This window comes from Bradyrhizobium sp. SZCCHNS3016, from assembly GCF_032484535.1.
Taxonomy (GTDB): Bacteria; Pseudomonadota; Alphaproteobacteria; order Rhizobiales; family Xanthobacteraceae; genus Bradyrhizobium.
This window is the reverse complement of record NZ_JAUETE010000009.1, coordinates 171073-286415: the sequence shown is the minus strand read 5'-3', so window position 1 is coordinate 286415 and position 115343 is coordinate 171073. Positions and strand designations below refer to the sequence as shown.

104 protein-coding genes, 1 tRNA gene and 1 pseudogene (2 of these 106 only partly in view) are annotated in these 115343 nt (G+C 65.3%); 60 read left to right on the top strand and 46 right to left on the bottom strand.

All coding sequences use genetic code 11. From position 1 onward, the window contains the following. On the bottom strand, positions 1-491 hold the 5' portion of the coding sequence (locus QW881_RS19190; protein WP_315758067.1) for a LysR family transcriptional regulator. It extends 415 nt beyond the left edge of the window; the window shows 491 of its 906 coding nt (coding positions 1-491); the start codon lies at positions 489-491; the stop codon falls past the left edge of the window. A 284-nt stretch (positions 492-775) separates the two neighbouring features. On the opposite strand from QW881_RS19190, the gene QW881_RS19185 reads away from it, so the two are divergent. The 11 genes from QW881_RS19185 to QW881_RS19135 all read left to right on the top strand — a co-directional run bounded on the left by QW881_RS19185 (position 776) and on the right by QW881_RS19135 (position 11494). Continuing rightward, the gene (locus QW881_RS19185) at positions 776-1570 is read left to right on the top strand and encodes a 5-oxoprolinase subunit PxpA (RefSeq protein WP_315758066.1); all 795 of its coding nucleotides are present in this window, start codon (positions 776-778) and stop codon (positions 1568-1570) included. A gap of 18 nt (positions 1571-1588) precedes the next feature. After that, positions 1589-1828, top strand: a complete 240-nt coding sequence (locus QW881_RS19180) for an acetyl-CoA carboxylase (RefSeq protein WP_315758065.1) — start codon at positions 1589-1591, stop codon at positions 1826-1828. After that, a complete protein-coding gene (locus QW881_RS19175; RefSeq protein WP_315758064.1) occupies positions 1825-3207 on the top strand; it encodes an acetyl-CoA carboxylase biotin carboxylase subunit in 1383 nt (460 codons plus the stop codon). Before QW881_RS19180 ends, QW881_RS19175 begins: the two co-directional genes overlap by 4 nt. Then, on the top strand, positions 3207-4076 hold the full coding sequence (locus QW881_RS19170) for an allophanate hydrolase subunit 1 (protein WP_315758063.1): 870 nt from the start codon (positions 3207-3209) through the stop codon (positions 4074-4076). Before QW881_RS19175 ends, QW881_RS19170 begins: the two co-directional genes overlap by 1 nt. Continuing rightward, positions 4073-5044: a biotin-dependent carboxyltransferase family protein gene (locus QW881_RS19165; RefSeq protein WP_315758062.1), complete on the top strand. Its 972-nt coding sequence runs from the start codon at positions 4073-4075 to the stop codon at positions 5042-5044. The genes QW881_RS19170 and QW881_RS19165 overlap by 4 nt, the downstream gene beginning before the upstream one ends. 61 nt (positions 5045-5105) lie before the next feature. Then, positions 5106-6167: a TMAO reductase system periplasmic protein TorT gene (gene torT / locus QW881_RS19160; RefSeq protein ID WP_315758061.1), complete on the top strand. Its 1062-nt coding sequence runs from the start codon at positions 5106-5108 to the stop codon at positions 6165-6167. A 67-nt stretch (positions 6168-6234) separates the two neighbouring features. Beyond that, positions 6235-7752 (top strand): sugar ABC transporter ATP-binding protein, encoded by a 1518-nt coding sequence (locus QW881_RS19155; RefSeq protein WP_315758060.1) that lies wholly within the window; start codon positions 6235-6237, stop codon positions 7750-7752. After that, positions 7749-8795 carry an ABC transporter permease gene (locus QW881_RS19150; protein ID WP_315758059.1) on the top strand — a complete coding sequence of 349 codons (1047 nt, stop codon included), beginning with the start codon at positions 7749-7751 and terminating at the stop codon, positions 8793-8795. Before QW881_RS19155 ends, QW881_RS19150 begins: the two co-directional genes overlap by 4 nt. Before the next feature lie 70 nt (positions 8796-8865). Next, positions 8866-9747, top strand: a complete 882-nt coding sequence (locus tag QW881_RS19145) for an aldose 1-epimerase family protein (RefSeq protein ID WP_315758058.1) — start codon at positions 8866-8868, stop codon at positions 9745-9747. Between the two features lie 316 nt (positions 9748-10063). Beyond that, a complete protein-coding gene (locus QW881_RS19140; protein ID WP_315758057.1) occupies positions 10064-10483 on the top strand; it encodes a hypothetical protein in 420 nt (139 codons plus the stop codon). Positions 10484-10672: 189 nt separating this feature from the next. Further along, positions 10673-11494, top strand: coding sequence for an aldo/keto reductase (locus tag QW881_RS19135; RefSeq protein ID WP_315758056.1), 822 nt, complete (start codon positions 10673-10675; stop codon positions 11492-11494). An 80-nt stretch (positions 11495-11574) separates the two neighbouring features. On the opposite strand, the gene QW881_RS19130 is transcribed toward QW881_RS19135, so the two are convergent. Together QW881_RS19130 and QW881_RS19125 are read right to left on the bottom strand one after the other, a co-directional pair. Next, positions 11575-11802: a hypothetical protein gene (locus QW881_RS19130; protein WP_315758055.1), complete on the bottom strand. Its 228-nt coding sequence runs from the start codon at positions 11800-11802 to the stop codon at positions 11575-11577. A 138-nt stretch (positions 11803-11940) separates the two neighbouring features. After that, positions 11941-12390 carry a hypothetical protein gene (locus tag QW881_RS19125; protein ID WP_315758054.1) on the bottom strand — a complete coding sequence of 150 codons (450 nt, stop codon included), beginning with the start codon at positions 12388-12390 and terminating at the stop codon, positions 11941-11943. Between the two features lie 170 nt (positions 12391-12560). On the opposite strand from QW881_RS19125, the gene QW881_RS19120 reads away from it, so the two are divergent. After that, a complete protein-coding gene (locus tag QW881_RS19120; protein WP_315758053.1) occupies positions 12561-13841 on the top strand; it encodes an amidohydrolase/deacetylase family metallohydrolase in 1281 nt (426 codons plus the stop codon). An 11-nt stretch (positions 13842-13852) separates the two neighbouring features. On the opposite strand, the gene QW881_RS19115 is transcribed toward QW881_RS19120, so the two are convergent. Beyond that, positions 13853-15091 (bottom strand): PLP-dependent aminotransferase family protein, encoded by a 1239-nt coding sequence (locus QW881_RS19115; RefSeq protein WP_315758052.1) that lies wholly within the window; start codon positions 15089-15091, stop codon positions 13853-13855. Positions 15092-15267: 176 nt separating this feature from the next. On the opposite strand from QW881_RS19115, the gene ribB reads away from it, so the two are divergent. The 3 genes from ribB (at position 15268) to QW881_RS19100 (ending at position 18751) form a co-directional block, all read left to right on the top strand. Further along, positions 15268-16344: a 3,4-dihydroxy-2-butanone-4-phosphate synthase gene (ribB, locus tag QW881_RS19110; protein ID WP_315758051.1), complete on the top strand. Its 1077-nt coding sequence runs from the start codon at positions 15268-15270 to the stop codon at positions 16342-16344. Positions 16345-16408: 64 nt separating this feature from the next. Beyond that, positions 16409-17623 carry an acyl-CoA dehydrogenase gene (locus QW881_RS19105; protein ID WP_315715517.1) on the top strand — a complete coding sequence of 405 codons (1215 nt, stop codon included), beginning with the start codon at positions 16409-16411 and terminating at the stop codon, positions 17621-17623. A 213-nt stretch (positions 17624-17836) separates the two neighbouring features. Beyond that, complete coding sequence (locus QW881_RS19100; RefSeq protein ID WP_315740902.1) at positions 17837-18751, top strand: MBL fold metallo-hydrolase; 915 nt, start codon at positions 17837-17839, stop codon at positions 18749-18751. Between the two features lie 87 nt (positions 18752-18838). Here QW881_RS19100 and QW881_RS19095 read toward each other — a convergent pair whose 3' ends face one another. The 3 genes from QW881_RS19095 to QW881_RS19085 form a co-directional block, all read right to left on the bottom strand. Further along, positions 18839-19699 carry a DUF1499 domain-containing protein gene (locus tag QW881_RS19095; protein ID WP_315758050.1) on the bottom strand — a complete coding sequence of 287 codons (861 nt, stop codon included), beginning with the start codon at positions 19697-19699 and terminating at the stop codon, positions 18839-18841. Positions 19700-19832: 133 nt separating this feature from the next. Next, a complete protein-coding gene (locus QW881_RS19090; RefSeq protein ID WP_316172777.1) occupies positions 19833-21050 on the bottom strand; it encodes an MFS transporter in 1218 nt (405 codons plus the stop codon). 131 nt (positions 21051-21181) lie between these two features. Next, positions 21182-22810: a fatty-acid--CoA ligase gene (locus QW881_RS19085; protein WP_315752068.1), complete on the bottom strand. Its 1629-nt coding sequence runs from the start codon at positions 22808-22810 to the stop codon at positions 21182-21184. Here QW881_RS19085 and QW881_RS32610 point away from each other — a divergent pair. Then, positions 22757-24229: an extensin family protein gene (locus QW881_RS32610; RefSeq protein WP_409999021.1), complete on the top strand. Its 1473-nt coding sequence runs from the start codon at positions 22757-22759 to the stop codon at positions 24227-24229. The genes QW881_RS19085 and QW881_RS32610 overlap by 54 nt on opposite strands. A gap of 312 nt (positions 24230-24541) precedes the next feature. Here QW881_RS32610 and QW881_RS19075 read toward each other — a convergent pair whose 3' ends face one another. After that, a complete protein-coding gene (locus QW881_RS19075; protein ID WP_315758048.1) occupies positions 24542-25222 on the bottom strand; it encodes a L,D-transpeptidase in 681 nt (226 codons plus the stop codon). 343 nt (positions 25223-25565) lie between these two features. On the opposite strand from QW881_RS19075, the gene QW881_RS19070 reads away from it, so the two are divergent. Together QW881_RS19070 and QW881_RS19065 are read left to right on the top strand one after the other, a co-directional pair. Then, positions 25566-26543 (top strand): magnesium transporter CorA family protein, encoded by a 978-nt coding sequence (locus QW881_RS19070; RefSeq protein ID WP_315758047.1) that lies wholly within the window; start codon positions 25566-25568, stop codon positions 26541-26543. 422 nt (positions 26544-26965) lie between these two features. After that, positions 26966-27184: a hypothetical protein gene (locus QW881_RS19065; protein WP_409999020.1), complete on the top strand. Its 219-nt coding sequence runs from the start codon at positions 26966-26968 to the stop codon at positions 27182-27184. 257 nt (positions 27185-27441) lie between these two features. On the opposite strand, the gene QW881_RS19060 is transcribed toward QW881_RS19065, so the two are convergent. Both QW881_RS19060 and pdxH read right to left on the bottom strand, forming a co-directional pair. Further along, the gene (locus QW881_RS19060; RefSeq protein ID WP_315758045.1) at positions 27442-28194 is read right to left on the bottom strand and encodes an SDR family oxidoreductase; all 753 of its coding nucleotides are present in this window, start codon (positions 28192-28194) and stop codon (positions 27442-27444) included. 137 nt (positions 28195-28331) lie between these two features. Next, on the bottom strand, positions 28332-28982 hold the full coding sequence (pdxH, locus tag QW881_RS19055) for a pyridoxamine 5'-phosphate oxidase (protein ID WP_315740895.1): 651 nt from the start codon (positions 28980-28982) through the stop codon (positions 28332-28334). A 125-nt stretch (positions 28983-29107) separates the two neighbouring features. Here pdxH and QW881_RS19050 point away from each other — a divergent pair, with 125 nt between their 5' ends. Together QW881_RS19050 and QW881_RS19045 are read left to right on the top strand one after the other, a co-directional pair. Beyond that, entirely contained in the window at positions 29108-29512 is a 405-nt protein-coding gene (locus QW881_RS19050) for an RT0821/Lpp0805 family surface protein (RefSeq protein ID WP_315758044.1), read from the top strand. 112 nt (positions 29513-29624) lie between these two features. Then, complete coding sequence (locus QW881_RS19045; protein WP_315758043.1) at positions 29625-30575, top strand: DnaJ C-terminal domain-containing protein; 951 nt, start codon at positions 29625-29627, stop codon at positions 30573-30575. 359 nt (positions 30576-30934) lie between these two features. Here the strand turns inward: QW881_RS19045 and QW881_RS19040 are convergent, their stop codons facing one another. Then, entirely contained in the window at positions 30935-31708 is a 774-nt protein-coding gene (locus QW881_RS19040) for an anti-sigma factor (protein ID WP_315758042.1), read from the bottom strand. A 91-nt stretch (positions 31709-31799) separates the two neighbouring features. Next, positions 31800-32288, bottom strand: coding sequence for a sigma-70 family RNA polymerase sigma factor (locus QW881_RS19035; protein ID WP_315740891.1), 489 nt, complete (start codon positions 32286-32288; stop codon positions 31800-31802). A 205-nt stretch (positions 32289-32493) separates the two neighbouring features. Here QW881_RS19035 and fabI point away from each other — a divergent pair, with 205 nt between their 5' ends. The 4 genes from fabI (at position 32494) to QW881_RS19015 (ending at position 36402) form a co-directional block, all read left to right on the top strand. Further along, positions 32494-33327 (top strand): enoyl-ACP reductase FabI, encoded by an 834-nt coding sequence (gene fabI, locus QW881_RS19030; protein WP_315740890.1) that lies wholly within the window; start codon positions 32494-32496, stop codon positions 33325-33327. Positions 33328-33353: 26 nt separating this feature from the next. Beyond that, positions 33354-33953, top strand: a complete 600-nt coding sequence (locus QW881_RS19025) for a histidine phosphatase family protein (protein WP_315758041.1) — start codon at positions 33354-33356, stop codon at positions 33951-33953. A gap of 114 nt (positions 33954-34067) precedes the next feature. Then, on the top strand, positions 34068-35153 hold the full coding sequence (aroC, locus tag QW881_RS19020; protein ID WP_315758040.1) for a chorismate synthase: 1086 nt from the start codon (positions 34068-34070) through the stop codon (positions 35151-35153). Positions 35154-35211: 58 nt separating this feature from the next. Then, positions 35212-36402, top strand: a complete 1191-nt coding sequence (locus tag QW881_RS19015; RefSeq protein WP_315758039.1) for an adenylate/guanylate cyclase domain-containing protein — start codon at positions 35212-35214, stop codon at positions 36400-36402. A gap of 9 nt (positions 36403-36411) precedes the next feature. Here the strand turns inward: QW881_RS19015 and clpS are convergent, their stop codons facing one another. Continuing rightward, the gene (gene clpS, locus QW881_RS19010) at positions 36412-36717 is read right to left on the bottom strand and encodes an ATP-dependent Clp protease adapter ClpS (protein WP_035654766.1); all 306 of its coding nucleotides are present in this window, start codon (positions 36715-36717) and stop codon (positions 36412-36414) included. A 225-nt stretch (positions 36718-36942) separates the two neighbouring features. Between clpS and QW881_RS19005 the strand changes: the two genes are divergently transcribed. After that, positions 36943-37797 (top strand): DUF1194 domain-containing protein, encoded by an 855-nt coding sequence (locus QW881_RS19005; protein WP_315758038.1) that lies wholly within the window; start codon positions 36943-36945, stop codon positions 37795-37797. A gap of 68 nt (positions 37798-37865) precedes the next feature. On the opposite strand, the gene QW881_RS19000 is transcribed toward QW881_RS19005, so the two are convergent. Continuing rightward, complete coding sequence (locus QW881_RS19000; protein WP_315758037.1) at positions 37866-38708, bottom strand: nucleotidyltransferase domain-containing protein; 843 nt, start codon at positions 38706-38708, stop codon at positions 37866-37868. A 199-nt stretch (positions 38709-38907) separates the two neighbouring features. Between QW881_RS19000 and QW881_RS18995 the strand changes: the two genes are divergently transcribed. After that, positions 38908-39480 (top strand): septal ring lytic transglycosylase RlpA family protein, encoded by a 573-nt coding sequence (locus QW881_RS18995; protein WP_316158959.1) that lies wholly within the window; start codon positions 38908-38910, stop codon positions 39478-39480. 105 nt (positions 39481-39585) lie between these two features. On the opposite strand, the gene QW881_RS18990 is transcribed toward QW881_RS18995, so the two are convergent. From QW881_RS18990 to QW881_RS18960, 7 genes are all read right to left on the bottom strand, one after another. After that, on the bottom strand, positions 39586-40821 hold the full coding sequence (locus tag QW881_RS18990) for a class I SAM-dependent RNA methyltransferase (RefSeq protein ID WP_315758035.1): 1236 nt from the start codon (positions 40819-40821) through the stop codon (positions 39586-39588). Beyond that, positions 40814-41551, bottom strand: coding sequence for a TlyA family RNA methyltransferase (locus QW881_RS18985; protein WP_316158960.1), 738 nt, complete (start codon positions 41549-41551; stop codon positions 40814-40816). The genes QW881_RS18990 and QW881_RS18985 overlap by 8 nt, the downstream gene beginning before the upstream one ends. 392 nt (positions 41552-41943) lie before the next feature. Beyond that, on the bottom strand, positions 41944-42504 hold the full coding sequence (locus tag QW881_RS18980; RefSeq protein ID WP_316158961.1) for a nucleoside 2-deoxyribosyltransferase: 561 nt from the start codon (positions 42502-42504) through the stop codon (positions 41944-41946). Positions 42505-42536: 32 nt separating this feature from the next. Next, a complete protein-coding gene (gene dxs / locus QW881_RS18975) occupies positions 42537-44462 on the bottom strand; it encodes a 1-deoxy-D-xylulose-5-phosphate synthase (protein ID WP_315758032.1) in 1926 nt (641 codons plus the stop codon). A gap of 950 nt (positions 44463-45412) precedes the next feature. Beyond that, positions 45413-45664, bottom strand: coding sequence for an exodeoxyribonuclease VII small subunit (locus QW881_RS18970; protein ID WP_315740877.1), 252 nt, complete (start codon positions 45662-45664; stop codon positions 45413-45415). A 102-nt stretch (positions 45665-45766) separates the two neighbouring features. Then, positions 45767-46696: a histone deacetylase family protein gene (locus QW881_RS18965; RefSeq protein ID WP_315740876.1), complete on the bottom strand. Its 930-nt coding sequence runs from the start codon at positions 46694-46696 to the stop codon at positions 45767-45769. A gap of 111 nt (positions 46697-46807) precedes the next feature. After that, a complete protein-coding gene (locus QW881_RS18960) occupies positions 46808-48484 on the bottom strand; it encodes a bifunctional metallophosphatase/5'-nucleotidase (RefSeq protein ID WP_316158963.1) in 1677 nt (558 codons plus the stop codon). Positions 48485-48591: 107 nt separating this feature from the next. Here QW881_RS18960 and bla point away from each other — a divergent pair, with 107 nt between their 5' ends. Continuing rightward, the gene (gene bla / locus QW881_RS18955) at positions 48592-49479 is read left to right on the top strand and encodes a subclass B3 metallo-beta-lactamase (protein WP_315758030.1); all 888 of its coding nucleotides are present in this window, start codon (positions 48592-48594) and stop codon (positions 49477-49479) included. A gap of 12 nt (positions 49480-49491) precedes the next feature. Here the strand turns inward: bla and solA are convergent, their stop codons facing one another. Both solA and QW881_RS18945 read right to left on the bottom strand, forming a co-directional pair. Continuing rightward, positions 49492-50685 (bottom strand): N-methyl-L-tryptophan oxidase, encoded by a 1194-nt coding sequence (gene solA, locus QW881_RS18950; protein ID WP_316158965.1) that lies wholly within the window; start codon positions 50683-50685, stop codon positions 49492-49494. Between the two features lie 21 nt (positions 50686-50706). Then, positions 50707-51471, bottom strand: coding sequence for a crotonase/enoyl-CoA hydratase family protein (locus QW881_RS18945; protein WP_315758028.1), 765 nt, complete (start codon positions 51469-51471; stop codon positions 50707-50709). A 252-nt stretch (positions 51472-51723) separates the two neighbouring features. Here QW881_RS18945 and QW881_RS18940 point away from each other — a divergent pair, with 252 nt between their 5' ends. Further along, positions 51724-52539, top strand: coding sequence for a hypothetical protein (locus tag QW881_RS18940; protein WP_316158966.1), 816 nt, complete (start codon positions 51724-51726; stop codon positions 52537-52539). Positions 52540-52565: 26 nt separating this feature from the next. Here QW881_RS18940 and QW881_RS18935 read toward each other — a convergent pair whose 3' ends face one another. Then, positions 52566-52940 (bottom strand): hypothetical protein, encoded by a 375-nt coding sequence (locus QW881_RS18935; protein ID WP_315758026.1) that lies wholly within the window; start codon positions 52938-52940, stop codon positions 52566-52568. Further along, positions 52940-53440 (bottom strand): hypothetical protein, encoded by a 501-nt coding sequence (locus QW881_RS18930; protein ID WP_315758025.1) that lies wholly within the window; start codon positions 53438-53440, stop codon positions 52940-52942. Before QW881_RS18930 ends, QW881_RS18935 begins: the two co-directional genes overlap by 1 nt. A gap of 294 nt (positions 53441-53734) precedes the next feature. On the opposite strand from QW881_RS18930, the gene QW881_RS18925 reads away from it, so the two are divergent. Continuing rightward, on the top strand, positions 53735-55003 hold the full coding sequence (locus QW881_RS18925) for a DUF892 family protein (RefSeq protein ID WP_315758024.1): 1269 nt from the start codon (positions 53735-53737) through the stop codon (positions 55001-55003). Positions 55004-55427: 424 nt separating this feature from the next. On the opposite strand, the gene QW881_RS18920 is transcribed toward QW881_RS18925, so the two are convergent. Both QW881_RS18920 and QW881_RS18915 read right to left on the bottom strand, forming a co-directional pair. Continuing rightward, entirely contained in the window at positions 55428-55685 is a 258-nt protein-coding gene (locus QW881_RS18920; RefSeq protein ID WP_316158969.1) for a hypothetical protein, read from the bottom strand. A gap of 288 nt (positions 55686-55973) precedes the next feature. Then, positions 55974-56357, bottom strand: coding sequence for a hypothetical protein (locus QW881_RS18915; RefSeq protein WP_315758022.1), 384 nt, complete (start codon positions 56355-56357; stop codon positions 55974-55976). A 313-nt stretch (positions 56358-56670) separates the two neighbouring features. On the opposite strand from QW881_RS18915, the gene QW881_RS18910 reads away from it, so the two are divergent. Then, positions 56671-57363, top strand: a complete 693-nt coding sequence (locus QW881_RS18910; protein WP_315758021.1) for a phytanoyl-CoA dioxygenase family protein — start codon at positions 56671-56673, stop codon at positions 57361-57363. 104 nt (positions 57364-57467) lie between these two features. Here the strand turns inward: QW881_RS18910 and QW881_RS18905 are convergent, their stop codons facing one another. Continuing rightward, the gene (locus tag QW881_RS18905; RefSeq protein WP_315740865.1) at positions 57468-57761 is read right to left on the bottom strand and encodes an HdeA/HdeB family chaperone; all 294 of its coding nucleotides are present in this window, start codon (positions 57759-57761) and stop codon (positions 57468-57470) included. Between the two features lie 315 nt (positions 57762-58076). Between QW881_RS18905 and QW881_RS18900 the strand changes: the two genes are divergently transcribed. Then, a complete protein-coding gene (locus QW881_RS18900) occupies positions 58077-58481 on the top strand; it encodes a nuclear transport factor 2 family protein (protein ID WP_315758020.1) in 405 nt (134 codons plus the stop codon). Between the two features lie 998 nt (positions 58482-59479). Here the strand turns inward: QW881_RS18900 and QW881_RS18895 are convergent. Then, positions 59480-61258: an acyl-CoA dehydrogenase gene (locus tag QW881_RS18895; protein WP_315758019.1), complete on the bottom strand. Its 1779-nt coding sequence runs from the start codon at positions 61256-61258 to the stop codon at positions 59480-59482. Positions 61259-61546: 288 nt separating this feature from the next. On the opposite strand from QW881_RS18895, the gene QW881_RS18890 reads away from it, so the two are divergent. Beyond that, positions 61547-61621 (top strand) — tRNA-Gln (locus QW881_RS18890). 243 nt (positions 61622-61864) lie between these two features. Here QW881_RS18890 and QW881_RS18885 read toward each other — a convergent pair. Next, the gene (locus QW881_RS18885) at positions 61865-62866 is read right to left on the bottom strand and encodes a UDP-glucuronic acid decarboxylase family protein (RefSeq protein ID WP_315741074.1); all 1002 of its coding nucleotides are present in this window, start codon (positions 62864-62866) and stop codon (positions 61865-61867) included. Positions 62867-63038: 172 nt separating this feature from the next. Here QW881_RS18885 and QW881_RS18880 point away from each other — a divergent pair, with 172 nt between their 5' ends. Further along, positions 63039-64121 carry a glycosyltransferase family protein gene (locus tag QW881_RS18880; RefSeq protein WP_315758018.1) on the top strand — a complete coding sequence of 361 codons (1083 nt, stop codon included), beginning with the start codon at positions 63039-63041 and terminating at the stop codon, positions 64119-64121. On the opposite strand, the gene QW881_RS18875 is transcribed toward QW881_RS18880, so the two are convergent. Both QW881_RS18875 and QW881_RS18870 read right to left on the bottom strand, forming a co-directional pair. After that, a complete protein-coding gene (locus QW881_RS18875) occupies positions 64066-65199 on the bottom strand; it encodes a glycosyltransferase (RefSeq protein WP_315717195.1) in 1134 nt (377 codons plus the stop codon). The genes QW881_RS18880 and QW881_RS18875 overlap by 56 nt on opposite strands. Next, positions 65196-66338, bottom strand: coding sequence for a glycosyltransferase (locus tag QW881_RS18870; protein WP_316158971.1), 1143 nt, complete (start codon positions 66336-66338; stop codon positions 65196-65198). The genes QW881_RS18875 and QW881_RS18870 overlap by 4 nt, the downstream gene beginning before the upstream one ends. Before the next feature lie 354 nt (positions 66339-66692). Between QW881_RS18870 and QW881_RS18865 the strand changes: the two genes are divergently transcribed. The 4 genes from QW881_RS18865 (at position 66693) to QW881_RS18850 (ending at position 72161) form a co-directional block, all read left to right on the top strand. After that, complete coding sequence (locus QW881_RS18865) at positions 66693-67946, top strand: LptF/LptG family permease (protein WP_316158973.1); 1254 nt, start codon at positions 66693-66695, stop codon at positions 67944-67946. A gap of 44 nt (positions 67947-67990) precedes the next feature. Then, positions 67991-69196, top strand: a complete 1206-nt coding sequence (locus QW881_RS18860; protein ID WP_315758015.1) for a pyridoxal phosphate-dependent aminotransferase family protein — start codon at positions 67991-67993, stop codon at positions 69194-69196. A gap of 76 nt (positions 69197-69272) precedes the next feature. Next, positions 69273-70490 (top strand): radical SAM protein, encoded by a 1218-nt coding sequence (locus QW881_RS18855; RefSeq protein ID WP_315717191.1) that lies wholly within the window; start codon positions 69273-69275, stop codon positions 70488-70490. A 135-nt stretch (positions 70491-70625) separates the two neighbouring features. Beyond that, on the top strand, positions 70626-72161 hold the full coding sequence (locus QW881_RS18850) for a B12-binding domain-containing radical SAM protein (protein ID WP_316158974.1): 1536 nt from the start codon (positions 70626-70628) through the stop codon (positions 72159-72161). Between the two features lie 13 nt (positions 72162-72174). Here QW881_RS18850 and QW881_RS18845 read toward each other — a convergent pair whose 3' ends face one another. The 7 genes from QW881_RS18845 to QW881_RS18815 all read right to left on the bottom strand — a co-directional run bounded on the left by QW881_RS18845 (position 72175) and on the right by QW881_RS18815 (position 78870). Then, on the bottom strand, positions 72175-73293 hold the full coding sequence (locus QW881_RS18845) for a glycosyltransferase (protein ID WP_315758086.1): 1119 nt from the start codon (positions 73291-73293) through the stop codon (positions 72175-72177). 27 nt (positions 73294-73320) lie between these two features. Next, the gene (locus tag QW881_RS18840; RefSeq protein ID WP_315758013.1) at positions 73321-74115 is read right to left on the bottom strand and encodes an SDR family NAD(P)-dependent oxidoreductase; all 795 of its coding nucleotides are present in this window, start codon (positions 74113-74115) and stop codon (positions 73321-73323) included. 12 nt (positions 74116-74127) lie between these two features. Further along, the gene (locus QW881_RS18835; RefSeq protein WP_315758012.1) at positions 74128-75078 is read right to left on the bottom strand and encodes a MaoC family dehydratase; all 951 of its coding nucleotides are present in this window, start codon (positions 75076-75078) and stop codon (positions 74128-74130) included. Next, positions 74984-76198 carry a beta-ketoacyl-[acyl-carrier-protein] synthase family protein gene (locus tag QW881_RS18830; RefSeq protein WP_315758011.1) on the bottom strand — a complete coding sequence of 405 codons (1215 nt, stop codon included), beginning with the start codon at positions 76196-76198 and terminating at the stop codon, positions 74984-74986. Before QW881_RS18830 ends, QW881_RS18835 begins: the two co-directional genes overlap by 95 nt. 1 nt (position 76199) lies before the next feature. Further along, a complete protein-coding gene (locus tag QW881_RS18825; RefSeq protein WP_315758010.1) occupies positions 76200-76466 on the bottom strand; it encodes an acyl carrier protein in 267 nt (88 codons plus the stop codon). A 68-nt stretch (positions 76467-76534) separates the two neighbouring features. Then, positions 76535-77734: a hypothetical protein gene (locus QW881_RS18820; protein ID WP_315758009.1), complete on the bottom strand. Its 1200-nt coding sequence runs from the start codon at positions 77732-77734 to the stop codon at positions 76535-76537. Further along, positions 77731-78870 (bottom strand): glycosyltransferase, encoded by a 1140-nt coding sequence (locus tag QW881_RS18815; protein WP_315758008.1) that lies wholly within the window; start codon positions 78868-78870, stop codon positions 77731-77733. The genes QW881_RS18820 and QW881_RS18815 overlap by 4 nt, the downstream gene beginning before the upstream one ends. Positions 78871-79027: 157 nt before the next feature. Here QW881_RS18815 and QW881_RS18810 point away from each other — a divergent pair, with 157 nt between their 5' ends. Genes QW881_RS18810 through QW881_RS18795 form a run of 4 tightly spaced genes read left to right on the top strand, consistent with a single transcriptional unit; the run spans position 79028 to position 84258 of the window. After that, entirely contained in the window at positions 79028-80452 is a 1425-nt protein-coding gene (locus tag QW881_RS18810) for an ABC transporter ATP-binding protein (protein WP_315758007.1), read from the top strand. Next, entirely contained in the window at positions 80449-81327 is an 879-nt protein-coding gene (locus tag QW881_RS18805) for a class I SAM-dependent methyltransferase (protein WP_316158978.1), read from the top strand. Before QW881_RS18810 ends, QW881_RS18805 begins: the two co-directional genes overlap by 4 nt. A 25-nt stretch (positions 81328-81352) precedes the next feature. Then, complete coding sequence (locus QW881_RS18800; RefSeq protein WP_316158979.1) at positions 81353-82243, top strand: glycosyltransferase family 2 protein; 891 nt, start codon at positions 81353-81355, stop codon at positions 82241-82243. A 2-nt stretch (positions 82244-82245) separates the two neighbouring features. Then, a complete protein-coding gene (locus QW881_RS18795; RefSeq protein WP_315758004.1) occupies positions 82246-84258 on the top strand; it encodes a hypothetical protein in 2013 nt (670 codons plus the stop codon). On the opposite strand, the gene QW881_RS18790 is transcribed toward QW881_RS18795, so the two are convergent. Beyond that, complete coding sequence (locus QW881_RS18790; protein WP_316158980.1) at positions 84217-85617, bottom strand: hypothetical protein; 1401 nt, start codon at positions 85615-85617, stop codon at positions 84217-84219. The genes QW881_RS18795 and QW881_RS18790 overlap by 42 nt on opposite strands. Positions 85618-85747: 130 nt before the next feature. On the opposite strand from QW881_RS18790, the gene QW881_RS18785 reads away from it, so the two are divergent. From QW881_RS18785 to QW881_RS18745, 9 genes and pseudogenes are all read left to right on the top strand, one after another. Continuing rightward, a complete protein-coding gene (locus QW881_RS18785; RefSeq protein ID WP_315776295.1) occupies positions 85748-86596 on the top strand; it encodes an ABC transporter permease in 849 nt (282 codons plus the stop codon). Positions 86597-86644: 48 nt separating this feature from the next. Next, positions 86645-87970 carry an alpha/beta hydrolase gene (locus tag QW881_RS18780; protein ID WP_316158982.1) on the top strand — a complete coding sequence of 442 codons (1326 nt, stop codon included), beginning with the start codon at positions 86645-86647 and terminating at the stop codon, positions 87968-87970. 133 nt (positions 87971-88103) lie between these two features. Beyond that, positions 88104-89117, top strand: coding sequence for a UDP-glucose 4-epimerase GalE (galE, locus tag QW881_RS18775; RefSeq protein ID WP_315758001.1), 1014 nt, complete (start codon positions 88104-88106; stop codon positions 89115-89117). A 55-nt stretch (positions 89118-89172) separates the two neighbouring features. Beyond that, positions 89173-89460: pseudogene (locus QW881_RS18770) on the top strand (methyl-accepting chemotaxis protein); the annotation flags it as partial. A 591-nt stretch (positions 89461-90051) separates the two neighbouring features. Next, positions 90052-91380, top strand: a complete 1329-nt coding sequence (locus tag QW881_RS18765; RefSeq protein ID WP_315741096.1) for a dicarboxylate/amino acid:cation symporter — start codon at positions 90052-90054, stop codon at positions 91378-91380. Between the two features lie 301 nt (positions 91381-91681). After that, entirely contained in the window at positions 91682-93004 is a 1323-nt protein-coding gene (locus QW881_RS18760) for an NAD(P)/FAD-dependent oxidoreductase (protein WP_315758085.1), read from the top strand. A gap of 139 nt (positions 93005-93143) precedes the next feature. Further along, positions 93144-94946, top strand: a complete 1803-nt coding sequence (locus QW881_RS18755; protein ID WP_315758000.1) for an ATP-binding protein — start codon at positions 93144-93146, stop codon at positions 94944-94946. Positions 94947-94958: 12 nt separating this feature from the next. After that, positions 94959-96335, top strand: a complete 1377-nt coding sequence (locus QW881_RS18750; RefSeq protein WP_315757999.1) for a sigma-54 dependent transcriptional regulator — start codon at positions 94959-94961, stop codon at positions 96333-96335. An 86-nt stretch (positions 96336-96421) separates the two neighbouring features. Then, complete coding sequence (locus tag QW881_RS18745) at positions 96422-96658, top strand: hypothetical protein (RefSeq protein ID WP_315741100.1); 237 nt, start codon at positions 96422-96424, stop codon at positions 96656-96658. A gap of 20 nt (positions 96659-96678) precedes the next feature. On the opposite strand, the gene QW881_RS18740 is transcribed toward QW881_RS18745, so the two are convergent. After that, positions 96679-97029 (bottom strand): RidA family protein, encoded by a 351-nt coding sequence (locus QW881_RS18740; protein WP_315741101.1) that lies wholly within the window; start codon positions 97027-97029, stop codon positions 96679-96681. A gap of 291 nt (positions 97030-97320) precedes the next feature. Between QW881_RS18740 and QW881_RS18735 the strand changes: the two genes are divergently transcribed. From QW881_RS18735 to QW881_RS18710, 6 genes are all read left to right on the top strand, one after another. Next, positions 97321-98298, top strand: coding sequence for an ABC transporter substrate-binding protein (locus QW881_RS18735; protein WP_315741102.1), 978 nt, complete (start codon positions 97321-97323; stop codon positions 98296-98298). Positions 98299-98322: 24 nt separating this feature from the next. Beyond that, entirely contained in the window at positions 98323-100029 is a 1707-nt protein-coding gene (ilvD, locus tag QW881_RS18730) for a dihydroxy-acid dehydratase (protein ID WP_315757998.1), read from the top strand. 288 nt (positions 100030-100317) lie between these two features. Continuing rightward, positions 100318-101163: an ABC transporter ATP-binding protein gene (locus QW881_RS18725; RefSeq protein WP_315757997.1), complete on the top strand. Its 846-nt coding sequence runs from the start codon at positions 100318-100320 to the stop codon at positions 101161-101163. After that, complete coding sequence (locus tag QW881_RS18720; protein ID WP_315757996.1) at positions 101160-101936, top strand: ABC transporter permease; 777 nt, start codon at positions 101160-101162, stop codon at positions 101934-101936. The genes QW881_RS18725 and QW881_RS18720 overlap by 4 nt, the downstream gene beginning before the upstream one ends. After that, complete coding sequence (locus QW881_RS18715) at positions 101933-102694, top strand: ABC transporter permease (RefSeq protein ID WP_315757995.1); 762 nt, start codon at positions 101933-101935, stop codon at positions 102692-102694. Before QW881_RS18720 ends, QW881_RS18715 begins: the two co-directional genes overlap by 4 nt. A 31-nt stretch (positions 102695-102725) precedes the next feature. Further along, the gene (locus QW881_RS18710; RefSeq protein WP_315757994.1) at positions 102726-103772 is read left to right on the top strand and encodes a peptidase M29; all 1047 of its coding nucleotides are present in this window, start codon (positions 102726-102728) and stop codon (positions 103770-103772) included. Positions 103773-104978: 1206 nt separating this feature from the next. On the opposite strand, the gene QW881_RS18705 is transcribed toward QW881_RS18710, so the two are convergent. From QW881_RS18705 to QW881_RS18685, 5 genes are read right to left on the bottom strand one after another with little or no spacing between them, the layout of a single operon-like run. Then, positions 104979-105965 carry a 3-hydroxybutyryl-CoA dehydrogenase gene (locus tag QW881_RS18705; RefSeq protein ID WP_315757993.1) on the bottom strand — a complete coding sequence of 329 codons (987 nt, stop codon included), beginning with the start codon at positions 105963-105965 and terminating at the stop codon, positions 104979-104981. Next, positions 105962-107056: an NAD/NADP octopine/nopaline dehydrogenase family protein gene (locus tag QW881_RS18700; protein ID WP_315757992.1), complete on the bottom strand. Its 1095-nt coding sequence runs from the start codon at positions 107054-107056 to the stop codon at positions 105962-105964. The genes QW881_RS18705 and QW881_RS18700 overlap by 4 nt, the downstream gene beginning before the upstream one ends. A 19-nt stretch (positions 107057-107075) precedes the next feature. Next, entirely contained in the window at positions 107076-108590 is a 1515-nt protein-coding gene (locus QW881_RS18695; RefSeq protein WP_316158985.1) for a long-chain fatty acid--CoA ligase, read from the bottom strand. 2 nt (positions 108591-108592) lie between these two features. Further along, a complete protein-coding gene (locus QW881_RS18690) occupies positions 108593-109879 on the bottom strand; it encodes an acyl-CoA dehydrogenase family protein (protein WP_315757990.1) in 1287 nt (428 codons plus the stop codon). After that, positions 109879-110706 carry an alpha/beta hydrolase gene (locus QW881_RS18685; protein ID WP_315757989.1) on the bottom strand — a complete coding sequence of 276 codons (828 nt, stop codon included), beginning with the start codon at positions 110704-110706 and terminating at the stop codon, positions 109879-109881. Before QW881_RS18685 ends, QW881_RS18690 begins: the two co-directional genes overlap by 1 nt. Before the next feature lie 168 nt (positions 110707-110874). Here QW881_RS18685 and QW881_RS18680 point away from each other — a divergent pair, with 168 nt between their 5' ends. The 4 genes from QW881_RS18680 to QW881_RS18665 form a co-directional block, all read left to right on the top strand. Beyond that, positions 110875-111636: an SDR family oxidoreductase gene (locus QW881_RS18680; protein ID WP_315757988.1), complete on the top strand. Its 762-nt coding sequence runs from the start codon at positions 110875-110877 to the stop codon at positions 111634-111636. Between the two features lie 42 nt (positions 111637-111678). Next, positions 111679-112515: an enoyl-CoA hydratase family protein gene (locus QW881_RS18675; protein WP_315757987.1), complete on the top strand. Its 837-nt coding sequence runs from the start codon at positions 111679-111681 to the stop codon at positions 112513-112515. 87 nt (positions 112516-112602) lie between these two features. After that, positions 112603-114951, top strand: a complete 2349-nt coding sequence (locus tag QW881_RS18670) for a bifunctional salicylyl-CoA 5-hydroxylase/oxidoreductase (RefSeq protein WP_315757986.1) — start codon at positions 112603-112605, stop codon at positions 114949-114951. Positions 114952-115005: 54 nt separating this feature from the next. Continuing rightward, a protein-coding gene (locus QW881_RS18665; protein ID WP_315757985.1) for a flavin-dependent oxidoreductase crosses the window boundary here: on the top strand, positions 115006-115343 show its 5' portion. The gene runs 910 nt beyond the window's last position; the window shows 338 of its 1248 coding nt (coding positions 1-338); the start codon lies at positions 115006-115008; its stop codon lies off the right edge, out of view.

The window sequence follows — 115343 nt, the reverse complement described above, 5'->3', positions numbered from 1 at the left end:
CCGATCAGCGTCTCCATCGTGAGGTCCGGATTCTGCACGTTCGACGTCAGCAGCACCGCGATGTCGTAGCGGTTCGACAGCAGCCCTTCCTCGATCGCCTCGCGCGTCAGCTCGAACAGCTGAATGTTGAGGCGCGGGTAATGGCGCTTCAGCCGCTCGAGATGATTGGGGAGGAAGTAGCCGATGACGGTGTAGGTCGCGGCCAGGGTGAGGCTGCCCTCGACGTCGCCGGCCGGGACGCGCAGCGATGTCGCTTCCTCGACCTTGTTGAGGATGTCGTAGGCGTGAAACAGGAATTGGCGCCCGATCGGCGTCAGCTCCATGCCCTGCGGCGAGCGGCTGAACAGCTCGGCTCCGACGGTTTCCTCGAGCTCCTTGATGGATGTCGTAATCGCCGATTGCGAGATCGACAGCGCCGAGGCGGCCTGGGTGATCTGTCCCTGCTCGGCGGTAGCCACGAAATAGCGGATCTGGCGTAGGCTGATGGCCACGTAAACTCCATTAAAAAATCTAAGCATGACGGCATATATCATCTAAAAAGGAAAATCGAATATTCTTTGTGCACGTTGCACCGCAAACGGACGGAATAATTGTCGAAATAATTTCAATCATTTGGCTCGATGCTGCGCACAAGGCGTGTTCAGTAGGCAATCGAAAAAATAGAAAATGAGTTTCGAACAATAATAATTTTCAATGGGAGTTTGTCCCCCTAACGTCCAGTTCCGCCGCCCCGCCGTCGGTCGCGATGGGACGGCGCCAGGTGAGGGGAGCATCCGTGCCGGTCAAGACTGTCGATATCAATTGCGATCTGGGCGAAGCGTTCGGCTCCTGGCGGCTGAGCGACGCCGAGGACGCCAAGCTGATGGAGCTGATCAGCTCGGCGAACATCGCCGCCGGCTTCCACGCCGGAGACCCCAACCTGATGGACACGACGGTCCGGCTCGCCACCCAGCACGGCGTCGGCATTGGGGCCCATCCCGGCTATCGCGACCTCCAGGGCTTTGGCCGCCGCCGCATCGACGGGTCGGCCGACGAGCTGATCAACGACATCGTCTATCAGGTCGGTGCGATCCGCGAGTTTGCCCGCCGCCACGGCGGCACGCTGCAGCACGTCAAGCCGCACGGCGCGCTCTACATGGAGCTCGCCGGCAACGAGCAGCTGTCGCGCTCCTTCATCAAGCTGATGCGCACTGTGGCGCCGAACTCCTTCGTGTTCTGCATGGATGTCTCGGTGACCTATCGCGTCGCCGTCGAGGCCGGGCAGCCGGTCATTCGCGAGTTCTATGCGGACCGCGACTACGACCGCTCCGGCTCGATCGTGTTCACGCGCCACGGCAAGAAGCTCGATCCGCAGGGTGTCGCCGACAAGGTGCTGCGCGCCTGTCAGACCGGCAAGGTCCGTACGATCGATGGCGACGACATCGACATCGCCTTCGAGTCGATCTGCTTCCACTCCGATACGCCGGGTGCGTTCGAGATCGCCAGCGCGATGCGCCAGACGCTGATCGCGAACGGCATCCGCATCGCGCCCGTCTCCGACATCGTTCCCCAGAAACCGCAAAGCGAATAGTGGCCCGAGAGCATTGAGATGAGCACTGAGATCAAGTCCCCGCTGCCTGGCGTATTCTACCGCAAGCCCTCGCCGGAGAGCGCCCCGTTCAAGAATGACGGTGATACCGTCACAGCCGACGACGTGATCGGCCTCGTCGAGGTGATGAAGTCGTTCCACGAGGTCAAGGCCGGCGTCTCCGGCAAGGGCATCCGCTTCGTGATCGACGACGCCGATGCCGTGATGGCCGGGCAGGTGATCGCCGAGGTCGAGGCATGACCCTGCGCTCGGTCCTGATCGCCAACCGGGGTGAGATTGCGGTGCGGATCATCCGCGCGGCGAAGGCGCTCGGCTTGCGCACCGTGCTCGCGCACAGCGTCGCGGACAAGGACTCGCTCGCCGCGCAGCTCGCCGACGAGACCGTCGATATCGGACCGCCTGCGGCCAAGAAGTCCTATCTCAACATCGCGGCCGTGGTGAATGCGGCCAAGTCGGCCAAGGTCGACGCTGTCCATCCCGGCTACGGCTTTCTCGCCGAGAATGCGGAGTTCGCGGAAGCCGTGACGGCAGCCGGCATCGTATTCGTCGGCCCGAGCGCGGAAGCGATCCGGCTGCTCGGCGACAAGGTGATGGCGCGCCAGGTCGCGGCGGTCGCAGGCGTGCCGACGGTGCCGGGCTCTGATGGTCGCGTCACCGATCTCGACGAGGCCATCGCCATAGCGGAGCGGATCGGCTTCCCTGTAATGATCAAGGCCGCAGCCGGTGGCGGCGGGCGCGGCATCCGCATCGTGGGCGATGCCGACGAGTTCACGCGGAAGTTTCCGCAGGCATCGAGCGAGGCGGCGGCAGCGTTCGGTGACGGCGGGTTGTACATCGAGAAAGTCATCGCGCGCGCCCGCCATGTCGAGGTGCAGATTCTCGGCGACGGAGACAACGTCGTACACTGCTTCGAGCGTGAATGCTCGCTACAGCGGCGACGGCAGAAGGTCTGGGAGGAGGCGCCTGCGGTCGGACTTCCGGACGAGGTCCGCCAGCGACTCTGCGCCAGTGCTGTCGCGCTCGGTCGCGCCGTCGGCTACCGCGGCGCCGGCACGGTCGAATATCTCTACGATGACGCGACCAGCGAGTTCTACTTCATCGAGGTCAACACCCGCATCCAGGTCGAGCATCCCGTCACCGAGATGATCACCGGCCTCGATCTCGTGCAGGAGATGTTGAAGATCTCCGGCGGCGCGAAGCTCTCGGTCACACAGGACGACATCCGCATCCAGTGCCACGCTATCGAATGCCGGATCAATGCCGAGGATCCCTACAAGGGCTTCATGCCCGCGCCGGGCACGATCGGAACGCTCGTAGTGCCGGACGGTGAGGGCATCCGCTTCGACACGCTGCTGTTCGAAGGCTACGCGGTGCCGCCATTCTACGACTCGCTGCTCGGCAAGCTGATCGTACGCGGCGCGGATCGCGCCGACTGCCTGGCGCGTCTACGCACCGCGCTCGACGGCCTCGTGATCACCGGCATCCCTACCACCATTCCGCTGCATGCGGCGCTCGCGCGCGATACCAGCGTCACTGGCGGCCGCACCCACACCCGCTTCCTCGAGCCATGGCTTGAGACCGATTTCGCGCAGCTTGCCCGCGCCAGGGAGGACGCCTGATGACGAACCGTTACTCGTTCGGGGGTGACGAGCATCTCTTCGTCGAATGCGACGAGGCGATGTCGCTCGACGCTTTCTTCAAGAGCCTGTCGATGACCAATGCGATCCGCGACGCCGCCATCAAGGGCGTCACGGAGATCTGCCCGGCCAACGCCTCGTTCCAGATCAAGTTCGATCCCGACCTGATCAAGCCGAACGACATCCTGAAGGAGGTGCAGGGCATCGAGAGCGCGGCTGACAAGACCGAGCCGGTGATCAAGACCCGCATCATCGAGATCCCGGTTTTCTATCAGGACCCGTGGACGCACGAGACCCTGATGCGCTTCCGCGAGCGGCACCAGGACCCGACCGCGACCGACCTCGAATATGCCGCCCGCGTCAACGGCCTCGCCGATGTCGATGCTTTCATCGGGGCGCATAGCGGCTCACCCTGGTTCGTCTCGATGGTCGGCTTCGTCGCCGGACTACCGTTCATGTACCAGATGGTCGAGCGAGCGAAGCAGCTCCAGGTGCCGAAATACTTGAGGCCGCGCACCGACACGCCGAAGCTGACGATCGGTCATGGCGGCTGTTTCTCCTGCATCTATTCGGTGCGCGGCGCTGGCGGCTACCAGATGTTCGGCATCACGCCGATGCCGATCTTCGATCCCGAGCAGAGCATCTCCTACCTGCGCGACTTCATGGTGTTCTTCCGGCCCGGCGACATCGTCAAGTTCAAGCCGATCAAGCAGGACGCCTACGACCACGCGCTGGGCGATGTCGCGTCTGGCCGCTTCGCACCCTTGATCCGCGACGTCACCTTCGACTTCCGCGACTTCCAGAAGGACATAACCGGCTACAACGCCAAGCTGGAAGGAGCGCTGGCATGACCATCAAGGTGCTTCATCCGGGCCTGTCGACCACGGTGCAGGATCTCGGCCGCCCCGGCTACTTTCATCTCGGCATTCCCGTCGGCGGCGCCATGGATCGCCTCGCGCTGCGCGCGGCCAACATGCTGGTCGGCAATGACGAGGGCGCGGCGTGCCTTGAGGCCGTGTTCATCGGCCCGCAATTGGAGTTCACTGCGCCCGCGCGCATTGCGGTGACCGGCGCGGAGATGCCGATCAAGCTCGACGGCGTCGAGCAGCCCGGCTGGACCGCGCTCGATGTGAGGGGCGGGCAGGTGCTCAGCTTCGACTACTTGAAGAGCGGCGCGCGCATCATCATCGCGGTGGCGGGCGGCATCGACGTGCCGCTGGCGCTCGGCAGCCGCTCGACCTATCCGATCGGCGCCCTCGGCGGCCTCAAGGGCCGTGCCATCGCGGCCGGTGACGAACTGCCGGTCGGTGTCGCCCCCAGCGGCAAGACTGGCGTCAACGTTCCGGAGGCGCTGCGCCGCAAGCCCGGCCACCCGGCCGAACTGCGCGTCCTTCCCGGCCTGTACTGGCACCGTATTCTGCCGGAATCGCAGCAAAGCTTCTTCGCCGACCAGTGGAAGGTCGCGCCGGAAGCCGATCGTATGGGCTATCGCTTCCGCGGCGGCCAGGCGCTGCGATTCGTCGAGCGCGAGCAGCCGTTCGGGGCCGGCTCCGATCCGTCCAACATCGTCGACAGCTGCTATCCCTACGGCTCGATCCAGGTGCCCGGCGGCAAGGAGCCGATCATCCTGCATCGCGACGCCGTCTCCGGCGGCGGCTACTTCATGGTCGGCACGGTGATCTCGGCCGACATGGACCTGATCGGCCAGTTGCAGCCAAACATGCCGACGCGCTTCGTCGAGATCGACATGGAGGGCGCGCTGGCCGCGCGCGCCGATCGCAAAGCTCTTCTGCAGAAGATCCGGGCGGCATTGGCCTGACCGCGCGAGCGGGCAGGCGTGTGCCGGGTTTCCACGACTGACATGACAAAGGGGTAGTTCAATGAAGAGTTTGGTTCGTGTTCTCTTGGCGTCCTCGGCGCTGGTGCTATCGGCCGGCGCCCATGCCGCCGACTGGTATCCTTACGATGCGGCCAAGATCGATCCGCCGTTCGCGGCTGACGGCAAGTCGTCCGATGTGAAGTACGTGCCGCTAGAGAAGGCCTCCAAGCCGTGGAAGCTGTGCGTCTCGTTCCCGCACATGAAGGACGCCTACTGGCTCGGCGTCGACTACGGCGTGGCGGAGGAGAGCAAGCGCCTCGGCGTCAAGATGAACCTGGTCGAAGCCGGCGGCTACACCGAGCTCAACAAGCAGATCTCGCAGATCGAGGATTGCGTTGCGAGCGGCACCGATGCGGTCATCATCGGCGCGATCTCGGCCGACGGTCTGAGCAAAGTGATCGGCGAGATCGCCAAGAAGAAGATCCCGGTGATCGACCTCGTCAACGGCATCTCCTCGCCGGAGGTCTCGGCGAAGTCGCTGGTGTCGTTCTACACGATGGGTGCCGAGACCGGCAGCTATCTCGCCAAGAAGCATCCGGCCGGCACGCCCGAGGTCGTGGTCGGCTGGTTCCCGGGTCCGGCCGGGGCCGGCTGGGTCGAGGCCGCCAACAAGGGCTTCATGGACGCGGTGAAGGGCTCGGCGATCAAGGTGCTGGAGCCGAAATATGGCGACACCGGCAAGGAGGTGCAGGCCAAGCTGGTCGAGGACGCGCTGCAGACCGCGCCCAACATTCGCTACGTCGCCGGCACGGCCGTGACCGCCGAGGCGGCGCAGGGCCTGATCCGCGAGCGCGGCCTGAAAGGCAAGGTCGATCTGCTCGCCTTCTACATGACCCCCGGCGTCTATGAGGGCATTAAGCGCGGCCTGATCATGGCGGCGCCTGCGGACTCCATGGTGGTCCAGGGCCGCATCGCGGTCGACCAGGCCGTGCGCATCCTCGAAGGCAAGGACTACGTGAAGCACGTCGGTCCGAAGATCTTCGTGGTCGACTCCGCGAACGTCGCCACCGTGCCGCAGGCGAACATCCTTCCCCCCGACGGCTTCAAGCCCGTCTTCAACTGAGCGGGGGAAATGTGCGGCTCTGCCTTTGTTCCCTGACGGGGCAGGGCCGCATCGCAGGGGGCAGTTGATGAGCAGTGTGGCTGCACCGCTGGTCGAGATGACCGGGATCTCGAAGGAGTTTCCCGGCGTCAAGGCGCTCAGCGGCATCCATCTCAAGGTCGAGCGCGGCGAGGTGCATGTGCTGTTCGGCGAGAACGGCGCCGGAAAGTCGACCTTGATCTCGATTCTCTCCGGCGTGTTCCGGCCGACCGCCGGCTCGATCAGCATCGATGGCAACGAGGTCAGCTTTCATTCGGTGCATGATGCGGCCAAGGCCGGCATCGGCACCGTGTTCCAGGAATTCTCCTTGGTGCCGACCCTGCCGGTGTTCGAGAATCTCTATCTCGGCCGCGAGCTGATGCGCGGCCCGCTCACCGATCGCCGCGCCATGCTCGCCGGCGCGCGCAAACTGTTTGCCGAGCTCGATTTCGACATCGACGTCACGCGGCCGGTGTCCAGCCTGTCGCGGGCGCAGCAGCAGATGGTGGAGATCGCGAAAGCGTTTCTCTCCAATGCGCGCGTGCTGATCCTGGACGAGCCGACGGCCTCGCTGACCGAGCGCGAGACCGAGCGCCTGTTCGGCTTCATCGCCAAGGCCGCGGCGTCGGGCGTCGGCATCATCTACATCTCGCACCGGATCCAGGAATTCCAAGAGATCGCCGACCGCATCTCGATCCTGCGCGACGGCCGTCTGATCGCCACCGTGCCGGCGCGCGGTACCTCCGAGCGCGAGCTGATCGAGCTGATGACGGGCCGCGCCGTCGATCAGGTCTATCCGAAGATCGCGCATCGCGCCGATGGCCCGGTCGCCATGACGCTGGAGGGCATCCGAACCGCCGGCGTCCATGGTGCTGATCTTGAGGTTCGCGCCGGCGAGGTGCTCGGCTGCGCTGGCCTCGTCGGCAGCGGCAAGTCGCGGATCTGGCGCGCGGCAATCGGGCTGCAGCCGCTGCAGGCCGGCAAGGTCATGCTGAAGGGCCGCGACGTCACCGGTGCGGCGACGCGCGCACTGCTCAAGGACGGCGTGTTCTTCCTGCCCTCCGACCGCAAGAGCGAGGGGCTGCAGATGACCGCCAGGGCCCGCGACAACATCGAGCTCAGCCTGCTCGATCGCGCCGATGTCGCCGGTCTCCTCGGCTTCGTGCGGCCAGGGCGCAGCCGTACGCTGACGGATGCGATCGGCGACAAGGTCGGCATTGCCAAGGTCGCGATGGATCGTGCGGTGTCGAAGCTGTCCGGCGGCAATCAGCAGAAGGTGCTGTTCGGCAAGGGTTTTGCTGATAGCCGCGACGTCTACATCTTCGACGAGCCGACGGTCGGCGTCGACATGGGCACGCGCATGGCACTGTACCAGTTGATCAAGGACATCGCCGAGGCCGGCAAGGCCGTGGTCGTGATCTCCTCGGACCTGCCCGAGGTGATGAACCTGTCGCATCGGCTGCTGGTGTTCGCCAAGGGCCGCATCGCGGCCGAGCTGTCCGGCGGCGCTGTCACCGAAGAGAACGTCTTGAAACATTTCTTTGCTGAAACGGAGGGCTCGGCGTGAGCATGCCAACCACGACAATCGCCGAGGACACCACAGCGCCACGCCGCGCCAATGCGCTGCTCGCGGGCCTGCGCGCGGTGTTCCTGCGCGTCGGCGTGCTGCCGTTCTTCCTGCTCGCCACCCTGATCGCGTTCTCCCTGGTGTCAAAGGAGTTTTTGGCGCTGCAGAACCTCACCAATGTCGCGCGGCAGTCGGTGTATCTGATCTTGGTGTCGCTGGGGCAGATGCTGGCGCTTGTCACCGGCGGCTTCGACCTCTCCGTCGGGACGGCGATTGCGCTGACCTCTGTGGTTTCGGCGATTGCGATGGTCGCGCTCTCGCACGCCTTGCCGCCGGACATGCTGTGGCTCGTCATCGTGCTCGGCTGCTGCGCCGGTTTGGCGGCGGCGCTCATCATCGGCAGCATCAACGGACTCGGCGTCGCCGTGTTCGGCGTCTCGCCCTTCATCATGACGCTCGGCGTGCAATCCGTCGGCGCCGGCATCGCGCTGTTCCTGACCGGCGGCGTGCCGGTCTCCGGCGTGCCTTACGAGTTTGGCGATATCCTCGGCTTCGGCCGTGTGTTCGACATTCCAGTGCCAGTGCTGGTCGCAGTGGTCGCAGCCATCACGATCTGGCTGGTGATGAACCGCACCCGGCTCGGCAAGCACATCCAGGCTGTCGGCGGCAACGTCAAGGCGGCCAGGCTCTCGGGCGTCAACACCACCAAAGTGCTGTTCATCGCCTATGCGCTGTGCGCGCTGCTCGCCTCGGTCGCGGGTCTGCTGCTGACCGCCCGGGTCGGCTCCGGCGAGACCAATCTCGGCGGCACCATCGCACTCGAATCGATCGCGGCCTGCGTCATCGCCGGCGTCTCGCTCCATGGCGGCATCGGCCGGGTCGAGAATGTCGTGCTCGGTGGCTTCTTCATCGTGCTCTTGCAGAACGGCATGAACATCGCGCAGATCGGCTCCTACATGCAGATGGTGCTGCTCGGCTCGCTGCTGGTGCTGGCGGTCATCCTCGATCAGTTCCGCTATCGGCTTCTGGTAGGCGAGCATTGATCGGTGGCCCCTGGACGTTGCTGCCGCAATCCGGCATCACCTCGTGCATTTTGCGACTGGGTGAGGACAGATGAGCGACGACCTTCACATGATCAGCGCGGGCGGCATCACTGCCGCGGTCAAGGCTCATGGCGCCGAACTGTGCTCGTTGAAGACGGGCGGGGGCCTGGAGTTGCTCTGGCAGGCCGGAGCCGTCTGGCCGCGCCATGCGCCATGGTTGTTTCCGATCGTCGGCCGACTCAAGAATGACCAGCTCCACCACCGCGGCCAAACCTATCCGATGACGCAGCACGGCTTCGCCCGCGACCTGCGATTCACCTGGCTGGAGCGCGGGGCCGAGTCGTGCGTGTTGCAGCTGACCGACGACGAGACGACGCGGGCGCGCTATCCGTTCGCCTTCCGTCTCACGGTGAGCTACCGGATCACCGCTGATGCGCTGGACGTGGTGGTCGAGATCGCCAACCCCGGCGCGGAGGTTCTGCCCGCCTCGTTCGGCGGCCATCCCGCCTTCAACTGGCCGCTGCTCCCCGGCCAGCCGAAGGAGAGCTATCGGCTGATTTTTGCAGAGCCGGAGCCGGCGCCGATCCGCCGTCTGACTGGCGGTTTGCTGCGCGAGCGGCCGGAGCCCTCACCGATCGAGGGGCGCGTTCTCCCGTTGAGCGAACGTCTGTTCGACGACGATGCCGTGATCCTCGATCAGCCTGCCAGCCGTTCGGTTCGCCTCGTCGGAACCACAGGACCGGCGCTTGAGTTAACTTGGGATCATTTTCGTCAGCTTGGAATCTGGTCGAAGCCCGGCGGCGTGCCGTTCCTGTGCATCGAGCCGTGGCGCGGCTTTGCCAGTCCGCTCGATTTCGACGGCGAGTTTGCGGCCAAGCCCGGCGTCATGCACATCGCCCCGGACTCTGCAGAGACGCTGCGATGCCGCATCCGGGTCGACGGATTGGTATGACTTATGCTCGCAGCGCCCATTTGCGTGCACAGCGGTAACTGTGACTCGCAGTTTTGGGCCTGGAAATGACGGCGCCGTGACCTACATCAGAGACGAGCGCGGAACTTTGGCTATGATGCGTCGAACGACCGGCGGTTGGTGGGCGCTTTCTCCGAACTGATAACGGTCGATCATCGAACATGATGTGCGGCGTGATGTCAGGCGCTCTTAGCTGGCTCTTGCAGCCGGCAGCGCTGCGAGTTCGCCATCGGCCGGCGTGCAGAGATCTCGCGGCGGGGGCGCGTAAGTGGCGTTACGCGGGGAACGGGAGGATGGGATGGTGTTGAGAGCTGTTATCGGCACGATTACATGCGCCGTGTTGCTCACGGCGAGCGATGCTGTGGCGGGGGCCTATCGGCCGGGTGACTTCCTCAAGCTTGATCTGTCGAAGGCCGTGTTGTCGCCGGAGCCGCTCGGCCCCGAGGCGCATTTCGAACCTGTGCCTATCGAAGCCAAATCAGATCGACCTGCAGTCGCCGTCCGTTCCGCGATCGACCCGGACGAGCGCTCCGCCATCCCGCGCGCCGTCGCCACCCGGCGCGCTCATGGCACCAGGACGGCCGAGCGGCCCCGCGGCGCCGCTCGCACCAAGCTCGTCCATCGGCGCGGCAATCCGCTGGACGCGCAGGCGATGGATACGCGCATCCAGACCTGGCCGTGCCGGCCCGGCAGCGGCGGCATCTGCAACTGGCGCTGAGCAGACAGGCTCGGCGTGCGCCTGCACGCCGGAACCGACCTCCCGACATCTTGATTGAGGTGGATGCCGGCTCGCTTGAACTCCCAAGCGGAGCGACGGCAAGCTGAGCGCTTCCCGCCAAGGTCTTGATGTTTCGAGGCTGCCGCCGGCGTTCGCTGGCGAGTGGTTCGCGCGATTCCAGGAGAATTCATGAACGCCATCGACACCCAGGGTATTCGTCTGCCCAAGCTCGGGCTCGGCACCTTTCGCATGCAGGGCACCGTCTGCCGCGAGGCCGTCGAGAGCGCGCTCGCGCTCGGGTACCGCCACATCGATACTGCCGAGATGTACGCCAACGAGGACGCGATCGGTGCTGCACTTGCGGCAACAAATCTGCCGCGCGCCGAATTGCACGTCACCACCAAGGTCTGGCCGGAGAACCTCGCGCCGGACGCGATCCGTCGCGCATTCGACACGAGTCTGAGGAAGCTCAGACTGGAGTTCGTCGACCTCTATCTCATCCACTGGCCGGCCAAGGGAATGGACCTGCCGGCTGCGCTGGAGACACTGTTGAAGCTGAAGGAGGAGGGGCGCACGCGCGCGGTCGGCGTCGCCAATTTCACCGTCGCGCTGCTGAAGCAGGCGGTCGAGGAGATTCGGGCGCCAGTGGCGTGCAATCAGGTCGAGTATCACGTGATGCTCGATCAGTCGAAGCTGATGGCTTACATGGCGAGCCGGTCAATTCCCCTGGTGGCTTATTGCCCGCTGGCGCAGGGACGCGCCGCCGCCGACGAGACGCTGGGGGCCATCGGCAGGAAGCATGGCGCCAGCGCCGCCCAGGTCGCGCTGAAATGGCTGTTGGACCAGGATGGGGTGGCGGCGATCCCCAAGGCAGCGCGCCCGGAAAGTCAGCGGGCGAACTGGGATGCGATGAAGCTTCAACTCGATGATGAGGATCGTGCCACCATCGCGTCCCTCCCGAAGGACAAGCGCTTCGTCAATCCGGCCTTTGCGCCGGACTGGGATCGCTGACGACCGTGCCATCGGCTCGGGGTGAATGGACCACAGAAAATGGCCCCTTGCGGGGCCATTGCTGCGTCGAAGTCCGCGGATCAGTCGCGCTTGATGATCACGGTGCGGTCATGATGGCGGTGGAGCGGCCGGACATAGCGGTGAGGTCGGTACTCACGATGCATGCGGTATTCGGCGTGGGAGCGATCCCAGCCGTGGTGGTAGTGATGGCCGCCACGCTTGATGACCACCGTCTCGGCGTTGGCGATCGACGGCGCCGCGAGCGCGACGACCGCAAGGGAAGCGAGCGCGAGAGCGATTTTCTTCATGTTGTCCTCCAGAATGAAAGTGCGGGATCAACTTGAAGTGTGAAAGAACGTTCCGCAGGAACTTCCACGAAATTGCTGAATACACGTTCAGATTTGGTCTTCACGCTTGCGGGCGAGTTGCGTCTCGAGCCTGCCGCGTCAGTCGCACTTCCTGAGCGCTGGCGTCGGCTTGCCGTTGGCGACGAAGCGCGCCTCGCGAATGGTATAGCTGCCGTCCTCGCCACGATTGAACACCGAGCGGATGCCGCCGTCCGTCGTCTTGATGATCCCGTTCTCGCGCGTCTGGTGCGCCCTCGACAGGACGATCGAGAGGACCAGAGTCTGGTCGGGTTCGATCCGCGCGTTGGCGACCTCATTGACGTCGGAGGGATCATGGTCGCGGCGATAGACCAGGCTGCCGTCCGGCGAGATCTCGTAGGAGATGATGGCGCCGCGGCCTCTGACCGGAGGCGCACTGCAATCAGCAGCCCAGGTTCCGATCAGGCCCCACGCACGTGCCACCTCGGCCGCATCGTCCGCCGAGGCGGCCGGCGCGAAGGATGATGCGAGCAGGAGGATTGCGAGCAGGCGTTGGGAGATCGAGGTCATGCGGTCTCGCAGGAATGTCGTCCGTTCATCTTAATGCACCGCGTCAACGGCGCAATGTCTGACCTGCGAGATAGGCCCGAAGCGTCGATCTTCCGGTGCGGGTCTTGCCGGAGCCGCCGACAAGGCGCATGCTATCGGCAACTACAAATAAGATGTGGGGGAGGCCGAGCATGTCCGCGCTGTCGCGCCGTCATTTCCTGTTGTCTTCCGGAGCGGCCGCCATGGCTGCGGTGTCGGGCCCGGCTCACGCGGCGATGGGGCCGGCCGACAAGTTCGACCTTCTCATCAAGGGCGGCGACGTCATCGATCCCAGCCAGGCCCTGCGCGGCCGGCGCGACATCGGGATCCGCTGGGGCGTGGTCGAGGCCCTCGAACCGGATATTCCGGTCGAGCGTGCGCTGCGGTCGATCGACGCTGCAGGCCGGCTGGTGATGCCGGGCCTCATCGACCTCCACAGCCACGTCTATCCCTATGGCTCGGCGATCGGGATTCCGCCGGACGAGCTCGTGCAATTCCAGGGCACCACGACGGTCGTCTCGGCCGGCGATGCCGGGGTGAACAATCTGGCGGCGCTGCGCCGCTTCATCGCCGCCCAATCGCGCGCCCGCATCTACGCCTTCGTCCATATCGCCAACAACGGTCTGTCGGCATTTCCAGTGGCCGAGCTCTACAACATCGACAACGCGCAGGTCGAGGCTTGTGCCATGGCGCTGGCGGAGAACCCGGACTTTCTGCTCGGCGTCAAGGTGCGGATGTCGGAGAACGTGATCTTCAAGCACGGGCTCGAGCCGCTGAAGCGCGGCATCAAGGCCTGCGAGCTCTGCGGCTGGCCGGCGCGGATGATGGTGCATATCGGTGGCGTCGAGACCGGTGAGTTGATGTCGCAGATCCTGGACCTGCTGCGCCCCGGCGACATCCTGACCCATGCCTATTCAGGCGCGCCGAACATGGGCGGCGCCTTCACCAACATCGTCCAGGACGGCAAGCTCTTGCCGGCCGCACTCGCCGCCAAGCAGCGCGGCGTGCTGTTCGATGTCGGCCATGGCGGCGGCAGCTTCGATTTCACCGTGGCCGAGGTCGCGATCCCCGGCGGCTGCGGCCCGGACACCATCTCCTCCGACATCCACGTGTTCTCCGGCAACAGCCCGGGCATGCCGTTCCTGCCCAACGTGATGGCGAAATTCATGGCGATGGGACTCTCGCTGGAGCAGGTGGTGAGCATGGCGACCTCGGCGCCGGCCAAGATCATCAACCGTGCGCCGAGGATCGGCACCTTGCAGGTCGGCGCGCCGGCCGACGTCGCAATCATGGACCTGGTCGAGGGTCCCGTCAGCTTCGTCGATACCCGCGGCAACAAGCGCGAGGGTAAGCTGCAGCTCAAGCCGGTGCAGACGGTGATCAATGGCGTGCCGTTCGGGCGGCCCTACCAGTCGCCCTTTTCGGTGCGGTGAGCAGCGCGCGATCACTCGATCGCGCGCGTCCGCTCCACATTGGACGAGCGCAGTGGCACGCCGAACTCCTCCCGGCAGACGTCGGCGAGCACCGCGATGCCCTCGCGGATGTCCTGATGCGAGGGGCTGGCGAAGCACAGCCGCAGGCGGCTCCGCGCATGCGCGGCGTCGGTGGACCATTCCGGTCCCGGATTGATCGACACGCCGCGCTTGAGCGCGGCCTGTGACAGCTTCATCGCGTCAACCTGGTCCGGCAGCTTGAGCCAGAGGAAGATTCCGCCCTTCGGCGCCTCGAACTCGGCGGCGGTGCCGAACTCGGCGTTGAGCGCCTCGATCAGGGTGTCCAGCTTGGCGCGCAGGCCCCGCACCAGCTGCGGCACGTGGGTCGCGAAATGCGGCCTGCAATATTCCGCAAGCACCATCTGCTCCAGCGCGCCCGAGCCGGCATCGGTCTTGAGGGACAGCAGCACCGACATGATCTCCCAGGGGGCGACCAGGAAGCCGACCCGCAACGCGGGCGCGACCGACTTCGAGAACGACCCGAGATGGATCACTCCGCCATGGTCGGACATGCCGTGGATCGCGCGGGGCCGTTTGCCATCCCAGATCAGGTCGGCGTAGCAGTCGTCCTCGAACACCGGTACGCCATAGGCGCGCGACAGCCATAGCAGCTCGGCCCGGCGGCTTTCCGGCATGATGGTGCCGGTCGGGTTCTGTACCGTCGGAATGGTATAGATGTATTTCGGCCGGATGCCACGGTCCTTGAGATCAGCCAGCACCGTCGCCAGCGCATCCGTTCGCATGCCGTCGCGGTCGAGCGGGATGCCGATGACCTTGACGCCCAGTCGCGCCAGCCGCGTCAGCGTGCCCTGGTAATTGTCCTGCTCGACCAGCACGGTGTCGCCGCGCGTCAGCAGCGCCTGGTTGACGAGGTCGAGGCCCTGCAGCGAGCCGGACAGGATCATGATGTCGTCGGCGCGCGCCGACATGCCGGCGTCCCGCGTCAGCTTGGCGGCAAGGAAGTCCCGCAGTGGCCGGTAGCCTTGAGGCCCATGCGCGAGGCCGTAGGTGGCCAGCGCGCGTCCCTCGCGGGCGAGCACGGCGTCGGCGGCCGCGCGCAAGCCCTCCACGGGCACGGCATCGGCGTCGTTGTTGCCGCCGACGAAGCTGTATTTTGCGAGTCCCGTCCAGCGCGCGGCCGGTGCGGGCAGGCCGGGGCTGAGGAGGGGTGCAAAATCGAATGCGGCCATGAGGCGCGGCTCCCTTGTTCTCGATTTGAGGCGACTTTAAACAGATACCAGGGCGCTTGTCCTCGCAGGGCAGGTCCTTTTCCCGGGGGAAGGCGACCTTCGAACGGCGGTTCCACCGCTCTGGCGCGCGCCTGCGATCCCGGCTAAAGCAGCCCGGAAAAGCAGCGAGACTTGCAATGGCCGACTCGATCCAGGAAGTTCTGTACGCCTTCGCCAAGGGTGAGATGGTCGTCGTGACCGATGACGACGACCGCGAGGGCGAGGGCGATCTCATCGTCGCCGCCTCGCTCTGCACGCCCGACAAGATGGCGTTCATCATTCGCCATACCTCCGGCATCGTCTGCGCGCCGATCACGGCCGACGACGCGCGGCGGCTGCGGCTCGACCCGATGGTCGCGCACAATGATTCCAACCACACCACGGCCTTCACCGTCTCGATCGATTACAAGCCGGACGGTGGCACCGGCATCTCGGCCGAAGAGCGCGCTTCCTGCTGTCGTGCGCTCGCCAACCCGAATGCCGGCGCCACTGATTTCGCGCGACCCGGCCACATCTTCCCATTGATCGCGCGTGACGGCGGGGTGCTGCTGCGCTCCGGCCACACCGAGGCGGCAGTCGATCTCTGCAAGCTCGCGGGGCTCCCGCCGGTCGGCGTCATCTCCGAGTTGATGAACGACGACGGCACGGTCATGAAAGGCGAGCAGGTCGTTCGTTTCGCCGCGGCCCACAATCTCAAGCATGTCACCATCGCCGACCTGATCTCGTACCGGCAGGCGCGCGAGAAGCTGATCGAACGGGTGTCGACCTTCACGACCGACAGCCCGATCGGACCGCTGCAGGGCTTCGCCTACCGCTCGCCGTTCGATCCGATCACCCACGCCGCGTTCGTCTATAACGGCATCGGCGACGGCAAGAACGTGCTGACGCGGCTGCACAAGCCCAACATCGTGAAGGATCTGATCGCAGGTCCGCAGCGTATCCAGGCGGTGCTGCAGCACTTCAAGCAGGCCGGTCGCGGCGTGCTGATCTATCTGCGCGACGGGGCGGCCGGCGTTCCAGTCGAGCCGGTCGAAGAGCCGCACACCGCGGAGGCCGATCGCCATCGTCAGTGGCGCGAGGTCGGCGTCGGTGCGCAGATCCTGCGTGATCTCGGCGTTACCTCGATCCGGAACCTGACGTCGTCGGCGCATGACTACAAGGGCCTGTCGGGTTTCGGCATCGAGATCGTCGCCAACGAGCGGCTTGAAGGCTGAACCTCCAGGATTTAACCTCTAGACTGCTGCGACCCGTGCGCAGCGAGACGCGAAAGGACCATTCATGAGCGCGCGCCCTCAGGCAAAGGACAAGCCGGCCCAGTCGAGCTTCCAGTGGGACGATCCCTTCCTGCTGGACGATCAGCTGACCGAGGACGAGCGCATGGTGCGTGACACCGCGCGCGCCTACGCCCAGGACAAGCTGCTGCCGCGCGTGACCAAGGCCTATCTCGAAGAGAAGACCGACCGCGAGATATTCAACGAGATGGGCGAGCTCGGCCTGATCGGCATCACCTTGCCGGAGGAATATGGCTGCGCCAATGCGAGCTACGTCGCCTATGGCCTCGTGGCGCGCGAGATCGAGCGGGTCGATTCCGGCTATCGCTCGATGAACTCGGTGCAGTCCTCGCTGGTGATGTATCCGATCTACGCCTATGGCGACGAGAGCCAGCGCAAGAAGTATCTGCCGAAGCTCGCCAGCGGCGAATGGGTCGGCTGCTTCGGCCTCACCGAGCCGGATGCCGGCTCCGATCCGGCCGGCATGAAGACGCGCGCCGAGAAGGTCGCCGACGGCTACCGCCTGACCGGCAGCAAGATGTGGATCTCGAACGCGCCGATCGCCGACGTGTTCGTGGTGTGGGCCAAGTCGGCCGCGCATGACAACCAGATCCGCGGCTTCATCCTCGAAAAGGGCATGAAGGGCCTGTCGGCGCCGAAGATCGGCGGCAAGCTCTCCTTGCGCGCCTCGATCACCGGCGAGGTGGTGATGGACGGCGTGGTGGTGCCGGAGAGCGCGCTGCTGCCCAACGTGTCCGGCCTGAAGGGGCCGTTCGGCTGTCTCAACCGCGCCCGCTACGGCATCTCCTGGGGCGTGCTCGGCGCCGCCGAGGACTGCATGCATCGCGCCCGCCAGTACACGCTGGACCGCAAGCAGTTCGGCAAGCCGCTCGCCGCCACCCAGCTGGTGCAGAAGAAGCTCGCCGACATGGAGACGGAGATCGCGCTTGGCCTGCAGGCAAGCTTGCGCGTCGGCCGCCTGATGGACGAGGGCAAGATGGCCCCGGAGATGATCTCGATCGTCAAGCGCAACAATTGCGGCAAGGCGCTCGACATCGCCCGCGTCGCGCGCGACATGCACGGCGGCAACGGCATTTCGATCGAGTATCAGGTGATGCGCCACGCCGCCAACCTCGAGACGGTCAACACCTACGAGGGCACGCATGACGTTCATGCGCTGATCCTGGGCCGCGCCATCACCGGCATCCAGGCGTTCTTCTAGTCTTCGTCGTTCCGGGGGCTCTGCAGGAGTCCTGTCATCGTCCGCCCCGGGTCTCGCCTTTGGCGAGCTTGAGGACAGGCTCCAGCGGACGATCCGGTACTCGGAAACAACAGGATCAGTCGAGATGTCGCGGCGTACCGAATGCCCCGCCTGCGCGGGGCATGACGTCCGAGAAACGGGTCATCAAGTGCCCGTCGAAAGATGAGGCAAGTGATGGCCGAGGAAGACGTCCCGTTCAACCGTCATTTCCCGCTTCCCGCGGGCGTCGTCGAAGAGGTGCGCCCCGGCATTCGCCGCGTCCTCTGCAACAATCCGAGTCCGTTCACCTTCACCGGCACGGTCAGCTACATCGTGGGCACCGGCAACGTCGCGATCATCGATCCCGGCCCGGACAACGAGGCCCATGCGCAGGCGCTGCTCGATGCCATCAGAGGCGAGACGGTGACGCACATTCTGGTGACGCACACCCATCGCGATCACTCGCCGAACACCGGCCGGCTGAAGGCCGCGACCGGCGCCACCGTCTATGCGGAGGGCCCGCATCGCGCCTCGCGGCCGCGCTACGAGAGCGAGAAGCACAATCCGGAATCCGGCGTCGACCGCGACTTTGCGCCGGATGTCACCGTTGCCGACGGCGACGTGATCGAAGGGCAGGGCTGGCAGCTCGAAGCCGTGGCGACGCCCGGCCATACCGCCAACCATCTCGCCTTCGCCTGGGGCGAGCGCGGCACCACTTTCGTCGGCGATCACGTGATGGGTTGGGCGACCTCGATCGTGGCGCCGCCAGACGGCGCGATGGTCGACTACATGGCCTCGCTGGAGCGGCTCGCCGCGCGACCTGAGGAGCTGTATTTCTCAGGCCACGGCCCGGAAATTCCGGAGGGACCGCGCTACACGCGCTTCCTGATGCGCCATCGCCAGGCGCGCGAAGCCTCGATCCTGCATCGTCTCGCCAAGGGCGAGGCTGACATCCCGACGATGGTGCGCGCGATCTACATCGGCATCGACCCGCGGCTCACCACGGCGGCGGGCTACTCCGTTCTCGCCCATCTGGAAGACCTCGTCGCCCGCGGCATCGTCGCAACGGAGGGCGATCCGGTGATCGGCGGGACGTATCGGCTGGTGTAGGGAATAGCGAATAGCGAGTAGGGGAAGAGTGCGAGCCGGGAAGACTTCAATCCCTATTCGCTACTCGCTATTCGCCATTCGCCCCGCTCACTTCTTCACCGTCTTCGCATTCCCCTTCGCCGCCACCGGCGGCGGCGTGACCTTCTTCACCGGCTTCTGCGCCTCGGCCTCGCCGGCGTTGGACAGGTCCTCGATCAGCTTGGTCACGCGCGCGGCGTTGCTGCCGATATCGGACTCGAAATAGCGCGAGGCGGAGCGGACGTCGACGCGGGAATCCTCGCCGTCGGGCTGGATGCGGATCGAGATGTCCTCGCGGAAGCCCATGATCGGTGTGCGTGCGACCGCCTCGATGCGGCCGACGCGGCGCGGCGGCTGCGGCGCGCGCTCGTCGACCACGAACCATTTGCGCCGGTTGACCAGCTTCAGGGCGATCGCGTAGGCGCGATCGGGCGGCAGCTCGATCTGCACCGGCTCGATGTCCGGATAGAATTTCTGCTGCTGCTCGGCTGAATACAGCCCGGCATAGACGGCCGTGTTGGTGCCGTCGCCGTTGCGGAGCGGCGCCAAAGCCTCGAAGCGCGGCGGATCGATCGGGTCGGTGGTGATGTCGTAGATCTTCGGCAGCTTGCGGTACTGGAGCGCGAGGTAGGCCGGATAGGCCAGCACCACGGCATCGATCATGAAGGCGAGCAGAATTCGGCTCATGCCGCGGCTGCCGTTGCGCCAGATCGCGACGAAGGCGGCAAGTCCGAGCAGGATCGACAGCGCGGCAAGCCCCAGCGCGCCGAAGAACGTCGCCAGCGCCGGCTTCATCTCCAGAAAATCGAAGCGCAGGATCAGGATCGAGACCAGCACGGCGACGACCGAGAACACCGCCAGATTGCGGGTCCAGGTCGCGAGGCTGGAGATCGGCTCCGACAGATAGGGGGCGTGAAACCTGCGTGCCATCGTGTCAGGAACTGCCGGGTTGGGCCGCTGCCTGCATTGCGCCGGGCGGCCGGGTCATCCGTGTGAGACCACGCGGATGGGGTAAATTCAAGAGGCGTCTGGTCCGGAGAGGGCGGATGATCCGGACACCGTCTCAGGTGCTTTCGCTGGAGCGGACGCGCAAGGCCGTCAGCATCAACAGGACGGTCGCGATGGAGAATGCTGCGCCGGTCGTGAACGTCGCCTGCGGCCCATAGGCGTGCCACAGCCAGCCCGCCAGCAGGCTTGCGACGAGCAGCGCACCGCCGGTGACGAGGTTGAAAAGGCCGAAGGCGGTGCCGCGCAAGTCCGGTGGGGCGGTATCGGCGACCATCGCCGAGAGCAGCCCCTGCGACAGTCCAAGATAGAGGCCCCAAAGCGCGACGCCGATCGCGGTGCCGATCAGGCCGGGCAGGAATGCCAGCGTCAGGTCGGCGGCTGTCAGCACGACGAGGCCACAGGTCAGCACGTTGCTGCGGCCGATATGGTCGGAAAGGATTCCGGCCGGCATGGCCACGCCGGCATAGACCAGGTTCATCAGCACGTAGACCAGCGGGATCAGGAATAGGGGAAGGCCGTTGGCCTGCGCCTTGAGCACCAGGAACGCCTCGCTGAAGCGGGCCAGCGCGAACACCGCGCCGATGGCGACCACGATCCAATAGGCGCGTGGCAGCCGGCGCAGCTCGCGCGCATGGATCGGCCAATCGCGGCGCGGCACAGGCGCGGTCTCCACCGGTTCGCGCAGGCCGAACAGGATCAGCAGCACGGCGAGCGCGGCCGGCAGTGCCGACCACCAGAACACCGCGCGGAAGTCGTTGGCGTAGAGCGCCATCAGTGCCACGGCGAGGAGGGGGCCGGCAAAGGCGCCGACCGTGTCGAGCGCCTGGCGCAGGCCGTAGCTCGCGCCGCGGATGCCTTCCGGCGTCACGTCGGCGATCAGCGCGTCGCGCGGCGCCTCGCGGATGCCCTTGCCGATGCGGTCGACGAAGCGCGCGGCGAGGATCTGCCACGACGTGCTGGCGAGCGGAAACACCGGCTTGGTCAGCGCCGCCAGCCCATAGCCGATTCCGACCAGAAGCTTGCGCTTGCCGATCCGGTCCGACAGAGCGCCGGAGAACACCTTCGTGACCGCCGCGGTGGCCTCGGCCACGCCTTCGATCAGACCGATGGTCACCGTAGAAGCGCCGACCACGGTCGCGAGGAAGATCGGCAGCAGCGCGTGGATCAGCTCCGAGGAGATGTCCATCAGGAGCGACACCAGCCCGAGCGTCAGCACCGTCGACGGCACGTCGCGCCACGTCGTGCGCGCGGTCCGTGGTCCTGTCGTGTTCATCATGATATTGTAGCGATTGGATCTCGTCGAGCCTTGCGCCACGTCAACGCTGTATGCCGGCTGCAATGCAGAACGGCCTCCCCGGTGATGGAGAGGCCGTTCGTAATGATGCGCCGTTGGACGTGGCCTGCTCAGGCCGCGGCGTTGGGGAAGCGATAGCTCTTGAACTGGTCGCGCAGCGCGGTCTTCAGGATCTTGCCGGTTGCCGTGTGCGGAATGCCGTCGACGAAGGCGACGTCATCGGGCATCCACCATTTGGCGATCTTGCCTTCCATGTATTTCAGGATGTCCTCGCGCGTCGTCGTCTGGCCGGGCTTCAACTGCACGATCAGCAGCGGGCGCTCATCCCATTTCGGATGATAGACGCCGATGACGGCAGCCTCGGCGACGGCGGGATGGCCGACCGCGAGATTCTCCAGGTCGATCGAGGAGATCCATTCGCCGCCGGACTTGATGACGTCCTTGGAGCGGTCGGTGATGCGCATGTAGCCATGTTCATCGACGGTGGCGACGTCGCCGGTGTCGAAGAAGCCTTCATCGTCGAGGATGTTGCTGTCGACCTTGTAGTAGGCCTTCGACACCGCGGGTCCGGAGACCTTGAGCCGGCCGAAGGTCTTGCCGTCCCACGGCAGCTCGGTGCCGGCATCGTCGGTGATCTTCATCTCGACGCCGAACGGGGGGAAGCCCTGCGTCTGCAGCACGTCGAGCTTGGCGTCGCCGTCGGCGGCGAGGAATGGCGGCTTCAGGGTGGCGAGCGTGCCGATCGGGCTCATCTCGGTCATGCCCCAGGCGTGACGCACGCCAATGCCCATGTCGAGGAAGGCCTGGATCATCGAGCGCGGCATCGCCGAGCCGCCGCACACCACCATCTTCAGATGCGGCAGTTTGAGGTTATGCGCCTGCATGTGTTGCAGCAGCATCAGCCACACCGTCGGCACGCCGGCGGTGTAGGTCACCTTCTCGGTGTCGAGCAGCTCGTAGACGGACGCGCCGTCGAGCTTGGGGCCGGGCATGACCAGCTTGGTGCCCATCGAGGGAGCGGAGAAGGCAATGCCCCAGCTGTTGGCATGGAACAGCGGAACCACCGGAAGCATTGTGTCTGCTGCGGACGTACCGAGTGAATCCCGGCTATTGGCCATCAACGCATGCAGCACGTTGGACCGATGCGAATACAGCACACCTTTCGGATCGCCCGTGGTGCCGGACGTGTAGCACATCGCGGCTGCGGTGTTCTCGTCGAAGGTCCCCCAGGCGAAATCGCCGTCGGCCTCGCCGATCCACGATTCGTAGGCGACGGCGTTCTTGAGCGTCGTCTGCGGCATGTGTGCGGCGTCGGTCAGCACGATGTAGCGCTCGACGCTCGGCAGCTTGTCGGCGAGCTTCTCGAGGATCGGCACGAACGTCAGATCGGTGATGACGATGCGGTCCTGGGCATGGTTGATGATCCAGCCGATCTGCTCGGGAAACAGGCGCGGATTGACCGTGTGGCAGATCGCGCCGATTCCCATGATGCCGTACCAGACCTCGAGATGACGGCCGGTATTCCAGGCGATGGTGGCGACGCGGTCGCCCAGCTTGATGCCGTCGCGCGTCAGCTTCTGCGAGACCTTGAGAGCGCGGTCGTGGATTTGCCGATAGGTGGTGCGAACGATGGGGCCTTCGACCGAGCGGGTCACGACCTCCTGGGAGCCGTGGATTGTCGCCGCATGCTCGATGATCCGGTGACAAAGCAGGGGCCAGTCTTGCATCAAACCAAGCATCAGGTCGTTCCTCCGGTATTCGCTTGCAGCGAGGGTCTTTTGGTCTCTTTGGTCAATTTTAGCGCGTGCCGCATCCGACGCAAATGGACTTGTGATGGCCACGACGTCGCGCCGGGCCTGATGGTTAGCGCTGTGGCCGTGGCGATCGCATTGAGCTGGCTCATGGCGGCGCCGGCGGAGGCCGCGAAATCAGCGCACCGCAGCCCGCCCGCGGCCTCTGAGCCCGCTGCGAAGCCGGCCGATGGCGTTGCCAAGGTGCCGCTTCCGCAGCCGCGGCCGGCCGACGCGCCGGCGCGGGAGGCGGCCAAGGGCGAGGATGCCGCTCCGCGCGACGAGGCTAGCACCGGTCCAAAGGTGGATGCCAAAGCCCCGCCGCCGCCTTCGGCTTGCAGGCTGGCCCTGACCGAAGAGGTCGCGATCGCGCCGTCGATTCCGCCGATCAAGGGCCCTGGCGGCTGCGGCGGCGAGGACCTAGTGCGGCTGGAGGCGGTGGTGCTGCCTGACAAGCGCAGGGTGGCGCTGACGCCCGCGGCGACCATGCGTTGTCCGATGGCGGCTGCGGTCGTCAATTGGGTGCGCGACGATGTGGCGCCGCTGGCCGAACGGCTCGGCAGCGCGGTCACCGCGCTCGACAATTTCGATTCATATCAGTGCCGCGGCCGCAACAATGTCAGCGGCGCGCAGCTATCGGAGCACGGCCGTGCCAATGCACTGGACGTCCACGGCTTCAGGCTGGCCGACGGCCGCACGATCGATCTCACCGACCGCACCCAGCCGCGCGATTTGCGCGAGGCGGTGCTGCACGCGGTGTGCACCCATTTCTCCACGGTGCTCGGCCCCGACTCCGACTGGTACCACGAGGATCACATCCATCTCGACCTGATGGAGCGGCGGAACAATTACCGGATCTGCCAATGGGACGTGCTCGACCCGCTGCCGAAGGTCGCGCCCCTGATGCCCGCGGCCCGGCCCGAAGATGCGCCGCCACGCGAGACCGCGCAGGCCGACACCGAAAACGCCCGGAAGACCGCGGGCACCAGCGCAGAGCACAACGGCAGCGGTCGCGCCGGCGCGGAGGAGACGAAGGCCGAACCTCCGGCCGCAGCGGAGAGCCCTTCTGCTGACGACAGATCCCGACAGGCCGACGCGGAAGCGCGGCTTCCGGCCGCAAAGCCCGCCGAAACGGCCCACAATCGGCTGACCGGGTCGAAGACCGCGCCTGAACAGCAAAAGGCCGGACGCGCCGCGGCGGAGGCGCGCGCGCCGACCGTAGCTTCCGACAAGGTACAGAATGCAGCCGGGCGGGACCAGCGCGCACAGAACAGTCCCGGTGTGGAGCGGGCTTCGCCGTCGAAGCCGGCTTCTCGGAAGCGCCGTCACAGTCGCCGAAGCTGGGATCCGTTCCGTGGATTGTTCTAGCGCGTGATGAGATGAGGTCTGGTTGCTAGCTGCGAACGAAGGTGCGCTCCCTCTCCCGCTTGCGGGGGAGGGCTGGGGTGGGGGTGTTGCCGCGATTGAGGCTGCCCGAGCGGAGAGAGCCCCCACCCGGCGCTTCGCGCCGACCTCCCCCGCAAGCGGGAGAGGTGAAGCGAGCCTGCGGTTAAGTCGATTCAACCAAGAGGCATCGCGCTCTAGCGCCCAAAACAAAAGAGCGCCGGTTGCCCGGCGCTCTCAAAGAAGGATGCTAAACGCGTTTCTCGGCTTTTGAATTTCGTCCGCCGCAGGCGATGCTTACTGCATCGCGGCGTAGGTGCCGCCGCCCTGCAGCGCCATCTGCGGCTTGTAGGGCGAATCACCCTTCTTCGGATCCAGCACCACGACGATGGTGCCGACCTTCACCCGGTTATAGAGATCGATCGCATCCTCGTTCGTCAGGCGGATGCAGCCCGAGGAGATCGAGGCACCGATATATTCCGGCTGGTTGGTGCCGTGGATGCGGAACAGCGTGTCCTTGCCGTTGGCATAGAGATACATCGCGCGCGAGCCCATCGGATTGTCCGGACCGGCCGCAACGTAGGTCGGGACGCCCAGGCGCTCGATCTCGCTCTTGGTCGGATGCCAGGCCGGCCATTCGGTCATGGCCCCGACCTTGGCGATGCCCGACCACGCCATCGCCTCTTCGCCGACGGTGATGCCGTAGCGAATCGCCTTGCCGCCATCGAGCACGTAATAGAGGTAGTGGCTGTCGGAATCGACCACGATGGAGCCCGGGGCTTCCTTGCGGTGATAGTCGACGATCGCGCGCCGATAGGGCTCGGCCACCGGCGTGTTGGTGTAGCGGATCTTCGCGAGAAGCTCCTTGTCCTTCGGCTTGAAGGCCTGGGTGTTGGTCGCCTCGTACGTCGTGGCCTGCATGCAGCCCGACAGCATCAGGCCGGCGGCCAGGAGTCCGAGTTTCACCTTCAGCGACATGTCACCAATTCCAATCGACAGCTGACGTTGCAATGACACGGCCGCGCCACTGCAGCGCGATTCCACATGTCCCATTATCGTCAAAATCGTTCTCAATTCCAGCCGCTACACGCATAGGTCACGCTGCAGCGCCGCGATTGTTGCTTTTTTGCCGCAAAGTTGCGGGCAGTCATCCACAGCTGTGCTCCGAATGGCACGGTCATGCTCCGCTGGGCGTTACGCGAGAGGCTGCGGGGCATTGGCGAGAAAAGCCCATGGACCGGGCCCGCAAGCTGCGTCACAAGGCGGCAGCATCCCACCGCTAAGTCCCCGAAATTCAGGTTTCGCGATTCGGAGTTTGTCCATGTTCTCGGTGTTCGTCCCGTCGGAAGCCGCACTGAGGAAGATGGCGATCACCGATCCCGCGGCTCTGCCCGACAATGCGGTCTGGGTCGACCTCGTGAACCCGAGCAATGCCGAGGATCGGGCCGTCGAAAAGCTGGCCGGGATTGCGGTGCCGACCCGCGAGGACATGCAGGAGATCGAGATCTCCAGCCGTCTCTACATCGAGAACGGGGCCCGTTACATGACGGCCACGCTGATGTGTCACTCGGATTCCGATATGCCCAGGACCACGGCCGTCACCTTCATCCTGGCTGGCCACCGTCTCGTGACGGTGCGCTACGACCAGCCGCGCCCGTTCGCCGTGGTGGAGGCCAAGCTCGCCCGCAACTGTGCGCCCGGGATCACCGGCGAGATGGTGCTGATGGAGCTGCTCGATGCCGTGATCGACCGCTGCGCCGACATTCTCGAGAAGGTCGGGGCTGATATCGATCAGGTCAGCCACGAGATCTTCGAGCCTAACAATGAACGTCACGGCCATGCCAAGCAATATTCGCAGATCCTGATCGCGATCGGCCGCAAGGGCGACCTGACCTCGAAAGTACGTGAGAGCCTGGTGTCGATCGGCCGCCTCGTCACCTTCCTGTCTGCGGTGGTCGAAGGCGTGAAGTGGTCGAAGGACATGCGTGAGCAGCTCAAGACCATGCAGCGCGACGTCGCCTCGCTGACCGACCATGCGTCCTACCTCGCGAGCAAGATCACCTTCGTGCTGGATGCGATGCTCGGCGTCGTCAACCTCGAGCAGAACAACATCATCAAGCTGTTCTCGGTGATGGCGGTGGTGCTGATGCCGCCGACCTTGATCGCATCGATCTACGGCATGAACTTCAAGATGATGCCGGAGCTCGAATGGGTGCACGGCTATCCGATGGCGCTGGTGCTGATGCTGATCTGTGCGATCGTGCCGTACTACATCTTCAAATTGAAGAAGTGGCTGTAGTGCCGCTGGCCTGAAAATCCAGGCTCTACGCGAGAGGGACGAATCTGCGCGAGGCCTGCGGCATTGTGCCGTCATTCCAGGCGATGCCTCATTCGCGCCCTGTTGTTAGCAGCGGCGTAGAAGGTCATTGATCGATCGTCATGCTGTCCGTCGCTATGCACTTAAGGTGACACATGCGGTGAGATGCAACACATAATAGGAAATACTTGTTAGGCCGGCTGCAATGCCGCTGCAAAGCCGCCCCAATTCCTCAGGTAAAATTTGACGGGAACGCTGAACGTTTGATCGAAACTTCTCTGCGATAAATCTGCACCAGCATGACAAACAACGAGCGCCTCGGCGCGTGGCATGCAAGGCAGAGCTCGAGGGCGCGTTCATCGCGCCTTATCCAAGAGGCGGCGGCAATGGTTGAGAAACGCATAATGGCATCGAACAACGTGATCGATCTTGCCAGCTATCAGCGCAGCCGCGCCGACATTGTCGTGGCCCATGCGTTGTCGCCGCGTACCTGCCGCTACTGCGGCGCCGAACTCGAGGACGACGAGCGCGATGATGACTGCTCCAGCGCTCTCAACGTCGAGTCCGACCGCCTGCGCTGGCGCGCCGCGCAGATTCTGCGCGGTTTGGTGTGCGAAGGCTGAACGACCGTTCTCGACCGGGCGGTATTCAGGCAATGCCGCCCGCGCAGCCAATGATCGGAAATTCAGTGCGCCGATCTCATCCCATGAACAGCGTTCCCTCCGGGAGCGCTGTCTTGTTTGTGGTGGTCGGTAGGTTCCGTAGCGATCTTCGGAGATGGCGTTAATCACGCCTTCGCCCGGTCATCCGGAACTTGCCGAACGTGGCAAGCCGCTATGAACCAAATCGAAGACGGGCAAGCGTCTCTGCGTCGATTGCCTCAGACGTGCTGACCGCCGTTGATGTGGATCTCGGCGCCGTTCACGTAGGAGCTGGTCTCCGAGCACAGCACATAGATGATCTTGGCGACCTCGTCGGGGGTGCCGAGGCGCTGCATCGGGATCTGCTCCTGGACGATCTTCTCGGTGCCCGGCGACAGGATCGAGGTGTCGATCTCGCCGGGGGCGATCGAGTTGACGCGGACGCCGACCCGGCCGAAATCCGACGCCATCTCGCGGGTCAGGGCGGCCAGCGCCGCCTTGGAGGTCGCGTAGGCCGCGCCGGCGAAGGGATGCACGCGCGAGCCCGCGATCGAGGTGACGTTGACGACGGAGCCCCTGGCCGCCTTCAGCTCCTTGATCAGGCCGCGCGCCATCATGATCGGCGCAAAGAAGTTGACGCGGAAGACGTGATTCCAGGTGTCGAGGTCGGTGTCGACGGTGCCGAGCCGGGCGCCGCCGGCGCCCTTCGGCGAGATCGCGGCGTTGTTGACCAGCGCGTGCAGCTCGCCGCCGTCGATCCGCTGTTTGATCTCGGCGATCGCGCGCACGGTGTCCTCGGGATCGGACAGGTCGACCTGGACATGGTCCTCGGGGCCGGCGCCCCACGGGCATTCTTCGGGAAAGGGGTGCCGTGAGCAGGTGAGGACGCGCCAGCCGGCAGAGGAGAAGCGGATCACGGTGGCATGGCCGATGCCGCGGCTGGCGCCGGTCAGCAGCATCGTGCGCCGTGGCTGGTTGGAAGAGGTCGGCATGAATTGCGTCTTTCACGATCCCGGACGGATCAACTTACCACAATGGTTGTGTGTTCGGCGCCTGATTCACGCGCGCGATGGCGATTCGTTGGCGCGTCGGACGCCTAGAGGCCGGGCGCAAGCGCGCGGCGATCCCCCTACGGATACATCCGCACTTTGGTCCAGGGCTGGCCCGAAGCCTCGCGCCGGAATTCGATGCGGTCGTGCAGGCGGAATGGCCGGTCGTGCCAGAACTCCATGCTGACGGGCGTGATGCGCCAGCCGCTCCATCCTGGCGGGCGCGGCACGTCGCCGATGATGTATTGCGCGGCGACCTTGGCGATCGCCTGCTCGAACGCGAAGCGGCTCTCCAGCGGCTGCGACTGCTTGCTGGCCCAGGCGCCGAGCTGCGCCTGCTTCGGCCGGGTCGCGAAATAGGCGTCGGCCTCTTCGTCGGTCACCGGCGTCACGAGGCCGCGGATGCGGACCTGGCGGCGCAGCGACTTCCAGTGAAACAGCAGCGCGGCCTTCGGATTGGCGGCGAGCTCGCGGCCCTTCTGGCTGGCCTTGTGGCTGTAGAAGACGAAGCCGTCCGCGTCATAGCCCTTCATCAGCACCATGCGCACGTCAGGCAGCCCGCTATCGTCGACCGTTGCCAGCGCCATCGCATTTGGATCGTTGGGCTCGCTCTTGCCGGCTTCGGCAAACCACGCCGCAAACAGCGCAAACGGCTCGCCGGCCTGGGTAAAATCGGCCGATGTACCGGATGTTAAGGTTGTCTGGTGTTTGATGCTCGTAGGGTCGGTCATGTGTATGGGGAGTCCGAGTTTTGCGTTCACCCGCGGCCAGGCGCGTGCAAGTCCATTCTGGTCCGGCCCTATATAGGGCATCGGTCCGGCTTGGCCTATCCGCGATCGGTCATGCCGGCACCGCTTTGACACTCATTCTAATCGGCTTGTCCGGCGGCGGCTGCAGCCTGTCGCGCCCTGAAACGGCCTTTGCCAAGATGGACGATGCGGAGATCACCGGCGCGGTCAGCCCGCCGCCCGAGCGCGAGCCGACCGAAGCCGATCTCGCTTTTGCCCGCAACGCCGCGTCGGACGTGCTGACCAAGGGGACCAAGGATTCCAGCCAGCCCTGGCAGAATCCGCAGACCGGCGCCCGCGGCTCGGTGACGCCGATCGCCAAGTCCTACACCGCGGACAACGGCCGTACCTGCCGGGATTTCCTGGCGAGCTACGTCAACGGCAAGACCGAGCGCTGGCTGCAGGGGTCGGCGTGCCGGATCGAGCGGGGGCGCTGGGACATCCAGACGCTCAAGCCCTGGCAGCAAAGCTAGCTGGGATCGTCTGAAACCCGTTGCAAAAATACAACGGACTCCCCAGATGAAATGCAAAGCGGGCGGGGAGCCCATAGGTTAGTATCTGACTTTCTGTAAGGAGACGTGACGGATGCGCGACCCCTATGAGGTCTTGGGGGTGCCGCGAAGCGCCAGCGCTGCGGCCATCAAGAGCGCCTATCGCAAGCTCGCCAAGAAGCACCACCCCGACAGCAACAAGGATGATCCGAAGGCATCGGCAAGGTTTGCCGAGATCAGTTCTGCCAACGAGATCCTGGGCGACGAGGAGAAGCGCAAGCAGTTCGATCGCGGCGAGATCGATGCTGACGGCAAGCCGCGCTTCCAGGGCTTTCCTGGTGGCGGCGCCGGGCGCGGCGGTCCAGGGGGCGGCTTCGAGAACTATACCTTCCGCAGTGGCGGCGGGCCGGGCGGCGGCGGATTCGAGGACATTCTGAACAGCATGTTCGGCGGCGCCGGCGCGCGCGGTGCACGCGGCGGCGGCAGCCCGTTCGAGTTCGACGCCGGCGGTGTCGGCCTCGACCTCGATCTGAAGGTTGCGATGTCGGTTTCGCTCGAGGAGTCCGTCAAGGGCGGCGAGAAGCGCGTGCGGCTGCCGTCGGGCAAGGAGCTCAATGTCAAGGTCCCCGCCGGCGTCAGCGCCGGCCAGCAGATTAGGCTGAAGGGGCAGGGCGAGAGCGCGCCCGGGCACCGGCCGGGTGATCTCCTGATCACCATCCAGATCGCGCCGCATCCGTTCTTCAAGGTCGAGGGCAGCGACCTCAGGCTCGATCTGCCGATCACGCTTTACGAGGCGGTCCTGGGCGCCAAGGTGAGGGCGCCGACGCTCGGCAGCGCGGTCGAGCTGTCGATCCCGAAGAACACGTCCAGCGGCCGGACCTTCCGGCTCAAGGGCAAGGGCTTGCCCAGGAGCGATGGCTCGGCCGGCGATCTGTTCGTCACCACCCGGATCGTGCTGCCCGACGGCAACGACGCCGAGCTCGAGGCGCTGATGACCAAGTGGCGCGATCGCCATCCCTACAATCCGCGCAGCAACCTCTCCTGAGGTTGCAAATTTCGGACATATCGGCTAGAAGTTGAAGCGCGAGCTGGAAAGCCGAGAAAAAAGTGCGGCCTCGAAAGGGGGACCAGCGCGGTACAAAACCCCAATCGAGGCCGCTTCTGTGTCGATCGGCGGATCGAACACTCCTCATTTTTTCGTGAACATTTGGCGCTATATTGAGACGTGCCGGTGACCGGATTCCAGATTTCCGGTGACCGAATTGCGGCGCGTGTCCCCCTGCGCGGGAGGACGCAGGCACCACTTCCCCTCGCTCATCTCCTGCAGCCTGCGAGCAAGCCCTTCAGATCGTATCGGGAATTGTGACGGTACTCGTGGGGGCCACGATCTCCGGCGTCTCGCCGCTAGCCGCCCGTCCGTTCGGACTGATCATAAACAAGGCGCGCAACCTGGGTGAGACGCGTCCGGTCGCTGCTGCCGCTGACGACGTAGCTGACGCCGCGCTCCGCCCAGGACAGCGCAGCGGTGGTTCCCTGCGCCGTATAGCGCATCTCGGCCGCCTCGATCCCGACCTTGGTCGCATACACCGTGAAGCGCTCGCCGGACGTGCTCTCGTACATCAGGAAGGAGGCCGGGCCGGTCGGTCCCGGCAGCAGCCGGCCACCGACGAGCTTCAGTCCTGTGGTTTCCAGCTCCGGCGCCTGCACGGTGCGACCACACCGCCGCGTCAGCCATTGCTGCAAATGGGCCTTCTCGTCGCCGGGGACCTCGACCGGATGGCGCACCTCCACGACGTAGAGCCGGTGCGCATCGAGCGCCTCGCCGGCGAGGGCCTGCAGCGGCGACGGCGAGGACGCGGCGCCACGCGCGACCCAGCCGACCGCGCCGCCGACCGCGAAGGCCGCCACGCTTGCCGCTATCGCACCGATGACCCAGCGCCGCGGCCGGCGGTTCAGGCCGTCGAGGTCGAGCCGCGGCGGCACCGGCTCGTTGACGATCGAATCGTAGCGGGCGTGGAGCGCCTCGGCCATGCTGCGCCAGGATTGCACCCGCTCGGCGTCCGCCGGATGCTCGGCCAGCCAGCGCTCGACGTCGCTGCGGCGCTCGGCCGGCAGCTCGTTGTCGACATAGGCGTGCAGCTCGTCTTCGGTGACGGGAATGGTCGGGTCGGTCATCATCGGGATCTCATGGCAATCGAGCGGCTGCGGCGATGCGCGGTCGCTGCAGGCTTGAGCAGGCGAACATGGCAGGGCGGCTTTTGTGCAGTGGTCATTTCACCCTCCGCAGCGCCGGCCGCTCGCCCTCGAGCACGGCACGGACATGGGCGCGAGCGCGGGCGAGGCGGGACATCACGGTGCCGATCGGGACACCCTGGATGTCGGCGACCTCGCGGTAGCTCATGCCTTCGAGCACGACGAGGAGAAGCGCTGCGCGCTGCTCCTCCACCAGGGTCGCCAGTGCGCGCTCGATGTCCCGGCCCTCGGCCTCGGTGCCGCTGGCGTCGGGATTGTCGTCCCGAAGCGGCATGAAGTGGGGCCGCCGCGCCAGTGAACGCCGGCGGTTCTTGTTCAGATTGGTCAGGATCGTGTACAGCCAGCTCCTGATGTCGCCGCCCAGGAACAGCCGTTCCGAGCGCAGCGCCCGCACCAGCGTGTCCTGGACCAGCTCGTCGGCCGCGTCCATGTCGCGCGCCAGCGCCCGGGCATAACGGCGCAGTGCCGGAATCATGGCCTCGACGCTCTGGCGGAACGCGTTCATGGAATGCCCTGCGGCTGTTCGCTGCGATGACAAGGGCGCAGGCCGCAGCCGGCGCCTTGCAAAGATCATAACACCGCGATGACGCGCCTATTCCGGGCCGCAAGCCCTGCGGGGAGTTTGCCACAGAGCGGGCGGAATGGGGCTGTACCGGGCCAGACCGGTGGTGTACGTCCAGTCCTTAATAATCAGTTCGATGGGAAGCCGCATGGCGCAGATTTCAGGTTTGATGCAGGGCAAGCGCGGGGTCGTTCTCGGCGTGGCCAACAACCGCTCGATCGCCTGGGGCATTGCCAAGGCGGCGCGTGCGGCGGGCGCGGAGATCGCGCTGACCTACCAGGGCGACGCGCTGAAGAAGCGGGTCGAGCCGCTGGCGGCCGAGCTCGGCGGCCTCGTGCTCGGTCATTGCGACGTCACCGATCCCGCCACCATCGACGCCGTGTTCGACGTGCTGAAGGAGAAGTGGGGCAAGATCGATTTCGTCGTCCACGCCATCGCCTTCTCCGACAAGGACCAGCTCGACGGGCGCTACATCGAGACCACGCAGGACAATTTCTCCAAGAGCATGCTGATCAGCTGCTACTCGCTGACCGCGATCGCGCAGCGCGCCGAGAAGCTGATGACGGACGGCGGCTCGATCATCACACTGACCTATTACGGCGCCGAGAAATGGATGCCGCACTACAACGTGATGGGCGTCGCCAAGGCCGCGCTGGAGGCCAGCGTGCGCTATCTCGCCGCCGATCTCGGCGAGAAGAACATCCGCGTCAACGCGATCTCGGCAGGACCGATCAAGACGCTGGCCGCCTCGGGCATTGGCGACTTCCGCTATATCCTGAAGTGGAACGAGTACAACGCGCCGCTGCGCCGGACCGTGACCATCGACGAGGTCGGCGACAGCGCGCTGTATCTCTTGTCCGACCTGTCGCGCGGCGTCACCGGCGAGGTGCATCACGTCGATTCCGGCTATCACGTCGTCGGCATGAAGCGGCCAGAGGCGCCCGACATCTCGCTCAGCAATTCCGTCGGCGCCAAAGAATAGCGTTCAAGGAATAACGTCAACGCGCGATGCCACGGCCCACGATCTACTACATCCGCCACGGCGAGACGGAATGGAATGCGCTCGGCCGGCTGCAAGGCACGCAGGACATTCCGCTGAACGCGCTCGGGCAGGTGCAGGCGGTCCAGGCCGGCAACATCCTGGCCGAGATCGTTGCGCGCAACGGCCATGATGCGGCGGGCCTGCCTTACGTCGCGAGTCCGCTCAGCCGCGCCCGCGCGACCATGGAGCTGGTGCGTGAGACCCTGAGGCTGCCGGCCGAGGGCTATGCGCTCGATGCCCGGCTGCGCGAGATCGGCTACGGCAAATGGGAAGGGGCGACGCTGCCGGAAATGCAGGCGGCAGACCCCGCCTTCTATGCCAGGCGGCTGACCGACAAATGGTCGCTGGCGCCCGAGGGCGGCGAGACCTATGCCGACGTCGAGCGCCGCGTGCGCGACTGGTACGATGGGCTGTCTGGCGATATCGTGGCGGTCGCCCATGGCGGCACGGCGCGGGCGCTGATGGTCGCGCTGGGCTTCGAGACGCCGCACGGCGCCGTCGACCTGCCGATCCAGCAGGGCGCGGTCTATGTGTTCGGCGAGAACGGGTTCGAGAAGTACAGTTAGTTATCCCCGTCATTCCGGGGCGCCTCGCAGAGGCGAACCCGGAATCTCGAGAGTCCGGGTCTGGTCCTTCGGACCATCCCGGAATGACGGTTTTTCCGATTGGGTGATCAGCTCATGTCCTTCAACACCTTCGGCCACATGTTCCGCGTCACCACCTTCGGCGAGAGCCATGGCGTTGCCATCGGCTGCGTCGTCGACGGCTGTCCGCCACGCATTCCGCTGACGGCCGAGGAGATCCAGCGTGATCTCGACCGCCGCCGTCCCGGCCAGTCGCGCTTCACCACCCAGCGCCAGGAGCCGGACCAGGTGAAGATCCTGTCCGGCGTGATGGCCGATCCCGACACGGGCGCGCAGGTCACCACCGGCACGCCGATTGCGCTCCTGATCGAGAACACCGACCAGCGCTCCAAAGACTATTCCGAGATCAAGGACAAGTTTCGTCCGGGTCACGCCGACTTCACCTACGAGGCCAAGTATGGCCTGCGCGACTATCGCGGCGGCGGCCGCTCCTCGGCGCGCGAGACCGCGACGCGCGTCGCGGCCGGCGCCATCGCGCGCAAGGTCCTGCCGGACGTGAAGGTGCGCGGCGCGCTGGTGCAGATGGGCCCGCACAAGATCGACCGCGGCAACTGGGACTGGGACGAGGTCGCGCGCAATCCCTTCTTCTGCCCCGACAAGGACAAGGCGGCGTTCTTCGAGGACTATCTCGACGGCATCAGGAAGTCCGGCTCGTCGATCGGCGCCGTGCTCGAGATCGTCGCCGAGGGCGTGCCGGCGGGACTTGGCGCGCCGCTCTACGGCAAGCTCGATGCCGAACTCGCCGCGGCGATGATGAGCATCAATGCTGTGAAGGGCGTCGAGATCGGCGCCGGCTTCGGCGCCGCCGAGCTGACCGGCGAGGAGAATGCCGACGAGATGCGCTCGGCCAATGACGGCACGCGCTTTCTCTCCAACAATGCCGGCGGCATTCTCGGCGGCATCGCGACTGGACAGCCGATCGTGCTGCGCTTCGCGGTCAAGCCGACCTCGTCGATCCTCACCCCGCGCCAGACCGTCGACCGCTCAGGCCAGGAGACCGAGATCCTGACCAAGGGCCGGCACGACCCGTGCGTCGGCATCCGCGCGGTTCCGGTCGGCGAGGCGATGATGGCCTGCGTGTTGGCCGATCACCTGCTGCGCCATCGCGGCCAGGTGGGGTAGAGGCACGCGGCCGCCGCGGCTGTTTGCTGTTGTCATGCCGCTCGCTTAATGTCGTCCCATGGACATCCTCAAGCTGCAGGAGATCAAGGACTGGCTGGTCGACGGTGCGCGTTCCGCAGCGACGCCGGGCCAGATGATGTCCGAATGCTGCGAGCGGCTGGTCGGGCTCGGTGTGCCGTTGTGGCGCGTCGGCGTGTTCGTCCGCACCCTGCATCCGGACATTGCGGGCCGCAGCTTCATCTGGCGGCCGGGAGCGGAGGTCGAGACCTCCACCGTTGATTTCGGCTTTGAGAGCCGCCCGATTTACAGGAGCAGCCCGCTCGCGCTCGTGTTCGAGAGCGGGGCGGAATTCAGGGCTGATCCTCGCGGCTCGGAGGCCGAGCGCTTTCCGATCCTGATGGATGTGCGCGCCGAGGGGGCGACCGACTATCTCGCGCTGCCCTTGACCTTCGTCGATCGGGCGATCCATGCCTCGAGCTGGACCACGAGGGATCCCCGTGGCTTCAGCGAGCAGCACGTGAACGCAATCCGGTCGCTGATGCCGGCCCTGGCACGCTACACCGAGATCGTCACGCTGCGCCGGACGGCCTCGATGCTGCTGGACACCTATGTCGGCAACAGCGCCGGCGAGCGCATTCTCGGCGGCCAGATCCGCCGCGGCCATACCGATACGATGGATGCGGCGATCTGGCTGTCGGACCTGCGCGGCTTCACGCCGTTGTCGGACCGGCTGCCGGCCGAAGACGTGGTCGAGATCCTCAACAACTACTTCGACTGCCAGGTTGCCGCGATCCGGGAGCAGGGCGGCGAAGTGTTGAAGTTCATGGGCGACGGGCTGCTCGCGGTGTTTCCGATTCCCGAGCAGGACGGTGATCCGAGCGCGGTCTGCGGGCGCGTGCTCTCGGCGGCGCGGACCTCGCGCGCCAGTGTCGATGCGCTGGAATATGCGGTTGGCGGCCGGGTCGAGCGCTTTCGCTTCGGCGTCGCCCTGCATATCGGACGGTTGCTCTATGGCAATATCGGCGGCGGCAACCGGCTCGACTTCACCTGCATCGGCCCGGCGGTCAATCTCGCCGCACGGTTGGAGAAGATGGCCGCGCGGCTGCAGCGGACGGTGGTCGCGTCCGAGGCCTTTGCCGGCGCCTGTCCCGAGCCGCTGACCGATCTCTGGACCGATCTCGGTGAATTTCCGATCGCTGGCCTCGCGACCGCACAACGTGTGTATGGGCTGCGTGAGGAAGGGAATTAGTTCGCCGGCTCAGGTCTCCGGCTCGGTGGTGAACAGCAGCGGATATCCCTTGGCGCGGCCGGCATCGGTCGCGCGGGTCGCCTTGGTCTCGGCAACGTCCTTGGTGAAAACGGCCACCACGCAGACGCCGAGCTTATGTGCGGTGATCATGACCTTGTAGGCCTGGTCCTCGGTCATGCGGAATTCCGCCTTCAGGATCATCACCACGAAATCGCGCGGGGTGAAGTCGTCGTTGACGAGGATCACCTTGTAGAGCCGCGGACGCTCGGTCTTGGTGCGTACCTTCGTCTTGGGCTTGGTGACGGCATCGTTCATTCTAAGGGCGCGCCTGTGTTCCTGATGCGGCAGTCGAGCCACGATACAGGCTTCGGCCGCTCCGGGAAACCACGGGCTGCATGCCTTGCCCGATGGGCGCACGCAGCTGCCTGACATCCGGGCAAACCCCGGGGACTAACCGGAATGTGAATGGATGTGTGCGTTCCCGCTTTGCTGTCTGCGGATTGCATGTCACCATCATCAGACGCGATTGGAGGGCTGCTCATGCGCTGGTGGATCTCGATCGGGGTGGCGTGTCTGGCGGGCGCCTTGGCCGGCGGCGACGTTGCCACCGTCGTGGCAGCGCCGAGCACCCAGCCGGCTCAGCAACTGAGCGAGAAGGAAGCGTCCGTCGACGTCGAACTGATCCTCGCCGTCGATGTGTCCTACTCGATGGATCTGGACGAGCTGGCGATCCAGCGCGAAGGCTACGCCCAGGCGCTCAGCTCGCGCGAGTTCCTGCAGGCGCTGAAGAACGGCGTGCACGGCCGCATCGCCGTGACCTATTTCGAATGGGCGGCTTCGAGCGACCAGAAGATCATCATTCCCTGGCGCCTCATCGACGGACCGGAAAGCGCCGACGCCGTGGCCGCCGAGATCATGAAGACGCCGATCCGCCGCGCGTCGCGCACCTCGATCTCCGGCGCGATCTACTTTGCCATGCCGCTGTTCGATGAGAATCCCTATCGCGGGCTGCGCCGCGTCATCGACATCTCCGGCGACGGGCCCAACAACAACGGTCCCTCACCGGTGACGATCGCGCGCGACGAGGCCGTCGACAAGGGCATCACGATCAACGGCCTGCCGATCATGGTCAAGGAGCCGTCCTACTCGACCATGGATATCGAGAACCTCGATCTCTACTACAAGGATTGCGTGACCGGCGGCCACGGCTCGTTCGTGGTCACGATCAAGAGCCGCGACGAATTCAAGGAAGCCATCCGCACCAAGCTGCTGATGGAGGTTGCCGGACGTACACCGCCGCCGCGCATCGTGCCGGTCGCCGACGATGCCGACAAGGAGCCGCGCGTGTCCTGCACGATCGGCGAGAAGATCTGGCAGGACCGCTGGGGGCGGTGACCAAGCAGGCCCGGGCTGCCGAGCAGACGAGCGCGCAGGGAGGCTCGATTGGTAAGGCGCCGCCGATCTCAGCCGGCCGTCCCAGCATGGACCAACGCCTGTTTCAATTCGGCCTCGACCTCCCGCAGGCTGCGGAGCGCCGCACCGAATTCGCCATTGCCGATCGATTGCCAGATGAGCTCCACGCGCGCCGCGAGACCGCCGAGCGCCAGTCCAAACGTCGCGGCCTCCTTGAGCGCGCCCTTCTCGTTGATCAGGTAGCGTCCGTTGACCGCAAACAGCACCTGCGCAAGGCAGGCGAGGGCGCGATAGGCGCAGCCCGCGACGTGGGTATGGTCGCCACGCCCGACAGCCAACTCGGCATTATCGATGCTGAATGCGATCTCCCACTGGAAGCGCGCAATAATCGCGTCGCGCAGGCGGCGCGGATAGGGCGTGCAGCGCGACTTCAGTCCCGCCAGCAGTTGCGCGGGATCGTGCAGCGGGCGGCAGAGCGCAACCTCGCCCATCCAGATCGCCGAGACGAAGCCATGCGGATGGCCTGGCTGGTAGTGCATCTCGATCCGCCCTTTCCGGCAGTCGTCGATCACGCCGCCGACTGCATCGATCTCGCGATAGAGCAGGTCGACCTTGTGCCCGTCGATTCTGAGCCAGCCGCCGCCGACGACCCACTGTCCCCAGCCGCCGACCGCCGTCAGTTCGACCGTTTGCGGGGCGTCGACGAGCCGCCGCACTGCTTCGCGCAGCGCGTCGGTGTCGAGGTCGTGCCTGGATGCGATGTAGAGCCCGACGTCGTAGTCCGAGCCCGCCTGCGCGGTGCCGCGCGCACGTGATCCACCGAGCGCGATGGCGCGCAGTCCCGGGACATCGGCAAGTTCGCCAACGATGCGGGTCAGCAGCGGGTCAGGCATTCACGTGTTCTCCCAGGATGACAGTATGAAGTTCTTGCGTGGAAAAACTCCACAGGGCCGCCGTTCAGGCTGATCTGTTGCCATTAAGCCACAATCTCCCAAAAACCAGGGGTTGTACCTCTCGCAAGTTTCCCTTTGCCACCGTGCCGCCGCGATTGGGCCGCGACCATGAGCGGGTTGAGGCGGAGGCGCACAGAACATGCGTATCATCGACCGGACAGCCCATCCCGCGCAGCGCGTCAGGCGCTCGTCAGTCATCCAAGGTCGGCGTGCAGGGCTCGCTTGCCAACTTCTCAGGGCAGCGCTGGTGTGTGCGGCGGCGGCTTCGCTCGCAGCCTGCGCGCAATCATCGGCGGTCCGGCAGGCGCGCTGGGCGGCGCCGACGAAGCAAGCCGGAGCCGAATTCCGGCCGCAGGTGCAGCGTGCGGAGACGGCGCCGGAGTCAGTGGTGCGCGTCCGGCGGGCCGAGCTCAGCCCGCCGCCGGCGCACTCCGGAGCGTCCGGTCTCGCCAGCTACTATTCGGAAGGCCAGAAGACCGCGAGCGGCGAGCGCTTCAATCCCTCCGAGCTGACGGCCGCGCATCGCAGCCTGCCGTTCGGCACCCGGCTGCAGGTCACCAACGTCAAGACCGGCCGCTCCGTGGTGGTGCGCGTCAATGATCGCGGACCGTTCGTGCAGGGGCGGGTGGTCGACGTGTCCTACTCAGCCGCGCAGGCGCTCGGCATGGTCAACTCCGGCGTCGCGCCGGTGAAGGTCAGCGTGGTCAGGTAGACATATCCTCGTCATCGCGAGCGTAGCGAAGGATCCGGGGCCAAGAAGAATGCCTGCGTTGCTTCGCCGCTTCGCTCGCGATGACGTGCAGGCATCGAGATCAGCTCACCGCACCAGCCGTGCCACCAGCTCCACATGCGGCGTGTGGCGGAATTGGTCGACCGGCACCACGGTCTCGAGCCTGTAGCCGCCGTCGATCAGCATGCGCACATCGCGCGCGAACGTCGTCACGTTGCAGGACACCGCGACGATCACCGGCACCTTGCTGGCCGCGAGCTGCTTGGCCTGCGCCTGAGCGCCCTGGCGCGGTGGGTCGAATACGACAGCGTCGATGTCGCGCAATTCCGGCGGCATCAGGGGACGGCGGAACAGGTCGCGCGTTTCGGCCTTGATCGGCTTCAGGCCGGGCGTACCGGCCGCCTTCTGCAGCGCCGCGACCGAGCCGGCATCATTGTCCATGGCGGTGACGCGCGCCCGCGTAGCGAGCCGGAGCGCGAACGGGCCGACGCCGCAGAACAGGTCGGCGACGTGCTTGGCTTTGCCGATCCGCTCCAGCACCAATTGCGCCAGCGTCTCCTCGCCTTGCACGGTGGCCTGCAGGAACGAGCCGGGCGGCAGCGTCACCTGTGCCGTACCCATCGTGACCACGGGCGCATTGCGCATCAGCACCAACTCGCCATGGCGGGTCAGCCGCGCCAGCCGGTGCTGTTCGGCGAGGCGGGACAGGGCCGCGATGCGCGGCGGCGGCAGCGGGCCGGAGCCGCGGATGTCGATGTCGAGGCCGTTGCTTGTCGCGGTCGCCTGGATGTCGAGCGGCTTGCCGGTCGGCTTCAGCGCCTCCGCCAGCGCCCACGCGGCTTCCAGCGCACCGTCCAGCGCGGGGTCGAGGATCGGGCAGCGGTCGATCGGAACGATGTCGTGGCTGTTGGCTGCCGAGAATCCGACGCGGAGAACCTCGTGCGTGCCCATCCGGGCGTGGAAGGTGGCCCGGCGCCGGCCGGTGCCGTGGGCATCGATCAGATCGGCCACGTCGCAATCGACCTTGGCCGCCCGTAGCGTCTCGACGACGATGTTGCGCTTCCACTGCTGATAGGGCTCGGGCGCCCAGTGCTGGATGGCGCAGCCGCCGCAGACGCCGAAATGCGGACAGAACGGCGCGATCCGCTCGGGGCTCGGAATTTCCACCGCGAGCAGCTTGCGGCGATCGGGATGGCCGGGAACGACGGCCGCCTCGACGGTCTCGCCGGCGAGCGTATAGGGCACGTAAAGCGCCTCGCCCGATGACAGCGAGGTGCCGTCGCCGCGATGGCCGACATGGTCGATGACGAGACGCTCAACCATGGCGGCGTGCTCCCAGGAAGAACTCGGCGTTGCCATCGCCGCCCTTGATCGATGATGGGAAGATCTCGATGTCACTGCAGCCGAGCGAGGTGGCGAAGGTGGCGATGTCGTCGCAGACGGCGGCGTGCACCGCTGCATCCTTGATGATGCCGCCCTTGCCGTGTGCGCCCTTCGCCTCGAATTGCGGCTTGATCAGCGCCAGCAGGCTCATCGGCGAGGCCGCGAGCGACAATGCGACCGGCAGCACCGCCTTGAGCGAGATGAAGCTGCAGTCGATCACGACGATGTCGGGGCGCTGCGGCAGGCGCTTGCCGTCATAGCTGCGGATGTCGGTCTGCTCCATCGACACGATCTTCGGATGATTGCGCAGCGAGGGATGCAATTGGTCGCGGCCGACATCGATGGCGAATACGACAGCCGCGCCATTGGCCAGCAGCACCTCGGTGAAGCCGCCGGTGGAGGCGCCGACGTCGAGGCAGACATGGTCCTCGACCTCGATGCCGTAATGCTCCAGTGCTGCCGCAAGCTTGACTCCGCCACGCGACACCCAGGGATGCGCCGGCTCCGCCTGCAGCACGGAATCAACTGGGATGCTCTCCGAGGCTTTGCCGACCTGCTTGTCGTTTGCGAACACGAGCCCAGCCTCGATCGCCGCCTGCGCCCGCGCGCGGCTCTCGAACAGGCCGCGTTCGACCAGGAGGATGTCAGCACGTTTGCGGGCAGGGGGCATGAGTTTGATCAGTCGTCATGAATTGTTGAGCACGCACACCAAATTCAGTGTCGTCCCGGGCAAGCATCAGCGCGCATCGCGCGTTGATGCGCCGACCCGGGACCCATAACCACAGGACTTAGTTTGTAGGGAGATGGCAACTACGAGTCTGCCCAACATGACGTCCTGTGGTTGGGTCCCGGCGCCGCGTGCGCAATTGCGCACTAGGCCGGGACGACAGTGGTGTGAGGCGAGATCGCGCCTCATACAGTGAGTTCGTAGGGTGGGCAAAGGCGCGTGCACCGGCCGCTCCGCAAGCTCGTATCGCAATTGACGCGCCGGGCCCACCATTTCGATTGTGGGCGCGGATCCACGGTGGGCACGCGTCGCCTGACGGCGCCGCTTTGCCCACCCTACGGCGTCTTGCCGAGGAGCCGCTCCGCCGCCAGTTCCACGCAAGTCTCGAACGCCGCCAGGTCATGCCACACATCCCCCGACCGCTCGCGCGGGAGGACCAGCGGGGCACCGTACAGGTCGAGCGCGTGCATCATCATCAGGTTGTCGGGCAGGCCGAAATCCTCGACCGTCAGGCCCTCTGCATCGACCAGGCGGCCGTCCTGCTCCGTCACCGTCGTGAAGCGGCGGGCGCAGTCGGCATAGACGGCGGGATCGTTGCAATAGCCCAGGCAGAGCTTGCCGCGGCCCGCCATGTAGCCGAGCTCGTAAACGGTGCCGGCATCGGCGCCGGGCCCGCGGAACGGCGTGAGATTGGCGATGATGGCATCGGCGTCGTCCATCATCGCCTCGTTGCCATGGAAGATCTGGCGCGAGGCGTCGGAGGAGGCGAGGTCAACGCTGTTGTCGAGGGGGTAGCGGCCGATCAAGCCATGGCGATCGCAGATCGCGACTTTCCGCCGGCCGATTTCAATGGCATCCGGCAGGAACACGTCGGGACCTGCCAGATAGATCTTCATGGCTCACCACCACGGCGGGACGCAAGCTCGCCTCAGGCGAGCTTGACCGACTCGGTCGTGTAATCCTTGCCAAGCGCCTCGAACACTTTACGGACGATGCCCTTGGCGTCCAGCCCGGCGCGGGCGTACATCGCCGCCGGCGTGTCGTGGTCCTGGAACTCGTCCGGCAGCACCATGGTGCGCATCTTCAGGCCGCCGTCGAGCATGCCCTGATCGGAGAGATACTGCATTACGTGCGAGCCGAAACCACCGACGGAGCCTTCCTCGATCGTGATCAGGATGTCGTGCTCGCGGGCGAGCTTCAGCACCAGCTCTTCGTCGAGCGGCTTCATGAAGCGCGCATCGGCGATCGAGGCGGACAGGCCGTGTGCGGCGAGCTCGTCGGCCGCCTTCTCGCACTCGGCGAGCCGGGTGCCGAAGGAGAGCAGGGCGACCTGCTTGCCCTGGCGGATCATGCGGCCCTTGCCGATCGGCAGCGGCACGCCAACCTCCGGCATCTCCACGCCGCGACCTTCGCCGCGCGGATAGCGCACCGAGCTCGGCCGGTCGTTTATCGCGACCTGGGTCGCCACCATGTGCACCAGCTCGGCTTCATCGGAGGCCGCCATGATCACCATGTTCGGCAGGCAGCCGAGATAGGCGTTGTCGAACGAGCCGGCATGGGTCGCGCCGTCGGCGCCGACCAGGCCGGCGCGGTCGATCGCGAAGCGGACCGGCAGGCTCTGGATGCAGACGTCGTGCACGATCTGGTCGTAGCCGCGCTGCAGGAAGGTCGAGTAGATCGCGCAGAACGGCTTGAAGCCTTCGGCCGCGAGGCCGGCGGCGAAGGTCACGGCATGCTGCTCGGCGATGCCGACGTCGAAGGTGCGCTTCGGGAACGCCTTGGCGAAGATGTCGATGCCGGTGCCGGACGGCATCGCGGCGGTGATGCCGACGACCTTGTCGTCCTTCTCGGCTTCCTTAACCAGGCTCTGGCCGAACACGTTCTGATAGGCCGGCGCGTTCGGCTTGGCCTTGGCCTGGGTGCCGGTGGCGATGTCGAACTTGGCTACCGCGTGATATTTGTCGGCCGCCGCTTCCGCGGGCGAGTAGCCCTTGCCCTTCTGGGTCACGACGTGGACCAGGATCGGGCCGGTCTCCATGTCGCGGACGTTCTTCAGCACGGGAAGCAGGTGGTCGAGGTTATGGCCGTCGATCGGACCGACATAATAGAAGCCGAGCTCCTCGAACAGCGTGCCGCCGTCCATCATGAAGCCGCGGGAATACTCCTCGACGCGGCTGGCGCGGTTGGCGATCACCTTGGGAAGATGCTGGCCGAGCTGCTTGGCGGCATCGCGCAGGGTGCGGTAGGTCTTGCCCGAGTACAGGCGCGACAGATAGGCCGACATGGCGCCGACCGGCGGCGCGATCGACATGTCGTTGTCGTTGAGGATCACGATCAGGCGGGAGTTCATCGCGCCGGCATTGTTCATGGCCTCATAGGCCATGCCGGCGGACATCGCGCCGTCGCCGATCACCGCGATCACGTTGTTCTTGCCGCCCGACAGGTCGCGCGCAACCGCCATGCCGAGGCCGGCGGAAATCGAGGTCGACGAGTGCGCGGCGCCGAACGGATCGTAGTCGCTCTCGGCGCGCTTGGTGAACCCGGAGAGGCCGCCGCCGGTGCGCAGGGTGCGGATACGGTCGCGGCGACCGGTCAGGATCTTGTGCGGATAGGCTTGGTGGCCGACGTCCCAGATCAGGCGGTCGCGCGGCGTGTCGAACACATAATGGATGGCCGTGGTCAGCTCGACCACGCCGAGACCCGCGCCGAAATGGCCGCCGGTTACCGAGACCGCGTCGATGGTCTCCTGGCGCAATTCGTCGGCGACCTGCCGGACCTGCTCGACCTTCAGCCGGCGCAGATCTTCCGGAGTCTTGATGGTGTCGAGAAGCGGCGTCTTACTAAATGTGGTCACGGTGACATTCCAATTTTGCAGGTCGGGTTCAAGGGCCGACATCTGAGAGGTTCATCGTAACGGGCGGCGAAACCTGAAGTCTTGAAGGTGACATCCGCGCGGATCGAAGCCGCAGTCCGGAGACTAGCCGGGTTTTGGATCGATCTATGTGATGTAAGTCACTCTTGGTGGCCTTGCCGTCCTCGTTAGTCGCCCAAGATCGCCAAGTCGTTCAGCCAAGTCAGTTTTGCTAGCTCCTGCAAGCGCTTAGTTTCCTCTCTCCAGAGAGGATAAACACTTCCAAAAACCCGCAGTTGCGAGAAGCTTTACACCAAAGTGCGTCTTAAAGCCAACCCGACGGGAGTTGGCAAGCCCGCAAACGGTACCCTTGCGCCACCTCTCAACCGCGGCGGCGTGCCGGAGGTTCCATTCAACTGCTCAAATCGACGGCAGCCGGCGCTCCGGAATAGACCGGGGAAGCCGGCTCGGTCCAGGTCTTTTCCCGCGGCGCAAAATCCGCCGATGCGGTGATTGCGCACGCCGCGGCGCCGTGAGCCATGCGTTCGCGTAAGGGATTGGTCCGTAGACGATCATGAAGAAGTCGTCGGCGTGCGGCCTTTCGTTGGCCGTCACGAAGTCGATGCGGAAGAACTGCGAGCGAAGCACGTCGTCATGATTGCGCCGTATGATCGCGGACCCCGAGCGGCACGATCACAGGATCAGGGGCGAACTGCCGATTCAAATCGTGTCGCATGGTAAACGAAGGACGCACCTCTGGGTCTCAGGTGGCCAACGCGGCGGCCGAGATTTCGCCGAGGGGCACCTCGCGGCCGAGCTCTTCGATGCAGTTGCACCGATCTGCGGCTGAATTGCACGATTGAGAGGCGCGCTTTGCCCGCGTCGACTCGCGCCCGGCGGCAGCGAAATAAATCCGGACTGTCGCTCGGAGAGGGCCATTCGGCCGCAAGCCGCTATTGCACGTCGAGCGGCACGGTTCCGGTCGCATGGCCGCTGGCGTCGGTCGTGATCTTCTCGACCCGGGCCTCCGCCTGGCGCAGCAGCTCCTCGCAGCGCCGCTTCAGTGCTTCGCCGCGCTCATAGATCGCCACCGACTCCTCGAGCGGCACCTTGCCGTCCTCGAGCCGCTTCACGATCGATTCCAGCTCCTCGATCGCGCGCTCGAACGACAGCTTCTTGACGTCGGTTACGGTGTTGTCCGCCATGCGGGTTCCCTGCAGCTCACTCAACTCCGGGGCCGTGCTTTTACACCCCGGTCGCGGCCATGTCAGGCCCCGCCGGGGGTGGGATCGGCTGGAACCTGGGGATCACGCCCCGGTCAGGGCCGCAACGTGGGCCGAGACGGATTCTTTAAGCCCTTGAAGGTCATAGCCGCCTTCCAGGACCGAAACGACCCGCCCGCCGGCGGATTTGTCGGCGAGATCCATCAGCTTGCGGGTGACCCAGCCGAAATCCTCCGCCCGCAGGTTCAGCGACGCCAACGGGTCGCGGTAATGGGCGTCGAAGCCGGCCGAGATCATCACGAGCTCGGGGCTGAACTTGGTGAGCTGCGGCAGGATCAGGTTCTCGAAGGCGGAGCGGAACTCAAGGCTGCCGTCCTCGGAGGCCAGCGGCGCGTTGACGATGGTGTCGTGCTCGCCGCGCTCGCCGCGGGCGCCGGTGCCCGGGAACAGCGGCATCTGGTGGGTTGAGCAGTACATCACGCTCTTGTCGGCCCAGAAGATGTCCTGGGTGCCGTTGCCATGGTGGACGTCGAAGTCGACGATGGCGGCGCGCTCGATGCCGAAAGTGCGCTGGGCATAGCGGGCGGCGATCGCGACATTGTCGAAGAAGCAGAAGCCCATCGGCTTCGCGATCTCGGCATGGTGCCCGGGCGGACGCACCGCCACGAAGGCGTTGCGGTGGCGGCCGGACATCACGGATTCGGTTGCCGCGACGGCGCCGCCGACGCCGCGCATCACGGCTTCCCAGGTGCCCGGCGACATCGAGGTGTCGCCGTCGAGATAGATGATGCCCGAGGTCGGGGCCATCTGGCGCAGCTCGGTGACGTAGTGCTCGTTGTGGCAGAGCAGGGCCAGCTCGATATCCGCCTCCGGGGCCTCGTCGCGATCGAGCAGGGCGAAGCGCTCCTCGGTCAGGGCCTCCTCGACCGCCCGCAGGCGGTCGGCGCGCTCTGGGTGGCCGGACGGCGTGGCGTGATCGAGGCAGGCTTCATGAGAGAGATACAGCGTCGACATCAGGGCTCTGCCACTCGCGCGTTGCGGGAGTGTCCAATCTATGCGCTGAACGCAGCCTCGGAAAGAGCCCCGCGGGCGATATGACCGGCTTTCCGGCGGGCGCGGCAGGCGTCACGAAGCCTTGTTGACGATGCGGCCGCGCGGCGGCGGGGCCAGCGGGCTGTTGGACTTGAGATAGGCGAACAGCGCCTCGTCGTCATAGGGTCCCGTGATCGGATCGCGGCCGCTCTTGAATGCGGTGAAGCCGTCGCCGCCGAGCGCGAGGTAGTTGTTGATGGTGACCCGGTAGGACGCGGCGAGGTCGATGGCCTTGCCGTCGAGCATCATGCTGGCGGCGTCGATCCGAGCGTTCGCGGACTGTTTCGCATCGAAGGCATAGGAGAAACCGCTGGAGACCTGCAGGATGCGCGGCCGCGCCGGGTCGAGCCATTGCTGCTCCAGCGCGGCCTTGATCTCGGCGCCGGTCAGGGTGACCGTCGTCAGCTGGTTGCGAAACGGCTGGCTCGCGAACACGTCGGCATAGGTCACCGCGCCGCCGTCGCGGCGAACGAGATCGGTCCGGATGCCGCCGGGATTGGTCATCGCGATGACCGCGCTTCCCTTGTCCGCCGCGGCTGTCGCTGCGAGCTGGGCATCGGCGATGACGTCGCCGAGCACGCTCTCGCCGGAGGCGTTCGGCAGCCGCGACAGCGTCGCGGCGAGCACGCCGGCGGGGCGGTTGGCGTAGGGCGCCGCGAGCTTCTCATAGGCGTCGATCAGCGCGGTCTGCGCCGGATCCTTCGGCAGGGTGGTGTCGACGACGATGTTCGTCGCGGTGGCGCTGATCACGTCGCGCGTGGTGCGGTCGAGCTTGACGTCGATCGCCGTCACCAGCGTGCCGAACTTGTCGCCCGAGGTGACGAGCCGCTTGTCGATGGTGCAGACATAGGCCTGATGGGTATGGCCGGAGATGACGATGTCGACCGCGCTGTCGAGGTCCTTGACGATGTCGACGATCGGCCCCGACAGCCCAGGACATTCGTTCATGCCGCCGGACGGCCAGCCGCCCTCGTGGATCAGCACGACGATCGCCTGCACGCCCTTGGCCTTCAATTCCGGGATCAGCGCGTTGACGCTCTCGGCCTCGTTGCGGAAGTCGAGGCCGGCCGCGCTCGCCGGCGAGATGATGCCGGCGGTCCCTTTCAGCGTCAGCCCGATGAAGGCGACCGGGATGTCCTCGAAGGTGCGGATCTCATAGGGCGGAAACACCGTCTTGTCGGTGCCGGCGAGGAATGTCGACGCCGCGAGATAATGGAATTTGGCGCCGGTGAACGGCTGCGGCCCGCCGCAGCCGTCGGTCGGATGGCAGCCGCCGTTCTGCATCCGCAACAGCTCGGCCTTGCCCTCGTCGAACTCGTGGTTGCCGACCGCCGACAGCGCGAGCCCCATCTGCGACATCGATTCGATGGTCGGCTCGTCGTGGAACATCGCCGACAGGAACGGGCTCGCGCCGATCAGGTCACCGGCGGCGACGAAGATCGTGTTGGGCTGGCCGTCGGCGAGCAGCTTGACGAGGCTCGCCATGTGCTCGGCGCCGCCGGCAGGAACGACGGTGGTCTTGGTTGGATCGGCGGGATCGGCGACGCGGATGCCGGAGGAGGGCGGCTTCAGATTGCCGTGGAAGTCGTTGATGGCGAGGATGCGCAACGCCACCGGCTCGTCCTCGGCCGATGCCGGCGGGCCGGCGATGCTTGCAACGGCGGCACCGGTCAGCAGGCAGGCGAGGGCGAAGCGGGAGAGACGGCTCATGGCAGGGTCACGTGTGATGCAGGGGCCGCGGGACGAAGCGCGATTGCCCCGCCGCGGTCGCAATGACATAAAATGATTTCATAACAACAATACATCGGGAGGCCGGAATGAAAAGAATGATGCTGCTCGCCGCCACACTGTCGCTCGTGGCCGGCTCCGCTGCAGCGCAATCGCTGCCGGACCTGATGAAGCAGATGGTCGCGGCGTGGAATAAGCCGACCGAGCCGTTCAAGGTGATCGACAACGTCTACTACGTCGGCACCAACGGGCTCGCCTCCTACCTGATCACCACACCGCAGGGCCACATCCTGATCGATACCGTGATGCCGGAATCGACCGCGCAGATCGAGGCCAGCATCGGCAAGCTCGGCTTCAAGGTCGCCGACATCAAATACATCCTCAACACCCACGCCCATATCGACCACACCGGCGGGCTGGCGCAGATCAAGCAGGAGACCGGGGCGCAGATGGTGGCGGGAGCCAAGGACGTGCCGCTGCTGGAAGGCGGCTTCTATCCGGGCCGCGAGGAGGAGCGCTATCTCGGCTTCCCGCCGGTCAAGGTCGACCGCGCCGTGCGCGAGGGTGACACCGTGACGCTCGGCGGCGTCACCTTGACGGCGCGCGAGACCCCCGGCCATTCGCCGGGCTGCACCAGTTGGACGACCGACGTGAAGGATGGCGACGCCACCCGCAGCCTGATCTTCTTCTGCAGCGCAACGGTGGCGCTGAACCAGCTGGTCGGCCGTCCCACCTATCCGGGCATCGTCGACGATTACAAGAAGACCTTCGCCTGGGCCAAGACGGCGCACCCCGACATCCTGCTGGCGCCGCATCCGGAGATGTACGACATGGCGGGAAAGCGAGCGAAGATTGCCGACGGCGCGCCGAACCCGTTCGTCAAGCCGGGTGAATTCAACGCCTATCTCGACAAGCTCGAGACGCAGTTCAACGAAGGCCTCGCCAAGCAGACGGCGGCGCTGCAGTCCGCAAAGTAGTTGCGGCGTCCGCTATGCTGGATCGGCGGCGGCGAGCCGGTCCAGTGTGAAGCCGGAGAGGTCGACGCACGGCGTCTCGCCCCGGGCCATCGCCGCGAGCGCCTCGCCGACGGCTGGCGAATGCTTGAAGCCGTGGCCCGAGCAGGCCGAGGCGTAGATCACGTCGGCGTCACCCGGATCGTGGTCGATGACGAAGCGGCCGCCCGGCGCGTTGGTATAGAGGCAGACCTCGCTGCGCAGGCAGCGCGGGCCGAGATCCGGCACGAAGGAGCGGACATAGGTCTCATAGGTCGCGGCGATTTCGTCCGCGGTCACCTCGCGCGCCACGTCGTCGGGATCGGTCTCGCCGGTCATCACTTCATTTGCGATCTTCACGCCATTGTCCTGCGAGCCCAGCCAGGGAAAGCCATAGATGTCGGAGGCCGCGCGATCGCGGCCGGTGACGTCCCAGATGAACACCGGCGTGCCCGGTCCAAAATGCTGCGGATTGGACAGGAGCTCGAACCAGTACAGCACTTGCCGGGTGACGTGGACGCGGCGGCGCAGCGGCGCGATCATCTCGGTGATCCATGGTCCGGTGGTGACGATCAATTTGTCGGCCGACGCCGTCGTGTCGTCGTCCATGGTCACGGTGAGGGCGCCCGCGGCACGGCGAAACGCTGTCACGCGCCGGCCGGTCTGCAACTCGGCGCCATGGCGCGCGGCGACCGCGAGCTCGGTGCGCACGCAGTCCTCGACCAGGAGATAGCCGCCTTCTCGATCGAGAAAGGCGCGATCGCCGGGCGCGGTGGCAAAGGCCGGATAATCCGCGCCCAGCCGCTCCGCGGAAAGCGTCTCGCCGTCGACGCCGTGCAGCCGCGCCGCAGTTTCAATGTTGCTGAAGAACTGCGCGCTGCTGACGCCGTGGACCTCGCCGCCGTGCTGGCTCGGAATGAACAGGCAGCCGCATTGTTCGAACAGCCGCGTGCTGGTTTCTCGCTCCAGCGCGCGCCAGATCGCGTGCGAGCGCTGCGCCAGCGGCGTGTAGTCGACGCCTTCGCCGATCGCCGCGCGGGTGATGCGGGTCTCGCCATGGGTCGAGCCGAAGCGGTGCGGCGGCTGGAAGCGGTCGATGCCCAGCACGCGCCTCCCGGTCTTGGCGAGATGCAGCACGGCGGCGCTGCCGACCGCGCCGCAGCCGATCACGATGACATCAAACTGCGCCATGCGCGCCCGCCGCGGCCTCGCTCACTTCTTCTTCTTGCGCGATAGGAACGCCTTGAACGCGCTGACCGCCTCCTCGGAGGTCATGCGCTCGGCGAACAGATAGGCCTCTTGGTCGATGCGCCGGGTCAATTCGTCCGGCGCGGTGCGGATCAGCTTGCGCCCGATCGCCACCGCCTCGGCCGGCAGCCGGCAGATGTCGCGCGCCACCTTGTGCGCCTCGACCTCGGTGTGGCCCGGCGCCACCACCGTGTTGACGAAGCCGGCGATCTGCGCATCCGTCGCCGTCATGGTGCGCCCCATCACCAGCATCGCGAACGCCCGCTGATAGCCCATGGTCTGCGGCATCAACAGGCTCGAGGCGCCCTCGGGCACCAGGCCGAGATGGATGAAGGGCGTCGAGAACGTCGCCGTGGTGGAGGCCAGCACGTAGTCGCAGTGAAACAGCATCGTCGTGCCGATGCCGATCGCGACGCCGTCGACCGCGGCGATGATCGGCTTGACGTTATGCGCCAGCGAATACAGGAACTTGGTCGCCGCCGAGGTGCGCGCGGCGTCGTTGCCGGCCGACCCCGCATGCAGGAAGTCCTCGAGGTCGTTGCCGGCCGTGAACACGCCAGAGCCGCCGGTGATGATGATGCATCGCACCAGCGGATTGTTCTGCGCGGTGTCGATCGCATCGCTCATGCCGAGATACATGGCCTGGGTGATCGCGTTCTTCTTCTCCGGGCGCCTGAGCTTGATCGTCCGCGTCTCGCCCTCGTCGGTCACGATCAGATGGTCGGTCATGGGCCCCTCATGCGTGTGCGCCGGCCGCTGCGTTGCCGCCGATCAATTTGTCCAGTCCTGCATCTCGCCGCAGCCTACATCATCCGCTGGTCGCGCCAAGGGCTGAAGCGGTCATTGGTCGCGGAGGGAATGCGGGCGTGATCGCAGGCGAGCGCTCGCCATGATTCTCGTCGTGGTTTACGTCTGGTTTGCAACAGCATCGGCGTCTGCTATCGTCCCACGCAGAACTGCGATCTTTTGCAAGGCAATTCGATGACCAAGGTCTTTTCAGTGCTGCTGTCGCTGCTGCTGCTCTGTCACGCCTTCCCGGGGATCGCTGAGGCTGCCGCCACCAACCGCGCGCTGCTGTCGCTGTTCTGCGCGTCCGGCGCGATCGCGGGCACCACCTGCAAGCGCGCCAGATCCTATCCCGACTCCGAGGGGCGCCGCTGTGACGTCACCCTGAAGCCGGAGCGGCAGCAGGGACGTTTCCTGGCCTCCAGCAATCCGCTGCTGGTCGTGAGCTATGGCAGCGGCTGCGAGCCGCACGCGACCGATTTCGGCGGCGCGGTCGTGTTCGAGCAGGTCGGCGGCGCCTACAAATTTCGCGGCTTCCAGCCGGGCATGCAGGTGAATGAATGCGTCATCTCCACCGCCAGGGACGAAGCGCAGGACGTGCTCGTCTGCCTGACCGGGCATATGGGGCAGGGGGTGGTCGAGACCGGCGTGGCGCGCGTCGGCTTCGCCAGTGCCAGCGGCGGGTCCATCGAAATGTCCTACGATTTTTTGCTGCAGGCCGAGGACACGACGGGAGCCTACCTGACCAACATCGTTAGCTGTTCGGAGCAGCTCAAATATTTCGGCCTGTCGAAGCTCGCGGCCGGGCCAACCCCCGGCAGCGTGGTCGCCGCCGTCAGCTACGCCGATCGCGAGACGATCAGCACGGCCTGCGCCAAGGGCTTTCCGAAGCCGAGGGACGCGGAGGACATGCGCGAGCTCGCTCCGGGCGAAGCCTTTGTGCCGGACGGTTACGCCAAGAGCGGCAACGTCATCATCGAGATTGCAAGCCGCTCGGCAAAGTTGCGCTGAGTCTGCGGCGGTCCAGTTGTCGCGCCTCAGCGTGATCCGTCCGGGCGGGGCGGGGCAGCCGGCGGGCGCGGAACGGCGGCCGAGGCCGGCTGCTGCCGCACCACCTCGCGCCGCAGCGCCTGCTCCAGCACCGCCAGCCGCGTCGCCATGCGGGTCAGCTCGTCATGCACTGAGCCCTGAACGCCCTGCACGGCATGCTGCACCTCGCGCAACGCGTCGCGCTGGGTCTCCGCCTTGAGCACCCTGAACTCGGCCTCGATCGAGGTCAGGCGGTTGTTGACCGCCCTGATCGCCTCGGCGATCTCCTTCTGGCCGTCCTGCAGCGCGCGCACGTGATCGACCAGCCGCAGATGATCGGTCAGCTCCTCGACCGTCTTGCCGATATTGCTGCGGCCCCACATTACTTCACCGACCTCAGCAGGGTCCTGATCGTCGCCAGATGGTCCTCCGGCGATCCGAGCCGCGCCGAGATCGCGCTCATCAGATCCTTGCGCAGTTCCGACAGTTCGTCCTCAGGCACGATCCGCTCGACGGGTTCATCATAGGCCATCCGCCGCGGCTCGACCTCGACGGGGCGCGGCGCGACGTCGAAATAGGGTGGCCGCTCGTACACCGGGATGTGCGGCGCCTGACGCGATGACGTGACGCGCGCGAGACTCGGAAACCGTGGTGGCGGCGTGCGCGCCGGACGTTCGATCTGATCGATCAGCGCCGCCAGCGCGACGTCCATGTTGCTGTCGTCAGGCTCATCGTCGACAACGTAGGACGGCTTCCGCAGTGTCGCCCCATTCGCGGGCGATGATGACGTGAATGACGATGCGTGGTCGCGGAGTCGCGCGATGACCCGGCGGACTCGCTCGCCGAGACCTGGCTTCTCCCTGGCCGGTGTTCGCATCAACATGTCACTCTCCAGCGGAACAGCTTAGGCGAGCAGGGAAAAGCTTAGCAAGAGGCAGTCGTCGAGCTGCCAACAGGATGTATGGCGGTAGCCGGCGCAGATGCTTGCGCGCGCCGGTCCCGCAGGTCCGTTGCCGGGGTTGTCGTCTGCGCCCGCCTATAGTGCGATACAGTGTGCACAAGAAGCGACCGGCGCAGGCCGCCGGCGCTCGGGTTCCGGGGCGAGAGGTAAGGAACAACCATGTGGTCGGGCCGTTCGGACATGACTGCGTCCCCTCCAACGCTCCGAGGTCCCCCGATGTATCACCACGTCAAGAAGCTGATGTTCACCGTTCGTGTCGACGAGCCCGATCCGCGCTTCGGCAACATGCTGCTCGAGCAGTTCGGCGGCGCCAATGGCGAGCTCGCCGCCGCCATGCAGTACTCGATCCAGGGCCTCAACTGCGAGGATCCCGACCGCAAGGACCTGTTGATGGACATCGGCACCGAGGAGCTCAGCCATCTCGAGGTCGTCGGCACCCTGGCGCGTCTGCATCTGAAGCCGTCGAAGTTCGATCGCGAGGCCGCCGAGGCCGATCCCTTGATCGCGATTGCCGGCGGTGGCGGTGTGAACCTGTTCAACTCGCAAGGCAATGCCTGGACCGCCGATTATCTGAAGATCACCGGCGAGCTCGACGTCGACCTGCGCAGCAACATCGCCGCCGAGGCGCGCGCCAAGATCGTCTACGAGCGGCTGATCAACTTCACCGACGATGCCGGCACCAAGGACGCGCTGCAGTTCCTCATGACGCGCGAGATCACCCACATGAAGGCGTTCGCGGTGGCGCTCGAGAGCATGGGCAAGCCGGCCTTCAGCATCGGCCGCCTCGCGCCGACGCCGGGCCTGGTCGACCAGTTCTTCAACGATTCCACGGGGGCCGGCGATCATGGCGAGATCGATACCCGCGGCCCCTGGAACGAGGGCGGCGACTGGGTCTTCACGGAGTCGCCGGCGATCCAAGCCGGTGAGCCCGGCGCGGCGTCGTCGATCGTCACCGAAAGCTCGCCGCCGGCCGACGAATCCGGCCTGAGCGATCTGCTGATGGACGAGCTGCGCGACCTCCTCCATGCCGAGAAGCAGCTCACCAAGGCGCTGCCGAAGATGGCCGAGGCCGCGCGCTTCGACCAGCTGCGCGAATTGTTCGAGCAGCATCTGGTCGAGACCGAAGCGCAGATCGAGCGCATCAACGAATGCTTCGAGCTGCTCGGCAAGACGCCGCGGGCAAAGCCCTGCAAGGGCATGATGGGCCTCATCGAGGAGGGCCAGGAGATCATGACCAAGGCCGAGGACAAGGAGGACGCCGCCGCCGACCTTGCGCTGATCGGCGCCGCGCAGCGCGTCGAGCACTACGAGATGTCGGGCTACACGACCGCGCGCAATCTCGCCTCCCAGCTCCGCCACAGCGCCGTCGTCGCGCTGCTGTCGAAGTCGCTGGCCGAGGAGGAGAATGCCGATCAGCTCCTCAACCAGGTCGCGCGCTCCTTGATGTCGGTCGCCAAGATGCCGGCCGCGATCGAGCAGGCGTGAGGCGGGGAGCGGGACCTGCGCGGCGCTTGCGCCATGCAGGCCGCCGGGGCGCGCAGGCGCCACCGTGGAGCGCAGCGCAAACATTGCGTTACAACAACTGTCATCGCCCGCGCAGGCGGGCGATCGAGTACTCCGAAACGGTCGACTTCAGTCGAGACGCCGCGGCGTACTGGATACCCCGCCTGCGCGGGGTATGACGACCATTTTCAGGGCGCCGCGTGCGCCCTGAAGGAGGGGGCGAGCGTCACGCCTTCGGCCGATATGCTCTGCATCTTGCGATGCGCCGCTCTCTCCCCGGCCGTCATTCCCTGGCATTCACGCGCGAACGGCGCAGCCGTTCGACGCAGCGCGCGGGAGCCCGGAATCCATAACCACAGGCGATCATGGCCGGACGAGAGCCATCCCTTGCGAATCTTTCGCCCGCTTACTCCGTATAGCTGTGCACCCGCTCCGCCCTGCGGAAATGGTTCGTCGACAGGCAGCGCCGCGCCCGGCTGATCTGCTCATCGGTGGCGCCGCGGCTGCGCGCATACATCTCGGCCACCTCGGCCGTGTATTTCTCCATGTAGTAGCGCACCTCCGAGCAGGACATCCGGGTCTCAGGACCGGCCTCGTTGGCCGCCTGCACCTCGGACCCCATCGCCAGGATCAGAATCCCCGCACCGATCACACCCCGCAACATCGACATCCTCCCCATTGTCGCAGCTGCCTGCTAACAGGCGTGACTCGGAGCGAGGGCGCAAATTAACAATGACACGCGCGTGACATCGTCAGCGCAGTGTGGCTTCGCGGTGTCACCGGACGTGACGGTTGAGCATCGCTTGCAACCGTCGCCGGGCGGAATGGCCTGTCCCCCGTGCCGCCCCGACAGTGTTGAGAGATCGAACGGTTCCGGCTTCGGAACCTACGCCTCCGGTCGAGACGGCATCATCAGCCCTGAGCGAAGGCGTGTCGCGCGTCCTGCGAGGTCTCAGGTCGTCACGGTCGAGCTCGCCGTGCCCGCGCTGCCCGAGACGCCGTTGCTCACGGCGCTGTTGGTCGCGCCTTGCGCGTTGTAGGTCTGCGCGCCCTTGCTGCTGCCGTCCGAGCTGGCGGCAGTCTTGGTCACCTCGGTCGAACCGTCGGAATAGGTGATGGTCGTGGTGGTGACGCCGTCGAGCGTGATCGAGACCTCGCTGACGACGGTCTTGCCCGACGACGAGCCGCCGCTGCCGGAGGAGCTTTCCGACGTGCTGTCAGCCGAGCTCGTGGCCGACGAGGATGACGTCGCAGACGTCGCCGAGGTGGATGATGTGGCCGAGGTGGTTTGCGACGAAGGCGCCGCGAGGGGCGTCGTGACGGAGCTGATCGACATGGGACTCTCGCATGAAGAAAGGGCAGGTGCCGCACGGGGCGCGGCACGCTTCTTCAACGCAGCCTCCGCGCCAAGCTGGCGCAATGAGTTGCGTCTAAGTGTGTCCGGATGCTGCGGTCTTCATGCGGGGTCATTGCAACTTGCGGCGAGCCGCGCCGTCCGCGGTATAGTCTTCTGTCGCAGGGTGGCACACCGAGACGTTGCGGATTACCTTCGCGCCTCTCTTACTCTCCCGGCGCAAGTTCGGACTGATGGCGAAGAGCGGGGAGAGTGATTGCCAAGCGCCGGCGCCGCGCTCTAGTCTCCCTCACGCATGACCGTCGCACTCTCTCCCCAGCAAGCCTCACTCGTCGCGGAAACGGGTGCGCTGCACATCGCGGCCGCGCTCGATGCGTCCGCCCTGCGCGCTCTCTTCGAGGCGCTGTCCGGCCACGCACCGGAGCAGGCGGGCAGCCGGCTGCACGGCGTCGCGGCGCTCAGGCCGTTCCTCGCCAATGCCGGACCGGTCGGCGCCGCCGCTGGCGCGGTTCTCGGTGACGCCACTCGCCCGGTGCGGGCGGTCTATTTCGACAAGACGGCCGCGTCGAACTGGGCCGTGCCCTGGCATCAGGACCGCACCATCGTCGTCCGCGAGCGCATCGAGGTCACCGGGTTCGGGCCCTGGACCATCAAGGGGGGCCTGCAACACGTCGCGCCGCCCTATGAGGTGCTCGCGCGCATGGTCACCCTGCGTGTCCATCTCGACGCCGTGCCGGACGGCAACGCGCCGCTGCTGATCGCTCCAGGCTCGCACCGCCTCGGTCGCATTCCGGAAGGCGATGTGGCCGCGACGGTCGCGCGCTGTGGCACGGCGACGTGCTGCGCCGACGTCGGTGACATCTGGCTCTACGCGACGCCGATCCTGCACGCTTCGGAGCCCTCAACCCAGCCCGGCCATCGCCGGGTGCTGCAGATCGATTTTGCCGCGGACGAACTGCCGGGCGGGCTGGGGTGGCTCGGGGTCTAGACGAAGAGAGGGGCCGCGCAGCCGCAAAGTCATCTGCGGTGGCACGCGGGCGGAAAGCGCGTTCATTCGCCTGCGCGCTGACGATCCGCAGCCATCCCATTTGCCTATTTGCCGAGGATCTTCTCCGCCGCGGTGACGATGCTGACCGTCGGATGCTCGGCGCAGTACTTGCCGAACTTCTTGGCGTTCTCGACGAACACCTCGGTGTCGAAGATCGCCTCGTCCTGGTCGCCCTTGTACCAGCCGTCGAGCCAGATCAGCACCATCTTGATACCGTCGTCGCCGCTCTCGACGAACTGCTTGCAGCTCATGGTGGAGAGATCGAGAACGACGGCCGACGCCGGCGCGGACGACAGCATCAGGGCCGCGGCAAACAACGTCGCAACGACAGATTTCATATTCTGGCTCCGAATGGATTTGGTGAAAAACAACGAACTATGCAGAGGCTTCGCGAATGAGGAGCCGAACTGCGTGACCATGGTCGAGCCGGCACCTGAGCAGATAGAACTGGCTGGATCGATGGCGGAAGTCAAGAACGGCAGCGGCTTCAATCAGAGGAAGCGCGGCGGGCTACGCCTTCGGCTAGCTGGCCCATGCTCGCTCCATCTCTCCGAGGTAAGCGAGCACAGTTGAAGGCGAAGTTTTCGATTGGCTCAATTGCAAGTAGATCAATGACCAGCTAAGGTCTTCGTGCTGAACTTTGGGAGGTGCCGATGGAAAATCGCGAAGTACTCCTCGAGCAGGTCAGGCGCGCATACAAGGCGCGCGACACGGGGTCGTTGGACGACCTGATGGCAGAGTGTCATCCGGACGTGGTGTTCACACTGGCTGGCGACCGGAACGCCACCAAAATGTTGGGGTGCATGTGTGGTCACCCCCAAGTCAAGGAGGGCTTGGCCAAGCTCATCGATACGTTCGAGTTCGCGCAGCGAGATATCCTGACCGAACTGGTGGACAACGATCGCGTGGCCGTGCTTTCCCGCCTCACCGTGCGAAGCTGTCCGACGAATATGACGCGGGAAACCGAGATACTCGACCTCTTCAGAATTCAGGATGGGAAGATCGTCGAACTAATAGAGTTCGCCGACACGGCGCTCATCCAGACGATGGCGTCGTAAGCCGGTTGAGCGCTACGTGGCGACCACCAGAGCGGCTCGCACTGCGTGGTGCGGCGTCGGATCATTGTCCCGGAAATGAACATTGTCCCGGAAGTGAATGGCTGACTGGGGTAGGGCTTGAACTTTATCGGCAATCGACCTGGTTCCTTCCGGTTTGCCGGAGCGCAGGGAAGCGCGCTTCCGACCCGTCGGCCAAATCAGCTCGGTCGGGCCAACCCCTGTCAAGTCGTTCTGAAAAACATAAATCGCTTTGCGGCTTGCCCAAATCAGCATTATGGTTCGCGCATCCCGTTGCACGGTAGGGGACGGTTCGCGGTCGTCACGGACGTTGGCAGCGGGATGCGGTGGACGCGGGCGGCGCAGTGCTGTTGGCACGGACGAACGTTAGCCTGCGGACGGTGAAGGCGCGTGGTTCCGATACTCCGATGCTAGTATCCAGCGCAATGCGCGAGAAGCGCATTGTCGCGACATGGTGGCCAGAAAGCCCGGTGCACCAGGAAGAGCGCGCTATAGCCCGTTAAAACCATCGCGCGGGGAAGGCCGGGTGTTCTCGGCCAGACCTGTGGTGACTGCCGCCTGCTTTTTTTCTGCAGGCGGGCCACGGGCGCGGCCAGCGCCCGGCCTTCCCTGCGCCCTCCACTCGGTGAGGGCGGGTTTCGAGAGCATAGCTCGGGCGCGGAATGCGTCGCGAGGACGCGGATGCTCATCTCATCGCGACAGGCTGTTCGGATAGATGTTTGAGATGTGGATCAATGAAGCGGCGAACTCGGGACACCCTCCCCTGGAGGGGGAGGGTCGATCGCGCGCGTAGCGCGGGATCGGGGTGGGGTGATCTCTCCGTTGGCACAAGCATCCGCGGAGAGATCACCCCACCCTGCCTCACGCGTCGCTGCGCGCCCCGCGAGGCGACCCTCCCCCTCCAGGGGAGGGTGGGAGCCCGGCAGCGAGCTTTGGTGCGGGAGGCTGAACTCGCTGGTCTGGGTCGCGACGCTCGCCGCTCACGCCACCAGCACGGCCTCCGCCGCGAGCACGGCGTCGGCGCCGTCGGTGACGGTCTTTTCCAAGGACGGGGCCTGCACCGCGAAGGTCTCGGCGAAGAACCGGGCGAGCGCGACGTGACGCGCCCCCTCGGTCTCGTTCTCGCTGCGCGCGGCCAGCGCCTCGTTGGCCAGCATGCAGCCGCCGAGCGCCGAGCCGAACAGGCGCAGGTAAGGCGTGGCGCCGGCGAGCGCATCGTTCGGCGCGGTGCCGAGCTTGTCCAGCAGCCAGCGGCTGGAGCGGTCGAGCGCGCCGAGCGCCTCGCGCAGCTTGGCGCCAGTGGTGCCGAAGGCCGGATCGTTCGAGGCCTCGACGCGGCGGACGATCTCGGTAAGCTCGTCGAGCAGCTTGAACACCGAGGCGCCGCCGTTCGCACCCAGCTTGCGGGTGACGAGGTCGATCGCCTGGATGCCGTTGGTGCCCTCGTAGATCGCGGTGATGCGCGCGTCGCGATAGTGCTGCGCGGCGCCGGTCTCCTCGATGAAGCCCATGCCGCCATGGATCTGCACGCCGAGATAGGCGACCTCGTTGCCGATGTCGGTGGAGAACGCCTTTGCGATCGGCGTCAGCAGCGCGCCGCGCGCGGCGGCTTCAGTGCGCACCGCCGAATCCTTGGCGCGCACGGACACGTCGAGTGCGACGGCGGTCGCGTAGCAGATCGAGCGAGACGCGGCGGTGAGGACGCGCATCTGCATCAGCATGCGCTTGACGTCGGGATGGGCGATGATCGCGTCCGAGCCGGCGCCCTTAGCTCCCACGGCGCGGCCCTGTTTGCGCTCCTGCGCGTAGGCCAGCGCCTGCTGATAGGCGCGATCGGCGACGCCGACACCTTCGAGGCCGACGCCGAGCCGCGCCTGGTTCATCATCGTGAACATGCAGCGCATGCCGGCGTTTTCTTCGCCAATGAGATAGCCGATGGCGCCGCCGTGATCGCCCATCGTCATGGTGCAGGTCGGCGAGGCGTGCATGCCGAGCTTGTGCTCGATGCCGGAGGCATAGATGTCGTTGCGGGCGCCGAGCGAGCCATCGGCGTTGACGAGGAATTTCGGGATCAGGAAGAGAGAGATGCCCTTGGTGCCGGCCGGCGCGTCCGGCAGCCGCGCGAGCACGAAATGCACGATGTTGTCGGTCATGTCGTGGTCGCCATAGGTGATGAAGATCTTGCTGCCGGTGACGCGGTAGGTGCCATCCGCGGCGCGCTCGGCGCGGGTGCGCAAGGCGCCGACGTCGGAGCCGGCCTGCGGCTCGGTCAACTGCATCGTGCCGGTCCATTCGCCGGAGATCAGCTTGCCGAGATAGATGTCCTTCAGCTCCTTGCTGCCGTGGGCGTCGAGCGCCTCGATGGCCGACAAGGTCAGCAGCGGGCACAGGCCGAAGGCGACGTTGGCCGCGCTCCAGATCTCGGTGCAGGCGGCGTTGATGGCGAGCGGCAGGCCCTGGCCGCCATGCGCCTCGGGACCGGACACCGCGTTCCAGCCGGCCTCGGTCCAGCGCTTGTAGGCGTCCGGCCAGCCGGGCGCGGTGGTGACCTTCTTATCGGCGAGCTTGACGCCGTTCCTGTCGCCGATGTGGTTGAGCGGGGCGAGCACGTCGCTCGCGAATTTGCCGGCTTCCTCGAGCACGGCGGCGGTGATGTCGGGGTCGAAATCGCCGTAATGGCCGGCCTCGACCGCCGCCTTCAGCCCGGCGCCGTGGTTGAGGGCGAGCAGCATGTCGTTGAGCGGGGCGCGATAGGTCATGGCGTGTCCTCGGGGCTCGATGTGGCCGGTTTGGCCGCCGTCATCCCATGAAACCGGCCGGGTCTCAACTTTTTCGCGTGGCGCTGCGGCCGGGCGCCGCGGCGGCTTCCAACGAGCAGGATAAGGGCTTGCCGGCATTGACGAATTGGCCTGGACGGCGGATCACCGGAGGGGCCTGCAAAATTCCTGCGGCGGCGCGGTTGAAATGGGCGGGCGCGCTCTGTAGACCACGGGCGCCGACCCGGAATCGCATGGCGCCCGCACGCCACGCCGATCCGCCGGGCCTGATGGGGCGTAGCCAAGCGGTAAGGCAGCGGATTTTGATTCCGCCATTCGGAGGTTCGATCCCTCCCGCCCCAGCCAGATTTCTTCGCGATTTTGTTGTTCTGAAACCCTCAGGCGTGCCAGGAGTCTGGCCCTCCGAAGGCGGTTGCTGCGAAAAGATTGCCCTGCACTCTCATGATGCCCGCTTGTTTCTGGCAGCCGATTTACTTGGACCCGAGCGAGAGTCTGTGCTTCGCCCAGCCCGTCTTACCACTTCTCGCGCAGGCATCAGACGCTGGCGAGCGAGATTCCGTCGACCGGTCCACACCGAGGCCCGTCACCTCAATCCGGGTCGTCCAGCAGGGATCGGCGGACAGCATCCTCGGACAGGAGCCGGTCGAAATAGGCGATGGTCCTGGTCAGGCCTTCGGTAAGGCCAATCCTCGGCTGCCATGACAGGACAGCTTCGGCGCACGCTATGTCGGGCCGTCGCCGACATGGATCATCCACCGGTCGCTTCCCGCATACGATGGCAGACCGCGAATTGCACAAGTCGATGATGGTCCTGGCGAGTTCCTGGATCGAGATCTCGGCGGGGTTGCCGAGATTGACCGGTCCGGTCACATCGTCGGGGGTCGCGGCGAGGCGGACGAGCGCATCGACCATGTCGTCGACATAGCAGAACGATCGCGTCTGCGACCCGTTGCCATACAGGGTGATCGGCTTGCCGAGCAGCGCCTGGACGATGAAGTTCGAGACGACGCGCCCGTCGTGGGGGTGCATGCGAGGCCCGTAGGTATTGAAGATTCTGGCCACCTTGATCTGTAATCGGTGCTGGCGCCAATAATCGAAGAACAGCGTCTCGGCGCAGCGCTTACCTTCATCATAACAGGACCGCGGACCGATCGGATTGACGTTGCCCCAATAATCCTCCGTCTGTGGATGCTTCTCCGGGTCGCCGTAGACTTCCGAGGTCGAGGCCTGAAGGATCATGGCCTTGAGCCGTTTCGCCAGCCCTAGCATGTTGATGGCGCCGTGAACGCTGGTCTTGGTCGTCTGCACGGGATCGTGCTGGTAATGGACCGGCGAGGCGGGGCAGGCGAGGTTGTAGATGCTGTCGACCTCGACATAGAGAGGAAACGTCACGTCGTGCCGAAGCAGCTCGAAATTCCTATCGTCGAGAAGGGGCTCGATATTGCGGCGTGTGCCGGTGAAGAAATTGTCGACGCAGACGACCTGATGGCCGTCGGAAATCAGTCGCTCGCACAGATGCGAACCGATGAAGCCGGCGCCGCCCGTAACCAAACTGTTCTCGCTGATGCGCCTGGACGCTCTTCTCGACACGATCCTTGCTCGTTAGAATGTTCAGTAACCAATAACAACCATAAGATGAGTCGAAGGGCAAGGCGACGGTCCTGCGGACTGTCGGCACAAGGAATGAACCGGCCGATGTTGAATTGTCTTTCGCGGCGCTGGCCGCCGCTTCACCCGCCTGCCGGCGCGCCGGTCTGAATTCATGGCGCGCATTCTCTATGGCGTGCATGGGACCGGCCGGGGGCACGCGATCCGCGCCTTGACCCTGGCTCAGCATTATTCCCAGCACGACTTCCTGTTCGTCTGTCATGGAGAAGCGGCGCGCCTGCTCGGGGGCCAATTCCGGGTGTTCGAGTGTCCCAATCCGGTCACGCCCGTGGGCTCGCATCGGGTCGATGCTCCGGCGGCGTTGCTGCGTACCGCCGCGACACTCAGCAACGGCGCACATTGGCGCCGCCGGGTCGAGCAGGCGGCCGAGGCCTTCGTCCCGGACTTGGCCATGACCGACTACGAGTTCTTCGTGCCGCAGGTGGCGCGCAGGATGGGAGTGGCTTGCCTGTCGCTCGACAACCAACATGTCATCACCATGGGACGGATCACATGCCCTCTGGGCCAGATGTCGAGCCGGTTAGCGACGGCTGCGGCGGTCCGGCTTCTGTTCAGTTCGGCCGACCAGTACCTCGTCTGCAATTTCTTCGACGTTCCCGCGCGGGCGGCGAGCCCCTGGCTTCGGCAACTGCCGCCGCTGCTGCGGCGCGACGTCGTCGCGCGCCGGCCGACGGCGGGTGACCACGTCGTCGCCTATCAGGGCTATCCGACGTTCCCGGCCTTCGTCGAGCATCTCGCCACGCTTGGCCGGCCTGTCCGCGTCTACGGCCTGGGCGAGCGCTGCAGCCTGGGTCGCGTCGTCTTCAAGGCATTCGACGAGCAATCGTTTCTCGATGATCTGGCGTCCTGCGCCTTCGTCGTCTGCGGCGGTGGCCATACGCTCATCTCCGAGGCGCTGCATCTCGGCAAGCCGGTGTTGTCGATTCCGGTCCGTGGCGCCTTCGAGCAGTTTCTCAACGCGTACTATCTGGAGCGGCTCGGTTACGGCATGCGTGCCGATCTGGCGACTTTCTCGTCGCGGATCCTGCACGAATTCGAGGTGCGGCTGGAGAGCTATCGCGCCCGGATCGGTCACGGAGATTTCTGCGGCAACGATGCGGCCTTTGCCGCGATCGACGCGTTCATCGACGGCCGTTGGCGCCGCTCCCCGCGCTCCGGGCCTCGAGCACGGACTTGAACAGCGTTTCGTAGGCTTCGACCACGCGATCCGAGCCGTATTGCGACAGCGCGCGGATCGCGCCCGTCGCGGCAACGCGGGCCCGTTCCTCGGGATGGGCGACGACGTGGCCGATGACCTCGGCGAGCGCGTCGGGATTGCCGGGCGGCACCAGCCAGCCGTCGACGCCGGAGGTGATCAGGCTGCGAAGCCCATCGACCGGCGAGGTAATCACCGGTTTGCCCATGGCCATGGCCTCGAGGACCGCGAGCGGCAGACCCTCGAAATAAGTCGGATGAACGAAGATATCCATCGCGGCGATCCAGTCGCGAACGTTGCCGCGGTCGCCGGCGAAGACCACGTGATCGGCGATGCCGAGCGCGCGCGCCTGCTCCATGAGTTGCGCGCGATCGGGTCCGTCGCCGACCAGCCAGAGGCGAACGTCCGAACACGCCAGCTTTGCGAACGCCTCGAGGAGATCGGGGTGGGCCTTCTGTGGGTGCAACCGTGCGACCATGCCGAGGATGGTGGTGGCGCTGCCGCCATGGTCCCGGCGCAGGGCGGATGCTGCAACGGAACGGTCACGGTCGTCCGCATCGACCCCGTTCGGAATGACCTGCACCTGGTCGCGCCGGACACCTTCATGCGCGAGCGAGAAGGGAACGATTTCGGCGCTCTGGAAGGCCACGCGGTCGGCCCAGGCCGCGGTCTTGCGATCGAACCACAATTGCAGCCGCGGCTTGTCCGCGTAGCGGGCGGTCACAGTCGAGACAATCGGGGCGATGCCGGCGACGCGAGCGGCGGTACGTCCGATCAGATCGCCCCACGGGAGTTCGGTGTGGACGAGATCCGGCCGGCGCCGCCGCAATTCCGCGGCGAGGTGCCAAAGACCGATCAGGCCGTACAGGCGCGGCCGCCCGATGATCTCGACGCTGGCTCCGGCGGCGCGCATGGCAGCGACGACCTCTTCGTTGAATATCTCGTTGAGGCAAATGATGTGCTGGATGTGGCCGCGCGCCGTGAGGCCGGCCACCACGCTGCGCAGCATGGTTTGAGCTCCGCCGCGATCGAGATTGTCGAGGATATGAACGATCTTCATCGCAACGGGGCTCCCACGCGCAGTGCTGCGTCCTTCAGGCCGTCGCGATACAATGTCGCGTAGGCATCCGCCATGCCATCCAGTGAGAAATGCTCGCGAACGTGCCGCAAGCCTGCCTGGCCGATGTCGGCTGCCCGGGCGGGATCCGCCAGGATATCCATCATGCAGCGTGCAAGAGCGTCGGCGTCGCCCGGCCTGACCATCCAGCCGGTTTTGCCGTGGATCACCAGTTCGCGGATGGCGTCGACATCGGAAGCGACCACCGGCCGGCTCGCGGCCATGGCCTCCATCAGTGCATTGGGCATGCCTTCCCACAAAGAGGGAAGCGCGAAGAGATCGACGGCATCGAGGATGTCGCGCACGTCGCGCCGGGTGCCCGCGAAGCGGACGAACGTCGTTATCCCGAGCTCGTCAGCTTCGCGCTCCAAGGCTGCTCGACACTCACCGTCGCCGACGAGCCACAGAACCGCGCCGGGGTAGCGCTCGCGAACGAGACGGAAGGCGCGCAACAGATATTGTTGTCCCTTGGACGGATGGAGGCGGGCGATGGTCGCGAGCACGGTCGCTTCCGCGGACGTCCGCAGTTCCCTGCGCACGTCGCCGGGTGGCCGGCGCGCCGTCGTGATCGAAACGCCATTGGGAATGTAGACGACCTGGCCTGCGCGTATGCCCTCGTGGCGGATCGCAAACGGCACCGCCTCGCGGTCATTGAAGACGACCGCCCTGGCCAAGTGTGCGGTGCGGCGATCAAGCCACCTCTGCCAGCTTGGTTTGTCGACGTTCCGGCCACGGATGGTAGAAAAGACCGCCGGTACCCCCGTCAGCCATGCCAGCAGGCGGCCGATCATGTCGGAGGTCGGCAGTGCCGTCTGCACGACCTGTGCCGGCCAGGTCCGGAGCTCCTGCGCCAGGCGCAGCAGCCCGGGTCCTGCCCACAGACGGCCTTCGCCGATGATTTGAACTTCGGCGTAAGGCGCCAGACGTTCGAGGATTTCGGGATGTGCGATTGCACGCATGCCGTAGACGCGCACTGCGAAACCGCGCGCGGCCAGCGCCGGCACCAGGAGAGTCAGCCAGTTCTGGGTCCCGCCGACACCAAGATCGTCGATGAAAATCGCGAGATTGATGAGCTTCTGCATTGCTGCTCAGTGAGCCTACGCTTCGTGACGACAGTACCGCGTCGGTCGGTTCCGTCGGCGGTTGGTCGGGGCGTCCACACGGCGGCGGTCGGATGGCTGTGGACGTGGAAAATTGTCCAAAGACGTCATTGCCGCGAACCATTGACCGTATTCGGCCGCTGCCCGCAAGAGCGGCGCGAAATGTGGATGGCCGGCGGCGTTTTCAGGACATGCTCGCCAAGATAGTATAATTTTCGTATGTCTAGTGTCGGCGGTAAGAGACAGCCGCCGGCAATACGGCTTTGGGGGCCGTGGTGGGAACGATTCCTAGGAAGGACCGTCCCCCCGGGGTGGAACTGCTGCCAGGGGCGAAGCGTGCTAGTTGGGGTCATTGACAGATATCTGACACGGCAGATCTTGCTTGCTTCGGCAGTCGCCGTTGCGGCTGTCGTCGCACCGGTGATTCTGATCTCTCTGATCAGCCATCTGGGCGAAGAGGCGCTCTATACCAGCTTGGTGTGGCCCGCGCTCGCCAGCACTGGGCCGATGATCCTCTTCCATGTTCTCCCGGCGCTGGTTGCGATCGCGATCGTCTGGTCATACGGCAGGTTTGCAGCAGATGGGATCCTGATCGTGATCTATTCGAGCGGTCGCTCGACCTTCGCTGCGCGGTTGCCGGGCTTTGCCGTCGCGTTCGCCGCGGTGGCGCTCGGCTATTTGCTGACCTGTTGGGTCGTTCCGCTAACCTCAGGGCATCTCCACGACGTGCTGTTCTCGCTGCGGCGCGGGGTAAATCCGGCGTTGCTCAAGGTCGGCGTTTTCAATCAGTTCGATCATGGTCGTCAGGTCTTCTATTTCAGGAACTACATCAAGGGCAACGAGCTGGCCGATGTCTTCATCCGGCAGGCGATGTCCGACGGCGAGGAGCGGGTCTTCAAAGCTCGTTACGCGGTGTTCGAAAGGCAGGGGGACGAAAGCGGCTTAGTGCTGCTCGACGGGACCGTTCAGAGTTTGCGGAGCGGACAGTCGGAGGTCAGGGGCGTCGCCTATGCTCGTATATTCGTACCACTGAACGAATATGGCTTCGGAGGCGTCAAGCGTGACTATACGATCATCGACGAAGTGCCCCTGCAGGACTTCCTCGATGGCCGCTCCAAGGCCATGGCCGACCCGGGGACGGCGCGCGAATGGATTCATGAGGCTCTCAACCGCCTGGGAATCCCGCTTCTCGCGCTCCTCCACACCTGGCTCGGCCTCGAACTGCTTCCCGTCTGGCGCAGCTTCGGCGACAGCCGAGGTCCGCGTGCCTTGCTCGTCTGCGCCGCGATCGGGGCGCTGCATTTCTTCATGGTGCTCACCATTGAGCAGACGCTGGTGGACTTGCGGACGACATGGGCGGTCGGCGGGCTCTTTCTGGCCGAGCTGGCGCTGGCACTCATCCTCGCCCTCAGGCGCCGCGGCGGGGCGATGGCCGCACCGTCCGCCACGCCCGCCGTTTCGATGCGGCTCGGAATGACCGGCGTGCCGGCGCTGCACGCCGGACTAGCTTTGTGGGACGGGGGCGCCGCCGCTCTTGCCAATGGACCGCACGATCAATTGCCGAACGCGATCGCGCCGCCGTGTCCTTGACTGGTAGTTCAGGCGACTCATCGATTACTTGGACGGATCGGCTTATGGACAACGGTGGAAACGGGATATTGGCGCGTGCAGATCGCCTCGGCAACTCGCTGGAGAGGTTGGCCGATTCGCGAACCAACCCGCTGAGCATCGTCGTCGATGATGTCGTGGACACCGTCACCGCTATGGTCGCAGGCCGCCGAACGTTGATGTTCGGTACCAACAGCTATCTTGGGCTCAACTTCAATCCGGCGTGCATCGAGGCCTCGGTCGAGGCTGCGCGACACTACGGGACGGGCTCCACGGCTTCGCGGGTCGCTGCAGGCAATCACCGTCTCCACGTGATGCTCGAGGAGGACATCGCGACCCTCTATGGTCGGCGCGACGCGGTGATTTTCAGCACGGGATTCATGGCCAATCTGGGCGTGACTTCGGCGCTCGCCCGCAAGGGCGACATGATTTTTGTCGATGCCCATTGCCACGCAAGCATATTCGATGCCTGTCGGTTGAGTGGCGCCCAGGTGGAGAGTTTCGCTCACAATGACCGCCGCGATCTCGACAGCCGATTTGCGCGCAGCAACGTCCCCGGACCGCAGACATTGGTGATCTGCGAGGGGCTCTACAGCGTTCGAGGCGACCTTGGCGAGCTCAAGGGGCTGACGACCGTCGCGCGGCGCCATGGAGCGGTGGTCATCGTCGACGAGGCCCATTCGCTCGGCATCTATGGGCGCTACGGCCGCGGCATCGCGGAACATCTCGGCGTCGAAGCCAATGTCGATGTGATCGTCGGCACCTTCAGCAAGAGCCTTGGCGGAATCGGTGGCTACGCCGTGAGCGATTCGAGTGCGTTGCGCGCGCTGCGCTTCATGAGCAGGCCGTATCTCTACACCGCATCGCTCCCACCGCCGATCGTGGCGGCGGCGCGGCGGGCGCTTCACCTCATCGGAGGGGAGCCGAAATTGCGGGACGACCTCTGGCGCAACGCGCGAGCCATGCATGACGGCCTCGCCGGGATCGGCATCCGGCCATGCGCGGACCCCGGCCCCGTGGGGAGCATCCGGATGCCGGGGCTGGCCGCCGGCTATGAATTCTGGAAGGCACTGCTCGATCGCGGCATCTACGTCAATCTGTTGGTGCCGCCGGCGACACCCGACGGAGACGTGGTGTTGCGCTTCAGCGTCTCCGCTGCCCACACGCCGGATCAGATCCGGGCGGCGGTCGACGCCGTGGCCGAGGTGTCGAAGTTGGTGAAGCTGGCTTGATTGGAAGATGATGCTGGCGCCGCACGGCGTCGCGGCTTCGGATCGGGCTTGATGGGACGACGACGGTCGGGAAGTCATGGCAAAGACGAGCAGCCTGGGGATACTAACTGCGGCGCGCTACGCGCGACGAGTCCTTCCGCATCCATGGATCGCAACCAAGCTGATCCAGATGGAGGCTGACAAGCGGATTTTCAGCAAGTTCCGGATCAGTCGTGCGGAAGGCGAGGCCGGTAGGATTCGCCAAGCGAGCTTCCGTCTGACCGACCGCTGCAATCTGCGCTGCCATACCTGCGGCCAGTGGGGCGACAATGGCTATCTGCTCAACTCCAGCCTCCGGCATCTGAAGGAGCGCGAGATCCCGACCGGTCGCTATCTCGAATTGCTGCACGACCTCGTCGACCATGGTCATGGCCCGCTGGTCTACTTCTGGGGCGGCGAGCCGATGCTCTATGACGGCATCCTCGACCTGATCGAGGGCGCTACCGAACTCGGGCTGCCGGTGAGCATCGCGACCAACGGTACGCGGGTGGCTGCCTCCGCCGAACGGCTGGCCAAGGCGCCGCTCTTCCTGTTGCAGGTGTCGGTCGACGGCCATCGCGCTGACCTGCACAATGCGCTGCGACCGGCCGCGGGGGGCGGCGGCGACAATTTCCACGAGCTTTGCCGCGGGCTGGATGCGGTTGCCGAGGCGCGGGCGAAGCACGGCCGCGGGCTGCCCTTCATCGCCGCCCTGACCGTGATCTCGCAGGCCAACTGCAAGCATCTGGTCGACATCTACGATGCCTTTCGGGACAAGGTCGATCTGTTTGTCTTCTATCTGTCATGGTGGATCGACCAGGGTAACGCGGAGGCGCACGAGAAGGATTTCTTTCGCCGCTTCGGCTTCTATCCGACCCGCCATCACGGCTGGGTCGGAAACTGGAAGCCCAGCAGCACGGAGGCGCTGGACGATCAGCTACGGGCGGTGATGGAACGATCGTCCGGCTGGTCATCGCCTGCGGTCGCGTTGATTCCGCCGATCTCCGGCTCTGACAAGCTGACGACGTATTACACCGATCACCAGGAGCACTTTGGCTATGACGAATGTGCGGCGATCTTCCAGGCGGTCGAGATCAACAGCAACGGCGATGTCTCGCCGTGCCGCGACTACCACGACTACGTCGTCGGCAACGTCAAGACGTCGACGATCACCGAATTATGGAATTCCGAGCCGTACAGGAAGTTCCGGGCGAGCATCGGTCGCGACGGGCTCATGCCGGTCTGCGCCCGCTGTTGCGGTCTGATGGGATACTGAGCGGCTGCGGTCGGCAGGATCGGGAGGGAATTCATGGCAGCGACACGATGCAACGTCCTCCTCGTCTATCCTCGCTTCGATCTGACGTCGTTCTGGAGCCTGACGACGACGTGCCGGATCGCCGGCAAGCGGCGCATGGAGCCTCCGCTCGGCCTGATCACCGTCGCGGCGATGCTGCCGAAGGAATGGTCGGTCCGCCTCATCGATCGCAATGCGGAGGAGGTCGGCGAATGCGATCTCGCCTGGGCCGACATGGTCATGACCGGCGGCATGATCCCGCAGCGAGCCGACACGCTGCGCCTGATCGAACTCGGTCAATCCCGCGGCAAACCGGTCGTCGTCGGCGGGCCGGACATCACCTCCAGTCCGGATGCCTACAGCCATGCGGACTTTCGCATGCCGGGTGAGGTCGAAGCGACGATGGCCGCCTTCATAGAGTCCTGGGATGCGGGCGAGCGCCGCGGGCTGTTCGAGGCGGAGAAATTCACCGTCGATGTGACCAGGAGTCCGCTCCCGCGTTTCGACCTTCTCAAGCTCGACCATTATCTGGCTTTGTCCGTCCAGTTTTCGCGGGGCTGTCCGTTCATCTGCGAGTTCTGCGACATCATCGAGCTCTACGGACGGGTGCCGCGCGCCAAGACCGTTGAACAGTTGCTCGGCGAGCTGGAGAATCTCTACCGGCTCGGTTATCGCGGCCATGTCGATTTCGTCGACGACAATCTGATCGGCAACAAGAAAGCGGTGAAGCAGTTTCTGCCGCATCTCTGTGCCTGGCAAAAGGCGCACGGCTATCCCTTCACGTTCAGCACGCAGGCCTCGATCAACCTCGCCGACGACGACGTCCTCCTGCACTTGATGCGCGACGCGAATTTCGGGGCGGTCTTCATTGGGATCGAAAGCCCCAACGAGGACGCACTGCTGTCCACCCAGAAGAAGCAGAATATGCGGCGCAATCTCGCCGACTGCGTCCACAAGGTCTACCGTGCTGGAATGTTCGTGACCGCAGGTTTCGTGGTTGGGTTCGACAACGAACACGAGCGGATCGCCGACGAGATGGTCTCCTGCATCGAAACGGCCGGGCTGCCGATCTGTATGGTCGGCCTGCTGACCGCGCTGCCGCAGACCCAGCTCTCGCGACGACTCGAACGCGAGGGGCGGCTGAACCCTGAGGTCGATTTCAGCTTCGTCAGCAGCGCCGATGGCGGCGATCAATGCACCGAGGGCCTCAATTTCCGAACCGCCCGGGCGCGGCGCGACGTGTTGGGCGACTACCGCTCGATATTGGAACGGGTCAATCGGCCTGCGGCCTTCTTTGGCCGGATCCGGGCGGTCGCCCGCCTGCTGGTCCCGGCTCGCATCAATGCTTCGGTGCCCTGGCGGGTGGTTTTGAACGATGCGGCGACGGTCGTGCGCCTGCTCTGGTTCCTGGCCGCGCGGCGGCCGGACCTCCTGAGCGGATTCCTTGCGACCATCGCCGAATGCGCAATCCGCAATCCGAGGGCGCTCAAACAGGTGGTCTCGCTATTTCTACTCTACCTCCATGTCGGGCCGTTCTCCAAAGAGGTGATCGCAAGCCTGAACCGGCAGATCGGATCAATCGATGCCGGCCTTGCGCGGCGGCATGAAGCGCCGGCGGCGATCGGTCAGGTGGCGGTCCGATCGGGCCTCTGATCAGGCGGTCTTGTCAGGCGGTCTTGTCGGGAACGTCGAACGGCAGTCCGGCCCAGGTCACGCGGCGGTCGACCAGCGCCTTCAGCCACATCACGGGAAGCAGGACTTCCCGGCACAATCCAGAGAGTGGGGACATCCAGGACCAGCCCCAGCCTTTGGCCGCGAAGAAGGTGACGTCGAGCAAGACCCAGCCGAGCAGGGTCCCGCCCGCCATCAGCCACCATGGCATTCCGAAGGCTGCAGCGCCCACGGCGCCGCACAGGGCCGTGAAAGCGCCACTGACCAGCGGCTCGCCGCAGAAGGCCAGCGGTGCCTGGATTCGACGAATGACCATCCAGCGCTGGTGGCGGTCCCAGACTTCGCTGAACGGCCGCCGGCCGATCGCCTGACGGATCTCCTTGGCTGCGAACACCGTTCGCAGGCCGAGGCGTCCCAGCCCTTGCGACAGCGCGTGATCGTCGCCGAAGGCCGAAGCCATCAATCCGATGCCGCCCGCCCGCGCCAGATCTCGCCGGTCGAACAGCATGACCTTGCCGAAGCCGACGTTTGCGCCGGCGGCGGACAGTGCCAGCGTCAGCGGAGCGGCCTGCCCATTGAGGAATGCTCGCTCGAGTTCGGCGGCGAATCCGGTCGGGGCGACGGCAACCGGGATCGCGCAGACGAGGCCGACGCCGGCGGTCAGGTTCGTCATCAGATCGGCGAGTTGGTCGGGGCTCAGGAGAATGTTCGAATCCTTGATCAGGATCAGGTCGTGTTGCGCCGCTGCGATGGCCGGCGCGAGATTACTGACTTTCGGGTTCGGAGTGATGCGCTTGTTTCCGGTCAGGATCCGCGCGCCGGCCGCCGGGAATTGCGCAGCGACCTGCCGGGCGATCTCGATCATCGGCGAGCGGTCTTCCGCGGCGGCGACCAGAATCTCGCTTTGCGGATAGACTTGCGCGAAGGCCGACGTGAAGGCCGCTTCGGCTTCGAACTCCAGCCGGCGGATTGGGATCACGATCGAGACCGGCGGTCGATCATGTCGCGTAGCCAACCTGTGCCGTAAGCGAGGGTGCGCCAATGCGGCAGAGATGGTCGTGATGCGAAGAGCGCAGGAGATCGCCCACCATGCAGTTGCGGCGACTGCGAGCATCGAGAGCGCGTCCATCGCCGGCGCCAGTCACTCGTTGTAGAGTTCGGTGCGCTCGGGCACGTCGACATGGACTGCGGCGAACGCAAGGTCGGTCAAGCGCCGCGGCAACAGGCGGGTCAAATGCAGACCGAAGGCCAGAAGGCGGGGGAATGCGATGACCGCATCGCCGCGCTCCAGCCGCCGTCGTATGATGGTGGCTGCACGGTCGGCGCTCATGATGAGGGGCTTCGGACAGACGGTGTCGCGATTGAGCGCCGTGTCGACGAATCCAGGCGCAATGGTGCTGATGGTGACGCCCTGGGCGGCAAGAGTGGGACGAAGCGACTCGGCATAGGCGTGAAGGCCGGCCTTGCTGGCGCTGTATGCGGGACAGGAGGGCAGGCCGCGCAAGGCGCCGATCGACCCGATGACGGCGATCGTCCCGCGCCCGCGCATGCACATCCGCTCCGCCAGGGGATCGATGGTGTTGATGGCGCCGATCAGGTTGATTGCGATCACGTTGCGCACGACGGCCGGATCTTCCCGCAGCCGGCCGATGCCGAGCCCAGCGGTGACCCCGGCGCCGGCGATCGCGAGCCCGATCGGGGCGGCGTCGTCGACGGCGCGGATCCATCCCGCCATTCGATTGCGATCCCGGACATCGATCGACGCGGTCGTGACGGCTGCGCCGTTGGCCCGGCATTGTGCTGCCGTTTCTTCCAGGCGGCCCTCGTCCCGACCGGACAGCGCCATGTGGATCCCTGGCGCGGCATAGTTCATCGCGAGCGCGCGGCCGATGCCGCTGCTGGCTCCGGTGATGACGATCGAACTGGAGGCGGACATGATGTGCGATCCTCAGCCGTCGTGGCGCGCCGCGATTTCAGCGACGCATGCTGCGTACCCCGCATCGGTCGAGACGATGACGCGCAGGATCAACTGCTCGGCGCGACCGCTACCCGGCACGTCCGATGGCATTCGCTTGACAACACGGCCGGAGAAGAGGAGGCGGCTGCCAACTGGAACGGGCAACAGGAAATTGCCATGGATGCGATTGATCCGCAGTGCCGGCATCCAGTCGCGGAGCGCGCCTTCGATCTGCCCCATCGCCAGCATGCCGTGGATTATCAGGCTGTCGAGACCTGCGGCGCGAGCCGTCGCGGGATCGCTGTGGAGCGGATTGTCGTCGAGCGATGCCGCCGCGTAGCTCTCGGTCTGCGCGATGTCGATCGGCCCGGTCTCGATCACCGGAAAGCTCGAGTCCGGCATCGGGCGCGAGCGGAGTGCGGCGTCGCGTGCTGCGTCGGGACGAAACGTGCGCAACAGCGTGTCGAGCGTTGCGACGATCCGCCCTTCGGAATCGCACACGGTCCCGCGCAAGAGCGTCCGGTCCGTTGGGGTCCGCTCGCGACGGGCTTCGACTGCGAAGCCGTAGTCGCGATCGGGGCCGAGGCCTTCATTATAGGTGAAGGTCTGCGATTGCTGCACGACGATTTCATCGGTGAGCCCGAGCCTGCCGATCACGGTTGGTCGGATTGCGGGAAGGCTGAGCCAGCGGATCGGAAAGGAAAACGGTACGGGGCCGAAGCCGCGCTGCAGCCCCAGCGCGGACACGAAGGCAGCGACGTCCGCCCTGTCAGCGCGGACCGCAATCGGACCGATGCTGACCTGATCCTGCGCGCTGTCCGGCCCGCTCACATCAGATCCCTCAGGGTCAATCCGCCCGCGCGACGGCGAGGCATGCGTTGACGCCTCCGAAGGCGAAGGAGTTCGAGATGGCGACGCGGATCGGCATCGCGCGCGCCGCATTGGCGACCGGGTCGATGCCGCATTTCGCATCGGCACCGAGCCAGTTGATGGTCGGCGGCGCAATGTTGTCGCGCATCGCCATGATGGTGATCGCCAGTTCGATCGCCCCGCCGGCGCCCAGTGCGTGGCCGTGGATCGGCTTCGTGGACGACACTGCGAGGCGGGGCAGCCGGTCGCTGAACACGCGCTGCAGCGCCTCGGCCTCGGCGATATCGTTGGCGACGGTGCCGGTGCCATGGGCGTTGACATAGTCGATATCGCCGGGCGTCAGCCCGGCGTCGGCGATCGCCTGTTCGATCGCGGACCGAGCGCCATTGGGGTCGGGACGAACGATGTCGAAAGCATCGCTCGACGTGCCATAGCCGGCGATCTCGGCCAGCGGTTCGACGTTGCGTCGGCGCGCGGTCTCGAGTTTTTCGATCACCATGATGGCGGCGCCCTCGCCGAGCACCATGCCGTTGCGGCCGGTGGAGAAGGGCCGACAGGCATCAGGGGTCAGCACTCGCAGCAATTCCCAGGTGCGGATATTCAGCGCGGTCATCGACGATTCGCTGCCGCCAACGATCGCCCGCTCCACCGCGCCGGACCGGACCAGCGAGGTACCTACTCCGATCGCCTGGGCCGATGAGGCGCAGGCGCTGGTGATGGTGAAGGTCGGGCCAGTGCAGCCGTAGCGTATGCTCAGGTGCGAGGTGGCGGCGCTGCTCATGATGCGCGGAATGGCCAGCGGATTGAGACGGGACTTCGTCGCGTAGGCGCTGTAGCACTGCTCGTCGATGGTGGTGATGCCGCCGACGCCGGTTCCGAGAATCACGGCGGTCGTCGGCCCTTGGCGCTCCTCGCGCGCAAGGCCTGCCTGGGACAGGGCTTCGTCCGCAGCGACGATGGCAAGCTGCGCGTATCGGTCGCAGAACGGCAGAACCTTGGCCTCGACATAGCTCTCCGGGGCGAAGGATTTGATCTGCGCTGCGAGCTTGATCTGGTTCGAGCCCGGCCGCTCGAACTCGAGCGGTCCCACGGCGCTTTGTCCGTCGCGGGCCGCGCGCCAGAGGGCGTCAATGCCCTTGCCGGTCGCGCAAGCCGCGCCCATGCCAGTGACGACGACGCGAGGGCGCGACACGTCAGCTGCGCTCCACCAGAATGCGGGCTTCGATCTGTTGCACGAATCCGCTCAGGTCCTTGACGTCAGCGATGCCGCCGTCGATCGGCACATAGACGCCGAACTTCTCCTCGATCGCCATCAGGATCATGACGACGTCGATGGATTGGATCTCGAGACTCTCCAGCGTCGCATCGGGGGTCGTCTTGGCCGGGTCGATCTTCCCTTCGCTGACAATGACTTCAAGGATCTGGTCGGCCAGGGAGGCGGCAAGAGCGGCCTTTTCCACATTCGATTGGGTCAATCGTGCCTCCGATTGCGTGCCAGGTTGCGCTGCCTGATTATGGCAACTTCAAGTCAGTCTACAATGCTCTTCTCGTAGACTCCATAGGTGTGCGACTGTCGCAATCCGATCCGCGTCAGGGATTGCGCCAGGGGGTTGTTGTCGAGAACCCACCCGGCTATTGCCCGGTCGATGCCCAGCGTCGATCCGCGCTTCCAGAGTTCCTCGACCATGACGGCCGTAATCGCTGCGCGGAGAGCGCTGCTGCGGTATTTCGAGGCCATGCCGAGCAGGACAATTCTGAAGGAACGGTACTTCGCGCGTTTGATGCGGATCAACAGCTTGAGCCAGCCGACGAGGCTCGGGACAGGCCCGAGCCCGGCGGCGACATCGAACAAGTTGGGAATCGCCAGCATGAATGCTGCAGGCTCGCCATCGACCTCGATGAAGAATCCAGCGTCCGAAAACAGCATCGGCTTGAATTGGGCCGTCAGTGCACGCACATCGGACTGCGTGGTCGGGGTGAAGCCCCAATTGTCCTGCCAACCATCATTGAAGATCTGCCTCGCCAGCTCCATGTCGGCGTCGAGGGCGTCGAGATGAATGTCGCGCGTGGTAATGCCGGCGTGACGTCGCATGGAGGAGAATCGTTCGAAACGACTCTCGGTGCCGACCTCCATTCTATTGTACTCGAAGCAGAGCAACTCTCGGACGAGCGCGTATCCGGCGTCGCGAACGCGACCATCGAGATAGTCGGGATGCCATGGGAACAGCGTCATCGGCGGCTCCTGTTGCCCTTCCAGGAGGAGGCCAGATTCGCCATTGATCGACAGCAGGAACGGTCCCCGAGCCACCTTGCGCCGCTGCTGACGCAGCCAAGCCTCCGCGGCCACGAACAGCGCGTTGACGACGTCGCCGTCGTCGATCGCGTCGAGACACCCGAACAGTCCGATGTCGGCCGCTTCCGGCCCGGTGGCAGCGTGATCGATCTGGGCCGAGATGCGTCCCTGCGGCCGACCATTCCGCATGGCGATCCAATAGGCTGCCTGCCCGTGCGTGAAGAATGAGTTGTGCCGGGGATCGAGCATCTGCCGCCGTTCGAAATCGAGCGGAGCGACGAAACCCGGCATCCCGTTGTAGATCACTCGCGGCAGGACGATGAAATCGTGTAGTTGCGCGCGGGTGTGGACCTGCTCGATCGTCAGCGGCGACGAGGTCGTGCGGCGATGCACCATGGTAGAAGAGAAGTGGCTGTTCTCGCCGGTTGCGGTCATGTGCGGTCTCGGGGCAAGGCAGCGGGATGGGTGCTGCCGTGGCGGTCGGGCCCTTCGGCCCCACCGCCGAGGAACCAAAGCCACTGGGCCGCGGTTCGAGCCGTATTGTAATGCGCGCGCATCTGGGCATGTCCCTGACGCGCAATGCGATCCAGCCGCACATCATCGTTCCAGATTTGCCGAATCGCGTCGCGCCATTGATCCGCGGTCTGCGCCGACGGCATGCCGCAGATCTCGCTGAAGGCGACAACATCCGGCGACCGGGCGTCGCCGATGGCCGGACATCCCCGGGCGAACAGGCCACGCATGCGGCCGGCAGACTTGAGATAGGAATCGGGAACTGACGGCCGCGCCGGGACGATGCCCAGCCGGGCCTGGGCTGCCAGCGCGCACAGCGCTTTGGGCGACCAGGCGGCGTAGCGGACCGGCAGGGCGCCCCACCGTTCGCTCCGCTCCGGAAGGTTCGTGAGGATGACGAGTTCGGCATCGGTGTCGCGGCCTAGCGAAGCGAGCGCGTCCTTCAGGGCGACGAGACCATCGAGGCTTTCCCGCGTGCCATGCCACAACAAGAGTGGCGGTCGTTGCGAGGGGGCCGCAGCGTCGAGCGCGGCGCCGCCGCTTTCGATGAGATCGACCGTTTCGGTCTCTTCGATGAACCAGGTGCTGGAATGGGCAGTCCCTAAGAACGATGCGAATACCGGAGAGGAAACCGAGACGACATGAGCGAAGCGGTCGAGATTCGCCCAGACCCGGTCCGCGTCGTCGGGCTGCAGCAGGACGGTACGATGCGGTGAGCACAGGCCACGCGGCGGGACCGCCTTGAGGCAGAGCAGCCAATCCACCGGCGCGGTGGGGAGGCCTCCGGCATCGATCTGCCAAGGCAGACCGAGAGCTGCGACTTGACGGCGCAACTCCGGTACGACCCGATCGACATGGATGGCGGTGCTGGGCCACGGATTGGGTGTCCAGAAGTGAATGCGGAGTGGCGCGCGGCGCGGGTCGGGCGGCGGTTCCTCCGGGACAGGCACGAACCGGCCCGTTGTCCGTCCGCCGTGATGCGCCGCCAGCATGTGCCGGAAGCGAAGCTTGGCCGGCAGAAGCGGTGCCCAGCGGGGCAATGTGTTGTCCCAGATCAAGAAAGAATACCGGTACGAATTGTATTCAACGATTCTGTCGTTCTTCTCTACCGTTCTTCGCCCCGGATTGATAGATACTGGACATCTTCAAGGTTGCAATTGCCAGGGCCTGCTCGTTGATGTTTGATGGCATGGCCTTCGTCCGCAGTCTGCGCAGATGCCATCACTCGCCATCAAAGTCGAGAACGTCTCCAAAGCCTATACGGTCTGGTCGTCGCCGGCGGCGCGCCTACATGGGCCGCTGCTCGGGCGACTTGGCCAACTGCCGTTCCTGCCGGCCGCGGTGCGAGACACCTGCGAGCGATTGTCGCATGGCGCCGTTCGCAACTACTACGCCCTGCAAGACGTCTCGCTCGAGGTGCGGCGCGGCGCCAGTGTCGGCATCATCGGCCGCAATGGTTCAGGCAAGAGCACGCTCTTGCAGCTGCTCGCTGGGACGCTGACGCCGAGCCAGGGCGAGATCGCCGTCGTCGGCAGCATTGCCGCCATGCTCGAGCTTGGCAGCGGCTTCGATCCGGATTTTTCGGGGCGTGAGAATGTCTATCTGAATGCGGCCATCCGCGGTATGAGCCGGCGGCAAACCGACGCGAAATTCGACGAAATCGCCGCGTTTGCGGACATCGGCGACTTCATCGACCAACCGACCAAGACCTATTCCAGCGGCATGACCGTCCGTCTGGCGTTCGCCACCTCCGCCTGTCTCAAGCCGGAGGTGCTGCTGGTTGATGAGGCGCTGAGCGTCGGCGACATCTTCTTCCAGCAGAAATGCATCCGCCACATGAGGGAGGCCATGGCCGATGTCACCAAGGTCTTCGTCACACACGACCTCCAGGCGATCCGCAGCGTGACCGAATACGCCTATGTGCTCGACCGCGGCGAAATCGTCTTCGCCGGAAGCTCCAGGGATGCAGTCGATTTCTACATCAGGATGTCGCACCGCGTCTCCGACGGACGCGACCGTTCCGTGGCGGACGCCGGCTCCGCAGCGCTCGGCAGACGCGCCGCGCCGGGCGCGGACATGGACGCGAACAGGTTCGAGCGGCTGCCATGGATTGATCTCAAATCGTCGCAATTGAGCGGGGCGGGGGACGTTCTGATCAGGCGGGTCGCCGTCACCAAACCTGATCTTGCTCCGGCCGGTACGGTTCAGGCGGGCGACCGGATCAGCGTCGACCTGTTGCTTGGCTGCGCCGCAACGAAGACGCACGTGATCGTCGGCTATCTGCTCAGCGACCGTCTCGGCAATCAAATCTGCGGCGAGAACAGTTGTAGCCTCGCCCGCGGCGTCGTCGCACTCGATCCCGGCGAACACCTGGTGCGGCTCGAATTTGTCTGGCCGGAAATCCAGCCGGGCGACTACACCCTCACGGTCGGCCTTGGCGAGGGGACGGATCCGCTGCGGCACGTCGTCCAATGCTGGGCTCATAGCGTCGTCAAGCTCAACGCCATCAGTCCTGGTCGGGCGATCCACGGCATCTTCAACAACCCGATAACGAAGCTCGACATCGTGCCGTTTGGCGATTCCACGGCCTGGCCAGCCCCCGGTTCGGCAGCGCCTCCATCAATCCGGTGTGGCGTATGATCGAGCCCGAGCATTCCGCCGACTTGTCGCAGCAACCAGCCTGGGTCGTCAGCGAACCAGCTTACGAGTCGGATGTCCTGAACCCGCAGCTCGCGATATCCCCCTGGCAGGGGCACCGCGACTTCGCGTATGATCTGGTCGGCTTTTCGCGGCCGCGCCTGATCGTCGAACTCGGCGTTCACTACGGCTGCTCCTATTTTGCCTTCTGCCAGGCGGTCAAAGATCGCGATCTGCCGAGCCGGGTCGTCGGCATCGATACGTGGGAAGGCGACGAGCACTGCGGCCACTATGGCGGCGAAGTGTACGAGACGGCCGCGAAGACGATGGCTGGCTCGTTCGCCGATGATCGCTTTGTGCTGCATCGCGCCCGCTTCGATCAGGCGACGGAAGCGTTCGACGACGATTCGATCGATCTGCTGCATATCGACGGCCTGCACACCTATGATGCGGTTCGCAGCGATTTCACTACCTGGTTGCCAAAGCTTGCCCGGGACGGAATCGTCCTGATGCACGACATCGCGCCGTCATCGGGTTACGAGTCCGCCCGTTTCTGGGCAGAGATCAAGCAGCGCCATCCGCACTTCGAATTCTTGAACCGGTGGGGGCTCGGCATCCTCTTTCCCAAGGGCGAACGCTGGTACCGCGCCGGGCTCGCGGAAGGCGTGCCGGACAAGATCCGCGGCTATCTCTACCGCGGCGAATGGCTCGTCGAGCGCTACCGCGCCTCCATCGACTTGCAATGGCAGAGGGAGCAGACCGACCGCTGGTGGCAGGAAAGCGAGAGATTCAAACAGCGTGTCGGCGAACTGGAAAGACGGCAGCCTTCTGGCTGGTTGCGCGCGATCGGCATCGTTCGTCGCTCCGACGGTGATTGACGGGATGGATTGGGGATATCGGCAGATGGATGACACTGTTGCGGTGATCACGCGGACCAGGAACCGTCCGTTGCTGTTGCCGCGCGCCCTGGACAGCGTGTTGGGCCAGAGCTTTGAGGATTGGATTCACGTCGTGGTCAACGACGGCGGCGATCCTGCCACGGTCGACGGACTGATCGCCCAGCGCGCGGGCCGCTATGCAGGTCGTTGCCACGTCATCCACAATAATACATCGCGCGGCATGGAAGCCGCGTCAAATCAAGGCGTTGAAGCGTCATCCAGCCGTTATATCGTTATTCACGACGATGATGACGCATGGCGACCGGACTTCCTCAGTAAGACTGTGGCCTATATGGAGGCGAATGCGACGTTTCCGAAACTGGCCGGCGTGATCACCCACACGGAGAGAGTCGTCGAATCCATAAGGGAGGACCGGATCGAGACCGTGCAACGACACGATTTCAATTCCTGGGTGAAGGGGGTGCATTTGTTTCGCATGCTGGCGCAAAACATGTTCCCGCCGATCTCGTTCCTGTTCAGGAGAGATGCGCTGGTGAAGATCGGCCCATTCCGGGAGGATCTTCCGGTTCTGGGTGACTGGGAATTCAATGTCCGATTCCTGCAATCCTTCGAGATCGGAGTGGTGTGCGAATGCCTGGCCTATTATCACCATCGTTTGCCGGCAGGCGCGGTCGAATACAGCAATTCGGTCGTCGATCAGAGCCACCAGCATGAGAACTACAGCGTCTTCCTCCGCAACGAATGGCTTCGTCAGGAACTGAATAGCGGACGCACCGGGATCGGCACCCTGGCCAATATTTCGTGGCAGATGTTTCTATTGGAGGCGTGGCTTCGAAAGCGGCGCCAGGACAAGGGCTTTCTTCATCGCGTCTTTCGCCGAAGAAAATTCGATTGAGCATGCAAAGCTACATGGACGCGGAACTCCAATCCAGACTTGATGACGCCGACGTCGTTTCATTCGACGTCTTCGATACGTCGATTCTTCGCGCGTTGGCGGAGCCCGATGATCTCTTTCTGTTGATGGAGCCGGCTGTGCGCCGCAGGCTCGGCGCAGATTCAATACAGTTCGCGAGGGCGCGGCGCGATGCGGAGCGGTTGGCGCGCGAACGCGCCTGGCAAAGCCATCGTGCCCGGGAAGTCACGTTGGACGAAATCTACGGCACCCTTTCCGAGTCCCTGGCTATCGATTCGGAGTTATCTAAGGCTGTTGCTCAAATGGAGATCGAGGCGGAGCTCGACGTCTGCCGGCGCAATCCGTTCATTCACGATGCCTATCGCTGGTGCCGCGATCGCGGCAAGCGAATCGCCTTCATCTCCGATTCGTACCTTCCGGAGCGCGTGATCGCCGATCTGCTGCGGAACGCGGGCTATGACGGCCATGAAGCCTTGCTGGTTTCGTCGGTCTCGAAGAAGACAAAGTCAACCGGCGAGCTCCATGCCGAAGCGCGAGCGCGCCTGCCCGGTGAAGGTCAGCGCTGGCTCCACATCGGCGACAACATCCGCGCGGATATCGAGATGGGACGGAAGCATGGAATGTCGACCTGGCATTACCGGCGCTGCATGGACGCGTATATGAGCTCTCACCGCGCCTCGAAGGTGTGGAAGACATCGGAGCCTGCATCTGCGGCAAGGTCGGTCGCGCAGGGGCTGATCGCCAACCGGATCACCCATGCAAGACGGGACGCCGTGCCGGTCTCGCGCGAGGAGAGCTTTTGGGAGGATTTCGGCTATGTAACGGCCGGTCCGCTGTTTGTCGGCTTCACGGAATGGTTGATTGAGCAGGCTAAGGCGCGCCGCTTGGACGCCCTGTATTTCCTGGCCCGTGAAGGGCTCGTGATGCAGCAGGTCTATAACAAGCTGGCCGCCGCGACAGATGGAGCGGTCAAAGAGACGCACTATCTTTATGGTTCGAGGCGTGCGCTTAACGTGGCGGCGATCAAGGACCTCAATGAGGATGTCATCCGGTTTCTGTCGGGCGGGACATCGGTGCTTACAGCGGCGCAATTCATCGAGCGCGCTGGCGTCGACTGGCGCAAACATCAGGGAGCTTTCGGTGCGGCTGGATTTAGCGGCCCCGACCACGAGGTCAAGACGGAAGCGGACTATGGGCGCCTGCGGCAATTGTTCCTCGGGCTTGCAGGGCCGATCTGCGAGAACGCGCGCGAGGAACGTGAGGTTCTGCTGGACTACTTGAGCGCTTCCGGTCTGGTGGGGGGCCGCCGCGTTGGCCTGATCGACGTCGGTTGGCATGGTACGATGCAGCGGTCGATCACCGATATGCTGCGCGAGAGGGGGGATCGCCCGGAGATTACCGGACTCTATCTCGGCACATATGGGTTCGCGCACGAGATCGTTCTGCCCGACGAGAAATATCCCCACGACGCCTACCTTTTCCGGCGGGGCGAACCGGACGACTACCGGCGCTTGATCTGGGAGGGGGTCGAAGTCGTCGAATTGTTGTTTTCGGCGACGGAGGGCACGATCGTTCGTATCGAGCGCGACGCCGACGGCAACTATTTTCCGGTCAGGGCGTCCACCGATCTCGAGCCCTACAGGGTCGAGAGTATCGTGCGCATGCAACAAGGGGCGATGCAATTCGTCGACGATTATCTGGCGCTGAAGGTCCGGTTTCCGGACCTCGCCTTGTCCAAGGACGCGGCGGCGGCGCAATTGAAGCGGTTCCTGCAGTATCCGACCGAAGCGGAGGCGCGTCATGTCGGCGATATTCCGCACGGAGAAGGATTCGGTGCCGTATACGCAAGACGACTGCTGGCCTATCCACACAGCCTGCGGATGCTGGCGCGACCGCAGTCGTTCCGATGGGTGCTCCGGCACGATTATTGGCATGCCGGCCGCAATCGTCGGGGCTCACCGGTGCAGCGCGCGGTCTATTGGCTTCTGACCCGGTAATCCCGCGGACGTCGACGCCGGCGCGGCCAGCCCGCCGGCGACGCCCTCCGCCTTGGTCCCATGGTCATCGCCCACAGTCCGCGCTCGTTCCATCAGCGCGAGATCGCGCGACGTCAACCCAAGGATCAGGAAGAACAGGATCACGCCCGCATATCCGAACCGATAATCCGGCACGACGATGAGGGGAAGCAGCACGACCTGATAGGCGATAGCCACGACCAGATAGACCATCCACTCCGGTCGACGCCGATGTAGCTTCAGCCGCACTATGGCCGCCAGAAGGACGACGGCTCCGATCATCGGCAGCCAATGGCTGGAGAGCCATTGAGGCGCGGCATCGAGATAGGCATTCACCATTCCGTTCGCCTTCGGCCAAAAGAGGTGAATACGAGGATTTGAATCGATGCCGGGATGGTACGTCCAATGCCCGCGCAGGTACTCGCGCACGATGACGCTGCGGGTGTCGAGATATGCGAGCGGATAGGCTACAACGGCGCTCTCCCAGCGGCGACGCAGTTCTGCCAAGTCGTCGCCGACGACGAACCGCACCATTTCACTTTCGGGATTCGCCCATGCGATCGGAGACAGGCTGTCGCTCCAGTAGTGCCGCTGCAGCACAGCAAGATCGTTGGCGGGAAAGCTCGCGGGAGTCAGCAAGAGCTGATCGGTCCGGATCGAAATGCCGGCGAGGTCGAACAGAAAGATTCCGCCCTCGGCATGCCGGGCTTCAGGCTTGACGACTTTTGCGACGAACAGGCCTAGCGCGGCGGCGGTGAGGAGCAAGACCCCGGCGAAGCGGGCGGCGGGGAGCAATTTTCGTCCGGCCAGGACGTACTCGCCCCAAATGAACAGCGGCAGCAGGAGAACGGTCTCCGGGCGTATCGATGGCGCGAGCGCAATCAGGGCTGCGCGCGTATGGAGGAGCCTGGTTGGCGCGGCCGCCGAGGACATCGCGAAGGTCGCGACGAATAGCGCGGCCACCCAGGTGTCCTTCGAGACCGCAACGAGGTGGTTGAGTACGGGGGGGAACAACGAGAATCCGAACGCGGCCAGCAACGCCGCCGGCGACGAAAGGCCATTGGCGCGTAAGGTGAGGACGACCGCATAAACGATCGCGAAGACGATCAGCGTGGTATGCCCCGCGACCAGGGCCGGAGAGGCGCCGATCGTTCTCCACAGCCAGGCCACGAGAGGAGCGTGCCAGTCGTGAAAGCGGTCGCCGAGTGCCTGGCCGTACAGGTCGAGCGCATCGGCATTCATCCGTCCGGGAAACGAGGGCAACGCGATCAGCGCTGATCCGACGAAGGTCAAGAGCGCCAGAGCCCAAGGCGGAAAGCGATCCTGATGCTCGGTCGTCATGAGCGCTGTGCCTGAGAAGGATGCGGAATCGTCGCTGTCGGCTTGCGAAGTTCAGCTATTTGCTTGCACTCGTTTGGCGCTACTGTCAAACTTGTTGATACTTATGGTTTCGTAGCGGGGGCGACGTAACATGGCGGCCGTGCAGCAATCGCGAGATCATTTTTCCTGGCCGCAACTGCTGTTGCCGTGGGAAATCGTGCGCAGACTGGTCGCGCACGGCACGCTGCTTCGGCAGTTCACCTTGCGGGATATTCTGGCGCGCTACCGCGGCTCGTATCTGGGCGTTGTCTGGTCGCTGTTGCGGCCGCTGGGGATGCTGACTGTCTATGTGGTCGTCTTCGGCTTCATCCTGCAGCCGCAACTCGGCGGTGGCGCGGGCAAGCTGGACTTCGTGCTCTCGATGTTCTGCGGGCTGATCCTATTCGATTTCTTCGCCGAGGCGGTCGGACGCTCGCCCGCTCTGGTCGTCTCGAAACCTAACTTCGTCACCAAGGTGGTTTTCCCGCTGGAGATTCTGTCGCTGTCGGCCGTGGCGGCCGCGCTCGTGCAGATGATCGTCAGCTTCGTCCCATTCTTCTGTGGCGTCCTGCTGGCGCACGGTACGGTTCCGGCCACGGCGACGCTGCTTCCGCTCGTGGTCGCGCCGTTGATCTGCTTTGCATTGGGCTTTAGCTGGCTGCTGTCCAGTCTCGGCGTGTTTGTCAGGGATCTCAACGCGATGGTGCCATTGTTGCTGACAGTGCTCATGTTTGCCAGCGCGATCTTCTATTCGCTGAGCAGTGTCCCCCCGGAATTCCGATGGTTGTTCAATCTCAATCCGATTGCCGCGCTGGTCGATGATGCGCGCAAGGTCGCCGTGCTGGGGCTTGCGCCGGAATGGGGGAGGCTGGGCGCGATGTTCGCCGCTGGCGTCGTTGTCGCTGTCGCTGGCTATGCCTTCTTCATGCGCACGAAGCGCGGCTTCGCCGACGTGGTCTGACGGTCTGCGGACGCGATGAACAGCACAACGTGCGCTTCGGCCGGGGCGATGAAGGCGCCCACACCGTTCCGGTTGGCAATTCTGTTCGACGATGCCGACGCGGCATCGCTGGCGCGAGCCGCCACCTTGCGCGACGGTTTCGATCCCACTTGGTTTGCGCCGGAACTCTGGCCGGCCGGACTCACGCGGTTCTCCGGCCTGATGCGGCTGGCTTGGCAGTTGCGTAGCCGTCGGCCCGCGGCTCTCTACGTGCCGTCGTCGCGCGGTGCGAACTGGGGCGCCATTTTGGGCGTCCTGTTCGGCATTCCCGTCGTGACGGACAGTCCCCAATCCGGCATTGCGCGCCTCCTGCGGCTGGTTCGCGGCCGCTATGCCGCTGTGGGCTTGGAGGCAGCGGCGTCGTCAGCCAAGACATCTTCAGCCAAGACATCTTCTGCCAAGACGTTGGCACTGCCAGCCATCGAGGGCGTCGAGCATGTCCTGCGCGGGGTCCTGCAGATGGGATCGTCGTGGACGACGACGGGCGACGGGCGGCTGCCGATCGAGTTGGCGCTGGGCACCAGGAACGGCGGATCGGCGATGGCCGATCGGATCGAAGAGCGTGGCGTCAGTCGTCCCGACCGGTCGGTGCGCGTCGTCGGCCAGCCGACCTTGACGGTGTTCCTCCCCGAGCGGCGGATCGCGACCGGAACGGCGATCGTCATCTGTCCGGGCGGCGGCTATGCCGGCGTCACCATCGACAAGGAAGGTCATGACGTCGCGCGCTGGCTGGCGGCGCGGGGCATCGCCGGCCTTGTCCTGAAATACCGGCTGCCGCAATCGGATCGGGCGGACACCGCCCTGCCGTTGCCGATGGCCGATCTCGACGAAGCGCTGGCGGTAGCGCGCGCCCATGCGACGGTGTGGGGGATCCGCTCCGATCGGATCGGCGCCATGGGCTTCTCGGCCGGCGGGCATATGGTGGCATGGGCCTCGCGGTCGGCGGGATCGCCGGCCTTTGCCATCCTGGTCTACCCCGTAATCTCAATGGATCGAGCCATTACCCATGCTGGATCACGCAAGGCCCTGCTCGGGAAGTCTCCATCGGATGCCGTGGCCGGACGTTACTCGTTTGAGCGGGCCGTCACGCCAGGCGTCTGTCCGACATTTGTCGTTCACGCTCGGGACGACACCGTCGCCAAGCCAGAGAATAGCTTCGTCTATCTTGAGACGCTGCGCGCGGCGGCCGTGCCTGTGGAGGCCATGATCTGTGATCACGGCGGCCATGGCTTTGGCCTCGGAATTCATGGCGGCGAGGTCGCAAACTGGCCGGATCGTTGCCTTGAGTGGATCGCTACGACGACTGCAGCACGTTGGAGGCCGTCACCCGAATGAGCGGGACTCGAGCAAGTCGGTCGACCACAACGATAACCCATGGTATCGATCGAAAGGTGTCGTGTCGATATTTAATCGCATTGGTTGAGGTTGCGAGGCGGGAAGGTTGCGGCTGAAGAAAGCGAGTTCTTGCATGGGTGCTGGGCGGCGGATTCTTGTTACGGGCGGAGCCGGATACATCGGGTCACATTGTTGCAAGGCAGTTAGGGAAGCTGGATTTGAGCCTGTCTGCTACGACAACCTTGCAATCGGCCATCGATCGTTTGTGAACTGGGGACCTCTTGTTACGGGGGACATCCTGGACGAACGGAGCCTCGTTGCAGCGCTAAGGGAGTTTGAGATCCAGGCCGTTATTCATTTGGCGGCATCGAGCCTGGTGGGTGAGTCTGTATCGCATCCTCACATTTATTATCGTAACAACGTGGTCGGCACGCTGACGCTGCTCGACTCCATGCGCAAGGCCGGATGCTCCAACATTGTTTTTTCGAGCACCGGCGCAGTCTATGGCGAAGTACCTAGGATGCCCATCAGAGAAGCCCAAGCAGGGCATGCCGTAAATCCATACGGCAGATCGAAATGGATGGCCGAGCAGATCATCGGGGACTTCGAGGCTTCATATGGGTTCAACGCGATTCGGTTGCGCTATTTTAATGCTTGCGGGGCAGATGATTGCGGGCTCATCGGCGAACTTCGGGACCCCGAAACTCATCTGATTCCGCGGGCGCTGATGGTCATTCAGGGACACCTGGATGAGTTCGCCGTCTACGGGGATGACTACGATACTCCCGATGGATCGGCAGTCCGGGACTACATTCATGTCAGCGATTTGGCAGATGCGCATGTGAGGGCGATCCATGCCTTGATGAGAAACGAAAGGAAAATTGTCGGACGAGCGTTCAATCTCGGAACCGGCAAGGGTTATTCGGTCAAAGAGGTGTTGCACGCCATTGAGCGGGAAACCGGTTCTGCGCCGCCCACAACGATGAAGGATCGTCGCCCCGGTGACCCCTCCACGTTGGTGGCGGACCCCACAGCTGCCAACGACGATCTCCAGTTCCGCCCATTGCGATCGGACCTGCATACGATCATCAGGTCAGCCTGGGCATGGCATACGAAGGCGCATCCTCGCCGGGTCCGCGAGCTTTGACCAAGGGGAGCCGCCGTTGCGTCGTTCTTTCCGGCTGCCGGCCATGTCAAAGTCGCGAACGACGCGGCCCACCGGCGAGATCGGCCAGCAGCTCTCGAGCATCCAGTCCGCCACCCAGCAATCGGTCGGTGCCATCCGCGAGATCGGCATCACAATCGAGAAGCTGCAGGAGATTTCGTCGACGATCGCATCGGCCGTGGAGCAGCAGGGCGCTGTCACGCAGGATATCTCGCGTAATGTCCAGCACACGGGCGCGGGAACGCAGTTGGTCTCGGCCAACATTGCGGATGTACAGCGTGGCGCAGTCGATGCCGGAACCGCTACATCCCAGGTTCTGTCCGCCGGGTACTAGGGCTAGAATCTGCGCCAAATTCAGAATTGGCGTTGATTTTACAGCGGACGCCCGTAGCTTTTGATCCCGCCATTCGGAGGTTCGATCCCTCCCGCCCAGCCAGGTCGAGCGCCCGACAGGCAGGGCTGGATATCGCCCGTGGGACAATGTCGCCGGTACGTCCGATGTTTCGGGTGCCTGCGACGGCAAAATTCCGGAAGTCCAGACAAGCCGCGCGCTGTGCCTTGGCCGCCCGCCGCGTGATGGTTCACAAATCGTAGCAAACTGAAGGACATGCAGGCGCCCCATGCTGCGCCGCTCCGCTGGCACGATTGCTGCTTAATGAGCCGCCAAACGAGCGCCAGCTCCAGAACAACAGATGCGAGGGACGTCCGGATGCCAGCCCACAGCCCATCCCTCACCTGAGATCCGGCGACAGGCGATCCCGCCTGCGCAGCTTAGCGGGTCCGCCCCGGCCCGCGTCCGGCACGGGCCCGCGTCCGGACGCATGACGTTGTTCCGGCATGCAATGGAGCCGACGCGGAAGCGGGTCATAGGCAGACCAGAGAGATAGACCGAGTAAGATCAGGGAGAGAAGATAAGATGTCTGCAACCACCACAGCGGCCGCGGCACCACCGCAGAAGCCGTTCTACCGGGTCCTCTATGTGCAGGTCCTGTTCGCGATCGTGCTCGGTGTCATCGTCGGCTGGCTCTGGCCCGAGCTCGGCAAGAACGAATGGATCAAGGCGCTGGGCGACGGCTTCGTCAAGCTGATCAAGATGGTGATCGCGCCGGTCATCTTCTGCACCGTCGTGTCGGGCATCGCGCACGTCTCCGAGGTGAAGAAGGTCGGGCGCGTTGCCGTCAAGGCGCTGATCTATTTCGAGATCGTCTCGACCTTCGCGCTTGCGCTCGGGCTCATCGTCGGCAATTTCATTCAGCCGGGGGCAGGGTTCCAGGGCCAGAGCAACGCCGGCACCGCCGCCGTCGCCAACTACGCCAAGCAGGCGAGCGAGATGAAGTCGGTCGACTTCGTGCTTCACATCATCCCGGACACGGTGGTCGGAGCGTTCGCGCAGGGCGATATCCTGCAGGTGCTGCTGTTCTCGATCCTGTTCGGCATCGCCCTGATGACGCTCGGTGAGCGCGGCCATACGATGCGCGCCTTCATCGACGACGCCGCGCACGCGATCTTCGGCGTCATCGCCCTCGTGGTGAAGGCCGCTCCGATCGGTGCCTTCGGCGCCATGGCCTTCACCATCGGTCGCTACGGGCCGCAGGCGCTCGGCAACCTCGCCGGCCTGATCGCGACCTTCTATCTCACGTCACTCGCTTTCGTCGTGATCGTGCTCGGCATCATCGCCCGCATCGCCGGATTCTCGATCTTCAAGTTCCTCAAATACATCAAGGACGAGCTGCTGATCGTGCTCGGCACCTCGTCATCCGAGAGCGCGCTGCCGCAGATGATGGAGAAGCTGGAGCGGCTCGGCTGTTCCAAGCCGGTCGTCGGCCTGGTGGTTCCGACCGGCTACTCGTTCAATCTCGACGGCACCAACATCTACATGACGCTGGCGACGCTGTTCATCGCGCAGGCGATGAACGTTCACCTCTCCTTCGGCGAGCAGATCACGATCCTGCTGGTCGCGATGCTGACCTCGAAGGGCGCCTCGGGCATCACCGGCGCCGGCTTCATCACCCTGGCCGGAACGCTTGCGGCCGTGCGGCCGGAGCTCGTTCCGGGCATGGCGATCGTGCTCGGCATCGACAAGTTCATGAGCGAGTGCCGCGCACTGACCAATCTGTGCGGCAACGGCGTCGCCTGCGTGATCGTGGCGTGGTGGGAAGGCGAGCTCGATCGCGACAAGCTGCGCATCGCGCTCGATCGCGATATCGATCCGGCCGATGTCGAAGTCGCAGTCACGACGGGATAGGCCTGCGGTCGCGGTGGGCACTGCTGTCGCATTCCAGCGTCGGTAGCGCCGGCCGCGGCCCTGCCCAATCGCGATGCCGCCAACATCTCGGATAATCTGCTAAGGTGGCGGCGGGCAGGGGCTTACCGTGGAGGCATCCTGCCTGGTGCCGCAAGGCCGGCATGGTCTGACCATCGCGACGATACGGCGTATCGTGAACATGGTCGCGCTGGCTGGGGCGGCGGTGCCGAAGTGATGACGCAGCCGGAGTGACATCGCAGTCATTCCGTTGCGCCGCGGTCACCCTTGGGGAGATTGGATGATGGCCGTTGCGCAGTCTGGTGTTCCTCGCATCGTGATCGTCGGCGGTGGCGCCGGCGGCCTGGAGCTCGCGACCCGGCTCGGAGACAGATACGGCCGCAAGGGCAAGCTCGACGTCACGCTGGTCGAGCGCAACCGCACCCATGTCTGGAAGCCGAAGCTGCACGAGATCGCGGCCGGCAGCATGGACATCTCCGCGCACGAGGTAGACTATCTCGCCCAGGCCTATTGGCACGGCTTTCACTACCGCATCGGCGACATGATCGGCCTCGATCGCGACAAGCGCGAGGTGTTGGTGGCGCCCTACCTCGACGCCGAGGGGCGCGAGGTCACGCCGCAGCGGACCATCCCCTATGACGTGCTCGTCATTTCCATCGGCAGCCAGAACAACGATTTCGGCACGCCCGGCGTCGTCGACCACGCCATCAAGCTGGAATCGCAGCGCGACGCCAGGCGCTTCCACGAGCGCATGATCAACGCCTGCATCCGCGTCCATTCGCAGTCGTCGCCGATCGCGCCGCACCAGCTGAAGGTCGCGATTATCGGCGCCGGCGCGACCGGTGTCGAATTGGCCGCGGAGCTGCATCGCACGACGCGCGAGGTGGTGGCCTATGGTCTCGACCAGGTCGACGCCGAGAAGGACATCAGGATCACGCTGATCGAGGCCGCGGGCCGGGTGTTGCCGGCATTGCCTGAGCGGGTCTCGCGCGAGACCGAGAAGCTGCTCGCAAAGCTCGGCGTCGAGGTCCTGGTCGGCGCCAAGGTCGCCGAGGTCGGCGCCGACAAGGTCAGCCTTGCCGACGGCCGTGTCATCCCGGCCGAGTTGATCGTCTGGGCCGCGGGCGTCAAGGCGCCCGACTTCCTGAAGGACATTGCGGGCCTGGAGACCAACCGCATCAACCAGCTCGTGGTCAGGCAGACCCTGCAGACCACGCGCGACGAGCGCGTCTTCGCGATCGGCGACTGTTCGGCCTGCTCCTGGGGTGAGCGCGGCAACGTGCCGCCGCGGGCGCAGGCGGCGCATCAGCAGGCGTCGCATCTCTACAAGCAGATTCCGCGCTTCGTCAGGGGCGAGCCGCTGGCGGACTACCGCTATCACGATTTCGGCTCGCTGGTGTCGCTCGGCGAGTTCAGCACGGTCGGCTCGATGATGGGCGCGCTGGTCGGCGGCAATCTGGTGTTCGAAGGCCTGTTCGCGCGGATGATGTATCTGTCGCTCTACAAGATGCACGAATACGCGCTGCACGGGCTCGCGAAGGTGTCGCTGGACACGCTGGCGCGCCTGATCACCCGCCGCACCGAGCCGCACGTCAAGCTGCACTGACGAGGGCGCCTTGGCGTCGGCCCGGCCGATTTTGTTGTCGCCTATTGCCCGGCAAGACCTTAGACTTGCAGCACAATTACGGATACGGCAGCCGCGGCCCGGTACATGGGCCTGGGAAGTGATGGGCCTGGAAAAGGGAATGACGGACCTTCCATTCCGGATCGGCCTAGAGCGACATCCCGACGTCACCGCGGTGGTCCGCAGGCGCGCGGGCTGGGTCGCTCGCGGAGTGATGGCGGCTGCGCTGGTCGGCGTCGCGGCATGGCTCGGCTATGCCATTGCCTTTTCCCGCGGGCTCGATCAGCGGCACGCCGCGGCCCAGCAGCGGCTGGCGGTCGAGGCCGCGCAGCTCGACGGCTACCTCTCGCGCTTCGAATATCTGCCCTCGCTGCTGGAGACCTCGCCCGATGTCTTCCGGCTGCTCGGCACGCCGGACGATCGCGCGCTGCAGCAGAGCGTCAGCCTGCATCTGAAGTCGATCAATCTGCTGGCCGGCGCCGACAACCTCTATGTCCTCACCGTCGCCGGTGATGCGATCGCCGCCGCCGACTTCGATCAGCCGGGGACGCCGGTCGGCAGCAACCTGTCCTACCGCCCCTATATGCGCCAGGCGCTGGCGACCGGCCGCGGCGTGTTCTTCGGCATCGGTATCACCAGCGCGCGCGCCGGCTATTATCTGTCCTATGCCGTCAAGCAAGAGGGACGGACGATCGGCGTCGCCGTCGTCAAGGTCAATCTCGATGCCTTCGAGCGCGAATGGCGCAACCGCGGTGCCGACATGCTGCTGGTCGACGCCCGCGGCGTCACCATTCTCGCGTCGCGCGAGGAATGGCGCTTCCGCCCGTTGACGCCGCTCTCGGTCGACGCGCTCGAGGAGATCGCGACGTCCAAGCCCTATGGCAGCTCCAGCCTCGTGCCGCTCGGCTGGACCTTCATGGAGAGGACCGATCGCGGCGGCCAGGTCGCGACCGAGCGCGGCGCGGTCTACAGCGTCGACGAGCGTCCGCTCAACGGGCGGCAATGGCAGCTGCTGCTGCTCGACGACGAGGCGCCGATCCGGCGGACGGCCTTGATCATCGGCACGCTCTCGGGTCTCGCCAGCATCGTGGCGCTGCTGGCGTTCGGCCTGCTGGCGCAGCGACGCCGCGAGATCCGGCAGCGGCTGGCGAGCCAGGCCGCGCTGCAGGCCGCCAATGACAGGCTGGAAATGCGGGTGCAGGAGCGCACCGCCGAATTGCGCGCCGCGCAGGACGAACTCGTCCATGCCGGCAAGCTCGCCGTGCTCGGCCAGATGTCGGCCGGCATGGTGCACGAGATCAACCAGCCGCTGGCGGCGCTGCAGACCGCCTCCGACAATGCCGTGCAATTCGTCGATCGCGGCATGATCGGCGAGGCCCGCGGCAATCTCATCCGCATCGGCGAGTTGGTCCGCCGTCTGGCGCGCCTGACCGGCCAGCTGCGCGTGTTCGCCTACAAATCGAACGCGCCGCTCGATGCCGTCGCGGTCGAGCAGGCGCTGTCCGAGACGCTCAAGATCCTCGGCGCGCGGGTGAAGGACGGCCATGTCGACGTGACCATCGATCTCGCGCCCGAGCTTCGTGTCAGGGCCGATCAGATCCGGCTCGAGCAACTGCTCTGCAACATCATCGCCAACGCGCTCGATGCCGTCGAGGGCGCCGCGCGGAAGTCCATCCACATCCGCGCCGTGCGTGAGGAGGAGCAGTGCCGCATCGCCATCGCCAACAGCGGCCCGGCGATCGCCGCCGATGTCCTGCCGCGCCTGTTCGAGCCCTTCGTCACGACCAAGCCGGCTGGCAAGGGTCTCGGACTTGGGCTCGTCATCGCCAATCACATCGCGCGGTCATTTGGCGGCGAGCTGCGGGCGCACAATCTTGAGCCATCCGGCGCCGAGTTCATCGTGCTGCTGCCGCTTGCCGATTGAAGAGGTTCCCACATGACTCCTGAGCAACCGGTCGGCGTGATCTATGTCGAGGACGACGAGGATGTCCGCATCGGCGCCGTCCAGGCGCTGCAGCTCGCCGGCCTGTCGGTGACGCCGTTCGCCTCCGCCGAAGCCGCAGGCGGAATCGTTCGCGCCGACATGCCGTTCGTGGTGGTCTCCGACGTGCGGCTGCGCGGCAAGAGCGGCACCGAGTGGCTGTCCGAGCTGCACCGGCTCGATCCGGACCTGCCGGTCATCCTGGTCACCGGACACGGCGATATCTCGATGGCCGTGGAAGCGATGCGCAACGGCGCCTATGACTTCATCGAGAAGCCGTGCTCGTCGGAGCAACTCGTCTCCGTCGTGCGCCGCGCGCTCGACAAGCGCCGCCTGACGCTCGAAGTCCGCGCGCTGCGCTCGGCGCTCGCCGACCGCCAGGGCATCGAGGCGAGCCTGCTCGGGCGTTCGCCGCAGATCCAGGAGGTGCGCCGCCTGGTCTCGACCCTGGCCTCGACCAATGTCGACGTGACGATCTATGGCGAGACCGGCACCGGCAAGGACGTCGTCGCCCGCTGCCTGCACGCTCACAGCGCCCGGCGCGGCGGTAACTATGTCGCGGTGAATTGCGGCGGCCTGCCGGAGTCGCTGGTCGAGAGCGAATTGTTCGGCCACGAGGCCGGCGCCTTCACCGGCGCGACCAAGCAGCGGATCGGCAAGATCGAATATGCCCATGGCGGCACGCTGTTCCTCGACGAAATCGAGAGCATGCCGCTCAGCGTGCAGGTGAAGCTGCTGCGGGCGTTGCAGGACCGCTCGGTCGAGCGCGTCGGCTCCAACAAGCCTGTGGCGGTGGATTGCCGCGTGGTGGCGGCCAGCAAGGCCAATCTGTTCGAGCTCAGCGAGCAGAAGCTGTTCCGCGCCGATCTGTATTATCGTCTCGGCGTCGCGTTCATCGAGCTGCCTCCGCTGCGCGAACGCCGCGAGGACATCCCGATCCTGTTCGAGCACTTCACCCTCGAGGCTGCCAAGCGGTTCGAGCGCGACGCGCCGATCGTGAACGAGCAGACCATGTCGCTGCTGCTCGGCTACTCATGGCCGGGCAACGTGCGCGAGCTGCGCAACGTCGCCGACCGCTTCGTGCTCGGTGTGCTCGACCGCAAGGTCCTCGACCGCTCGGGCGCCGCGGCCTCGGAGCTGTCGCTGCCACGGCAGCTGGAGAACATCGAGCGCTCGATCATCGAGGATGCGTTGCGCCGCAAGCTCGGCGACGTGCCGGCGACTGCGGCGCTGCTGAGCATTCCGAAGCAGACGCTTTACGACAAGATCAAACGGTTGGCCGTGAAGGTCGACGGCATCCGCGAGGGCGCGCCGCTGCGGCCGCAGTCCTGACCGTGGCTGGTCCTGCGGCGGCAGGAGGGCATCTGTTCCATGCCGGCGATCAGGAACGAATGCTGGACACCGCTTGTTGAAAGATCATGACAGGCAGAGACACCCGCGACCTGCGCTCCGGCGCCTACGACCCCGTCAGCAAGGACGGTCTGCCGCAGTCGCACCAGGTCAAGGACAAAACGACGCCCCGCCAGCAGGAGCAGTGGGGCGCCGACGTGCGGGCCGAGCCGTTGCCCGGCACCGAGCCGGTGCTTCCGGAAGGGCTCATGCGCGAGCGGCGTGGTCCGCTCAATCGCAATACTGGTCGCCGCGACACTGACTAGTGCGAGGCGACCCAGCGCGCCTACTTCGCCGCGATCACCATGATCTCGACGGTGTATTGCGGCGCAGCCAGCTTGGCTTCGACCGTGGCGCGCGCCGGGGTATTGCCGGCCGAGACCCAGCCATCCCACACGGCGTTCATTTCGCCGAAGGTCTTGATGTCGGTGAGGTAGATCGTCGCGGACAACAGCTTCGACTTGTCGGTGCCGGCCTTGGCGAGGTGGCCGTCGATGATCGAGAGAATCTCCTCGGTCTGCTTGGTGACGCTTTCACCGGCCGTCTTCTGCGCGACGACTCCCGCGAGATAGACGGTATTGCCGTGAACCACGACCTGGCTCATGCGCGGGCCAATTTCGAAACGCTGGATCGACATCGAAGAACTCCTCAAAAGGTCAATTCGGGGCTTCTCCCTAGCGCGTGCGACGCGGCGACGCCAGTCGGCTGAACGGCCACTTTCGCCAGCTTGGAGCATGCGACCTTGCGTTGTCGACCGCGCCGCGGCACACGGACCGCGGGGCGTTTCACGATGACCCGGCCTTGTCGCGCTGCAAAGCGGGCTTGCCCATGGGGCAGGCAAAGGCGGGGCGTTTTCCGCGCTTGCACAGATATTTGAGACATGAAACATTCTCCGCGAGGTTCCTTTTTGAAATGGCGGAGGGGCGTGATGCGGAAACGGTTGATGCTGGCGGCACTCGCGGCGATGGCTTTGGTGACGAGCGCGGGGCCGACATTCGCACAGCAGACGATCCGCGTCGGCTGGACCATCCCGGCGGAAGAATCCAAATACTGGATGATGAAGCGGCCGACCGAATTTCCGGATCTCGGCAAGACCTACAACATCGAATGGACCCAGTTCCAAGGAACGGCACCGATGACGCAGGCGCTCGCCGCCGGCGCGCTCGACTGTGCCACGCAAGCGCCGCTGTCACTGGCGAACGGCGTCGTCGGCGGCGGCCTCAAGGCCTACATCGTCGCCCAGCACGTCTATGAGAAGCCGGGCGGCTTCTCGGTCTACTGGGCGGTCAAGGACGATTCCCCGATCAAGACCATCGCCGATCTCAAGGGCAAGACGGTCGGCATTTCCGTGATCGGCGGCGGCACGCAAGGGCCGTTCAACATGCTGCTGAAGCAGGCCGGGCTCGATCCGGCCAAGGACATCAAGCTGGTCGAAGTCGGTTTCGCGGTGTCGGAGGATGCGCTGCGCCAGGGCCGTGTCGACGCCGTCAACATGAATCAACCCTTTGCCGCGCGCGCCGAGGCCAAGGGCGGCACCCGCAAGCTGTTCTCGCTGTCCGAGGCGATGCCGAACATCGTCCACATCCTCGAGGCCTGTCGCGCCGATTTCGTCGACAAGAACCCGGAGCTGGTGAAGGCCTATGTCCGCGACATCACCGCCGGCATGAAGAAGGCGCTCGCCAATCGCGACGAGACCTTGAAGGTGGTGTCGGAGGTCATGAAGGCGCCGGTCGCCGTGATCGACACCTATCTGCTGAAAGATAATGATTTCGGCCGCGATCCGGTGGCCGCGCCGAACTTCCCGGCGATCCAGAAGATGCTCGACATCTACGCCGAGACCGGCATGCTGCCGAAGCTCGACGTCGCCCAGTTCAAGCATCCCACGATCGTCGCGCCGATCCAGTAGGCGGCTTCACGCGGAGCCTTGTCGATGAGGAAGCTGCGATCGCGTGTGACGGTGGAAGGGCTCGATCGCGCTCCGCACCGGGCCTTCATGCGCGCGATGGGGCTGGACGATACCGACATCGCCAAGCCGATGATCGGCGTCGTTAGCCAGAAGGGCGAGCAGACTCCCTGCAACATGACGCACGATTTCCAGGTCGATGCGGCGAAGACGGGCGTCTCCGAAGCCGGCGGCACACCGCGGGAATTCGCCACCGTCTCGGTCTCCGACGGCATCAGCATGAACCATGAGGGGATGAAGTTCTCTCTGTTCTCGCGCGAGCTGATTGCCGACTCCATCGAGGCCGTGGTCCATGGCCTGGCCTATGACGCGCTGATCGGCTTCGGCGGCTGCGACAAGACCCTGCCCGGCGTCATGATGGGCATGGTCCGCTGCAACGTTCCGTCGATCTTCATCTATGGCGGCAGCGCGCTGCCCGGCAAGTACCGGGGCAGGACGCTCACGGTGCTCGACTCGTATGAAGCGGTCGGCAGCTACATGACCGGCGAGATCGATGCACAGACGCTCGAAGGCATCGAGCGGACCTGCCTGCCGACCATCGGCGCCTGCGCCGGGCAGTTCACCGCCAACACCATGGGCATGCTGTCGGAGGCGATGGGCCTGTCGATGCCCAACGTCTCGATGATCCCCGGAATCTATGCCGAGCGCGCGCACGTCGCGCGGCAGGCCGGACGCATGATCATGCAGATGCTCGCGCGTGGCGGCCCGCTGCCGCGCGACATCGTGACCCGGAAGGCGCTGGAGAACGGGGCGGCCATCGTCGCGGCTACCGGCGGCTCCACCAACGCCGCGCTGCATCTGCCGGCGATCGCCAATGAGGCCGGCATCCGCTTCACCCTCGACGATGTCGGTGAGGTGTTCGCGCGCACGCCGCTGATCGGCAATCTCAGGCCGGGCGGCAAGTACACGGCGAAGGACGTCTACGACATCGGCGGCGCCGCCGTGGTGATCCGCGCGCTGATCGAGAGCGGCCACATCGACGGCTCCTGCATCACTGTCACGGGCCGCACGCTGGCTGATGAATACGGCTCGGCCAACCCGCCGGACGGCGAGATCGTCTTCAGCCCGGCCAAGCCCATCATGGCGGATGGCGGCGTGGCTGTCCTCAAGGGCAACCTCGCGCCCGACGGCGCCGTCATCAAGATTGCCGGCCTCAAGAACCTCGTGTTCGAGGGCCGCGCGCGGGTGTTCGAGGACGAGGAGGCCTGCGTCGCTGCGGTCCGCGCACGCAACTATCAAGAGGGCGAGGTGCTGATCATCCGCAACGAGGGTCCGGTCGGCGGTCCGGGGATGCGCGAGATGCTCGGCGTCACCGCGCTGATCTATGGCCAAGGCATGGGCGAGAAGGTCGCGCTGATCACCGACGGCCGCTTCTCCGGCGCCACCCGCGGCATGTGCATCGGCTATGTCTCGCCGGAAGCCTTCGTCGGCGGTCCGCTGGCGCTGGTGCAAGACGGCGATCCGATCCGTATCGATGCCAAGGCGCGCACGCTCGATGTGCTGCTTGATGACGTTGAGCTGGCTTCGCGCCGCAAGCACTGGACGCAGCGGCCGCCGCGGCACCGCGCGGGAGCGCTGGCGAAGTATGCGAAATTGGTCGGGCAGGCGCCGCTCGGCGCCGTCACGCATGAGGGACCGGCCGAATGGCCCTGGTTCGATCAGGAGCAGCAATGAGCGGCGCGCGTGGGACGATTGTCAGGGTTCTTGCTAATCTTTCCAGGTCCCCGTCATTCCGGGGCAATCGTCGAGGCGCAGACGCGAAGCGGATGCGCTTCGATGATTGAACCCGGAATCTCGAGCTTGTTGAGCATGACGCAAGGCAATCTCGAGATTCCGGGTTCAAGGCCTTTCGGCCTTGCCCCGGAATGACGGCGGATGTGGTTTAAAACGATCGTCTGCGGCAGTCTTCATGCCTGATATCACGGAGCCTCTAAGCGTGCTGCATCGGAAAGAGAAGCCGACATGGGCGTGACCCCGATCCGACCCGGCCAGCTCGCGGGCACTCCGCTCGGCCGCCGCGCGGCCACGCCGATCATCGAGATCGATCGCGTGTCGCAGGTGTTCAAGACGTCGTCGCGCCGCGACCACACCGCGCTGTCGGACATTTCGCTTTCGGTCGGCGAGGGCGCCTTCGTCTCCATCCTCGGGCCCTCCGGCTGCGGCAAGTCGACCTTGCTCTACATCGTCGGTGGCTTCGTCAGCCCCACCAAAGGCACGGCGAAGATGAAGGGCAAGCCGATCACCGGTCCCGGCACCGATCGCGGCCCGGTGTTCCAGGAGTTCGCGCTGTTTCCCTGGAAGAGCGTGCTCGGCAACGTCATGTACGGTCCGCTGCAGCAGGGCAAGAAGCCGGCGAAGGCCGAGGCGCTCGCGCGGACTTTGCTCGCCATGGTCGGCCTCACCGGCTTCGAGAAGTTCTATCCCAAAGAGCTGTCCGGCGGCATGAAGCAGCGCGTCGCGCTGGCGCGTACGCTGGCCTATGGTCCGGAGGTGCTGCTGATGGACGAGCCGTTCGGCGCGCTCGACGCGCATACGCGCACGCGGCTGCAGAACGACCTGCTCGACATCTGGGAGCGCGACCGCAAGACGGTGCTGTTCGTGACCCACTCGGTCGAGGAAGCCGTGTTCCTGTCCGACAAGGTCGTGATGATGTCGCGCTCGCCTGGCCGCATCCGCGAGGTGATCGACATCGACCTGCCGCGGCCCCGACGCCGCGAGGAGCTGCTGCTGGATCCGCGCTACCAGAAATACATCGTCGACATCGAGCGCATGTTCGACGATTCCGGTGACAACGAGCTGCCGTCATGAACGGCCTGCTGAAGCCGCTTGCGCCGGTGCTGGCTTGCTGCGGTCTGCTGCTGGCGTGGCAGCTCGCCTCGCTCGGGCTGAAGAACGACAGCTTTCCGACCGCGCTGGAATCGCTGCGTGCGATCCCGCCGATCCTCACCGACAAGGACGCCCTGATCAACATCCTGGCCTCGCTGCGGCGGATGGCGATCGGCTTCGCGCTGGCGCTTGCGTTCTCGATTCCGCTCGGGTTGCTGATGGGGCGCAGCCGGTCGACCGCCGCCTTCTTCAATCCGCTGCTGATGCTGATCTACCCGGTGCCGAAGGCGGCGCTGATGCCGATCATCATGCTGTGGCTCGGCGTCGGAGACATCTCCAAGACGCTGGTGATCTTCCTCGGCGTCAGCCTTCCGGTGATCTACCACAGTTTCGAGGGCGCCAAGGCGGTCGAGGAGAAGATGCTGTGGTCGGGCGCGGCGATGGGGCTCTCGGCCGGCGAGCGGCTGCTGCGCATTGTCCTGCCCGCGGCGCTTCCGGAGATCCTCACCGGTTGCCGCACTGGAATCGTGCTGGCGCTGATCACGATGGTGACGAGCGAGATGATCGCGCGGCAATCCGGCGCCGGCAACATCCTGTTCAACGCGCTCGACATGGGCCAGTACGACACGGTGTTCGCGATGATCATCATCATCGGCGCCATGGGCATCTGCCTCGATGCGGCGTTCGAGGTCGTCAGGCGCTGGCTGGTGCGCTGGTCCGAGCCGCAGTTCGACATGCCGCTGAGCTTCTCATGACGCGCACCTCCAACGACATCCTCCTTGGCGCCGCGCCGATCGTGCTGGTCCTGCTGCTGTGGCAGGGGCTTGTGTCGTTCGGCTATGCGCCGCCGACCCTGCTGCCGCCGCCGGGGCAGGTGTTTTTGCGGATGGCCCAGCAGCTCACCAGCGTCACCTTCCAGCAGGACATCGTGGCGACGCTGTTCCGGCTGTTCGCGGGCTTTGCGATCGCCGTGGTGCTCGGTGTTTCCCTGGGAATTGCCGCTGCGGTGAGCCCGCCTGTCAACGCCGCCGTCAAGCCGATCGTGCGCGTGCTGGCGCCGCTGCCGAAGGTCGCGCTCTATCCGGCGTTCCTGCTGCTGCTCGGCTTCGGCCACGAATCCAAGATCATGCTGGTGGCGGCGGACGCGCTGTTTCCGATCCTGCTGTCGACCTACTACGGCGCGACGACCGTCGAGCAGAAGCTGATCTGGTCGGCGCTCGCGGCCGGCACGCCGCCGCGCGACGTGCTGTGGAAGGTGGTGCTGCCGGCCGCGATGCCGTCGATCCTGACCGGCTGCCGCATCGGCCTCGTGATCTCCTGCATCGTCGTGTTCCTGGCCGAGATGATCACCTCGACCGACGGGCTCGGCCACGTGCTGGTGACCGCCGCGCGCACCTTCCAGGCTGTCGACATGTTCGTGCCGCTGATCACGATCTCGCTGCTGGGTCTCATTCTCAACGCCCTGCTGCAAGGCCTGCGCGCTTATCTGCTGCGCGGCTTTCCCTCAGTCTGATAACAACACAACGACAATCGGGAGAACGACCATGCTGGCGGATCGCATCGAGGCGAAATGGATCGACGCATTCTGCGAGATCTTCGAGCGCTGTGCCGTCAAGGCGGGTGACACCGCCGCGATCCTGTCGGAAACGCAGTCGCGCGCCCTCAACGTCCACCTTGCGGAGTTGGCGCTGTTGCGGATGGGGGCGCGTCCGTTCCATGTCGTGGTGCCGACCCCGCGCAACAAGCATCCCGTTCCCGTCCGTTCGACCGGCGCGTCGGAGGCGATCGGCAAGCTCGGGCCGGTGGTCTCAGCGCTGCAGCAGGCCGGCTTCGTCGTCGACTGCACCATCGAAGGCTTGATGCATGCGGTGGAGACGCCGGAGATCCTGAAAGCCGGCGCACGCATTCTGGTGATCTCCAACGAGCACCCGGAGGCGCTCGAGCGCATGGTGCCCGACTCCGCGCTGGAGAAGCGCGTGCGCGCCGCCGCCAAGATGCTGCGCGGCACCAAGCGGATGCGCGTGACCTCGAAGGCCGGCACCGATCTCGACGTGATCATGGAGGGCGCCTCCACCGTCGGCGTCTGGGGCTGGACCGACCGTCCCGGCACGCTCGCGCATTGGCCGGGCGGCATCGTCGTCAGCTTTCCCAAGAACAGATCGGTCAACGGCACCATCGTCATGGCGCCGGGCGACATCAATCTCACCTTCAAGCGTTATCTGAGTTCGCCTGTCACGATGACCCTGCGCGACGACTACGTCACCGATCTGGCAGGCGAGGGCGCCGATGCCGCGATGATGCGATCCTATCTCGCCTCCTGGGGCGACCGCGAGGCCTACGCGGTGTCGCATGTCGGCTGGGGCATGAACCCCGGCGCGCGTTACGAGGCGCTGACCATGTACGACCAGCGCGACACCAACGGCACCGAGCTGCGCGCCGTCCCCGGCAACTTCCTGTTCTCCACCGGCGCCAACGAATTCGCCGGCCGCTACACGGCAGGTCATTTCGACCTGCCGATGATGGGCACCACGATCGAATTGGATGGTGTGGCCGTGATCAAGGAGGGCGTGCTGCAGGACGTGTTCGGATAATTCTCCGGGTCGTCGCTCGCGAGTGAGCGCCACGGCGGCAGTCTACTCCCCTCCCCGCAAGGGGGAGGGGAGCGCACCGTCACATGAGGGGCAGGTCGCCCCACAATGGCGAAGCGTCCGCGATGCAGAATCGCGTCGAGCGAGTTCTGAAAAAAATAATTCACTTGCCATTTTTCGGAAATTGTGGTTCTCTCTCCCCATCCCGCCTCACCGCAGAGGGGCGTTGCGCGCGATCGTCACGACACGCGAGGTGGGGATGCGATGGCCGCGAGAGATCGCAGCGTCCTCTCGCGAGGGCGCGGACGAACGATCGATTGCGGACGTGAAGTCGCAGCGTCCTGACACCCCGAAGCTGGTGTCCAGCGCAATGCGGAAGCATTGTCGCCATGGTGGCCAACAAGCCCGGCGCACCAGGGAGACTGCGTATAAGCGTGAAGCCCATCGCGCAGGGAAGGCCGGGTGTTTCCGGCTGCACCTGTGGTACCTGCCGCCTGCATTCTTTTTCGCAGGCGGGCCGCAGGCGTCAGCCGACGCCTGGCCTTCCCTGCGCCCTCTGCATACTTGCGAGGGACAAAGTGATAGCAGGCCTCGGGCGCAACGCGCCGCGAGAACGAGGCGCCATGCCGGCCGCTGTTTGACCCGTGTATCCGATCTAGCCCACCGCGGTCGCCGCGGCGTCTCACCACGCTGCCTTGCCTGACTGAGTGCGTTCACTCGGCGGTGCTGTGCGATACAGCGCCCTCTCCCCTTGTGGGAGAGGGCATCTCCGACCTATCCACGCACGCGATCGGGTGAGGGGTATCCCTCCGCGAACGATGCGCGTGGACGCATACCCCTCACCCAACCGAGTCTTGACGGGCTGTCCTCGATGCCCTCTCCCACAAGGGGAGAGGGCGCATTCACGGGCACTCCGTTTATCATCCATCTTCGCTACGATGATGAGTTATATCCGCGAGAAACCCACAGCCGCGCCGCCGTAGGGTGGGCAAAGCAACCGCCCGCAGGGCGGTTGCGTGCCCACCGTCCATCCGTGCATGCGGAGCGAAACGGTGGGCACGGCGCGCGATGGAGCGCAGCATGCGGTGCGCAGTGCTGCCTGCGCGCCTTTGCCCACCCTACGGTCGCGAGGCCGGGACGACAGCGGTGATGTTGATGCAGTCGAGAAGGAAGACTATGCGCCACGCGACGATCAGCCTCGCTGCGTGCTCAATCCACAACCGGCGGCCGGGCGAGCTTGAAGTGACGCAGCATGTCGACCAGCGCGCCGAGCCGCTGCTCGCGATAGGCTGCGACATCCATACCGGAATAATCGAGGAATCCGGCGCCGGTGCGCAGGCCGATGCGGCCCTCTGCCATGTTGCGCTCGATCACCTCGGGCGCGCGATAGCGGTCGCTGTGGAGCGCGCCCTCGAGATAGCGGCTGGCGTAGTAGAGGATGTCGCCGCCGCCCCAGTCGATGAATTCGAGCAGGCCGAGCACGGCGTAGCGGAAGCCGAAGCCGTAGCGGATCGCCTTGTCGATCTCCTCGGCGCTGGCGACCCCTTCGCCGACCATGCGCGCCGCCTCATTCATGGCGAGCGCCTGGATGCGCGGCACGATGAAGCCCGGCGTGGCCGCGCAGACCACCGGGACCTTGCCGATGCCTTCGAGCAGCGCCTTCAGCCGCGCGGTGACAACGGGGTCCGTCGCCTGGCCCGGCGAGATCTCGACCAGCGGGATCAGATAGGCCGGGTTGAGCCAGTGCGCATTCAGGAAGCGCTCAGGGCGCTCCACCGCACCGGAGAGATCGTCGACCAGGATCGTCGAGGTCGTCGAGGCGATGATCACGTCGGGCGCGACCGCGCGCGACGCTGCCCCGAGCACCTCGCGCTTGAGGTCCACGATCTCCGGCACGCCCTCGAACACCAGGGTCGTCTGCGCCAGCACATCGCCGCTCGCGCTGGCCGGCGCGACGGTGATTTTGCCCATCAGCTTTTCGGCATCGGCGGCCTGCAGCATCCCGAGCCGCGCCAAGGTCGCGAACGTCGCGCCGACCTCGCCGAGCGCGTCGCGCTCGAGCCCGGCGAACTCCTCCGGCGTGCGCGACTTGATGTCGATCATCGTCACGGGATGGCCGGCATAGGCGAAGGCCACGGCGATGCCGCGGCCCATGCGGCCGGCGCCGAGGCAGGCGATATGACCGCGCGCGCTCATTGAGCAAATCCATCACGCAGCAGCGCCTGCAGCGCGGTCCGGTCGAGACCACCAAGGCCGAGGCGGGCGAGCGTGCGTCCCGTTGCCATGAAATCCTCGCGGCAGATCGCACCGCCGATGGCCAGGAAGGCGCGGGCGAGCGGCGTCGGCGTGCCGCTCAGCTCGGCGGCCGAGATCAGGAACGACAGGCCGAGCCTGAGATCCTCGCGCATGTAGCGGTGCTGCGTCAGCACGAGCTGCTCGCGCCAATCGCCGGAATCGGTGAGCCGGTCGTGCGAGCCGCGGCCGTACATCCAGATCTCGCCCTCCTTGGCGTAGTGATGCGCCAGCGGAAAATGCGGCGCGCCGTAGCCGAGCGCTTCGCGCACCGCAATCCGCTCCGCATCGAGCGCATCGGTGACGCGGCGGATCGAAGGTTGCGTGCCCTCCTTGTGGATGTCCCAGCGCTCGAAATGCTCGATCGGACCTGCATTCATCACGATCAGCGGCGGATGGATGATGCAGCCGGCATTCATCAGCGCGCCCGACAGCGCGTCACCACAGGGCTCGATCACGCCGGGGAAGGCGCGGCCGATGACATCGAGCGCATGTGCGGCCGTGTTCAGCGGAAACACGCCGACCGGCAGCCGCTTGGCCCGGATGGTGATCGCGACCTCGAACGGGCCGTGCTTGCGCGTCAGCCAGGGCAGCGTGCCGGTCTCGGCGTAGCTGACGTTGGCTTGATTGCCGGCATCACGCGCGGCCGTCGCGAAGATCATCGTGCCGAAGGTCGCCGGCGGCAGGAATACGACCTGACCGTCGACGAGATGCGGCGCAAGTTGGTGCGCGATGGCTGCCTGCGCGAAGGCCGGTGCCGGGCAGAGGATCAGCTCGGCGCCATAGACGGCCTCGCCGATATCCGTCGTGACCAGCGCCAGCCTGGCCTCATGACGGCCATTGACGTCCTTGACGATGATCGACGAGTCCGCCATTTGATGCTGCGCGACAGCGTCCGCATCGCGGCGCCACAGCCGGACCTCGTGACCTCCGAGCGCGAAATCGCCTGCCGCCGCAAAGGAGCCATTGCCGCCGCCGAGCACTGCAATTTTCAAGAGCGCGTCTCCATGCCGATCATTTGGGGCCATCGATCTGGCGCAGCAGATGGTGCTGCACCTTGCCGAGCGCGGTGCGCGGCAGGTCGTCGACGAAAACGATGTCACGCGGCACCTTGAAGCGCGCGAGCTGCGACTGCAGATGCGCCCGCAAGGTCTCCGCGTCGAGCGCACAGCCCTGGCGCTTGACCACGAAGGCGACGGGCACCTCGTCCCAGCGCGGATCGGGCCGGCCGATCACGCCGCATTCGACGACGTCGGGATGCTCGCTGAGCACGCGCTCGATCTCGGCCGGATAGACGTTCTCGCCGCCGGAGATGATCATGTTGTTCTTGCGCTCGAGCACGAAGAAGTACCCCTCCGCATCGCGCTGGGCGATGTCGCCGGTGCGGTACCAGCCGTCATGGATCGCCTGCTGCGTGGCTTTGGCGTTGCCCCAATATTCGAAGAACAGATTGGGCCCGCGCACGGCGATCTCGCCCGCTTTGCCCGCCGAAAGCTCGTCGCCGTCCTTGTCGATGATCTTGGCTTCGCAGCACAGCCCGGGCAGGCCGGTCGAGCCTGCGCGCGAGAGGTCGCCGCCGAGCCGTGTGTAGACCGCGATCGGGCAGGTCTCGGTCGAGCCATAGACCTGCAGCACCGGCACGCCGCGCGCGGTGATGCGTTCGATCAGCGCCGGCGGCACGATGCTCGATCCGGTCGCAACAGCCCTGAGCGAGGACAGGTCCGTCGCGTTCCAATCGGGATGCTCGGTGACGGCCTGAATGGTTGCCGGCACCAGCACCGTCAACGTCGGCCGCTCGTTGACGATCGCCGCCAGTGTCGAATCCGGCGTGAAGCGGGCGTGCAGCGTAACGGTGGCGCCGTGATGCAGCGCCGGCGTGGTCTGGATGTTGAGGCCGCCGACATGGAACAGCGGCAGCACCGTCAGCACGTGATCGTCGGAGGTGAGGCCATGCATGTGCTGGCTCATCACCCCATTCCACAGCAACGCCTCCTGGCGCAGCACCGCGCCCTTCGGCCGGCCCGTGGTGCCCGAGGTGTAGACGATCAGCAGCGGGCAGGAGAGGTCGATGTGCGGGTTGCGATCATCGCCGTGACCGCGGCCCAGCAGATCGTCGATCTGCAATCCGTTCGACGGCGAAAAGTCGATGCCGACCGGCACGGTCTCCGGATGGCTCTCGGCGAGCGCCGGCAGCACCGGCGCGAACGCCTGCTCCAGCACCAGCACCTTGGCGGCAGCATCCGAGAGAATGAAGACCTGCTCGGCCACCGCCAGCCGCCAGTTCAGCGGCACCAAGATCGCGCCGAGTCGCGCACAGGCATAGAGCAAGACCAGATAGTCCGGCCGGTTGAGGCTCAAAATCGCGACGCGGTCGCCGCGTCCGACGCTGAACTCGGATTTCAGCGCCCGCGCTGTCCGCGCTATGCGCTCGCTGAAATCGGCATAGCTCAGCGTCCTGCCTTCGAAGTGGATCGCCGGCTTGTCCGGCGTGAACGCCGCGTTGCGCTCGATCAGGCTGCAGAGGTCCACGGTCAGTCGTCCGTCTCGCCGGGCTCGTACAGTGCCTCGCGGCCGATGCGGTCGAGGCACAATTCCGCGGTCCAGGGCAGCATCAGGGAACCGCAGCGGCTGTCGCGATAGATGCGCTCCAGCGGCAGCGTCTTCAGCATCGATTGCCCGCCGCAGGTGCGGATGGCGAGCGCCGCCAGATCGTTGGCGCCCTCCATCACCGAGTACTGCGCCGCATAGGCGCGCAGCACCTGCTCCTTGCTCGGATTGGCTCGCGCCTCGGTGACGGCCTGGAACCAGATTCCCTTGATCTGCTCCAGCTTGATCTGCATCTGCGCGACCGCGATCTGCTTGGTCGGGTACATCCGCCGCTTGACCGGCGGCATGCCCGGCACCTCACCGCGCAGATATCTGACGGTGAAGTCATACGCAGCCTGCGCCAGCCCCATATAGGTCGGCGACAACGTCATGAACATGTGCGGCCAGCGCATCGCCGCCTGGAAATAGACGCCGCGCGGCATCAAGGCGGCGTCCTCCTCGACGAAGACATCCTTGAAAAGCAGCGTGCGTGACACCGTGCCGCGCATGCCCAGCGGATCCCAGTCGCCGACGACAGAGACGCCCTCCGTTTTCGCCGGCACCGCGAGATAGAGCGTGTTGCGGCGGGACGCCTTCTCGCCCTCGCTGACCTCGGTGCATAGCACACCATAATAGTCCGCGTGTCCGGCGAGCGAGGCGAAGATCTTCTTGCCGTTGACCAGCCAGCCGCCCTTGACCGGCTTGGCCTCGGTACCGAACGCGACGCCGCCCGCCGCCGCCGCGCCACCCTCCGAGAACGGCTGCGAATAGATCGCGCCGTCGTCGACGATGCGCTTGTAGTGGATCGCGCGCCGCCGCTCGTGCTCGGCGCGGACGTCCTCGTCCATGTCGAGATCGTCGGCGAGCGGTCCGGACCATAAGGTCGAGCAAACGTGCATGTTCCAGGTCAGCGCGGTGGCGCCGCAATAGCGACCGATCTCGGCGGCGGTGAGTGCATAGGTCTGGTAGCCCGCACCGAGGCCGCCGAGAGCCTTGGGAACGGAGATGCCGAGCAGGCCCGCGCGATGCAGGTCCTTGTAGTTCTCAGTCGGAAAGCTCGCCTCGCGATCCCAGGTCGCGGCGCGGCCCCCCAGCACGCTCTGCCCGAGTTCCCGGGCCCGTGTGATGATGTCGGCCTGCTCGGCCGTGAGCCGATATGCGGCCGGATCGAACATCGGCGCATCGAGGGCTTCGCCGGAGGCCATCGCCGTCTTCTGGACCGGGATCGTCATCATCTCTCCGCTGTCGCTGGTGTTGCATGTGTCGTCAGGAACGTATCGAGTGCGGCGTTGAACTCGCCGGGCCGTTCGAGATTGACGAGATGGCCGGCGCCCTGAAGTTCGACGTAGTCCGACGAGGGAATGAAGCTCGCCATCTTCTCCATCATCGGCGCCGGCGCGTTGCGATCCTTCGAGCCCGAGAGCACCAGCGTCGGCACCTTGATGTCCTTCAAGGCTTGTCGCCGGTCGAAACCGAGCAGGGCCAGCATGCTGGCGCGATAGCTTGCCTCGGGTACGCCGGCCATGCAGGAGGTTGCAATTTCAAGGCCGCGCGGATCGGCATCGTCGCCGACCAACTCCTTGACCAGGTCCGGCGCCAGCGACGCCATCGTCGCGCCCCGATCGAGCGGTCCGAGACGCGCCTCGATGAACGACCTCTGCCAGTCGCCGTCGGCCTTGCCGAAGGCCGGGCTGGTCTGAGCCAACACCACGGCCGACGCGGCCTGCGGATGCGTCGTCAACCATTCCTGTACGATCATCCCGCCGATGGAATGACCAACGAGGATCGGCTGCTTGGCGCCGATCTGGCTCAGGAAATCTTGAAGCGCAGCGGCGAGCGTGGTGATGCTGGCCGTCTCGAGCCGGGCGGATTGGCCATAGCCGGGCATGTCCCAGGCCACCGCATGGCGGCGCTCGCCGAAATAGTCGAGCTGACCGCGCCAGGCGCGTGCCGCGCCGCCGATGCCGTGCAGGAACACCACGGTCTGCCGCTCGGGCGCCCCCGATGCCTCGTAGCCGAAGCGGCCGTCCTTCGTGGTGGTGATTTGCGACGCAGGCACGCAGACCTCCGAGATATGCCTGATACCGCTACGCTGCTCGCTCCAGGCCCTTGAACGCTAGTCGCGGCAACCGGGGTGTCAAGGCGCTTCGGGCGTGTTGTTGCAAAAATTTGAAGTTTAAAATAACTTCGAGGCCGCGATCGTATTGCAAGAGATGAGGAGGCGCGCGTGTCGGGATTGCCTGCAGCTGCGCACGCGATGGTGACGGGCGGCGGACGCGGCATCGGCCGCGAGATCGCGCAAGCCCTGAAGCTTGCCGGCGCAACCGTGACGATCGTCGGGCGCAACGGCGCAACGCTCGATGAGGCGATCGCAGCCGGCTGCGCCGATTACGCCGCCATTGCCGATGTTGCCGATCAGGCCGCGCTGAACGCGGCCGTTGCCGCCGCTGTTGCGCGCCAGCCGATCGACATCCTGATTGCCAATGCCGGAAGTGCCGAGTCAGCCCCGTTCCTGAAATCGGATGCCGCGCTGTTCCGTCGCATGATCGACATCAATTTCATGGGTGTCGTGCATGCCGTGCAGGCAGTGCTGCCGGCGATGAGGGCAAAGTCCTATGGCCGCATCGTTGCGGTCGCGTCGACGGCAGGGCTCAAGGGCTATCCTTACGTCAGCGCCTACACCGCAGCGAAGCATGCTGTCGTGGGCCTGACGCGCTCGCTCGCGCTGGAGCTGGCTGCGACGCGCGTGACGGTCAACGCAGTCTGCCCAGGCTTTACCGATACCGATCTCGTCGCCGACAGCGTGGACAACATCATGAAGAAGACCGGCCGCAGCCGGGAGCAGGCGATCGCCGAGCTTGCCAAGCATAATCCTCAGGGGCGGCTCATCATGCCGCAGGAAGTTGCTGATGCCGTGCTGTGGCTGTGCGGCAGCGGTGCCGGTGCGATCACGGGACAGGCGATCGCTGTGGCCGGCGGCGAGGTGTAGACCGTAACGCCCAACGATAAGATTTGAAGGAAGGAAGCTGACATGTCGAGACACGCCAATCCCGTCACCGTGCCGTTGGCGGACTACAAGCCCAGCCATTTCCTGCTCGCGGTCAAGGATCGCGTCGCGACCGTGACGTTGAACCGGCCCGAGCGCAAGAACCCGCTGACCTTCGAGAGTTATCGCGAACTGACCGACTTTTTCCGGGCCTGCGCGTTCGACGATGACGTCAAGGCGATCGTCGTGGCCGGTGCAGGCGGCAATTTCTCGTCCGGCGGCGACGTGTTCGAGATCATCGGTCCGCTGGTGAAGATGGACACCAAGGGTCTGACCGCCTTCACCCGGATGACCGGCGATCTCGTCAAGGCGATGCGGGCCTGTCCGCAGCCGATCGTCGCGGCGGTCGAAGGAATCTGTGCAGGCGCTGGCGCGATCGTTGCGATGGCCTCCGATATCAGGCTGGCTGCAACCGGTGCCAAGGTCGCGTTCCTGTTCAACAAGGTCGGCCTTGCCGGTTGCGACATGGGGGCCTGCGCGATCCTGCCGCGCATCATCGGTCAGTCCCGCGCGTCCGAACTGCTCTACACTGGCCGGTTCATGAGCGCGGAGGAGGGCGAGCGCTGGGGCTTCTTCAGCTGCATCGTCGTCCCCGCCGACGTGCTGGCGCAGGCCGTGGTGTTGGCAACCGAGATTGCGAACGGCCCGACTTTCGCCAACACGATGACCAAGCGCATGCTGGCGATGGAATGGGCGATGTCGGTCGAGGAGGCGATCGAAGCCGAGGCAGTTGCCCAGGCCTTGTGCATGACGACGGAGGATTTCAACCGCGCCTTCGAGGCCTTCGCGGCCAAGTCGAAGCCGGTCTTCCAGGGCAATTGACAAGCGGAGGGAACCGAAGGGGCTTGCCAGGAGATATTTTAGGGTTAAAATAATTTCGGTTGGCTCGGCACTCCAGCGGAGGCGCTCATGAAGATCGCGATCATCGGCGGCGGACCCGCCGGTCTCTATGCGGCGATACTGCTCAAGAAGCAGCGGCCCGGCGCCGACATCACGGTCTACGAACGCAACCGCGCCGACGACACGTTCGGCTTCGGCGTGGTGTTCTCCGACGCCACGCTCGACAATTTCGAGAAGCACGATCTGCCGAGCTACCAGCGGATCACCCAGGAGTTCGCCTACTGGGATGATATTGCCGTGCATTTCCGCGGCACGGTCCACCGGGTCGGCGGCAATGGTTTCTGCGGCTGCTCGCGCCGCACGCTGCTGCGAATCCTGCAGGAGCGAGCGCGCGAGCTGGGCGTGACCCTGCAGTTCGAGGTCGACCTCGAGGACGAGTCGCAATTCGCTGATGCGGATCTCCTGATCCTGTCTGACGGCATCAACAGTCGTTTCCGTCAGAAGTACGTCGATCACTTCCAGCCGGAGGTGGATCTGCGCGCCAACAAGTTCGCGTGGATGGGCTCGACCAAGCCGCTCGATGCCTTCACCTTCATCTTCCAGGAGACCGAGTGGGGTCCGTTCATCGCGCACGCCTACCAATACGAGGCGGGGCACTCGACCTGGATCTTCGAGACGGATCCGGAGACTTTTGAGCGGGCCGGCCTGACCGGGCTCGACGAGCGGCAGTCCGCCGACCGCATGAAGGAGATCTTCGGCTGGTTCCTCGGCGACCATCCGCTGCTGATCAACCGCTCGATGTGGCGCAATTTCCCGATGATCCGCAACAAGCGCTGGGTCAAGGACAACATGGTGCTGCTCGGCGACGCCAAGTCGACTGCGCATTTCTCGATCGGCTCGGGCACCAAGCTTGCGATGGAGGACGCGATCGCGCTGGCTGACGCCACGCAGCGCGCGCCCAACATTCAGGCGGCGCTCGATCTTTACGAGCATGGCCGGCGCGAGGAGGTCGAGAAGACCCAGCACGCCGCCGACGTGTCGCTGGTCTGGTTCGAGCACGTCGACCGCTTCTGGGATTTCGATCCAGTTCAGTTCGCGTTCGGCGTGATGACGCGCTCGAAAGCGATCACCTACGACAATCTCACTCTGCGCGCGCCGGACTTCGTGGCCGAGGTTGACAAGGCGTTCGCGCGGCAGGTTCGCGCCAAGGGCTTCGACGCCGACGTCGAGAAGCCGGTCGCGCCGATGTTCCAGCCGCTCAAGCTGCGCGAGATGACGATCGCAAATCGCGCGGTGCTGTCGCCGATGTGCATGTACTCGGCAGATGAAGGCGTGCCCAGCGATTTCCACCTCGTGCATTATGGTTCGCGCGCGATCGGCGGTGCCGGTCTGTTGTTTACCGAGATGACCTGCGTCAGCCGCGAGGCCCGCATCACGCCCGGCTGCGCCGGTCTGTGGAACGACGCGCAGGAGGCCGCTTGGATGCGCATCGTCGATTTCGTTCACGCCAACTCGCAAGCCAAGTTCGCGCTGCAACTTGGCCATGCCGGACGCAAGGGCGCGACCAAGCTGATGTGGGACGGCATGGACCGGCCATTGGAGCAGGGCGGCTGGGACATCGTGTCGGCGTCGCCATTGCCGTATTTCCCGGACAGCCAGGTGCCGCGCGAGCTCGACCGCGCGGCGATGGATGCGATCAAGGCCGACTTCGTCGCTGCGGCCGAGCGTGGCAACCGCTGCGGATTTGACATGCTCGAACTGCACTGCGCCCACGGCTATTTGCTCGCGAGCTTCATCTCGCCGCTGACCAACAAGCGCACCGACGACTATGGCGGCACGCTGGAGAACCGGCTGCGCTTCCCGCTCGAAGTGTTCACGGCGATGCGCGCGGCGTGGCCGGCGCACAAGCCGATGTCGGTGCGCATCTCGGCGACCGACTGGGCCGAGGGCGGCATCACCGGCGACGACGCGGTGCTGATCGCCCGCGCCTTTGGCGAGGCGGGCGTCGATCTCGTCGACGTCTCGACCGGTCAGACGGTGCGCGAGGCCAGGCCGATCTATGGCCGCATGTTCCAGACGCCCTTCTCCGATCAGGTCCGCAACGAGGCCCATGTCGCCACCATGTGCGTCGGCAACATCACCTCGGCCGATCAGGTCAACACGATCCTCGCCGCCGGCCGCGCCGATCTCGTCGCGCTCGGCCGTCCGCATCTGGTCGACCCCGCCTTCACGATGAAGGCCGCGGCCTGGTACGGCGCCGACATGTTCTGTCCGCCGCAATATCTGCCGGGCAAGGAGCAGATCTTCCGCAACAGCATCCGCGATCGGCAGGATTTCGAGGAGCTGAAGATTAAGGGTAAGCCGAAAACGCGGGCGGAGCTGAAGGCCGAGGCTGCGAAGCCGCTTGCGGCGGAGTGAGCCTCCATGCCACGCTGGCGCTCGATACGTCTGGTGTGAGTGGAGTAGGGCGCGATGAAGGCGATCATCGTTGGCGGTGGTATCGGCGGATTGACCACGGCGCTGATGTTGCGGGCGCGCGGCATCGACTGTGAGCTGTTCGAGCAGGCGGATGCGATCCGCGAGCTCGGCGTCGGCATCAACACCCTGCCGCACGCGATCCGGGAGCTCGCCCAGCTCGGGCTGCTCGACCGGCTCGACCAGGTCGCCATCCGCACCTCCGAGCTGTTCTACCTGACTCGGCGCGGCCAGGAGGTCTGGCACGAAGCGCGTGGGCTCGACGCTGGCCATGACGTGCCGCAATTCTCGATCCACCGCGGCCGGCTGCAGAGCGTGATCCACCAGGCCGTGGT

Coding starts and splice junctions, on each gene's coding strand:
- QW881_RS18670 (WP_315757986.1), top strand. CDS start 112,603: ATGAAGATCGCGATCATCGGCGGCGGACCCGCCGGTCTCTATGCGGCG.
- QW881_RS18735 (WP_315741102.1), top strand. CDS start 97,321: ATGCGGAAACGGTTGATGCTGGCGGCACTCGCGGCGATGGCTTTGGTG.
- QW881_RS18875 (WP_315717195.1), bottom strand. CDS start 65,199: ATGAAGATCGTTCATATCCTCGACAATCTCGATCGCGGCGGAGCTCAA.
- fabI (WP_315740890.1), top strand. CDS start 32,494: ATGGCGCAGATTTCAGGTTTGATGCAGGGCAAGCGCGGGGTCGTTCTC.
- QW881_RS18900 (WP_315758020.1), top strand. CDS start 58,077: ATGGAAAATCGCGAAGTACTCCTCGAGCAGGTCAGGCGCGCATACAAG.
- ilvD (WP_315757998.1), top strand. CDS start 98,323: ATGAGGAAGCTGCGATCGCGTGTGACGGTGGAAGGGCTCGATCGCGCT.
- QW881_RS18985 (WP_316158960.1), bottom strand. CDS start 41,551: ATGCCCCCTGCCCGCAAACGTGCTGACATCCTCCTGGTCGAACGCGGC.
- QW881_RS19135 (WP_315758056.1), top strand. CDS start 10,673: ATGAACGCCATCGACACCCAGGGTATTCGTCTGCCCAAGCTCGGGCTC.
- QW881_RS18920 (WP_316158969.1), bottom strand. CDS start 55,685: ATGTTGCGGGGTGTGATCGGTGCGGGGATTCTGATCCTGGCGATGGGG.
- QW881_RS18940 (WP_316158966.1), top strand. CDS start 51,724: ATGACCAAGGTCTTTTCAGTGCTGCTGTCGCTGCTGCTGCTCTGTCAC.
- pdxH (WP_315740895.1), bottom strand. CDS start 28,982: ATGACCGACCCTACGAGCATCAAACACCAGACAACCTTAACATCCGGT.
- QW881_RS18810 (WP_315758007.1), top strand. CDS start 79,028: ATGCCATCACTCGCCATCAAAGTCGAGAACGTCTCCAAAGCCTATACG.
- QW881_RS19040 (WP_315758042.1), bottom strand. CDS start 31,708: ATGATGACCGACCCGACCATTCCCGTCACCGAAGACGAGCTGCACGCC.
- QW881_RS19045 (WP_315758043.1), top strand. CDS start 29,625: ATGCGCGACCCCTATGAGGTCTTGGGGGTGCCGCGAAGCGCCAGCGCT.
- QW881_RS19175 (WP_315758064.1), top strand. CDS start 1,825: ATGACCCTGCGCTCGGTCCTGATCGCCAACCGGGGTGAGATTGCGGTG.
- clpS (WP_035654766.1), bottom strand. CDS start 36,717: ATGAACGATGCCGTCACCAAGCCCAAGACGAAGGTACGCACCAAGACC.
- QW881_RS18845 (WP_315758086.1), bottom strand. CDS start 73,293: ATGCTCGCAGTCGCCGCAACTGCATGGTGGGCGATCTCCTGCGCTCTT.
- QW881_RS19145 (WP_315758058.1), top strand. CDS start 8,866: ATGAGCGACGACCTTCACATGATCAGCGCGGGCGGCATCACTGCCGCG.
- QW881_RS19105 (WP_315715517.1), top strand. CDS start 16,409: ATGAGCGCGCGCCCTCAGGCAAAGGACAAGCCGGCCCAGTCGAGCTTC.
- QW881_RS19035 (WP_315740891.1), bottom strand. CDS start 32,288: ATGAACGCGTTCCGCCAGAGCGTCGAGGCCATGATTCCGGCACTGCGC.
- QW881_RS18715 (WP_315757995.1), top strand. CDS start 101,933: ATGACGCGCACCTCCAACGACATCCTCCTTGGCGCCGCGCCGATCGTG.
- QW881_RS19060 (WP_315758045.1), bottom strand. CDS start 28,194: ATGCCGACCTCTTCCAACCAGCCACGGCGCACGATGCTGCTGACCGGC.
- QW881_RS19085 (WP_315752068.1), bottom strand. CDS start 22,810: ATGCTTGGTTTGATGCAAGACTGGCCCCTGCTTTGTCACCGGATCATC.
- QW881_RS19015 (WP_315758039.1), top strand. CDS start 35,212: ATGGACATCCTCAAGCTGCAGGAGATCAAGGACTGGCTGGTCGACGGT.
- QW881_RS18895 (WP_315758019.1), bottom strand. CDS start 61,258: ATGACCTATCGCGCCCCGCTCAACGACATGCTGCTCGCCCTCAACCAC.
- QW881_RS18970 (WP_315740877.1), bottom strand. CDS start 45,664: ATGGCGGACAACACCGTAACCGACGTCAAGAAGCTGTCGTTCGAGCGC.
- QW881_RS19140 (WP_315758057.1), top strand. CDS start 10,064: ATGGTGTTGAGAGCTGTTATCGGCACGATTACATGCGCCGTGTTGCTC.
- QW881_RS19155 (WP_315758060.1), top strand. CDS start 6,235: ATGAGCAGTGTGGCTGCACCGCTGGTCGAGATGACCGGGATCTCGAAG.
- QW881_RS18915 (WP_315758022.1), bottom strand. CDS start 56,357: ATGTCGATCAGCTCCGTCACGACGCCCCTCGCGGCGCCTTCGTCGCAA.
- QW881_RS19025 (WP_315758041.1), top strand. CDS start 33,354: ATGCCACGGCCCACGATCTACTACATCCGCCACGGCGAGACGGAATGG.
- bla (WP_315758030.1), top strand. CDS start 48,592: ATGAAAAGAATGATGCTGCTCGCCGCCACACTGTCGCTCGTGGCCGGC.
- QW881_RS18725 (WP_315757997.1), top strand. CDS start 100,318: ATGGGCGTGACCCCGATCCGACCCGGCCAGCTCGCGGGCACTCCGCTC.
- QW881_RS18960 (WP_316158963.1), bottom strand. CDS start 48,484: ATGAGCCGTCTCTCCCGCTTCGCCCTCGCCTGCCTGCTGACCGGTGCC.
- QW881_RS19095 (WP_315758050.1), bottom strand. CDS start 19,699: ATGGCACGCAGGTTTCACGCCCCCTATCTGTCGGAGCCGATCTCCAGC.
- QW881_RS19165 (WP_315758062.1), top strand. CDS start 4,073: ATGACCATCAAGGTGCTTCATCCGGGCCTGTCGACCACGGTGCAGGAT.
- QW881_RS18765 (WP_315741096.1), top strand. CDS start 90,052: ATGTCTGCAACCACCACAGCGGCCGCGGCACCACCGCAGAAGCCGTTC.
- QW881_RS18880 (WP_315758018.1), top strand. CDS start 63,039: ATGGCGCGCATTCTCTATGGCGTGCATGGGACCGGCCGGGGGCACGCG.
- solA (WP_316158965.1), bottom strand. CDS start 50,685: ATGGCGCAGTTTGATGTCATCGTGATCGGCTGCGGCGCGGTCGGCAGC.
- QW881_RS18705 (WP_315757993.1), bottom strand. CDS start 105,965: ATGAGCGCGCGCGGTCATATCGCCTGCCTCGGCGCCGGCCGCATGGGC.
- QW881_RS18750 (WP_315757999.1), top strand. CDS start 94,959: ATGACTCCTGAGCAACCGGTCGGCGTGATCTATGTCGAGGACGACGAG.
- QW881_RS18860 (WP_315758015.1), top strand. CDS start 67,991: ATGGACAACGGTGGAAACGGGATATTGGCGCGTGCAGATCGCCTCGGC.
- QW881_RS18945 (WP_315758028.1), bottom strand. CDS start 51,471: ATGACCGACCATCTGATCGTGACCGACGAGGGCGAGACGCGGACGATC.
- QW881_RS19065 (WP_409999020.1), top strand. CDS start 26,966: ATGGCATCGAACAACGTGATCGATCTTGCCAGCTATCAGCGCAGCCGC.
- aroC (WP_315758040.1), top strand. CDS start 34,068: ATGTCCTTCAACACCTTCGGCCACATGTTCCGCGTCACCACCTTCGGC.
- QW881_RS19115 (WP_315758052.1), bottom strand. CDS start 15,091: ATGGCCGCATTCGATTTTGCACCCCTCCTCAGCCCCGGCCTGCCCGCA.
- QW881_RS19070 (WP_315758047.1), top strand. CDS start 25,566: ATGTTCTCGGTGTTCGTCCCGTCGGAAGCCGCACTGAGGAAGATGGCG.
- QW881_RS18785 (WP_315776295.1), top strand. CDS start 85,748: ATGGCGGCCGTGCAGCAATCGCGAGATCATTTTTCCTGGCCGCAACTG.
- QW881_RS18690 (WP_315757990.1), bottom strand. CDS start 109,879: ATGACGATCCCGGTCCAGAAGACGGCGATGGCCTCCGGCGAAGCCCTC.
- QW881_RS18755 (WP_315758000.1), top strand. CDS start 93,144: ATGACGGACCTTCCATTCCGGATCGGCCTAGAGCGACATCCCGACGTC.
- QW881_RS18965 (WP_315740876.1), bottom strand. CDS start 46,696: ATGTCGACGCTGTATCTCTCTCATGAAGCCTGCCTCGATCACGCCACG.
- QW881_RS19180 (WP_315758065.1), top strand. CDS start 1,589: ATGAGCACTGAGATCAAGTCCCCGCTGCCTGGCGTATTCTACCGCAAG.
- QW881_RS19005 (WP_315758038.1), top strand. CDS start 36,943: ATGCGCTGGTGGATCTCGATCGGGGTGGCGTGTCTGGCGGGCGCCTTG.
- QW881_RS18840 (WP_315758013.1), bottom strand. CDS start 74,115: ATGTCCGCCTCCAGTTCGATCGTCATCACCGGAGCCAGCAGCGGCATC.
- QW881_RS18930 (WP_315758025.1), bottom strand. CDS start 53,440: ATGTTGATGCGAACACCGGCCAGGGAGAAGCCAGGTCTCGGCGAGCGA.
- QW881_RS18935 (WP_315758026.1), bottom strand. CDS start 52,940: ATGTGGGGCCGCAGCAATATCGGCAAGACGGTCGAGGAGCTGACCGAT.
- QW881_RS19120 (WP_315758053.1), top strand. CDS start 12,561: ATGTCCGCGCTGTCGCGCCGTCATTTCCTGTTGTCTTCCGGAGCGGCC.
- QW881_RS18905 (WP_315740865.1), bottom strand. CDS start 57,761: ATGAAATCTGTCGTTGCGACGTTGTTTGCCGCGGCCCTGATGCTGTCG.
- QW881_RS18710 (WP_315757994.1), top strand. CDS start 102,726: ATGCTGGCGGATCGCATCGAGGCGAAATGGATCGACGCATTCTGCGAG.
- QW881_RS19170 (WP_315758063.1), top strand. CDS start 3,207: ATGACGAACCGTTACTCGTTCGGGGGTGACGAGCATCTCTTCGTCGAA.
- QW881_RS18870 (WP_316158971.1), bottom strand. CDS start 66,338: ATGCAGAAGCTCATCAATCTCGCGATTTTCATCGACGATCTTGGTGTC.
- QW881_RS19000 (WP_315758037.1), bottom strand. CDS start 38,708: ATGCCTGACCCGCTGCTGACCCGCATCGTTGGCGAACTTGCCGATGTC.
- QW881_RS18720 (WP_315757996.1), top strand. CDS start 101,160: ATGAACGGCCTGCTGAAGCCGCTTGCGCCGGTGCTGGCTTGCTGCGGT.
- QW881_RS18990 (WP_315758035.1), bottom strand. CDS start 40,821: ATGGTTGAGCGTCTCGTCATCGACCATGTCGGCCATCGCGGCGACGGC.
- QW881_RS19125 (WP_315758054.1), bottom strand. CDS start 12,390: ATGACCTCGATCTCCCAACGCCTGCTCGCAATCCTCCTGCTCGCATCA.
- QW881_RS18980 (WP_316158961.1), bottom strand. CDS start 42,504: ATGAAGATCTATCTGGCAGGTCCCGACGTGTTCCTGCCGGATGCCATT.
- QW881_RS18675 (WP_315757987.1), top strand. CDS start 111,679: ATGTCGAGACACGCCAATCCCGTCACCGTGCCGTTGGCGGACTACAAG.
- QW881_RS32610 (WP_409999021.1), top strand. CDS start 22,757: ATGCTCGATGATCCGGTGACAAAGCAGGGGCCAGTCTTGCATCAAACC.
- QW881_RS18805 (WP_316158978.1), top strand. CDS start 80,449: ATGATCGAGCCCGAGCATTCCGCCGACTTGTCGCAGCAACCAGCCTGG.
- QW881_RS18855 (WP_315717191.1), top strand. CDS start 69,273: ATGGCAAAGACGAGCAGCCTGGGGATACTAACTGCGGCGCGCTACGCG.
- QW881_RS18800 (WP_316158979.1), top strand. CDS start 81,353: ATGGATGACACTGTTGCGGTGATCACGCGGACCAGGAACCGTCCGTTG.
- QW881_RS18835 (WP_315758012.1), bottom strand. CDS start 75,078: ATGCGGCGCGCGCGATGCCGATCCGCGTCGCCATCTCGAACTCCTTCG.
- QW881_RS18760 (WP_315758085.1), top strand. CDS start 91,682: ATGGCCGTTGCGCAGTCTGGTGTTCCTCGCATCGTGATCGTCGGCGGT.
- ribB (WP_315758051.1), top strand. CDS start 15,268: ATGGCCGACTCGATCCAGGAAGTTCTGTACGCCTTCGCCAAGGGTGAG.
- QW881_RS18740 (WP_315741101.1), bottom strand. CDS start 97,029: ATGTCGATCCAGCGTTTCGAAATTGGCCCGCGCATGAGCCAGGTCGTG.
- QW881_RS18780 (WP_316158982.1), top strand. CDS start 86,645: ATGAAGGCGCCCACACCGTTCCGGTTGGCAATTCTGTTCGACGATGCC.
- galE (WP_315758001.1), top strand. CDS start 88,104: ATGGGTGCTGGGCGGCGGATTCTTGTTACGGGCGGAGCCGGATACATC.
- QW881_RS18995 (WP_316158959.1), top strand. CDS start 38,908: ATGCGTATCATCGACCGGACAGCCCATCCCGCGCAGCGCGTCAGGCGC.
- QW881_RS18910 (WP_315758021.1), top strand. CDS start 56,671: ATGACCGTCGCACTCTCTCCCCAGCAAGCCTCACTCGTCGCGGAAACG.
- QW881_RS19130 (WP_315758055.1), bottom strand. CDS start 11,802: ATGAAGAAAATCGCTCTCGCGCTCGCTTCCCTTGCGGTCGTCGCGCTC.
- QW881_RS19090 (WP_316172777.1), bottom strand. CDS start 21,050: ATGAACACGACAGGACCACGGACCGCGCGCACGACGTGGCGCGACGTG.
- QW881_RS19100 (WP_315740902.1), top strand. CDS start 17,837: ATGGCCGAGGAAGACGTCCCGTTCAACCGTCATTTCCCGCTTCCCGCG.
- QW881_RS18790 (WP_316158980.1), bottom strand. CDS start 85,617: ATGACGACCGAGCATCAGGATCGCTTTCCGCCTTGGGCTCTGGCGCTC.
- QW881_RS19075 (WP_315758048.1), bottom strand. CDS start 25,222: ATGTCGCTGAAGGTGAAACTCGGACTCCTGGCCGCCGGCCTGATGCTG.
- torT (WP_315758061.1), top strand. CDS start 5,106: ATGAAGAGTTTGGTTCGTGTTCTCTTGGCGTCCTCGGCGCTGGTGCTA.
- QW881_RS18795 (WP_315758004.1), top strand. CDS start 82,246: ATGCAAAGCTACATGGACGCGGAACTCCAATCCAGACTTGATGACGCC.
- QW881_RS18745 (WP_315741100.1), top strand. CDS start 96,422: ATGACAGGCAGAGACACCCGCGACCTGCGCTCCGGCGCCTACGACCCC.
- QW881_RS18850 (WP_316158974.1), top strand. CDS start 70,626: ATGGAGCCTCCGCTCGGCCTGATCACCGTCGCGGCGATGCTGCCGAAG.
- QW881_RS18925 (WP_315758024.1), top strand. CDS start 53,735: ATGTATCACCACGTCAAGAAGCTGATGTTCACCGTTCGTGTCGACGAG.
- QW881_RS18820 (WP_315758009.1), bottom strand. CDS start 77,734: ATGACCGCAACCGGCGAGAACAGCCACTTCTCTTCTACCATGGTGCAT.